The organism is Streptomyces sp. NPDC004111 (genome assembly GCF_042874215.1).
Taxonomy (GTDB): Bacteria; Actinomycetota; Actinomycetes; order Streptomycetales; family Streptomycetaceae; genus Streptomyces.
The window spans coordinates 55972-168471 of the sequence record NZ_JBIAMU010000009.1 but is presented as its reverse complement, the minus strand read 5'-3'; the positions used below and the strand labels follow the sequence as shown (position 1 = coordinate 168471).

Genomic DNA, 112500 nt, shown 5'->3' with positions numbered 1-112500 from the left:
GCGCTTCCCCTGTCCTTCGCGGGCGGGGGCACCCGGCGCTGGTTCGGCGGTCGCAGCGAGAGCGCGCGGGCGGACGCCCAGGCGGCGAAGGACGCGGCCGCCGCGGCCTTCTACGAGCTGGACACGGCACAGCGGGACCTGCGGATCTCCATCGAGACGATCACCGCGGTGGACAGTTCCCCCGGGGCGCAGCGCACGGCGCAGCAGTTCGCCTCGCTGGGACAGCGCATCGACGAGGTCAGCCACACCTACATCACCGCCGTCGACGCCCACGACCTGGACCGCGACGACCTGGACGCGGGTGACGCCTCGCGCGCACGGGCCGAGCTCAACAAGGCCAAGGACGAGCTGGTACGCGTCAAGTCCGAGCTGGAGAGGTTCCAGCAGGGGCTCGGACCGCTGCTGGACAAGGCGGAGACACAGCTGGCCCGGCTGGCCCCGGCGGTGGAGCGGGCCCGGCAGTCGCTGCTCGCCGCGAGCAACGCGCTCGACGCGGTACGGGCGGCGGGGCTGCGGGCGGACGACCTCGCCTCCCGGCTCGCCGCACTGGGCCCGGAGCTGACCAAGCTGAACCAGGGCGCCGGACAGCACGGGGTGCCCGAGACACTGGCCCGCGCCGAACACGTACAGCGCGACGCGGAGGCGGTGCGCGCCGAGGCGGCGCGGCTGCCGGAGCGGGCGGCGGAGATCGACAAGCGGCTGGTGTCGCTCCGCACCCGCGCACAGGCCCTCACCACGCGGGCCGGCAAGGTCGATCCGGTACTGAGCGAGCTGCGGCGGCGCTTCACCGCCGCGTGCTGGCAGGACCTCCAGCAGGTACCGGCGCAGGCCAGGGAGAACGTGACGCTGGCCGAGCAGCGCCTCAAGGAGGCCTCCAAGGCGCGCGACGAACAGCGCTGGCCGGACGCGACCTCCCTGCTGAGCACGGTACGCGCGCTGCTGAACGGCACCGACGAGGCGGTCTCCGCCGCCGGCGACCGGCTGCAGCGCCTCAACGCCGTGTCCAAGGACCCGGAGCAGGAGATACAGCGCACCCGCTTCGCGATCCGCGACGCCCAGCGGCTCGCGATGGCGGGACGCAACACTCCCGACCCCCGCCATGCCCGTCCACTGGACGACGCGGTGGCCCGCCTGGAGCGCGCCATCGCCGCGCTGGAGGGCCGCCACCCCGACTACTGGCACTTCCTCACGGAGACCGAAGCGGTGCGCAACACGGTCGCCAGGGTCGTCTCGGACATCCGCGAGGAGCGGGGCGCGGGAGCCTAGCCGCACCGCCTAACCTGGTGCCATGCCCCGTTACGAGTACCGCTGCCGTCCCTGCGACGCCACTTTCGAACTGACCCGTCCCATGGCGGAGTCCGGCGCCCCCGCCGTCTGCCCGGCCGGTCACCCGGACACGGTCAAGCTGCTCTCGGCCGTGGCCGTGGGCGGCAGCGCCTCCGCCTCGTCCGCCGCCCCGTCGGGTGGCGGTGGCGGCTGCTGCGGCGGCGGATGCTGCGGCTAGAACCGGGCGCCCCCTGTGGGTCGCCGCCAGGTGCTCATTCGCTGCTCCCCAGGTATCTGAGGACCGCCAGCACGCGGCGGCTGTAGCCGCTGCTCTGGTTCAGCCCGAGCTTCTCGAAGATCGCGTTGGCGTGCTTCTCCACGGCGCTCAGGGAGATGTGCAGCCGCTTGGCGACCGAGGGGTTGCTGTGCCCCTGGGCCATCTCGCCGAGCACTTCCCGCTCACGCTCGCTGAGCTTGGACAACGGGTCGCTGCCGTTGGAACGCCGCACCAGCTGCCGGACGACCTCCTCGTCGAAGGCCGCCTGTCCCGCCGCCACCCGGTCCAGTGCGTCCAGGAACTCGTCGACCTGGACCACCCGGTCCTTCAGGAGGTAGCCGACACCGCCCGAGTCGTCGGTGAGCAGTTCGGTGGCGTATCGCTTCTCGACGTACTGGGAGAGGACCAGTACGCCGACTCCGGGGTGGCTGCCCCGGATGTCGAGGACGGCGCGCAGCCCCTCGTCGGTGTGGGTGGGCGGCATCCGGACGTCCGCGACGACCACGTCGGGAGGGGTCTTCGCCACGGCTGCCAGCAGCGCCTCGGCGTCACCGACGGCCGCGACGACCTCGTGCCCCTCCTCGGCGAGCAGCCGCACCAGTCCCTCCCTCAGCAGAATCGAGTCCTCGGCCAGGATTACGCGCATGGGATCTCCGCGGTGATGGTGGTGGGTCCGCCGGGCGGGCTGTCGACCCCGAACCTGCCGTCGAGGGCCGCTACTCGCCTGCCGAGTCCTATCAGCCCTCCCCCGGCCGGGTCGGCGCCGCCCACTCCGTCGTCCTCCACGCCGACCCTCAGGAGGCCGCCGCGCCAGTCCAGTTGGAGCCGGAGCCTGGTGGCGGCGGCGTGCTTGACGGCGTTGGTGACGGACTCGGCGATCACGAAGTAGGCGACGCCCGCGGCGGCCGGCGGCGGTTCGGTCTCGAATCCCTCGTAGTGCACCAGAACCGGTACCTGGACGCGTGCCACGACGGTCTCCACGGCGGCCCGCAGCCCCGCCTCGTCGAGCACTGTCGGGTGGACCCGCCAGGCGACGTCGCGCAGTTCGTCCAGGGCCCGTCGGCTCTCTTCGTGCGCCTGGAGCAGCAGTTGGCGGGCGTGCTCGGGGTCCTGGCTGCGGCGGGCACGCCCGATCAGCATGCCGAGGGCGACCAGCCGTTGCTGCACGCCGTCGTGCAGGTCCCGCTCGATGCGCCGCCGTTCGTCCTGCACCGCCTCGACGACGCCTGCGCGGCTGGCGGCGAGTTCGGCGATGCGGTGCTCCAGGACCGAGGAACCGCTCGGGCCGAGGAAGTGGCGGGCCATCCTTCCCTCCAGGACGGCCAGTCCGAAGACGCCCTGGAAGGAGAGCACGAAGAGCAGGAGCCCGGCGGCGCTGGAGTAGGCGACCGTGAGCGGGTGGTCGATGTCCTCGATCAGCCAGCCGTAGGCGAAGAAGGTGCCGAAGCCCGCCCCCACCACCACGTACGCCAGGACGACGGCCCCCAGCAGACCCGGTATCCAGCGGACGGCGAGGTACCGCAGCGCCTGTGTGCCGTCGTACCCGGCGGAGACCCGGGTGTTGAGCAGCACCGCGAGGCGGGTCCGCTCCACCGCGGTCAGCCGTACCGCCACCGCCCGCAGGGGACGCAGCACCGCGTTCCGTCCCCGCGGCCAGCCGAGGACCGGCAGCAGGGCCGCTCCGGAGACCAGGGTGAGGGCCAGCTCCACCAGTGCCGTGCAGGCGCCCAGCGCCAGCCCCGCCGCGAGCTCAACTCCCCTTCGCACCAACGTTTTCATGATCAGAACGTAGCCCGGCCGGGGCGCTTCGCACATTGCGGAAAACCGCAGTCTTTTCCTGCGGTGCACCGCAGTCGATCCTGCGGTCTTCTTCAGTGTGCCTTCAGCCTCGGTTCCCTAGCGTGGAATGCATGATCGAAAGCAGCGCACCTCAGTGGATCAACACCCTCATGGACACCATGGGGGCGCCGGGCGCCGGCCTCGCCATCGCCCTGGAGAACCTCTTTCCCCCGCTCCCGAGCGAAGTGATCCTCCCCCTCGCCGGGTTCGCGGCGGGGACGGGGCGGATGGATCTGTGGGCCGCCCTGCTGTGGACCACGGCCGGCTCGGTGATCGGCGCGCTCGCGCTGTACGGGGTGGGCGCGCTCCTCGGGCGGGAGAGGACGGTGGCGATAGCGGCGAAGCTGCCGCTGGTGAAGGTGTCGGACATCGAGCGGACCGAGGCCTGGTTCGCGAAGCACGGGACGAAGGCGGTGCTGTTCGGCCGGATGATTCCGATCTTCCGCAGCCTCATATCGGTGCCCGCGGGGATCGAGCGGATGTCGATACCGGTGTTCCTCGGGCTCACCACGCTGGGCAGCGCGGTGTGGAACACCCTGTTCGTGCTTGCCGGATATCTGCTGGGCGACAACTGGGAGGAGGTGACGGGTTATGTCTCGGTGTACTCGAAGGTGGTGCTGGGCGTGGCGGGACTCGCGGTGGTGGCCTTCGTCGTGGCGCGGGTGGCCAGGAAGGGCAAGGGGCGCAGGCGCCTGGAGCGGACGGACCCCGGGCCGGCCGTCACCGAGCGGGCAGGCTCCGGTCTGCCGCGCGAATGAACTGCCGCAGGATCTCCTCCCCGGCGGCGATCCCGCTCTCGGGCAGGGCGGTGATCCCCGGGGCGCTCCACCCGCTGTCGGCGAGTTCGCCGTGGCCGGGGCGCCAGCCGAGGTCGGCCGCCCGCAGCAGGTCCGCGTCGAGGAGGGAGTCTCCCGCGGCGAGGGTGAGTGTGGCACCGGTCCGCCGGGCCACCTCGCGGACGGCGGCGCTCTTGGTGAGCGGGTCGGGCACGACGTAGATCTTGCGGCCCTGGAGGGAGACGTTCCAGCCGCGCGGTGCGGCCCATTCCGCGAGTTGCTTGACCCAGCCGTCCGGGAGCAGGGTGCGCTCGACGACCAGGTAGGCGAAGAGGTCCTCGGCGACCCGGTCCTTCAGCAGCCAGCCGGGGTCGGCCGTGCGTGCCAGGTGGGCGCGGATCTCGGCGAGCGGGGCGCACTCCTCGGCGAGCCGCCGGGCGACCTGCTCCTGCCAGTGGGGGTCGGACACCCCGTTCACGAGCAGGTGCCCGCCGTTGGCGCAGATCGCGAACTCGGGTGCGGGTCCCGGGAGATGGATGCGGTGGTACTGCTCCCGGGTACGGGTCGTGGTGGGTACGAAGAGCGTGCCCGGGGTGCTGTCCGCCAGCTCGGTCAGGAGTCCGGCGGCGGTCTCCGTGACGTAGGAGAGCGGCTTGCCGTCGTACACCTCGACGCACAGCAGGCGCGGCGCCTCCGCGTCGGGCATGCGCAGCCCGAGCGCGGCGGACGAGTAGATCAGGGTGCGGTCGAGGTCGCTGGCGACCAGGACGGGGCCGCTCACGGGGTGCGGGGTGGTGCTCACTTGGTGTCGACCGCCTTGCCGTCGGCGCCGGTGGCACCCCGGGTGAAGCGGGGGTGGATGAGTCCGACGCAGGTGTACGGGAGGTTGTCGACCTCCTCGATGGGCACGCCGCGCTGTTCCGCCAGGAGGCGGACGTGGCCGAGGTCCGCGCCGGCGCCGCGCCGGGCGAGGATCTTCCAGGGGACGCGCCGCAGCAGGACGCGGGTGGTCTCGCCGACTCCGGGCTTGACGAGGTTGACGTCATGGATGCCGTAGTCCTCGCTGATGCGCTCCACGGCGGCCCAGCCCTCCCAGGTGGGGGTGCGGTCCCGGCCCTGGAGGGTCTTGACCTCGGCGTCGACGGCCTCGGTCACCTCGTCGAAGCGGGCGGCGACCGTGTCGAGGAACAGCTGGGAGACATCGGTGTCCGCGAGTTCGCGGTAGAACTTCCCGCCGTGGAAGTCGTTGGGGCCGACCAGGTCGGACCGGAGCACGGTGCGCGAGATCAGTCCGGAGACCGTGGAGTTGAGGCACGCGGACGGGATGAGGAAGTCCTCCCGGGTGCCGAAGGTGCGCACGCAGGAACCGGGGTCGGCGAGGACCGCGATCTCCGGGTCGAAGCGCCGGGGGGTGTCGTCGGCACCGTCGGCCCGCGCGACCCCGTCGGCGCCGCCGGTCAGGTCGACACCCTCGGCGCGGCGGGCGTTCTCGGTCCGGTGGAACTCGGTTATCGCGTCGGCGAGTTCGCGGGTGATGGCGCCCTTGCCGGTCCAGCCGTCGACGAAGACGACGTCCGCCGGGTCGTGGTGGGCGGCGAGCCACCGCAGGGCGTTGGCGTCGATGCCGCGGCCCCGGACGATGGACACGGCGTAGTGCGGGAGGTCGAGCCCGTGCCGGTGCTGCGCCCAGCGCCGCATCAGTACGCCGACGGGGGTGCCGGCCCTGGCGAGCGAGACCAGGACGGGGCGCGGCGAGCGTTCGGCGAGCACGGTCTCGGTGACGGTGCCGACGGCCTGCGCGATCCGGGCGGCGGACTCCTCCAGCGCCGAGCGGAACAGCTCCTGGTACTCGGCGGTCGGCTGGTACTCGACCGGCAGCGACTCCGCGTAGTGTGCGCCGCCCGCCTGGATCGCCTCCTCGCGCTCCTCCGTGGGCGCTTCCAGGGACACGTCGGAGAGGTCCTGGAGGAGCCAGCCGACGTCCTGCGGCGCGTAGGAGGAGAAGGAGGGCCCCCTGAGGGGCTCGGGGAGGACCGACGGGACGGGCGGCACGAGGGTCTCGGGACGGGGTTCGGGCACGGACTGCTCCAGCGCTTGCGGGGTGGTGCGAGGGACGTACGAGGGGAGGACCACGAGCAGTACCCGGTCCGTGTGCGCGCGCAGGCGCGCCAGGAGGCCGTCGGGAGCGTGCAGTCCGGGGGTGTCGGCGACCGAGTCGACCACGACGACCACCGCGTCGAAGCCCGCTCCGGCGACGTTGTAGGCATAGCGCTCGCCGGGGCCGTCGGCGGGGTCGTCGTGGGCGGGGAAGACCAGCCGGGTGCGAATCGCGTAGCCCGGGTCGTCCACGGCGAGGACGGGCGAGCGGGTGGTGGTGGAGTAGCGGACGTCCGCGCCGGTCCGCCCCTCCAGGGCCTCGCCGAGCCGCAGCGGCGCGTACATCAGTTCCTCGAAGCCGAGGACCAGTACGCGGGCGCCGGCACCGAGGCCGGACAACGCGTCGTCGATCCTGGCGGCCATGGTGGGGAGGGCTTCCTCCAGTCGGGCCCGGTGCGCGGGCAGGAACCCGTGGCGCCCGCCGTCGGGGAGCCCCTCGGGCCAGGACAGCTCCAGCCGCACGGCCTCCGCCCCGGGCACCGGCCGCTGCGGACTCCCCTGCTCCTGCCCCGGCCCTCGGCCCTGCCCCCGCTGCTGCGGCTGCCCCTGCTGCTGACCCTGCTCCTGCTCGGGCCCCCGCTCCTGTTTGGCCTCCTCCTCCGCCACCAGGCGCCGGCCCCGTTCCAGGACGTCTTCGGGGAGGCGGACGGTGCCACGGGCGCGGGCGATCAGGTCGACCCGGGCGCCGATCTCGGTGGCGAAGTCGGCGAGGCGGCCCTGGTCCCGGGGGGAGCGCATGTCGACCAGGGCGACGACGACGTACCACCGGCGGGGGTGGCGGGCGTGCAGGTCGCGGATGGTGTTCAGGACGGTGTTGCCGGTCGAGAACTCGTCGTCGACGAGCACCAACGGGCCGTCACCGGAGAGCAGTTCGGGGTTCTCGGGGAGGATCAGGTGCGAGGTGGCGTGGGAGTGGGCCTCCTCGAACCCGCCTGCCGCCGCGACCCCGGCGACCGGCCGCCGTGTCGAGTGGAGGTACGGGGCGAGGGCGAGACCGTCGGCGACGGAGTGGCCGAGGCCGGTTGCGGTCTCGGCGTAGCCGAGGACGAGCGCGCGGGCGGCCTCGCGCTCGCCCAGGAGTTCCCGCACCCGGCGGCCCAGTGCGAGTCCGGCGCCGTACACCAGCGAGGGCTTCTGCGGGACGTGCTTGCCGAGGATGTGGGAGACGAGGAGGTGGGCACGCTTGGGGTTGCGGCGCAGGGCGAGGCCCAGCAGGTCGGTCAGCGTCTCGCCTTCCTCGGCCCCCGGACCCGCGGTCGCGTTGCCGCCCGCGCCCACGGTCGCGTCCGCACCCGCGTTCACCCCCGCGCCGTCGTCGCCTCCTGCGGGGCCGACGAGTTCCACGCCCAGGCGTTCTGCCACCCAGCTGCCGGACCACACCACGTCGTTGCTCTCTCTTCCTTGTTCCACGGATCAGTCTTGATCCACGGGCCGATCCGATGGGACGGGTCAGTCCGTGAGGCCGGTGAGGCCGGTCGTCAGGAGTTCCACGAAGCCGATGTCCTCCCGCGCCACTCCGAAGGCCTCGGCGCGCAGCAGGGTGCGTTCCGCCCAGGCACGGTGCGGCTTCACCTCGTTCATCTTGTTGGTGTAGGCCGAGCGCAGCACGCCGCCCCCGTCCCGGTCCGGCTGGAGGATGTCCCGGGCGTCGCTGAACTCCTCGTGGCTGACCACCGAAAGCACGTGCACGGGCAGCACGTGCGAGGGGTGGATGCAGGTCTTGCCCTGGAGGCCGTTGGCCCGGTCGAGGCCGATCTCGCGCAGCAGGCCGTCCATGTCGTGCTCGATGAGGGCGGTGCGCAGTTCCTCGGCCCGGCCCTCCAGGAAGGGGCTGCGGCGCAGCTGCGGCTTGAACATCCGCTCCTGGACCTTGAAGTACTCCCAGACCGGGCCGGTGATGGTGAAGCCGGTGCCGTCCGAGCGGCCGAGGACGTTGACGACGTCGCCGATGGCGCCAGCCACGATCTGGACGTCGTACGCCGTCATGTCGGGCGCCCTGCGCAGTCCGTACGCGGAGCAGAAGTCGGTGACGCCCAGGCGCAGGGCGAGCACCCGGTCGCGGTACTTGTCGACGGTGCGGGCGATTCCGGCCAGGGTTTCGGCCCTTGTTTCCAGGTGCAGCAGCTCCGGGGACTCCAGGACCGGCATCGCGAAGAGCCGCTGTCCGCTCCTGGCCTCGGCCTCGGCGAGGGCCTCCAGGAAGGGGACGCCACGCTCCTCGGTGAACTTCGGAAGTACGAATCCGGACAACAAGCGGACCGAGTCGCCGAACCGGCGCACCAGGTCGGGTATCTGCTCCGGTTCCCGCACCCGGACGAAGAGCAGCGGTATCGGCGGGGCGGGCGGTCCGTCCGTGGCGCCCGTTCCCCGCCCGGTGAGCCCGGTGGCGCCCCGGGTGCGCTCGGCGAGGGCTGCGAACTGCCGCACGAGGTTCTCCTCGGCGCCCGTGACCTCGGCGTCGTCTATGGAGTCCTCCAGGCACAAAACCATGGAGACCACACCGCGGCCGGCCTGTTTGAGCACGTCGTCGGCGAGGCGGGGCCGGGTGGCGGGGCTGTAGAGGGTGGCGCCGAGCGCGGCCGCGAGCAGCGGCGCCGGGGAGCCCGCGTCGAACTCGCAGGGTTCCTGGTGGAACAGCCGCTGACGCAGAGCGGCCGGGATATGCCCGAAATGACGCATGTGGTTTCCCCGTTTGCTGCTCTGGACTGCCTGGTGTGGGTTCGGCACGGCACCGTGGCCGCCCCGGAGGGCGCGGATCCGTGGCTGGTTATGGCCGGTAATAGTACGTAGGAGCGGGTGGCAGAAGTTCCCCTTGTACGTGAATTCCAGGTAACCGGGTCCACGCGGCTCCGCTCATGACCGTACGGGAACCGGCCCCCCGCGTTGTCCGCACGGCCCGGAGGAAGGCAGGATGACGGGCATGAAGCAAGCGATGCTGAAGGGCGCGAACGTTCCGCTCGCCGCCACGGCCGTCCGGGCCGTGCTCCGCTGGACCCCCGGCCCCGGCGTCCCCAGCGTGGACGCCTCCGCACTGCTTCTGGGCTCGCAGGGGCGGGTGCGCTCCGACGAGGACTTCGTCTTCTACAACCAGCCCCGGCACCCGTCGGGACTGGTGCGCCGGCTGGCCCTGAAGCGGGTCGCCGAGGGAATGACGGACACCATCGCCGCGGACCTGACGTCGCTGGACGCCTCCGTGGACCGGGTGGTGATCGCCGCCTCGTTCGAGATCAACAACGGTGCGGCCACCCTCGACCTCGTGCGGGACCTGCGGATCCTGGTGTACGACGCGGGTCCCGGCGCCGCCGAGGGCGAGCCGCTCGCGCTGTTCGACGTGAAGCCGGAGACCGGTGAGGAGACCGCCGTGATCTGCGGCGAGATCTACCGGCGCGGGGACGGCTGGAAGTTCCGGGCGGTCGGGCAGGGCTATCCGACCGGGCTGATCGGGCTGGCCACCGAGTTCGGGATCTCCGTCGACGAGGGCGAGGAGGAGGGCACCGCCGCGCCCGCCGGGGAGGAACCGGCGCAGGCCGCCGCGGCCCGGCCGACGACCGATCCCTCCGCGGTGACGACCACCGTGCCGCCGCCCTCGCCGCCGTTCCCCGCTCCCGCGCAGGGTCAGGTTCCCGTGCAGCCGGTGCAGCCGCCGCCCGCGCAGCCCGCCTACGGCTACCCTCCGTCCGCTCCGCCCGCGGCCCCGGCGGAGCCCGCCTACGGCTATCCGCAGCCGGCGTCGGCCCGGCCCGCGTACGGCTACCCGCAGCCCGCTCCGGCCGCCGCGCACGCGCCGGACCCGAACTTCCGGCTGCCGCCGCAGGGCCCGCAGTTCATTCGCGCCTGACACCCCTTCCGGGCCGGGCGGGGCAGGCCGTTTGCCGGGCCCGGTCCACCACCCGGCCCGGCCCACGCCTGCGTCCGGTCGTACCTCGGCCGGCCCGGTCTACGCCTTCGTCTTGTAGCCGCGGCCCCACTGGAGGCCCCACCCGTAGAGCCGGTCGAGTTCGGCCTGGAAGCCGTAGACGAACTTCACCTCGCGGCGCACGACCAGGCCCTCCTTGGCGTTCTCGATGCTGAGGACGGCGCAGGAGCGGGCCTGCGGGGCGCGTTCGTCGAGTTCGATCTCGATGCGCGGCCCGTTGCTCGGGTAGAGCGTGACGACCGCGTGCGTGCGGTCGAAGGCGGGCGTCTGGTCGTAGATGTAGACGAAGACCAGCAGCCGGGCGATCTCCTCGCGGTGGTCGAGGTTGATGAATATCGTCTCGCCGGAGGGGGCGCCGAACCGGTCGTCGCCGCTGAGCTTCACGTACGGCGGGGCGTTCATGTCGCCGAAGAAGCCGCCGAGCGGCTGCACCACGCCCTTGGCGCCGTCCTTCAGCTCGTACAGGCAGCCGAGGTCCAGGTCGACGTTGACGACGCCCTGGGTGTGGGCCTGGACGACGTCGGGCTGGAAGAACCGCAGGGGGCGGGTGAGGAAGCTGCCGCTGTCCTTCTGCCGGCCGCCGATGTCGGAGGTGCGCATGCGCCAGGAGAGGTTCACCCGCAGACTGCCGCTGTCCGCGCCCTGCTTGGTCAGCGAGACCACCGGGTGCCGCTTGGTGAGCTCGATGGAGTTGGTCGCGGCGCTGCCCGAGTCGAACTGCGCCTCGTTGCCCTTCCACAGGCTGCTGATCCGGTCCCAGACGGCCATGCGGTCCTCCCCACGATGTCGCTTCGCCCCGCTGCACCCCAAAAGGGGCGGCCCCGCCGGCTCGCACCGTGCGTGGCCGCCCCGTTCAGAGCGTTCCTCAATACAGACCGGGTCACACCCCGGAATCGGCCCCGTAAGGACGGGTCAGACTCCGGAGGCGACTTCGTTCTGCTCACTGGGTTTGCTTCCGCCCTCCGCCTCGATCCGCTTGTTGCGGCGTACCGAGGACCAGAAGGACCAGGCGATCAGGAGGACACCGACGCCACCCGTGATGACCTCGTGGATCTCGTACTGGATGGTGACGAGCAGGATCACGGCGAGGGCGCCGATCGCGTAGTGCGCGCCGTGCTCCAGGTAGACGTAGTCGTCGAGGGTTCCCTGACGGACCAGGTAGACCGTCAGCGAACGCACGTACATCGCGCCGATGCCGAGGCCGAGCGCCATGAGGACGATGTCGTTGGTGACGGCGAAGGCACCGATCACGCCGTCGAAGGAGAACGACGCGTCGAGGACCTCCAGGTAGAGGAACATGAAGAAGGCGGCCTTGCCCGCGAGGGCCATGCCGGTGTTCTTCTTGCCCGTGCGCTTGGCCTCTTCCTCGGCCTCGTGCTCGCGCTCCTCGTCCTCCTCCAGCTTGTTCTCGAAGAAGCTGGAGAGCCCGCCGACGATCAGATAGGTGATCAGACCGGCGATGCCGGAGATCAGGACGGTCTCGGCCTTGTTGACGTGCGCACCGCCGTGCTGGTGGGCGTTGACGGCGAAGGTCATCGACGTGATCAGCAGGACGATCAGCGCGATGCAGACCGACAGCATGTCCACCTTGCCGAGCTTGGCGAGCGGACGCTCCAGCCAGGCGAGCCACTTGATGTCCCGGTCCTCGAAGATGAAGTCCAGGAAGATCATCAGCAGGAACATGCCGCCGAAGGCGGCGATCGACGGGTGGGCGTCGGTCACCAGCTGCTTGTACATGTCCTTGTCGGTCATCGCCAGGTCGACGGCCTCGATGGGCCCGATCTTGGCACTGACGGCCACGATGACGACGGGGAAGACCAGCCGCATGCCGAACACGGCGATGAGCACGCCGATCGTGAGGAAGATCTTCTGCCAGAAGGCATTCATCTTCTTCAGGATCCCGGCGTTGACCACCGCGTTGTCGAAGGACAGCGAGATCTCCAGGATGGACAGGATCGCCACGATTCCGAAGCCGGTCCACCCCCCGTAGAGAACCGCCGCGACCAGGCCGAGCGCGGTGACCGCGAACGACCAGCCGAAGGTTTTCAGAACCACTGGCTACCCCTCGTTGAGTACATCTCTCCCCCGCGTGTGCGGGGCTTTAAGAAACGTTGACCCCGAAGTCTAGAGCGATGCCTCGCAGACCCGACGCATACCCCTGCCCAACCGCACGGAACTTCCACTCCCCGCCGTACCGGTAGACCTCGCCGAAGATCATGGCCGTTTCGCTGGAGGCGTCCTCGCTCAGGTCGTAGCGGGCCAGTTCCTGACCGTCCGCCTGGTTCACGACGCGGATGAAGGCGTTGCTGACCTGGCCGAACGTCTGGCCGCGGTTGTCCGCATCGTGGATGGACACCGGGAAGACGATCTTGTCCACGGTCATCGGCACCTTGGAGAGGTCGATGAGCAGGGACTCGTCGTCGCCGTCACCCTCGCCGGTGAGGTTGTCACCGGTGTGTTCGACGGAGCCGTCGGGGCTGGTGAGGTTGTTGTAGAAGACGAAGTACTCGTCGCCGAGCACCCGGCCGTCCTTGCACAGCAGAGCGCTGGCGTCGAGGTCGAAGTCGGCCCCGGTGGTGGAACGTGCGTCCCAGCCGAGTCCGACGAGCACCTGTGTGAGGTTCGGAGCGGCCTTGGAAAGGGAGACATTGCCTCCCTTGGCGAGCGTGACGCCCATGATCTTTTCTTCCTCCCCGCGGTGGAGCAGTGAATGAGGCGCGTCCGGCGCCGCACTGGTTCAGTGCGGCGCCGGACGAAGTGCGGCCTGGCCCGGGGGCCGAGGCCCGGCTCAGACGTTGACGCCGAAGTCCTGCGCGATGCCGCGCAGGCCCGAGGCGTAGCCCTGGCCGATGGCACGGAACTTCCACTCCGCGCCGTTGCGGTACAGCTCGCCGAAGACCATGGCGGTCTCGGTCGAGGCGTCCTCACTGAGGTCGTACCGGGCGAGCTCGGTATTGTCGGCGGCGTTCACGACGCGGATGTACGCGTTGCGGACCTGGCCGAAGCTCTGCTGGCGGGACTCGGCCTCGTAGATCGAGACCGGGAAGACGATCTTCGCGACGTCGGCCGGTACGCCGGCCAGGTTCACGTTGATGACCTCGTCGTCGCCCTCGCCCTCACCGGTGAGGTTGTCACCGGTGTGCTCGACGGAGCCGTCGGGGCTCTTGAGGTTGTTGAAGAAGACGAAGTTCGAGTCGTTGGCGACCTTCCCCGCGTCGTTGGTCAGGATGGCGCTGGCGTCGAGGTCGAAGTCGCCGCCGGTGGTGGTGCGCGCGTCCCAGCCCAGACCGACGACGACCGCCGTCAGGTTCGGGGCGGCCTTGGACAGCGAGACGTTTCCGCCCTTGCTGAGGCTGACTCCCACGAGTCCTCCAAAGTGTGTCGAGGGGCTCGGGAAAAGCCCTGCCCCCGTAGTGCAGCTGGCATCGGATCAACGAGTTGATCCTAGTGACCGGTTCCCGGTCACGGCAGGACTTAAGTCCCGAATTCCTCGGGTCCCAAGGCTCTCGCCGGGATCAGAGCGTGTCGAGGGCCCTGACGTAGTCGTCCGGGTCCCGGGCGTCCGGGAGCCCGTTGACGACCGACCACCGCACGACGCCCTCCTTGTCGATGACGAACGTGCCGCGCACGGCGCAGCCCTTGTCCGAGTCGAAGACGCCGTACGCCCGCGAGACGTTGCCGTGCGGCCAGAAGTCGGACAGCAGCGGGTACTCCAGACCCTCCTGGTCGCCGAAGACGCGCAGGGTGTGGATGGAGTCGCAGGAGACGGCCAGCAGCTGGACTCCCTTGTTCACGAACCTCTCCAGGCCCTTCTGGAGGGCGGCCAGCTCGCCGGTGCAGACCCCGGTGAAGGCGAAGGGATAGAAGAGGAGGACCACGTTCTTCTCGCCGTGGAAGTCGGACAGGCGCACGGTGCGGCCGTGGTTGTCCTTGAGCGTGAAGTCCGGGGCCGCGGCGCCCACCTCGATGGCCATCAGATGTTTCCTGCCTTCCACTGGGCCGTACGGGTTGCGGCCAGCCTACGCAAAAGGTCCCCGCCGACCTGCGTCGACGGGGACCGTTCGTGCTGCGATGAGGCGTTACCGGCTGTCAGCGCTTGCCGGACTTCGCCGCCTTCGGCGTGACGAGACGGCTGCCCGTCCAGTCCTTGCCCGCATTGATGCTCTTGGTCTGCGAGAGACCGGCGGTCTGTGCGGCTTCGTTGATGTCGCTCGGTTCGACATAGCCGTCACGGCCGGTCTTCGGAGTCATCAGCCAGACGGTGCCACCGTCTTCGATGAGCGTGGTGGCGTCCACCAACGCGTCCGTCAGATCGCCGTCCTCGTCCCTGAACCACAGGACGACGGCGTCAGCCACGTCGTCGTAGTCCTCGTCGACGAGTTCGCCGCCGATGATCTCCTCGATGGCTTCGCGGAGCTCCTGATCGACATCGTCGTCGAAGCCGATCTCCTGGACCACCTGCTCGGGCTGGAAACCCAGCCTCGCGGCAGGGTTGGTCCGCTCCTCCGCGTGGTCCGCGGTCGCGCTCACGGATTGCCTCCTGATCTGTTTTCGGGAAGTGCTTTTTCAGCAATGTGCCTGAGCCGCGCGCGTGCGCGGCATTGGCCGTAGTCCACACGGGCGGGACCGATCGCGCAAGTACCCGGCCGCCCGGACCGCCGAAACGGTGACGGATGGGACGCCCCCGCCGCAACTTCTGACGCCCCGCGAAGCCCGCGCAGTGATTCATCCCACACCATTAGGGACGCTTTGTGTGGTTCTGCTCCTTCGTTGCGCCATTCGGGGACGAACGGTTTGACGAAACACGTGAACGGGTGGGGCGTAAGGTTGCGATTTGGTCGAAGCCGGTCATTGGCGGCGGCCGGGCGGTCGATCTGCAATCAGCGGTTACCCCTCGGTAGAGATGACGTTTACGTCCCCTGGGTACACGATGGACAGCGGCGCGACACCCAGACTGTGACACCCCGTACGTGGTCAATTCCCTACCAGCGAAGGAACAGCGTGGCTTCCGGATCCGATCGCAACCCGATCATCATTGGCGGCCTGCCGAGCCAGGTCCCGGATTTCGATCCCGAGGAGACCCAGGAGTGGCTCGACTCGCTCGACGCGGCCGTCGACGAACGGGGCCGCGAGCGGGCCCGCTACCTGATGCTCCGACTGATCGAGCGTGCCCGCGAGAAGCGCGTGGCCGTGCCCGAGATGCGCAGCACGGACTACGTCAACACGATCGCGACCAAGGACGAGCCGTTCTTCCCCGGTGACGAGGAGATCGAGCGCAAGGTCCTGAACGCGACCCGCTGGAACGCGGCCGTGATGGTCTCCCGGGCCCAGCGCCCCGGGATCGGCGTCGGCGGCCACATCGCCACCTTCGCCTCCTCCGCCTCGCTGTACGACGTGGGCTTCAACCACTTCTTCCGCGGCAAGGACGAGGGCGACGGCGGCGACCAGATCTTCTTCCAGGGCCACGCCTCGCCCGGCATCTACGCCCGCGCCTTCCTGCTCGACCGGCTGACCGAGACGCAGCTCGACGCGTTCCGCCAGGAGAAGTCCAAGTTCCCCAACGGGCTCTCCTCGTACCCGCACCCGCGCCTCATGCCGGACTTCTGGGAGTTCCCGACCGTCTCGATGGGCCTCGGCCCCCTCGGTGCGATCTACCAGGCCCGGATGAACCGCTACATGGAGGCGCGCGGCATCGCCGACACCTCCAAGTCGCACGTCTGGGCCTACCTCGGCGACGGCGAGATGGACGAGCCCGAGTCGCTGGGCCAGCTGTCCATCGCCGCCCGCGAGGGCCTGGACAACCTGACCTTCGTCGTCAACTGCAACCTCCAGCGCCTCGACGGCCCCGTGCGCGGCAACGGCAAGGTCATCCAGGAGCTGGAGTCGCAGTTCCGCGGCGCCGGCTGGAACGTCATCAAGCTGGTCTGGGACCGCTCCTGGGACCCGCTGCTCGCGCAGGACCGCACCGGCATCCTGGTCAACAAGCTCAACACGACGCCGGACGGCCAGTTCCAGACGTACGCCACCGAGACCGGCGCGTACATCCGCGAGCACTTCTTCGGCGACGACCAGCGGCTGCGCGACATGGTCAAGGACATGACCGACGAGCAGATCCTGCACCTCGGGCGCGGCGGCCACGACCACAAGAAGGTGTACGCGGCCTACGCGGCGGCCAAGGCGCACAAGGGCCAGCCGACGGTCATCCTGGCGCAGACGGTCAAGGGCTGGACGCTGGGCCCGAACTTCGAGGGCCGCAACGCGACCCACCAGATGAAGAAGCTGACCGCCGAGGACCTCAAGCGGTTCCGCGACCGGCTGCACATCCCGATCGCGGACAAGGACCTGGAGAACGGCGCCCCGCCGTACTACCACCCGGGCCGCGACTCGGAGGAGATCCAGTACATGCACGACCGCCGGCAGTCGCTGGGCGGGTACGTGCCGAGCCGGGTGGTGCGCGCCAAGCCGCTCGCGCTGCCCGAGGACAAGACGTACGCGGCTGCGAAGAAGGGTTCCGGCTCGCAGTCGATCGCCACGACCATGGCGTTCGTCCGCGTACTGAAGGACCTCATGCGGGACAAGGAGATCGGCAAGCGGTTCGTGCTGATCGCACCCGACGAGTACCGCACCTTCGGCATGGACGCGTTCTTCCCGAGCGCGAAGATCTACAACCCGCTCGGCCAGCAGTACGAGGCCGTGGACCGCGATCTGCTCCTCGCCTACAAGGAGTCGCCGACCGGGCAGATGCTGCACGACGGCATCTCCGAGGCGGGCTGCACGGCTTCGCTGATCGCGGCGGGCTCCGCGTACGCCACGCACGGCGAGCCGCTGATCCCGGTGTACGTCTTCTACTCGATGTTCGGTTTCCAGCGCACCGGTGACCAGTTCTGGCAGATGGCCGACCAGCTTTCGCGCGGTTTCGTCCTGGGTGCGACCGCCGGCCGTACGACGCTGACCGGTGAGGGCCTCCAGCACGCGGACGGCCACTCGCAGCTGCTGGCGTCCACCAACCCGGGCTGCGTCTCCTACGACCCGGCCTTCGGGTACGAGATCGCGCACATCGTGCAGGACGGTCTGCGGCGGATGTACGGCGAGAACGCCGAGGACGTCTTCTACTACCTGACCGTCTACAACGAGCCGATCCAGCACCCGGCCGAGCCGGAGAACGTGGACGCCGAGGGCATCCTCAAGGGCATCTACCGCTTCAAGGCCGGCGAGAAGGGCCGAATCCCGGCCCAGATCATGGCCTCGGGCGTGGCGGTGCCGTGGGCCGTCGAGGCGCAGCGGATCCTCGCCGACGAGTGGGACGTCAAGGCCGACGTCTGGTCCGCGACGTCCTGGAACGAGCTGCGGCGCGAGGCCGTGGAGTGCGAGGAGCACAACCTCCTGCACCCCGAGGAAGAGATCCGCGTGCCGTACGTGACGCAGAAGCTCACGCACGCCGAGGGTCCGTTCGTGGCCGTCTCCGACTGGATGCGTTCGGTTCCGGACCAGATCTCGCGCTGGGTGCCGGGGACGTACACCTCGCTGGGCGCGGACGGCTTCGGCTTCGCCGACACCCGTGGCGCGGCCCGTCGCTTCTTCCACATCGACGCGCAGTCGATCGTCCTGGCGACGCTCTCCGAGCTCGCCAAGGAGGGAAGGGTCGACCGTTCGGTGCTCAAGCAGGCGGTGGACCGCTACCAGCTGCTCGACGTGACGGCGGCCGACCCGGGCGCCGCGGGCGGCGACGCCTGAGGCCCGGTAGGCAACCAGCAGCGGTGTGAGAAGGGCGGCGGGCCCCTGGGGTCCCGCCGCCCTTCGGCGTTCCCTACGATGCCGGGCATGAAGCAGCAAACCGCTCAGATCCGGTGGGAGCGGCGCACCCAGATCCCCCTCCTCGCCCTCGCGCTGGTCTTCGCCGTCGCGTACGCGGTGCCGATCGTCGCGCCCGACGCCGCCCCCGGGGTGCACCGCGCCTGCGCGGTGACCGAGTGGGCGGTGTGGGCCGTCTTCGCCGCGGACTACCTGGTCCGGCTGTCGCTGGCACCGGCCAAGTGGCTGTTCGTCCGCAGCCATCCGCTGGATCTGCTCGCCGTACTGCTGCCGCTGGCGAGGCCGCTGCGGCTGCTGCGGCTGGTGGCGACGCTGCTGCTGGTGGGGCGGCGGGCCCGGATGGCCCCGCAGATCACGCTCACCGCGTACGTCGGCGGTGCGGTGGTGGGGCTCATGATGTTCGGTTCGCTGGCGGTGCTGGAGGTGGAGCGGGACGCCCCGGAGGGCAACATCAAGAACCTGGGCGACGCCGTCTGGTGGTCCTTCACCACCATGACGACGGTGGGTTACGGCGACCACTCCCCCACCACCGGGCTCGGGCGGGTGCTCGCGGTCGGGCTGATGCTGTCGGGGATAGCGCTCCTGGGTGTGGTGACGGCCAACATCGCCGCCTGGTTCATCGCCCGCTTCGAGCGGGACGACGCCGAGGAGCGCCGGCAGACGGAGCTGCTGGAGGCGCTGACGCGGGAGATCAAGGAGCTGCGGGCGGAGGTCGGCCGGCTCTCGTCGGACGGGGCCGCGACGACCCTGCCGGCCGTACCCCCGCAGGGCCCGGGTGCGGGGCTCAGCTCTCCCAGACCTTGAACGCCCGCACCCGGTAGGGCGACTGCGGCACCCAGCTGCCGCCGCCCGGATAGGTGTCGAACTCGCCGGTCTCCGCGCACTCGGCCGACTGGTACGTGGTGACGGGGCGGCCGGTGCGGTTGGCCAGCGCCTGCGCGTCGGTGCCGGGCGGCAGCGGTACGCAGGACTCGATGTCGGTACCGGCCAGCTCGTGGGCGTACCGCTTGCCCCGGAAGCCGGGGTGCTGCCAGAGGCAGAGCTCGCCGGCGGCACAGCTTCCGAGCCGGACGTCGGGCGCGGGACCGGGGGCCTTCGGCCGGGCCGCGGGGTACAGGGCCGTCGCGGGCGCGGGGGCCTGCGCGGGCGCCGGGGTGTTCGTCGCGGCTGCCGGGGCCTGCGCCGGTGCCTCCGCGACGGCGGTGTGCGGCAGCAGTGCGGTGGCCGTCAGGGTGGCGGCGAGTGCGGTGGTGCGCAGCAGCTTCATAGGAATCGTCCCCCCGTTTCCGTGGCCGCAGTTCGGTGTGCGGCTCTCCGTGGCACCACCGTGACCTGCGCAAACGTACCGGCGAAAGGGGGTGGGCAGGGGATCACCCGGATAGGCGACAGCCCCGCCGGAACCGGTCCGACGGGGCTGCTGGGGCGCGGAGTTGACGCTTGTGCGGGTGCCGGTGACGTACCGGCACGACCTCAGATGTGGACGCCGCCGCCCGAGGCGTCCGCGTTCTCACCGCGCTTGGTGAAGAAGGCGACGAGTGCCGCGACCACGGCGACGCCTCCGGCGATGGAGAAGGCGAAGCCCATGCCCGACACGAACGTGTCATGGATGACGCCGCTGATCGCCTTGACCCCTTCGGGCGTCATGCCCGGCGCCTTGGCCAGTTCGGCCGGGACGATGCCGAACTCGGCGGCCTGTTCCAGCTGCGGCGACGGCGGGGCCGGAATGCCCGCCTCCTTCCAGTTGCCCGCGAACTCGGCACTGACCCGCGAGGACATGACGGCACCGAGGACGGCCGTGCCGAGCGCACCGCCGACCTGCATGCCGGCCTGCTGGAGGCCGCCGGCCACGCCGGACAGCTCCAGCGGGGCGTTGCCGACGATGACCTCGGTGGCACCGACCATGACCGGCGCGAGGCCGAGGCCCAGCATCGCGAACCAGAGCGACATGGTGAGCGTGGAGGTGCCGACGTCCAGGGTGGACATGCCGAACATGGCGATCGCGGTGAAGACCATGCCGCCCACCAGCGGCACCCGCGGCCCGAACTTGGTGATCAGCATGCCCGCGACGGGCGAGGCGACGATCATCATGCCGGTCAGCGGCAGCATGTGCAGACCGCTGTCGACCGGGCTCATGCCGTGCACGCCCTGGAGGTAGAACGTCACGAAGAAGATGCCGCCGAGGAACGCGAACGCCATCAGGACCATCAGGACCACACCGGCGGACAGCGGTACGGAGCGGAACATCGCCAGCGGGATCAGCGGTTCCTTGGCCTTGGTCTCCCAGAAGGCGAACAGGGCGAAGAGGACGACGGAACCGCCCATGCACGCCCAGGTGTTGGCACCGTCCCAGCCCCAGGACTCACCGGCCTTGATGATGCCGTAGATCAGTGCGCCCATCGCCCCGGAGAGCAGCAGGATGCCGGGGATGTCGAAGGACCTGGGCGCCTTCTCCGCACGGTGGTCGAGCAGGATGAACAGGCCGAAGAGCAGGGCCACGATGCCGACCGGCACGTTGATGAAGAAGACCGACTGCCAGCTGACGTGCTCGACGAGGAGACCGCCGACGATCGGGCCGCCCGCGGTGGAGGCGCCGATGACCATGCCCCAGATGCCGATCGCCATGTTCAGCTTCTCGGCGGGGAAGGTGGCGCGCAGCAGGCCGAGCGCGGCCGGCATGAGCAGCGCGCCGAACAGGCCCTGGAGCACGCGGAAGGCGATGACCAGGCCGATCTCCTTGGAGAAGCCGATGGCGGCCGAGGAGGCGGCGAAGCCCGCGATGCCTATCAGGAAGGTCTGCCGGTGGCCGAAGCGGTCACCGAGCTTGCCCGCAGTGATCAGCGCGACCGCGAGGGCGAGCAGATAGCCGTTGGTGATCCACTGGACGTCGGCCAGGGATGCCTTGAGGTCGTGCTGGATGGCGGGGTTGGCGATGGCGACGATGGTGCCGTCGAGGGCGACCATCATGACGCCGATGGCCACGGAGAAGAGCGTCAGCCACGGGTGGCCGCGAAGCCCCTTGGCCTTCTGCGGTGCGGGGTCGGGGCCCGGCGGCACCTTGTCGAGCGTGGTCTGTGCAGTCATGCTGCTCAGATTAGTGACAGTCGCTGACACTTGACGAACCAATTCACAAGCCAGTAACTGTCACGTAGCTCACAGGTAAGCTGAGCAGCCCAAATCGGAGAAACAGGACCAAGGAGCGATGGCGGACCAGTTGGAAGCCCCGGGGCCGACCGGACGCCGTACGAGCGACCGGACAGGGCGCGAGCGGGTGTGCGGACTGCGCGAGCGCAAGAAGCGGCGCACCCGCGACTCGCTGCTGCGGGTCGCCCTGGAGCTGTTCACCACCCAGGGGTACGAGCGGACGACGGTCGACGAGATCGCGGACGCCGTCGAGGTCTCGCAGCGCACCTTCTTCCGCTACTTCGCCTCCAAGGAGGACGTGGCCTTCACCGTCGTGTCGATGGTGGAGGAGCGCTTCCTCGCGGCGGTCCGCGAGCGGCCCGCCGAGGAGGCCCCCCTGACGGCGCTGCGCAACGCGGTGATGTGGGCGTGGGACTCGGTCGGCGAGGCCATCGAGGCGGTCATCCCGATCGAGCTGCACATGCGCACGTATCTGATGATCGAGTCCACGCCCGCGCTGCTCGCGGTCCATCTGCGCCGCTCGACGGAGCTGGAGGACGCGATGGCGCGCGTCATCGCCGAGCGGGAGGGGCTCGACGTCGACGCGGACCCCCGGCCCCGGATCATGGTGGCCGCGTTCGGCGGGGTGATGCGGCTCACCGGACGGATGTGGGGACGGCGCCAGGACGCGAGTCTGGCCGCCATACGCGAGATGACCGCGCGCTGCCTCGACCTGCTGGGGCCGGCCCTGGCCGGGGACTGGCGGGGGACCGACGACGGCACCGGAGCGCCTGCGGGGACGGGCGGAGCCCCTGCGGGGGCGGGCGGAGCGCCTCGTTGAGGACCCGCCGGGGGCGGGCGGAGCGCCTCGTCGGGGCCCGCCGGGAGCGCCCCTGGCGCCACCCCACGGACCCGCCGGTTCCGGGCGGATAACTGCCGCATACACCGGCTGACCTCCACACCTTTATCGAAACGTGATACGCGTCACGGAATACGCACGGGCCCCGTTGCTTCTCCTAGGGTGTCCCGCAGTGACTTCCTTCGACTCCTCCCCCTCCCTCACCGCATGGCGGGCTCTGCTCGCCCTGGCCGTGGTGTTCGTGATGCTCGCGATCACCGGCTGGACCGCGATCCACCACCAGCGGGACAACGACGTGTCCCTGAAGGAGGCCTTCGCCGCCTGGCACGGCCGCTTCGAGGGCCGTGAGCTGCCCGACCCGCAGGGCCCGCCGCAGCGCGTGGCGAGCTTCTTCGACGGGCTGGACGCCGGCCAGCGCGGCCGGCTCGTCCGGGACCACCCGCTGGTGGTCGGCAACCTCAACGGCGCTCCCCTGCCCCTGCGCTTCGCCGCGAACCGGCGGGCACTCGGCCAGGCCCAGAAGGTCGAGAGCAGACGCATGGACAACCCCCGGGTCTCCCGGGCCGGCCAGCAGGACGCCGACCGACGGATGCACCGCTTCGCGGCACTGCTGCGCGAGGGCCGCAACATACTGGCCTTCGACCCGGACGGCGGCGGGCGGGTCGCGGAGGTCTTCGGCGACCTGGAGCGGGCCCAGCGCATCTCGGTGGTGGTGCCCGGCGTGGACACCAACGTCGTGAACTTCGAACGGACCTACCGCAAGTACTCCTCCCCGGTCGGCATGGCGAAGTCGCTGTACGCCGCCGAGCGCGAGGCCGCCCCCGGCAAGCGGGTCGCCGTGATCGCCTGGGCCGACTACACCGCGCCGGTCGGACTCGGCATGGACGCGATGGTCGGGGCGCCCGCGCAGGCGGGGGCGCGGCGGCTGGTCGCGATGACCGGGGCGCTGCCCGGCGCCGGCTCCGTACCGGTGTCGCTGTTCTGCCACAGCTACGGGTCGGTGGTGTGCGGGGTGGCCGCCAAGAAGCTGCCGGAGCGGGTCACCGACATAGCGGTCTCGGGCAGCCCCGGCATGCGGGCGGACACCGCGGCCGACCTGGGCACGGGCGCCCGGGTGTGGGCGATGCGGGACGCCGACGACTGGATCCAGGACGTGCCGTACCTGGAGGTCGGCGGCATCGGGCACGGCGCGGACCCGGTCTCGCCGGAGTTCGGGGCGCGGGTGCTGTCGGCGTCCGACGCCGTCGGGCACACCGGGTACTTCGAACCCGGCACGGTGAGCATCGGCAACTTCGCGCGGATCGGCGTCGGCAGCTACACCGCGGTGAGCTGCGCGGGTGGCGGCGACACCTGCCGGACGGGAATCCTGAAGAGCGGTGATGCCGGTGACGAGGCCCTCTGAGGTGTCCAACGCGCGTAGAAAGCCGGAAATCACGGTGGCCGCCGAGGGGCGACGTCCGGCCGGACGCCGCATACGATGAGCCGCATGGGTGATGTGCTGGCCGGAATTCATGCCACCTGGGAGTTCGACAGCGACTCCGTGCTCATCCGCTTCGAACGGGGGATACGTACGCCGAAGCTGCTCTCCGCGCTCGGCGAGCGCCGCATCCCGCACGAGGCGTTGGCCGACGTGACGCTGACCCCGGGCAAGCGAGGCACCGTGGTGCTGCACGCGGTGCCCAGACCCGGCGCCGATCCGCTGATGGAGGCAGCCGCCGGACAGCTCAAGGAGAGCTGCGACCCCTACCGGCTGGTGCTGCCCGCGGAGCGCGAGGTGCTGGCGGAGTACTACGCGGACGAACTGCGGGGCCGGGTGCGCGGGGCGGTGGCCGCGGAGCCGGTGGAGCGTTTCCTGGTGGCGCCGCCGCAGGGGCCGCTCCAGTTCAAGGCGTACGACGGGAAGGCCAGCTTCGACGGGACGCAGGTGGCGTTCCGGTGGTTCTGGACCGGTGCGTCGTCGGCGAAGTGGAAGGTCGGCGACCAGAACTTCCCGGTGGCCTCGCTGAGCGGGGTCGAGTGGCGCTCCCCCGATGTCTTCGACGGCCATCTGCGGCTGCTGCGGCGGGACGCGGCGCCCCAGGACGGCGGTCCCGGCCAGGCGGACCAGGACCCGGCGGCGGTGGTGTTCGGTCTGGGCTACGGGCCGGTGCACGAGTCGCTGCCGTTCGCCGCCGCGGTGCTGGCCGCGGTACGGAGCACGGTGCCGGCGGTGGACGCCGGCCGGGAGCGGGTCGCGGTGGACGCCGGGGTGGGCACGGGCCGCCCGGAGCCCGCGGACATCGCCGAGCGCATCCGCCACCTCGGGGACCTGCACCGGGCGGGACTGGTGACCGACGAGGAGTTCTCCGCGAAGAAGGCGGAACTGCTCGCGGAGCTCTAGGGACGCCCGGGAGGCCGGTGGCGCCCCGGGCCGCCGGGACGCATGACGCTGCCGGGCCGCACGGGACTCCCGGGCCGCACGGGACTCCCGGGTCGCCGGGGCGGTGCCGGGACGCGGGGTAGTACCGCGGTATGAGGGCGAGCTCCGGACCCCGGTATGACGTGGGACGACAGGTGCGCTGCCTACGCTGAGAGAGCCATGAGAGAACCGACTCCGCCCTCCCGCCCCCCGCGGCGCCCCGACCACCCGCCGCGCCCCTTCGCCGCACCGGCCGGTGCGCCGCCGGTGGACGGGCTGTTCGCCGCCGGGATGCGCCAGCTGCGCTCCCTCGCGTACGCCGTCAGCCACCCCTCGCACCCGCCGACGCCGCTGCTCGCGGACGCGCCCAAGCGGTGGGAGCGGCTGCTGCCGTACGCCGTGGTGGTCGCGCTGATGGTCACGCTGCTGCCGGTCACCGTGCAGGTGCTGGCCAACGACTACCACGTGCCCGGGGGCATCGCCGGGGCCCTCGCGGTGGCGCAGTCGGTGCCGCTGCTGCTGATCGCGCACCGGCCGTTGCAGGCCTGGTGGATCGTCTTCCCGGCCGGGGTGATCGGCAGTCTCTTCCTCCTCGACGGGGCGCGGGGCAACGCGATCTGGCCGTGGCCGGCGCCCACGATCGTCGGGTCGCTGTTCCTGCTGTTCGCGCTGGCGCTGCGGGAGCGGCGCCAGGCCCTGATCGGGGTCTGGATCGCCACCGCGGTGGCCGGCATCACGCTGGGCCAGCTGCAGCCGGAGGCCAGCGACGGCACCAACGTGCTGACCATCGTGCTGAGCGGCGCGGTGCTGGTGATCGGCGGTGCGCTGCGCGAACGCGGCGAGGCCCAGCGCAAGCTGGCGGAGCAGGAGAACATCAGCGTCGCCGAACGGGCACAGCGGCAGCTGCTGGAGGAACGGACCAGGATCGCCCGCGAGTTGCACGACGTGGTCGCCCACCACATGTCCATGATCACGGTGCAGGCCGACTCGGCCCCGTACCGGATCGGCGGACTGCCGCCGGAGGCGGAGGAGGAGTTCGCCTCGATCGCCGCCAGCGCGCGGGAGTCGCTGACCGAGATGCGGCGGCTGCTGGTGGTGCTGCGCAGCGAGGGCACCGAGGGCGAACGGGCGCCGCAGCCCGGTCTCGACAAGGTGCAGCAGCTGGTGGAGGCCACCGTACGGGCCGGGGTGCCGGCCGAGTTGTCGATGGCGACGGAGCTGGTCACGGGCGAGGGCCGGACGGCGGTGCCGCAGGCGGTGGACCTGTCGGCGTACCGGATCGTGCAGGAGGCCCTGGCCAATGTGGTGCGGCACGCGCCGGGCGCGGTGACCCGGGTGTCGGTGCGCGCGGAGGACACGGATCTGCTCGTGCTGGTGGTCAACGGGCCCGCCCCCGAGCCGACTTCGCGCGTGGAGGCGAAGGGGGCCGGCGGACACGGCCTGGTCGGGATGCGCGAGCGCGTACGGTTGACCGGCGGCACCCTGGACACCGGGCCGTTGCCGGACGGGGGGTTCCGGGTGGCGGCGCGGCTGCCGTTGGCGGGGGCGGCGGCAGGCGCTGGTGAGGCCGATGCCGTCGGTCCGGCCGGTGGTGCCGGCTCCTCGGAACAGGTGCCTGCGGCCGCCCCGGACGCTTCGCCCGATGTCCCCGGCTCCCCCGGTTCCCCCGGTTCCAGCACTCCACCCGATGCGACAGAGAAGGACTCCCCCGCGCCATGACCATCCGCGTGATCATCGTCGACGACCAGGCCATGGTGCGGGCCGGATTCGCCGCACTGCTGTCGGCGCAGGCCGACATCGACGTGGTGGGCGAGGCGCCGGACGGACGGCAGGGGGTGGAGGTCAGCAGGTCCACGCATCCGGACGTGGTGCTGATGGACGTACGGATGCCGGAGATGGACGGCCTGGCCGCCGCGCGGGAGATCCTGAACCCGCCGCCGGGGGTGGTGCACCTGCCGAAGGTGCTGATGCTGACCACCTTCGACGTGGACGACTACGTGTACGAGGCGCTGCGGGCGGGCGCGTCCGGGTTCCTGCTGAAGGACGCGCCGCCCGCCGACCTGATCGCGGCGGTACGGGTGGTGGCTGCGGGCGAGGCGCTGCTGGCGCCGTCGGTGACGCGGCGGTTGATCGCGGACTTCGCCGCGCAGCGGCCCGCTCCCCGGCGCAACCCGTCGCTGCGGCTGAACGGGCTGACGCCGCGCGAGACGGAGGTGCTGGAGCTGATCGCCCGGGGGCTGTCCAACCAGGAGATCGCCGACCACCTGGTCCTGGCCGAACAGACGGTGAAGACGCACATCGGGCGGGTGCTGGCGAAGCTGGGGCTGCGGGACCGGGCGCAGGCGGTGATCTTCGCCTACGAGTCGGGGTTGGTGTCGCCGGGGGACGCGGGGTGAGGTGGCGGATGCGTTGAGGGGGTAGGGGGCGGGGCTGGGCAGGGGCTGAGGGGTGCGGCTCCGCCGGGGGCCGCCCCCTTGCCCGCCCGTTCCGCCCCCCGGGGGGCGGCCCCGCCGCCCAAGGGGACGGCGGGGGGGGTGGGGGCAGCACTACCTTTTGGGGTGCGGAAAACCTCCAGTACTGCGGTATCACCCCGGAGTTGGCCCCGTGGTGTGACGCCCGGGGACCCACCGTCTTCCTACCTTGCTCCACGTCAAGCCGTCGATCACGACGGCAACGTGCGGCAGGGACAGGAAGTGGGGCGGGGCGATGCGCCGGTTCAGGAGGACGTTGGCCGCCGTGGCCTTCGCGGTGGCCATGGTCGGCGGAACCGCCGGCTGGGCGTCCGCCGACGCCCAGACCGCGATCACCGGGCCACCGCCCGGCACCGACGCCTGGCGCGCGGAGGGACTGCCCGACCCCGCGGCCGGCACCCCGGCCCAGGTGAACCGGTTCTTCGCGGGGCTGAGCGCTGAACGGCGCGACGCGCTGGCGCGCCGTCACCCGCTCGTCGTCGGGAACCTCGACGGCGCCCCGGTCGCCCTGCGGTACGCGGCCAACCGGCGCGCCCTGCGCGCCGACGGCCGCTTCCCCCGGCTGCTCTCCCCCGGCCGGCAGATCCTCGCCTTCGACCCCCGCGGGCGCGGGCAGGTCGCCGAGGTGTACGGGGACCTGGGGCGGGCGGCGCACGTGGCGGTCGTCGTACCGGGTTCGGACATCGACGCCTCGACGTACGACCGGGCGAAGGACCCGTACGGCACCCCGGCCGGGATGGCGCGGAGCCTGCGCGGAGAGACCGGGCCGGACACCGCCGTCATCGCCTGGGCCGGCTACACCACCCCCGTCGGCATCGGCATCGACGCCGCGACCGGGTCGCTCGCCGAGGCGGGGGCCGAGCGGCTGGTCCGGCTGACGGACGGGCTCGACGCGGTGGGCGCGCCGGACCCCGCGGTCTTCTGCCACAGCTACGGCTCGGTCGTCTGCGGGCTGGCCGCACCCCGGCTGGACGCCGCCGACCTGGTCGCCCTCGCCTCCCCCGGGATGCACGCGGACAGCGTCGCCGAACTGCGCACCGGCGCCCGCGTCTGGGCCGCCAGGGACGCCACCGACTGGATCGGCAACATCCCCAACGTCCGCTTCCTGGGGCTGGGCCACGGCGCCGACCCCACGGGCGCGGACTTCGGCGCCCGCCCCGTGCCGGCCACCACCGCCCACGGCCACACCGGCTACTTCGCCCCCGGTACCGACTCCCTCCGCGCCTTCGCCGCGATCACCGAAGGAACCGCCCGATGAGCACCCTCACGCCCCCGGCCCCCCGTCCGGCCCTTCGCCCGGACCCCCGCCCCGCCACCGCCCCGGCCGCCCGAACCGCGTCCGGCCCCCGGGGAATCGCGGCGCTGGCCGCCAGGATCGACGCCCGTACTCCCGCGCACCGCGACCGCGCCGTCGACGGGCTGCGGGCCCTGGCGCTGCTCGCGGTGCCCACCGGCCACTGGCTGCTCGGCGGTTTCACCGTCGACGCCGAGGCGGGCTCGCTGCACAACGCCAGCCCGCTCTCCTCCTTCGCCGCCCTCGCCCCGGCCAGCTGGTTCCTCCAGATGCTGGGCATCTTCTTCCTGGTCGGCGGCTACGCGTCCGTCCTGTCCTTCCACCGGCACCAGGGCAGCCCCGCCGAGTGGCTGAAGGGCCGCCTGGTGCGCCTGGGCCGTCCGGTCCTCGGTGTGACGGCCGTCTGGGCGCTGCTCGTTCCGCTGCTGTACGGCCTCGGCGTCCCGGAGGCCACCCTGCGCACCGGTGCCAAACTCGTCGTACAGCCGCTGTGGTTCGTCGGGGTGTACGCGGCGATCACCGCGCTCACCCCGCTGTGCATCCGTGCCGCCCGCCGGGCCGGCGCCTGGTCGGCGGCGCCCCTGATCGCTTCCGTCGCGGTCGTCGACTTCCTGCGGTACGGCCCGTACGCGGACGCCGTGCCGTCCTGGCTGAGCCTGCTCAACCTGCTCCCCGGCTGGCTCTTCGCCTACCAACTGGGCGTCGCCTGGGGTGAGAAGAAGCTGTCCCGGCGCGCCGCGCGGGTGCTGCTGATCGGCGGCACCGTGCTCTTCGCCGTGCTGCTCCTCGCGTTCCACTACCCGGCGTCGATGGTCGGCGTACCCGGCCAGGACCGCACCAACTCGCACCCGCCGTCGCTGCTGGTGCTCGCCCTGGCCGCGGCCCAGAGCGGTGCGGCGATCCTGCTGCGCGAGAGGATCGCGAAGCTGCTGCGGCGTCCCGCGCTCTGGGCCCCGGTGGTCGTCGTCAACCTGTGCGCGATGACGATCCTGTGCTGGCACCAGACCGCGATGCTGGCCGCCGCGGTCCCCGGCTCGTACCTCGGTACGATCCCGGGCCTGACCGCCGCCCCCGACACTCCGGGGTGGATCCTGGCCCGGCTCGCCTGGATGCCGCTGTTCGCGGTGCTGCTGGCCGTGATCGCCAAGTTCACGCACGTCTTCGAGAACCCGGGCAGGAACGCCCGTGCCACGACGCGGGACCGGCGGGCGCTCGCGGGCCTGCTCGCCGCGGGCTTCACCGCCTTCGCCCTGGGCCTGGCGTGAGCCGCCGGGCCGGGGCGGAGGTCCGCCCCGGCCCGGCTCCGCGCCGCCGGTTGCTCCCGTTACTCCCGGCCGGCCGAGGCGAAGGACATGTCCGCGTAGCGGGTCCCGGCCACCTGTCCGGCGATCGGCTCCAGCAGCGCCAGTTCCTCGGCGCTCAGCACCATCCGGGTGGCCGCCGTGTTCTCCTCCACCCGGGTGCGCCTGCGGGTCCCCGGGATCGGGACCACCGACACCCCGTGCACCTGCGCCTGCTGCTGCACCCAGGCCAGCGCGACCTGGCCGGCGGTGACGCCCCGGGTGCGGGCGATCTCCCGGACCGGCTCCAGCAGCGCGGCGTTGGCCTGCGCGTTGTCCCCGTTGAAGCGGGGGTGGTGACGGCGGAAGTCGCCCTCGGTGAGGTCCTTCTCGGCGCTCGCGAAGGACCCGGTGAGGAAGCCGCGGCCGAGCGGCGAGTACGCGACGAGGGTCGCCCCGCTCTCCGCGACCGCGGGCACCACGCCCGCCTCGATGTCCCGGCTGAACAGCGACCACTCCGACTGGACCGCGGCGATCGGGTGCACGGCCTGCGCGGCGCGCAGTTCGTCGCCGGTGACCTCGCTCAGCCCGAGCTGCTTGACCTTGCCCGCCGCGACCAGTTCGGCCATCACGCCGACGGTCTCCTCCAGGGGGACGTTCACGTCGCGCCGGTGCATGTAGTAGAGGTCGATGACGTCGACGCCGAGCCTGCCGAGGCTGTCGTCGACGCACTTGCGGATGTAGGCGGGGTCGTTGCTGATGAACCGCTTGGTGTTGTCCTCGGGGTCCACGGCCAGCGCGAACTTCGTGGCGAGGGTGATCTCGTTCCGGTGCGCGGCGACGAAGGGGGCGAGGAACCGCTCGTTCTCGCCGTCCCCGTAGGCGTCCGCGGTGTCGTACATGGTGACGCCCAGTTCGAGGGCCCGCTCCAGGGTGGCCCGTGCCTCGGCGGCGTCGGTGGGCCCGTACGCGAAGCTCATGCCCATGCAGCCGAGGCCCTGGATGCCGACCTCGGGGCCGGCGGGACCGCCGAGGCGGGTGGTGGCGAGAGTGGGGCGGTCGCTGTGGGTGCTCATGAAAAAGTCAGAACCTCTCCGACGCCCGACGGGCATCCGCATAAACATTGATCTTGTAGTCGAGCACGGCCAGGGTGTCCTGGAGCTCCGCGATCCGGGCCGTCACGTCCCGGCGGGTCGCCTCCAGCAGTTCCTGCCGCTCCTCGAAGGTGTGCGTTCCGGCGCGGACCAGTTCCGCGTAGCGCACCATGTCGGCGACCGGCATCCCGGTCAGTCGCAGCTTGCCGACCAGCGCGAGCCAGTCCAGGTCCCGGTTGCGGAACCGGCGCTGCCCGGTGTGCGAGCGGTCCACGTGCGGCATCAGCCCGATCCGCTCGTACCAGCGCAGGGTGTGCGCGGTGAGCCCGGTGACCGCGGCCACCTCACTGATCGTGTAGTGGTCGCGGCCCTCGGGCAGCGGGTGTCCGCCGACCGTCTCGCAGGTGCCCCTCGCGGGCTTCGCCTCGGCCTGTGCGCTCTGTACGGGACTGCTGTCGATCACCGTCATGTCCTCCACGCTAGAACCTTGGAGTGCACTCCAAGCAAGGAAAACCCGGGAGAACTTTGCCGGGCGCCGCGTAACCTGCGCCGCATGGATCACGGAACGGTACGGCGCGCGCACGCCGACGACGCGGCGGAAGTGCTGCGGCTGCGCCAGATGATGCTGGAGTCGATGGGCCGCGGGCCCACCGCGGCCGACTGGCAGAACGCCTCCCTCCCCGAGCTGCGCAAGAGGCTCGCGGACCAGGACGGCGACTTCGCCGTCTTCGTCGCCGAGCACCCCTCGCTGGCGGGCAGACTGGGCACGATGGCCGCCGGCACGGTCGACTACCGCATCGGCAACCCGGTGTCCCCGCTCGGCAACCGCGGCCACGTCTTCGGGGTGGTCACCGCCCCGGACGCCCGGCGCGCGGGCGGGGCCCGCGCCTGCACCGAGGCGCTGCTGGACTGGTTCCGCGAGCGGGGCGTGCGGCAGGTGGACCTGGGGGCGTCGGCGGAGGCGGAGCCGCTGTACACGTCGCTCGGCTTCACCCGCCGCCCGGACCCGGCGATGCGGCTGGACCTCTTCTAGCCCCTGCCGCCCGGGGGCCCGTTCGGGCTCCGGTTAGGCTCGACGTCATGCAGAGCGTGACGATGATCGAGTCCTGGCCGGTGCCCACGGCCGCCGCAGCCGTCGTACGGGCGGACGGCACCGTCCTCGGGTCGCACGGCCCGGCGGACCACCGCTTCCCGCTCGCCTCCGTCACCAAGCCGCTCGCCGCGTACGCGGCCCTGGTGGCGTACGAGGAGGGTGCGATCGAGCTGGACGAGCCGGCCGGCCCGCCCGGTGCCACCGTCCGCCACCTGCTCGCCCACACCAGCGGTCTGGCGTACGACGAGATGCGGGTCACCTCCGAGCCGGGCACCCGCCGCCTCTACTCCAACGCGGGCTTCGAGGCCCTGGGCGACCACCTCACGAAGGCCACCGAGATCCCCTTCCCGGACTACCTGCGCCAGGCCGTCCTGGAACCCCTCGGCATGGCCGCCACCTCGCTCGAAGGCGCCGCCTCCCCCGCCCGGGACGGCGTGTCCACCGTCGGCGACCTCCTGCGGTTCGCCGCCGAACTCCAGGCCCCGCGCCTGCTGGACCCCCGTACGGTCGCCGAGGCCACCCTCACCGTGCACTACCCCGGCACCAAGGGCGTCCTGCCCGGCTTCGGCCACCAGAACCCCAACGACTGGGGCCTCGGCTTCGAGATCCGCGACTCCAAGTCCCCCCACTGGACCGGCTCTTCCTCCTCCCCCCGCGCCTTCGGCCACTTCGGCCAGTCGGGCACCTTCCTCCTCGTCGACCCGGACGCGGGCCTCGCCGCCGTCGCCCTCACCGACCGCCCCTTCGGCCCCTGGGCGGCCGAGGTCTGGCCCCCCTTCGTGGACGCGGTGCTTGCGGAGGCCCGCGCGGTCTGACCCCGCCCTAGCGGTCGGCCTCCGTCATCGGCCGGGCCCGTGCCCAGTGCTCCTCGAACTCGGCCGGGCCGATCTCCTGGGCCGCCGACGCGGGGGCGTAGAGGTCGACGACCGGGGGGTTGAAGTCCCAGTCGTCGGGGGTGCTGCGCACGGCGGTGCCGTCCTCGGCCACCTCCACCTGGCGGCTGCGGCGGCCGTCGGGGCCGATCTCCATCAGATAGTCGACCGGTTCCTCGTCGTCCTCGTCCCAGCGGCGCCGCAGGTGCACCACGTCCCGGCCGGCGAGCGCGCCGAAGTCCGGGTGGTCGCGCTGGGCGGCCCGCTCCGCGCGCAGCGTGTCGAGTCCCGGGGGCATCCGCGGAGCGTCGATGTCGACCACCTCGGTGTCCTCGTCCGTCTCGAAGCGGGCCACCGTCCGCGGGTCGTCGACCACTTCGACCCAGGCGAATGTCTCCAGCACCTCGCGCTCGGACCGCGCCAGGATCCACCACCAGCAGCCGCCCATGCCGTAGTCGTGCAGGACGAGGAAGCGGCGCGGCGCAGGTGTGCGGGTGTGGGTCATGAGGAGGAAGCGTAGGACCCCCGTCGCGTTGGGCTACCCTCCCACCCGACGAGAGCGACACGGTTGCACACGGTTCGACGGGCGGGAAAGCGCATGCGGCAGGGCAGTACGGGCGGACAGTTCCACCCGCTGGAGGACAAGGACCCCCGTACGGTCTCCAGTTACCGCATCGCGGCCCGGCTCGGTGCGGGCGGCATGGGGCAGGTGTACCTGTCGTACACGCCGGGCGGGCATCCGATCGCCGTCAAGGTGATCCGCCCCGAGCTCGGCGACGACGCCGGGTTCCGGCAGCGGTTCCGTCTTGAGGTGCAGGCGGCGCAGCGCGTGCAGGGGCTGTACACCGCGCCCGTGATCGACTTCGACACCGAGGACAGCCGGCCCTGGCTGGCCACCGCCTACGTGCCGGGCCCCTCGCTGGCCGTCGCCGTCTCCGAGCACGGCAGACTGCCGGTGCCCGCCGTGCTGCGGCTGCTCGCCGGGATGGCCGAGGCGCTGAAGGTCATCCACGCGGCGGGCATCGTGCACCGGGACCTGAAGCCCGCGAACGTGCTGCTGGGCGCCGACGGGCCGAAGGTGATCGACTTCGGGATCGCGCGCGCGGCGGACGCGACCGCCCTCACCGGGACCGGCGTCACGGTGGGTACGCCCGCGTTCATGTCGCCGGAGCAGGCGGCGGGCAGGGAGATCGGGCCCGCCTCCGACGTCTTCACGCTCGGCCAGGTCGGCGTGTACGCGGCGCTGGGCGCGACCGCGCACGGCGAGGGCAACTCGCACGCGGTGCTCTACCGGATCGTGCACGAGGAGCCGGACCTGACCGGGCTGCCCGAGGAGCTGGGCTTCCTGGCGCGCTGCCTGGCCAAGGACCCGGCCGAGCGGCCCGACCCGGCGGAGATCATCGAGCTGTGCCGGGCCGCCTCCCCGGAACCGCTGAGCCAGCAGGGCAGTTGGCTGCCCGAGGCGATGACCGAGGACATCGACCGGCGGACCCGCGCCTGGGCGGCGATGCGCACGACGACGGAGGCGGACAAGGGCCGCGACGCGGCCGGTGCGGAGGAAGGGGCGGTTGCCGGGGAAGCGGCGGCCCGGGCTCCCGGGGCCGGCCCCGGTGGGGTGCACCACGCCCCGACGCGGACCGCGGAAGCGACCCCGCCCCCGGTCACCGCCGCCCCGCGGGCCGCCGCCCCGACCCCGCCGCCGGGCGCTCCCGCCCCGCAGGCCGCGGCTGTGCCGACCCCGCCGCCGTACCCGGGCACCTACCCCGGAATGCAGCCGTCCGGCCCGGCCACCCATCCCGGTCCTGGCGCCGCCCACCCCACGTACCCCACCCAGGCCCAGCAGCCGCACAGTCTGCACGCGGCGCCCTACCCGGTGCAGCCGGGGCCGGGGTGGCTGCCGCAGCCGCCGCCGAAGAAGAAGATGAGCGGCGGGGCAATCGCGCTGATCGTGATCGCGGCGGTGCTGCTGCCGGTCGGGGGCTGCGCCGCGCTGCTCGCGGGCGTGGCCACCAGTTCCCAGAACAACAAGCCGGGCGCCGCCGCCTCCGGCAAGGGCGGCACGCCGCGCCCCGACCCCAAGCCCGTGACGTACAAGGGCGTGAACGTCCCCAACGACTACTACGTGCGGTTCGCCGACTCGCCGCTCAAGCCGGTCCACTCCGGCGACGCCGGCTACGAGGACGACGCCGACTTCTACTACTGGAGCGACGAGCGCTACCTCGGCAGCAGCAGCGCGCAGGTGGTGCTGCTGAACAACTCCCAGCAGGGTTCGCTGAAGACCTGCCGCGCCGAGACCCGGTTCACCGAGCGCGTCACGCTCGGACAGGCGGGCCCCGGCACGCAGTTCTGCGTGCACACCAAGTCGGGGCACATCGCCCTGGTGACGCTGAAGGCCAAGTCGGGCTCCTCCGACCCCAGCGACTACGTGACCCTCGACTTCACGCTGTGGCGCAACGCCGAGGAGCCGGACTCCAGCTACTGACCGGGCCGTCCGCCGGACCGGCCGCCTACCGGTCCGGGCGCTCGGCGAACTCCCACACCAGCACCTCGGCGTCCCCGGCGGCGACCAGGGCGTGCCCGCTCTCCCGCGCGGCCCGCACCGAGTCGCCGGGGCCCAGCTCCCGGGCGCCGAGCGCGAGTTCGCCCCGTACGACATGGACGTAGCAGTGCGGCGGCAGCGGCACCCGCTGCCCGGCCGCCGGGCGTGCGACGTGCAGCACCGCGCCAGCGCCCGGCAGCTCGTAGCGGGCGGCGACGGCGCGCGCCACGTCGTAGGCGGCCTCGCCGCCGGGGGTCAGCGGGGCCAGCCACATCTGCACGAACACCAGCGGCCCGGGGCCCTCGTTGCGCTCCTCGTGGCGCACGCCGTCGCCCGCGCCGAGGTACTGCACGTCGCCGGGGCGCACGAGCGTCCGCCGGCCGGTGGAGTCGCGGTGGGTCAGCTCGCCCTCGACGACCCAGGTGACGATCTCGGTGTGGCTGTGCGGGTGTTCGTCGAATCCGGCGCCGGGGGCCAGGCGTTCCTCGTTGCAGGCGAGGACGGGGCCGAAGCGCAGATTGTCCGGGTCGTAGAAGTGCCCGAAGGACAGGGCGTGCAGGGACTCGATGCCGGCGGCGAGGTCGCCGCCCCGGTAGCGGTCGGCGGCGCGGTGCAGGGAGATCACGGGGACCACGGTAGCCCCGGCAGACGGTGCCGCCCGCCGGATAAGGCAGTCTTGTCACCGTGCCCCGATCCGATCCCGCGCAGCAGTCAGCGCCGCAGCCCGAGCCGTCCGCGCCCGTAGAAGGGTCCGCGGACGGGCCCGCCAAGCGCGCCTCCCACCCGCACACCGCGACCCTCAAGCGGCTGGAGCAGTCCTCCGGCAGCCTCGCCGCGAGCGCCATCGCGCGGATGGACGAGACCCTGCCCTGGTACCGGGCGATGCCGCCGGAGAACCGGTCGTGGATCGGTCTGGTCGCGCAGGCGGGCATCGCCGCCTTCACGGAGTGGTTCCGCCACCCGGAGACCCCGCAGGCGATCTCGACCGACGTGTTCGGCACGGCGCCGCGCGAGCTGACCCGGGCGATCACGCTGCGCCAGACCGTGGAGATGGTCCGCACGACCATCGAGGTCATGGAGTCGGCGATCGAGGAGGTCGCCGCGCCCGGCGACGAGTCGGTGCTGCGCGAGGCGCTGCTGGTGTACGCCCGGGAGATCGCCTTCGCGACCGCCCAGGTGTACGCGCAGGCCGCGGAGGCCCGGGGTGCCTGGGACGCGCGGCTGGAGTCGCTGGTGGTGAACGCGGTGCTGTCCGGGGAGGCCGACGAGGGCGCGGTCTCGCGGGCCGCGGCGCTCGGCTGGAACTCGCCGGAGCACGTGTGCGTGGTGCTGGGCACCGCCCCCGACGGGGACTCCGAGCTGACCGTGGAGGCGATCCGGCGGGCCGCCCGGCACGCCAAGCTCCAGGTGCTGACCGGTGTGCTGGGCACGCGGCTCGTCGTCATCGCGGGCGGCAGCGACAACCCGCTGCACGTGGCGAAGTCCCTCATCGGCCCGTACGCGGCCGGGCCGGTGGTCGCCGGTCCCGTGGTGCCGGACCTGCTCGCGGCGACGAAGTCCGCCCAGGCCGCCGCGGCCGGTCTCAAGGCGTGCACCGCGTGGCAGGACGCCCCCCGGCCGGTGCTCGCCGACGATCTGCTGCCGGAGCGGGCCATCGCGTCCGACCCCGCCGCGCGTGAGCAGCTAGTAGAGGAGATCTACAGACCGCTGGAGGAGGCTGGTTCCGCGCTCCTGGAGACCTTGAGCGTCTACCTCGAACAGGCGAGCAGTCTCGAAGGGGCGGCCCGGATGCTCTTCGTACACCCCAATACCGTGCGCTACCGGCTCCGACGTGTGACAGACGTCACCGGCTGGTCACCCTCCGACGTCCGATCGGCGTTCACGCTCCGCATCGCCCTGATCCTGGGGCGTCTGGCCGACGGCGATTCGCCGTCCTAGACTTTTGTCGGATACAAACAATTCCCCCGACGGTTCTTCGTCCCAGTCCCCACGGGCAGAAGACGCCGCCCACAAGAGAGAGTGTGAGGGTGCTCGTACTCGTCGCTCCCGGCCAAGGCGCTCAGACGCCCGGCTTCCTGACTCCCTGGCTCGAACTCCCCGGCGCGGCCGACCGCATCGCGGCCTGGTCCGACGCCATCGGGCTCGACCTCGTCCACTACGGCACGAAGGCCGACGCGGACGCCATCCGTGACACCGCCGTCGCCCAGCCCCTGCTGGTCGCCGCCGGTCTCCTCTCGGCATCCGCGCTCGGCGACATCTCCACGGTCGGCGCCGTCGCCGGGCACAGCGTCGGTGAGATCACCGCCGCCGTGTTCGCCGGTGTGCTCGCCGACGACGCCGCGCTGCGTTTCGTACGCACCCGCGGTCTCGGCATGGCCGAGGCCGCCGCCGTCACCGAGACCGGGATGGCCGCCCTGCTCGGCGGCGACCCCGAGGTGACGATCGCGCACCTGCGCAAGCTCGGTCTGACCCCGGCGAACGTGAACGGCGCCGGCCAGATCGTCGCCGCCGGTACGGCCGAGCAGCTCGCGGCGCTGGAGGCGGACAAGCCGGAGGGGGTGCGCCGGGTCGTCGCCCTGAAGGTGGCCGGCGCGTTCCACACCGAGCACATGGCCCCGGCGGTCGCCGAACTCGGCAAGGCCGCCCAGGACCTGGTGGTGTCGGACCCGGCCCTCACCTACGTCTCGAACGCGGACGGCCGTACGGTCGCCACCGGTTCCGAGATCGTCTCGCGCCTGGTGAACCAGGTCTCCAACCCGGTCCGCTGGGACCTGTGCATGGAGACCTTCCAGGAGCTGGGCGCGGAAGCTCTCATCGAGGTCTGCCCGGGGGGCACCCTCACGGGCCTCTCCAAGCGGGCCCTCCCGGGGGTCAGGAACCTGGCGCTCAAGACCCCCGACGACCTCGACGCGGCCCGCGCGCTCCTCGCCGAGCACGCGGGCGCGTAAGGAGCGAGCAGATGTCGAAGATCAAGCCCAGCAAGGGCGCCCCGTACGCGCGCATCCTCGGTGTCGGCGGCTACCGCCCCACCCGGGTCGTGCCCAACGAGGTGATCCTCGAAAGGATCGACTCCTCCGACGAGTGGATCCGCTCGCGCTCCGGCATCGCCACCCGCCACTGGGCCTCCGACGAGGAGACCGTGGCGATGATGTCGATCGAGGCGGCCGGCAAGGCCATCGCCGACGCGGGGATCAGCCCCGAGCAGGTCGGCGGGGTCATCGTCTCCACCGTCTCGCACTTCAAGCAGACCCCCGCCGTCGCGACCGAGATCGCGCACCGGATCGGCGCCGACAAGCCCGCGGCCTTCGACATCTCCGCCGGATGCGCCGGCTTCGGATACGGACTGACGCTGGCCAAGGGCATGATCGTCGAGGGCAGCGCCGAGTACGTCCTCGTGATCGGCGTGGAGCGGCTCAGCGACCTCACCGACCTGGAGGACCGCGCGACGGCCTTCCTGTTCGGCGACGGTGCGGGCGCGGTCGTCGTCGGGCCCGCCCAGGAACCGCACATCGGTCCGACCGTGTGGGGCTCGGAGGGCGACAAGTCCGAGACGATCAAGCAGACGGTGGCGTGGGACAAGTTCCGCGTCGGCGACGTCTCGCACCTGCCGCTCGACAGCAACGGCGAGGTCAAGTTCCCGGCCATCACGCAGGAGGGCCAGGCGGTGTTCCGCTGGGCCGTCTTCGAGATGGCGAAGGTCGCCCAGCAGGCGCTGGACGCGGCCGGGATCTCTGCGGACGACCTGGACGTCTTCATTCCGCACCAGGCCAACATGCGGATCATCGACTCGATGGTGAAGACTCTCAAGCTGCCGGAGCACGTCACGGTCGCCCGTGACGTCGAAACCACCGGCAACACCTCGGCCGCCTCGATCCCGCTCGCAATGGAGCGGCTCCTGGCGACCGGACAGGCGAAGAGCGGCGACACCGCCCTCGTCATCGGCTTCGGGGCGGGTCTCGTGTACGCCGCGACGGTCGTTACCCTCCCCTAGGGCATTTGCTTCGGATACATCCGGACAACGCCCGCTCTCTGCACCCCCGATTCACTTACACCGAAGGAGCGCCATCATGGCCGCCACTCAGGAGCAGATCGTCGAAGGTCTCGCCGAGATCGTCAACGAGATCGCCGGCATCCCCACCGAGGACGTCCAGCTGGACAAGTCCTTCACCGACGACCTGGACGTCGACTCGCTGTCCATGGTCGAGGTCGTCGTCGCCGCCGAAGAGCGCTTCGACGTGAAGATCCCGGACGAGGACGTCAAGAACCTCAAGACTGTCGGCGACGCCGCCAAGTACATCCTGGAGCACCAGGGCTGACCCAGCCCCTGCTGTTCTGTGTCGCCACCCGGCGGTGGCGCCGTGAAAAACTTCCCCCTCTACACGTGGAGAAAGAATTCCTGTGAGCCCGACCAATCGCACCGTGGTCGTCACCGGTATCGGCGCAACAACCCCGCTGGGTGGCGACGCCGCATCGACCTGGGAAGGTCTGCTGGCAGGCCGGTCCGGCGTGAGCCCCCTGGAGGGCGAGCGCTTCGCCGAGCTTCCGGTACGCATTGCCGCACAGGCGGCCGTGGACCCCTCCGAGGTGCTGCCGCGCCCGCTGGCCCGCAAGCTGGACCGTTCGGCGCAGTTCGCGGTCATCGCCGCGCGCGAGGCCTGGGCCGACGCGGGCTTCACCGCGAAGGCCGGTGAGGAGACCGCCGCCGACGGGACCCCCGTCATCGCCCCCGAGCGTCTGGGCGCGGTCATCTCCTCGGGCATCGGCGGCATCACCACCCTGCTCGACCAGTACGACGTGCTGAAGGAGAAGGGCGTACGCCGCGTCTCCCCGCACACCGTTCCGATGCTCATGCCCAACGGCCCGTCCGCCAACGTCGGCCTGGAGATGGGCGCCCAGGCGGGCGTGCACTCCGTGGTCAGCGCGTGCGCGTCCGGCGCCGAGGCGGTGGGCTACGCGATCGAGATGATCCGCTCCGGCCGCGCCGACGTCGTCATCGCCGGTGGCACCGAGGCGACCATCCACCCGCTGCCGGTCGCCGCGTTCGCCAACATGATGGCGATGTCGAAGAACAACGACGAGCCCGAGAAGGCCTCGCGCCCCTACGACACCGCCCGGGACGGCTTCGTCCTCGGCGAGGGCGCCGGCATCGTCGTCCTGGAGTCGGCGGAGCACGCCGCCGCACGCGGCGCGCGGGTCTACTGCGAGGCCGTCGGCCAGGGCCTGTCCTCGGACGCGCACCACATCGCGCAGCCCGAGCCGACCGGCCGCGGCATCGCCGCCGCCCTCCAGCAACTGCTGGACGCCACGGGCCTGGCCCCGTCCGAGATCGCGCACCTCAACGCGCACGCCACGTCCACCCCGCAGGGCGACGTCGCCGAGATCAAGGCGCTCCGCAAGGTCCTGGGCGACGACCTCGACCACGTCGCGGTGTCCGCGACGAAGTCGATGACCGGTCACCTGCTGGGCGGTGCGGGCGGCATCGAGACCGTCGCGACCGTGCTGGCCCTGTACCACCGCACGGCCCCGCCGACCATCAACGTGGACGACCTGGACCCGGAGGCGGCGGAGGCGGACATCGTCCGCGACAAGCCGCGCTCGCTGCCCGCCGACGGCACGATCGCCGCGCTGAACAACTCGTTCGGCTTCGGCGGCCACAACGTGGTGCTGGCGTTCCGCACGGTCTGAGCCGGCCGCGCCGCGGATCTTCCGCACGTGTACGCCCGAAGGCCCCGCTCCCTCTCGCAGGGGGGCGGGGCCTTCGGGCGTACCGGGGGCCACGGGCGGACGGCGACCTCAGACGACCTGGTGGAGCCAGCGCACCGGGGCGCCCTCGCCGGCGTACCGGAAGGGTTCCAGTTCGTCGTCCCACGGCTTGCCGAGCAGCCGGGAGACCTCCGCCTCCAGGTCGCTCTCGCCGCGCACCGAGCGGGCGAGGGCGGCCCGCAGCCGGTCCTCGGGGATGAGGATGTCGCCGTGCATGCCGGTCACGGCGTGGAAGATGCCGAGTTGCGGCGTGGAGCTGTAGCGCTCGCCCTCGGCGGTGGGACAGGGCTCGGCCGTCACCTCGAAGCGGAGCATGTCCCAGCCGCGCAGCGAGGACGCCAGCTTGGACGCCGTACCCGCTCTGCCCTGCCAGGAGAATTCGGATCTCCAGGTGCCCGGCGCGGCCGGCTGCCTGATCCAGTCGAGACCGACTCGCACACCGAGCACGGAACCCACCGCCCATTCGACATGGGGGCACATCGCGCGCGGTGCGGAGTGGACGTAGAGAACTCCACGTGTCGTCACCGGGACCTCCTGCTGTGTGGGTCGAGGTTCGCCTTCACCAGCGGCCTCGTGCTCCCTGGCCGTGCGGTCGAGGTGACACGCCCGGCCGGCTCCCGAGGTTGTCAACAGTAAACAGCATCGGGAGTGAATCTCCTGAAAAGGGACAGTATGTGACGTCATGTAATTTACCGGTACGGGATGGGCCGGGTACCGGCGGTGGTGTTGCTGTGGCTTTGCACTGGTGCCGTGGGGGAAAAGCTACCGTGCCGGGTGCGCCGGGGTGTGCCGTACTGTCGGTCCGGGGGCGGGGAATCGCCGGGGTTATCCGGGGTTTTCCGGATCTTTTCGAGGCCTTTACGCAACGACGCACACCGTCGCGAGGAGGGAAGCGGGGCCATGCGCAACAGCAGCCGGGGAGCGTCGCGGGTACGCCGCCGGGCACGGACCGCGGCAGCCGGACTGATGGCAGGCGCACTGCTCACGGTGGCCGGGTGCGGGGGCGGCGGCACGGACGACGACCCCTCGGGGGCACGGGCGGGCGGCCCCCGGAGCCCGGCCGCCACCCCGACGCCCCGGCCCACGCCCACCCCCACGTGGGACCGCTCGCCGTCCTCGCTCGTTGCCGTCGGGGATTCGATAACACGTGGGTTCGACGCGTGTTCGGTACTGGCGGACTGCCCGGAGGTGTCCTGGGCGACCGGGACGAACCCGGCGGTCAACAGCCTGGCACGGCGCCTGCTGGGCCCGCGCGAGGCGGAGCGGCGCAGCTGGAACCTTGCGGTGTCCGGCTCCCGGATGGCCGATCTGCCGCAGCAGATGTCCCGGGCGGCGGAGCACCGGCCGGAGCTGGTCACGGTGATGACCGGCGCGAACGACGCCTGCCGCAGTTCGGTGGCGGCGATGACGCCGGTGGCGGACTTCCGCGCCTCCTTCGAGGAGTCGCTGCGCACGCTCCGCACGCGGCTGCCGAGGACGCAGGTGTACGTGGCGAGCGTCCCCGACCTGAAGCGGCTGTGGTCCGAGGGCCGGAACAACCCGCTCGGCAAGCAGGTGTGGGCGCTCGGGGTGTGCCCCTCGATGCTCGGTGACGCGGACGCGACGGACGAGCGGGCGGTGGCGCGGCGGGACGCGGTGCGGGAACGGGTGGTGGCGTACAACGGGGTGCTGCGGGAGGTGTGCGCCAAGGACCGGTGGTGCCGGTACGACGGCGGGGCGGTCTTCGGGTTCGCCTTCGGCGGGGCGCAGCTGAGCCAGTGGGACTGGTTCCACCCGAGCGTGGACGGGCAGGGGCGGCTGGCGGAGCTGGCCCATCGGGGGATCACGGGGGCCGGCCCCCGCTGAGTTCCCCCCTCGGGGGTGCGTCGCTCGCGCGGTTCCCCGCGCCCGCGAGGGGGCGCGGGGAACCGTGGCTCAGCCGCGGACGTCCAGGGTTGCGGTGAGGCGGGGGTCGGTGAGGGAGTGGGCGGCGCTCACCTCGTAGCGGCCCGGGACCAGGCGCCACGCGTGCGCCGTCTCGTCCCAGATCTCGAACGCGCGGCGCGGCAGGTCGATCGTCACCTCGGCGCTCTCCCCCGCCCCGGCCCGTACGCTCGCGAACCCGGCCAGCCACCTGGCCGGCCGCTCCACCTCGTCGGCGACCGGTGCCAGATAGATCTGGACCACCTCGCGCCCGGTCCGCCCGCCCGTGTTGCGCAGCCGGACCCGGGCGGTCCTGCCGTCCAGTTCCAGGGACTCGTAGCTCCACGTCGTGTAGCCGAGGCCGTGGCCGAAGGGGTACGCGGGGGCCGTGCCCGCCCTGTCCCAGGCCCGGTAGCCGATGAAGACGCCCTCGGTGTACGGGAGCCGGCCGTCCTGCGGGGTCACCCGGGTGACCGGCGCGTCCGCGAAGGAGACCGGCCAGGTGGTCGGCAGCCGGCCGCCCGGCTCCTGCGCGCCGAGCAGCACGTCGGCGAGCGCGGCCCCGCCCTCCTGGCCGGGGAACCAGCTGAGGAGGACGGCGGCGACCTCGTCGCGCCAGGGCAGTTCGACCGGGGAGCCGGAGTTGACGATCACGATCGTGCGGGGGTTGACCGCGGCCACCTCGCGCACCAGGTCGTTCTGGCGGCCGGGGAGGGCGAGGTCCGTGCGGTCGAAGCCCTCGGACTCCACCCGGTCGGTGGTGGCGACCACCACGACCGCCGCGTCCGCCCCGCGCGCCGCCTCGACGGCCTCGGCGATCAGGGCGTCCTCGTCCTGCCGCGGGCCGAGGTGGGTGAGCGAGAACATGATCGCGGTGAGGGGCGAGCCGGTGTTCTTCAGGACGGTGTGGCGCAGTGAGACGGCGATGGTCTCGCCCGCTTCCAGGACGCGCCGGCCGCGCTCGGTCGGGGCGCCGAAGAACGCCTCGAAGGGGTCGGCGGCGGCGCTCATGCCCTGGACGTCGTCGTACACGCACACGTCCGCGAGGGACAGCGCGAAGTGGCCGATGCCGCGGGTGCCGAAGGCGTGCTCGCCGCTCTCGCGCGCCGTGAAGGTGCCGACGACCTCGATGGAGTGCAGCGCCTCGTGGGTGACGCCGGCCGGGAGGTCGTCGCCGATCCACTGGACCTGCCCGCCTGGCAGGGAGCCCTCGCCGAGGACCGTGCCGTCCTCGGCGCGGCAGACGGCGCGCAGGGCGAAGCCCTTGTCGGCGACGGCGAGTTCGTCGCTCGGGTCGGCGCCGACCCGGTAGGAGACGACGCCCTCGGGGAGGGCGACGAGCAGTCCGTCGAGGGGGGCGACGACGCGCTCGGGGAAGACGGTGGCGGAGCCGCCGCCGAGCACCCGGGCGTCCCTGGCCGCCGCGCCGCTGAGGGCGAGGGAGCGGAGGGCGGCGGGGTCCAGCGGGAGGGCCGCGCCGTCGTTCTTGACGAGGACGGCGCCGCGGTGGGCGACCTCGCGGGCCACCGCCTGGCCGTCGAGCGCGGCGGGCAGGTCGGTGACGGCGGCCGGGGCGCCGTCCAGGATGCCGACGCGGGCGGCGAGCCGCAGCACGTTGCGCACCGCGTCGTCGACCAGTGCCTCGTCGATCTCGCCGGCGCGGACCGCGCCGGCGAGCGCCTCCCCGTACACGGTGCGCGGGCCGGGCATGGCGACGTCGAGACCGCCCTCGATGTCGCCCTTGGTGGAGCGGGCGGCCATCCAGTCGGAGACGTTGGCGCCGTCGAAGCCCCACTCGCCGCGCAGCACCTCGTTCACCAGGTGGCGGTGCTCGGTCATGGTGGTGCCGTTGACCCGGTTGTAGGCGGTCATGATGCCCCAGGGGTGGGCGTTGGTGACGATGGCCTCGAAGGGGGCGAGGTAGAGCTCGCGCAGCGGGCGCGGGGCGATGACGCTGTCGACGGTGAAGCGGTCGGTCTCCGCGTCGTTGCCGACGAAGTGCTTGACGGTGGTGCCGACGCCGCCGTCCTGGACCCCGGCGACGTACCCGGAGCCGATCTCGCCGGTGAGGTACGGGTCCTCGGAGTAGCACTCGAAGTGCCGGCCGCCGAGCGGCGAGCGGTGCAGGTTGACGGTCGGCGCGAGGAGGACGTGGACGTTCTTGCGGCGGGCCTCCTGGGCCAGCAGCCGGCCGGCCCGGCGGGCCAGCTCCGGGTCCCAGGCGGCGGCGAGCGCGGTGGGCGACGGGAGGGCGATCGACGGGTCGTCGGCGGTCCAGCGCACCCCGCGGACGCCGATCGGGCCGTCGGACATCACCAGCGGGCGCAGGCCGATCTCGGGGAGCGCGGGCAGCGTCCACATGTCCCGGCCGGCCAGCAGCCGGGTCTTCGCGTCGAGGTCGAGCTTGCCGAGCGCGGCCTCGACGGCCTCCTCGCGCAGCCGCTCGCCCTGCCGGGTGGTCGGGGACTGGGTGGTGGGCTCGCCTGCCACGGCCGTACCTCCTCGTTGAGATCTGCTGTTCACCCCATGGTTACTCCGTTCACCTGTAATTCGGTAGGCTTCGTTATTCATTCGTGACTTTTGATATGGCGTACCGTCCTGACCGGGCACGATCAGCGAACGGGGTACGACGATGGCCAGGGCCAGGAGCGAGGAGCGGCGCGCGGAGATCCTGCGCGCGGCCTTCGAAGTGATCGCCGAGCGCGGCTACCGGGGCGCTTCGCTCGCCTCGGTCGCCGAGCGCGTGCACCTCACCCAGCAGGGCCTGCTGCACTACTTCCCCACCAAGGAGGCGCTGCTGGTCGCGGTCCTGGAGGAGCGCGACCAGTGGGACACCCAGGGGGCCGGGCTGAGCCGGGACTCCTGGCGGCTGGACCTGCTGGACTCCCTGGTGGAGTACAACGCGATGCGGCCGGGCATCGTGCAGACCTTCTCGGCGCTGCTGGGCGAGAGCGTCACCGACGGGCATCCCGCCCGGGACTTCTTCACCCACCGGTACGCGGCCGTGCGGGAGGGCATGGCGTTCGCGCTGCGCGCCGAGTTCGGGACGCGGCTGCCCGGCGGGCTGACCCCGGAGCAGGCGGCGCCCCTGGTGGTGGCGGTGCTGGACGGGCTCCAGTTCCAGTGGCTGCACGACCCCGACGCGGTGGACATGCCGCGGGCGTTCCGCGACTTCCTGGGGCTGCTGCGGGGCGGCCGGACGGAGGAGGGGTCCTGACCGGCCGTCCCCTTCCGCACCACGGGCCCCTCTTCGATACTGAGGGCGCCCCACTCCCGGAAACCCCGGGGGCCCCACGGAAGGACGCGGTGTGCGACGACTCGGTGTGCTGGCGCTCTCGGCGCTTGTCGGTACGGCTGTCATGACGACGGCGAACCCCGTTGCGGCGAAGGCGGCGCCGCCCGCGAAGGCGGCGCCCGCCGGCACCGTCGAGGAGGCCCGCCTCGACGGTGCCGTCCCGCGGGAGATCCTGCGGCGGAGCGGATTCGACGCGGTGGGGCCCGGGTTCGCGCGCGCGTTGCGGGGCGCCGGGTCGTACCGGGAGGCGGAGCGTGCGGTGGTGCGGCACGGCGAGGGGCTGTGGCGGCGGGCCGTGGACCGGGTGCAGGGGCGGGGCCCGGCCGGCGGCAACCTGGACCGGGCGGACGACCGGCCGCTGTACTGGGCGCGGCTGGCGATGACCCGCGAACTGCGCGGCTGGCAGCCGGGGTTCGCGGTGTCCAACCGGGCCAGGAGCACCCTCCTGGACCGTCTGGAGCGCACCTCCCGCGGCCAGGAGGACCTCGACATCCCCGCCGCGCGCGCGGCCGGCTCCCCGGGGCACCGGACGGGGCGCGTCCTGATGACCGGCTTCGACCCGTTCACCCTGGACCGCGACATCCGCATCGGCAACCCGTCGGGCGCCACCGCCCTCGCTCTGGACGGCACCGTCGTGCGCACCGCCGACGGCCGGCGGGTACGGATCGAGACCGCCGTGTTCCCGGTCCGCTGGGACGACTTCGCGGCGGGCACCGTCGAGCGGGCGCTGCGCCGCCACCTGCCGTACGTCGACGCGTTCACCACGGTCAGCCAGGGGCGGGCCGGCCGGATCGACATCGAGCGCACCAACGGCGCCTGGCGCGGCGGCTTCGGCGACAACCTCAACGTCGGCCGCACCGGGCTCGTACCGGTGGAGGACCCCGCGTCCCAGCCGCAGTGGACGCGCACCTCGCTCCCGTACAAGAGGATCGTCGAGACGCCCACCGGCCGGTTCCCGGTGTACGACAACACCACCGTGACGGAGATCCCGGCGGGCGGCACCGCTCCCGTGGTGCGCCCCGACGGGCCGACCGACGGGTCGCGGGCGCGGGCCGGGGGCGGCGGCGACTACCTCTCCAACGAGATCGCCTACCGGGCGACGCTGCTGCGCGACCGGCTGGGGCTGACGATCCCCGGCGGCCATGTGCACACCCCGGTGCTGGAGTTCGACAGGGCGAACACCACGGAGATCACCGACCCGGTCTACGAGCGGAACCGGGCGGACATCGTCGCGCAGATCCGCGAGATCATCCGGACCGCCGCGGCCGGAAAGTAGCCGCGGAGGTCCGCCCGGTGGGGCTCAGCGTGCCAGCCCGAGGGTCACGCCGAGCCCCACCAGCACCGAGCCGATGCCCCGGTTGAGGGCCTTCTGGCGGCGCAGCATCGCCGCCCGCAGCCGGCCGTCCGAGAAGAACAGCGCCACCAGCGCGAACCACCCCAGGTGCGCCACCGACATGAACAGCCCGTACCCGGCCTGCTGCCAGAGCGCCGTGTCCGGGCCGACGACCTGCGTGAAGGTGGAGACGACGAAGAGCGTCGTCTTGGGGTTGAGGACGTTGGTGAGGAACCCGGCGCGCATCGCCCCCAGCGGGGTCAGCTCGCGCCGGTGCTCCAGGTCGACGGCGAGGTCGGCCTTGGCGAAGAAGGTGCGCAGGCCGATGTAGACGAGGTACGCGGCGCCGAGCAGCTTGATCGCGGTGAACAGGGCGGTGGAGGAGGCGATCAGCAGGCCGACGCCGAGCATGGTGTACGTGACGTGGACCAGGACGCCGGCGGCCACCCCCGCCGCGCCGAGCAGGCCGGTGGTGCGGCCGTAGAGGTAACTGTTGCGGACCACCATGGCGAAGTCGGCGCCCGGACTGATGACGGCGAGGACGGTGATCAGGGCGACGGCGAGGAGTTCGGTCATGCGCCGATGGTCCCCGCAACGCCGTTGCCGATCAAGGGACTTCCCCCTGCCCGAGGGGCTGTGGGCGGTACGGGGCCCGCTCGGGCGGCGGGCGGTACGGGTCCCGCTCGGGCGTCCCGGCGCGGGGCGCGGTCCCCGCTCAGGCGGCGGGCAGCGGGGCGCGGTCGGTGTCCACCGAGGGTTCGTCCAGCATGTCCCGGACCATCAGCGTCGCTCCGGCCACCGCCCCCGGCATCAGGAACACCGCCACGAACGGCACCAGGAACGCCAGCGTGAGCGGCACCCCGAAGCCCAGGACCAGCGCCCGCCTGCGGCGCAGCAGCGCCAGCCGCTTCTTGAACTCGACGTTCCGGCGCTGGAGGGCGACCGCGGTCAGCTCCTCCGCGAGGAAGAACCCCGAGACGCAGAAGCCGAGGACGGGCACCACCGTCTGGCCGACCACCGGGATGAACCCGCAGGCGAACAGCACGACGCCGCACAGCAGCACGCGCAGCAGCACCCGGACGCTGTCCCTGGCGGAGATCCACAGTTCGCGCATCAGCGGCAGACCGGACTCGGGGACGGTGCCGTCCGGCGACCTCGACCGGTCCACCCGCTCGGACAGCTCCTCGTAGAAGGGCTGGCCGATCAGGAGCGTGACGGCGGTGAAGGTGACGACCGCCAGGAAGAGGGCGAGCGCGAACAGCGACACCCGCAGCAGCCCGCGGAACACGCTCTGCCAGGTCTCGCCCCACTCGTCGGCGAACGGCGTCGCCCAGGTGACGAGGTCGCCCGACCCCACGACCAGTCCGGTCAGCGCGGCGGCGTACAGCACGAGCGTGACGAGTCCGGGCAGCAGCCCGAGCCCGTAGCTGCGCCCGTGCAGCGCCATCCACTGCTGGCCCCTGGCCAGGTACTTGAATCCCGCCCCCAGATCACTCATGCCCCCAGCCTAGGCGGCGGCGCACCCCACCCGGACGACCGCATGGCTCCGCACCGCCACTCGGGCCCCAACTCCCCCTTGTGGAGCGGGGTTCGGGGCGATAGACCTTCGCGTATCTGTCTTCCCCCGGCCTCCGGAGGTACGTACGCGCATGGGTCCCACCACGAACCGCATTCCCAGACCGCTCCTCGTCGGCGTCGCCGCACTGGCCTCCGCCGTGCTGCTCGCGCCCGCTCCGGCGGTCGCCGGACCCGGCCCCGGGGCCGGTGCGCGCGACGACGGGCCGCGGGCCCGCGAAGGGGTCTCCGCCGCCGAGGAGTTGAAGGACGCGCCGGCCGCCCGGGGCTCCGCCGGATCGGCCGCGCGGGCGCTGGACGCCGGCACCGGAGCGGGGCTGCGGCACGACCTCGGCTATCCGCGCCGCACCGTGCTGCCGGTGCCCGCGCCGAACCCCGCCGACAAGTCGATCAAGCTGGGCCTGACCCCCTACCACGCCATCGCCCCCGCGCTGAACTCGCTGCAGAAGCTGGGCGACCGGGTCAGCGTGGAGATCGCCGGGAAGTCGGCCGGCGGGCACGATCTGTACCTGGTCACCGTGACCGCGCCGGAGAGCGCGGGGCAGGCGCGCGAGCAGGAGCGGATGCGCGAGAAGATCGAGAACTCGCCCGCTTCCGCCGCGAAGGACCGGCGGATCAAGGAGACGTACAAGACGCCCGTGTTCATCAACAACAACATCCACGGCAACGAGTGGGAGGGCACCGACGCCTCCCTCAAGCTGATCGCGCAGCTGGCCAAGGCCAACGACGCCAGGACCGCCGGGCTGCTCGCGCAGAACCGGATCTACCTCAACATCACCGCCAACCCCGACGGCCGAATAGCGGGCACCCGGGCGAACGCCAACGGCTTCGACATCAACCGGGACTTCATCACCGCCACCCAGCCCGAGGCGCGCGCGATCCGCCGCATCGCCATCGACAAGCAGCCCGCCGTCATGCTCGACATGCACGGTTACGTCAACGGGACGCTGATCGAGCCGACCACTCCCCCGCACGGCGAGAACTACGAGTACGACCTCTTCCTGAAGAACTCCTACGCGAACGCGCTGGGCATGGAGGCGGCCGTCAACGGGCTCGGCTACACGCCCGCCAAGGACGGCGTCGAACCGGCCGTGATCCCCTTCAGGGACCAGAAGGAGGGCTGGGACGACTGGCCGCCCATTTTCACCCCGCAGTACATGCCCTTCCAGGGCGCCGTCGCCACGCACACCATCGAGATCCCGTTGCAGGTCAACAACGAGGAGTACGACACCCAGCCGGTCGCGGAGCTGCGCCGGCGCTCGGCGGTCAACACGGCCGTCGCGGGCGCGGCCATCAGGGCGTCCCTCGACTACACGGCCAAGAACCGCACGTCGGTGATCGCCGACCAGATCGAGACGTTCCGCCGCGGCTCGGTCGGCGCCGCGCAGATCCCGGTCTCCGAGGAGACGGTGCCCGGCGTCCCGGGGATCGGCCCGGAGGACGTCTACACGACGAAGTTCCCGCGCGCGTACGTCGTTCCGGTGGGTTCCGGGCAGCGCTCGGACGTGGCGGCGGCCCGGCTCGTCGACCACCTGGTCGCCAACGACGTGCGGGTGGAGCGGGCCTCGCGCGCCTTCCGGCTCGGCGGGAAGCACTACCCGGCGGGGTCGTACGTCGTCGACATGCGCCAGCCCAAGCGCGGTCTCGCCAATGTGATCCTGGCCGACGGGCGGGACATCAGCGCGGACGTCTCCGCGATGTACGACATCTCGGGGTGGAGCCTCGGGCTGCTGTGGGGCGCGGACGTCGACAAGGTGACCGAGGGACGTCCCGACGTGCCGGGGCGGCCGGTGCACGCCGCCTCGCCGACCGGGTACGTCGCCCCGTGGGGCGATCTGCGGCTGCGGCTGGACGACCCGAAGGAGGTCGCCGCCCTCAACTCGCTGCTGGCCGACGGGGTGAAGGTGACCCGGGCCGCCGACGGGACGGCCGTGGTGCCGGGTTCGGCGCGGTGGAAGGCCGCGCGGCTGGCGGACCGGCTGGGGGTGGCCTTCCACGCCACCCGCGTCAAGGGCGTCGAGCCGATCCGCCCCACCAGGGTCGCCGCCGCGGTGACCCCCGGTGAGCTGTTCTCGCTGCGGGAGATGGGCTTCGCGGTGACGCCCGTGTCGACGGACGTGCTGAACAAGGGCTTCGACTGGAAGTCGGTCGACACCCTGTACGTGTCGGCGGACCTGGCGTACGGCGAGCTGAACGCGGCGGCGAAGGCCGCCCTGAACGGCTTCCTCGGCTCCGGTCACGGCCTGGTCGGGCTCGGCGGCGACGGCGCCCGGCTCAACGCGGACACCGGGCTGATCGCGGCCCGCGGCGTCCAGGGCAACGCGGACGCCAACGGCGTGGTCCGGGTGGACAGTTCGGGCAGCAGCCCGGTGACCGCCGGGGCTCCCGCGCACACCTTCGTCTTCACCCCGATGTGGTTCACCGACCTCGGCAGGGGCGTGCGCACCGACCAGTCGTACGGGAGGGCGGGCGGCAACCCGCTGGTCTCCGGGCACTGGCGCGCGGGCGAGGACGGCACCGGCGGCCCGAAGGACGCGGCGGGCCGGGCCTCGGTCGTCAGCGGCACCTCGGCGAAGGGCGCGGACGTCGTCCTGTTCGGCACCGAGCCGCTGTTCCGGGCGCACCCCAAGGGCGCGTTCGCGCAGATCGCGCGGGCGCTGTACGTAACGGGCGGATGAACCGGGGCGCGGGGACGGAATAGTGCGCCGCGGCGGCGGCTTGATCACCTGTGCACGCACCACACGGGACACCCGGGTGGCCGCACACCACACGGGAGACCCGGGTGGTCGCACCACGACCGCTACAGCACAGGGGAGCTGATCGAGCGATGAGCGAGACCGAGAGCAAGGAAACCGCCGCCGCGGACACCGCCGTCCACGGCACCGTCGCCACCGGGTACGAGGACGTCCGCGAGGAGTTCGCGGCCGTCCTCGCCAACCCGGACGAGGGCCCCGACCACGCCGCCCAGCTCACCGTGCACGTGCGCGGCGAGAAGGTGGTGGACCTGTGGGGCGGCCCGCACATCGGACCGGACTCGCTGACCCCCGTCTACTCCTCCACCAAGGGCGCCGCCCATCTGGTGGTGGCGCTGCTGGTGCAGGACGGCGTGCTCGACCTGGACCGGGCGGTGGCCTCGTACTGGCCGGAGTTCGGGGTGCACGGCAAGGACCGGCTGACCCTGCGCGACCTGCTCGCCCACCGTGCCGGGGTGGTCGGCGCGGACACCGGGTTCAGCGCCGAAGAGGTGGTCGACGACCGGCTGATGGCGGAGCGGCTGGCCGCACAGCGCCCGTACTGGCGGCCCGGCACCGCCTTCGGCTACCACGCGTACGTGATCGGCGCGCTGACCGGCGAAGTGGTGCGGCGGGTCACCGGCCGCACGATCCAGGAGTGGTACGAGGAGCGGGTGCGGGCCCCGTTCGGCCTGGACTTCTACCTGGGCGAGCCCGACGGAGCCACGTCGCGCTTCCTGGAGACGCTGCCGATGACGCCGACCCCGGCGCAGCAGGCCGAGCAGGCGGCGAACCCGAGCGGCGCGCACAGCCTGGGCGGCATCGCCTTCAACCTGAACGGCAAGGAGCCCACCGACCTGGTGGCGACCGCCAACTCGGCCGCGAGCCGCAAGGCGTCGCCCGCCTCCTACGGCGGGATCGCCTCCGCGCGCGGGCTGGCCGGGATGTACCTGGCGGTCCTGGGCGACGGCCCCGGTTCGGCCGGGCCGCTGCTGACCCCGGACACCCTCGCGGAGTTCGGCCAGGTCCACTCCGAGGGCATCGACCTGGTCGGCGGGCAGCGCTCGGCGTTCGGGCTGGGCTTCCAGGCGTTCTCCGAGGAGAAGTACCCGGTGCTCGGCCACGGCTCGATCGGTCACAGCGGCGCGGCGGGCTCGGTGGCCTTCGCCGACCCGCGCAACCGGATCGCCTACGGCTACAACCGCCGCCGCTTCGCCTACCCGGGCGGCGCGGCCCCGGAGAACGTGCACCTGGTGCGGGCCGTGGTGCGGGCTGCGTCCGCCTGACGGCCGGGCCCGCAGCCGGGCCCCCGGCACGGGCGAGGGGCCGCCCCGGAGCGATCCGGGACGGCCCCTCGCCGTGTGCGCGGTGCGGGTCAGGCGACGGAGAGCTCGACCTTGATGTTGCCGCGGGTGGCGTTGGAGTACGGGCACACCTGGTGCGCCTTCTCCACCAGGGACCTGGCGGTGGCCTCGTCCACGTTCGGGATGGTGGCCGAGATGGCGACCTCCAGGCCGAAGCCGCCCTCCTCGTTCTGGCCGATGCCGACCTTCGCGGTCACCGTGGAGCCGGAGATGTCGGCCTTCTCCTTGCGGGCGACGACGCCGAGCGCGCCCTGGAAGCAGGCGCTGTAACCGGCGGCGAAGAGCTGCTCCGGGTTGGTGCCGGCGCCGCTTCCGCCCATCTCCTTGGGCGGGTTGACGACCACGTCGAGCTTGCCGTCGTCGGTGGCGACGCGGCCGTCCCGGCCGTTCTCGGCGGTGGCGACGGCGGTGTACTTGACGTCGATCTTCTGGATGGACATACGGGTGAATCCTCCTGCTTGGTTCGCCGCGACTCGCGCCCACGGATCACGGCGGCTGTGGGCGAGCCTATCGGGTCGGGTGCGGGCTCACGCGCCGAGGGAAACGATCATCTTGCCGGTGTTCGCTCCGCGCAGCATGCCGAGGAAGGCCTCGACGTTGTTCTCCAGGCCCTCGACGACGGTCTCGGAGTACTTCAGCTCGCCGGAGCGGATCCAGCCGGAGACCTCTTCGACGAACTGCTGCTGCAGGTCGGCGTGGTCGGCGACCAGGACGCCAGTGAGGCGCAGCCGCTTGCCGATGATCATCATCATGTTGCGCGGGCCGGGGGTCGGCTCGGTGTCGTTGTAGCCGGAGATGGCACCGCACAGGGTGGCGCGGCCGTGCACGTTGAGCGAGGAGATCGCCGCTTCGAGGTGCTCGCCGCCGACGTTGTCGAAGTAGACGTCGATGCCCTGGGGGGCGGCCTCGCGCAGCTGCTGGGCGACCGGGGCCTCGTCCTTGTAGTCGAAGGCGGCGTCGAAGCCGTACTCCTCGGTGAGCAGCTTGATCTTGTCGGCGGAGCCCGCCGAGCCGATCACCCGGGAGGCGCCCCTGAGCTTGGCCATCTGGCCGACCTGGCTGCCGACGGCGCCGGCCGCGCCGGAGACGAAGACCGCGTCGCCCGGCTTGAAGGAGGCCACCTCGAAGAGGCCCGCGTAGGCGGTGAGGCCCGGCATGCCGAGGACGCCGAGGTAGGTGGACAGCGGGGCGAGCTCGGCGCTGACCCTGGTGGCGTAGTCGGCCTTGAGGTCGGCGTAGTCGCGCCAGCCGAGGTCGTGCAGGACGTGGTCGCCGACCGCGAACCGCTCGTCGTTGGAGGCGATGACCTCGCCGACCGCGCCGCCGGTCATCGGCTTGTCCAGCTCGAAGGCGGGAATGTACGACTTCACGTCGTTCATCCGGCCGCGCATGTAGGGGTCGACGGAGAGGTGGAGGTTGCGGACCAGGATCCGGCCCTCGGCGGGCTCGGTCACCGGGAACTCGACCAGTGCGAAGTCCTCGGGCACGGGCCAGCCGTGCGGACGGCGGACGAGGTGCCAGGCGCGGCCGGTGGTGGGAAGAGTCGTCATGGGTGTGCGGCCTCCGGATCGACGGACCTAAAACTTTATGATCTGGAAGAACCTTGCTCCTCAATGTTTGAGATTGTCAAGTAAGTGGGGTGGATCATGACGGGTGTCGCAGGCGGTGGCTTCGGGCCGCGGGACTTCCAGCTGGTGCTGCTGCGCCGGATGGCCGACCACCAGCCGGGCCTGGTGGAGGACGCCAGGACCGCCCTGGGCGTCTCGGTCTCCGCGATGCGGGAGGTGAACAGGCGCTGGCAGGCGCGGGTGCGCTCGCCCCGGGCCGGCGACGCGGTGCAGCGCTACCACGCGGTGCTCGGGCCGCCGCAGACGGTGCTGCGGCGCCGGATCGGCGATCTGGAGTGCGAGGCGCTGCTGTGGCCGCTGCCGCTCTGGCCGGACCTGCGGTTCGAGGTGATGTGCGGCCCCGACGGGCGGGTGTGGAACGAGTGGCTGGTGCGGGCACCGGGCGCCCCGGGCCCCGTACTGGCCACGGCCGGGGACCTGCGGCCGTGGTCGGCGACGGTGGACGAGGTGGCGCGGGCCTTCGCCCCGGTGACGATGCGCGACGGCGGCACACCGCACCGGGCGCACCTGGAGGTGACGCTGCCGGGCGGCGAGCGGCGGGTGGCGGAATTCGCCTGGGGACTGCTGCAACGGGTGCTCACGGTGGACGGCGAACAGGTCACTGACGCCTCGTAACCTGACGTTCTGGCGCCGCGTCAGCGCGCTTAGCCCGAGCGGCGCAGCTCAGCGCGCGGCCGGACACGGCCCCCCGCACGATGCCACTATGACCGTCAGCCTTGAGCAGTTGCGCCGTTGCCATGTCGCCGTCGATCTGGGGGCCGCCAGGACCCGGGTGTTCGTGAAGGGACTCGGTCTCGTGGTGGACGAGCCGAGCTGTGCCGCCGTCAACATCCGTACCGGAGCGCTCATCGCGGTCGGCGCGTTCGCCGAGCAGATGACCGGCCGGACCCCCGACTACATCCGGGTGGTGCGCCCCGTCTCCGGCGGCACCGTCGTCGACATCGAGATGGCGCAGCGCATGCTCCGCCAGCTGCTCGGCGACAAGCTCCGCCGCCAGCTGCGCCGCAAGCCCCGGCTGCGGGCCGCCGCCAGCACCCCGCACGACGCGGACCCGCTCGCCCAGCGCGCCACCGTCGAGACGCTCGTGGGGATCGGCGCCAGCCGGGTCGAGCTGGTGGACACCCTGATCGCGGCGGCCGTCGGCTGCGGGCTGCCGGTCGAGCAGCCGGAAGCCTCGATGATCATGGTGTGCGGGGCGGCCACCACACAGATCGCCGTCCTCTCGCTCGGCTCGATCGTCGCCGCCGAACGGATCCCGGTCGGCGGCAACGCCATCGACCACGCCGTCATCCAGCACCTGCGCCAGGCCCACGAGCTGATGCTGCCCTCGCAGTCGGTGCGCCCGCTCCAGCTCGCCCTCAGCGGCACCGGCATCGCGGCGGGCGGCCCTGCCGCCACCGAGATCCACGGCCGGGACGTCGCCACCGGCCTGGCCCGCTCCGTACTGGTGGACACGGCGGCCGTACGGCGCGCCATCCACACCCCGCTGACCTCCGTCCTCGACGGCATCGGCCGGATCCTGCGGGTCTGCCCGCCCGACCTGGTGGCCGACCTCGCGGACACCGGAATCATGATGGTCGGCGGAAGCGCGCTGCTGCCGGGCCTGGACCAGATGCTGCGCGACTCCACGGGCATGCCGGTACGGATCGCCGAGCGGCCGGACGTCTGCGCGGTGCTGGGCCTCGGGGCCATGCTGGAGGGACAGATCGAACCGATGGCCCTGGACCCGATGACCGGCTGAGCGGCACACACCGCGGAAGGACTCCGAGAGCCGATGCACGACGAGGGACACACCTCCCCCGGCCTTCCCCTGCTGCTCGACGCCGTCATCAGCGTCGGCACGGACCTGGAGCTGCGGGTCACCCTCCAGCACATCGTGGACTCGGCGATCGAACTGACCGGTGCCCGGTACGGGGCGCTGGGCGTGATCGACGCCGAGCACACCAGGATCACGGAGCTGTACACCGCGGGCATCGACGAGGAGACCAGGAAGCGGATCGGCAGGCTGCCCGACGGGCACAGCGGGCTGCTCGGCATCCTGGTCCAGGAGCAGCGCCCGCTGCTCGTGCCGAGGATCGACGCGGACATCAGGTCGGCGGGGATGCCGCCCGGCCATCCCCCCATGAGCTCCTTCGTGGGGGTCCCCGTCCGGGTGGACCGCAAGGTCTTCGGCAACCTCTATCTGACGGACAAGCGCGACGGCACCCCCTTCACCCCGGACGACCTGGAACTGCTGCGGGTGCTCGCCGCGCAGGCCGGCATCGCCATCGGCAACGCCCGGCTGTACGAGACGGCGCGGCTGCGGGAGCACTGGATCGAGGGCGCCGCCGCCGTCACCACCGCCCTGCTGCACGGCCAGGCGGCGTGCGATCCGCTGCTGACGGTCGCCGAGAAGGCCAGGTCGCTGGCGCGCGCGGCGGCCGGGATCATCCTCCAGCCGATGGAGTCCGGCGGCATGGAGATCGTCACCGCGGCCACCGGCCCCGAGGACGACGCGGCCGACTTCCTCGGCATCTCGATCGCCCCCGGCAGCGACGTGCTGGAGCAGCTCCTGGGCGGGGAGCCGGTGTTCGTGGACGACTCGGCGACCGATCCGCGGATGACGACGGTGGTGCGGGTGCGGTTCGGGCCGAGCATGCTGCTGCCGTTGCAGAGCGGCGGCAAGCTCATCGGCACGCTGGCCCTGCCCCGGCGGCGCGGGGCCACCCCGTACACCGGGGTGGAACGGCTGCTGGCCTCGCAGTTCGCGTCGCACGCGGCGCTGGCGATGGTGCTGGCCGACAGCCGCGACGCGCGGGAGCGGCTCGCCGTGTTCGAGGACCGCGACCGGATCGCGCGGGACCTGCACGACCTGGTGGTGCAGCGGCTGTTCGCGACGGAGATGATGCTGGAGTCGACCCGGCGCAGGGCACAGGCCGCCGGGTCCGCGGCGGCCGAGGGGATGGACGAACTGCTCGGCCGGGCGGTCGACGAGCTGGACTCGACGATCCAGGAGGTGCGGACCGCGATCTTCGCCCTCCAGCAGCCGCCCGCGGACGCGCCGACGACGGTGCGCGGCAAGGTGCTGCGGGAGACGGCGGGCGCGGCGACGCTCCTGGGCCTGACACCCTCGGTGCAGTTCGAGGGCGCGGTGGACGCGCTGGTCGGCCCCCCGGTGGACAAGCAGCTGGTGGCCGCCCTGCGCGGGGCACTGGCGGCGGCGCACCGCCGGGCCGGGGTCACGTCGGTGAAAGTACGGGTCGACGCGACGGCCGTACTCAGCGAGGAGCGGCCCGGCGTGCGGCTGACGGTGTGGGACGACGGGGTGGTGGAGGGCGAGGACGGCAGCGGCTTCGGCCCGGGGGCGCCCCACCGGAAGGGCGCCGGAACCACGGTGACCTGGCAGTCCCCGCTGTAGCGCCGGGCCGGTCGGGCCGAGCTGCCGTACGGCCCCGCCCCACCTGCCCGGCCCCGCACCTCAGTCCCGTCGCAGGCCGTACACCCGGTCCGCCACTCCCCCGAAGACCTCCGCGCGCTCGTGCGGCGACAGTCCGGCCATCAGATAGCGGGCCACTGCCAGCACCTCCTCGTACGACGACGCCAGCCGGCACACCGGCCAGTCCGAGCCGTACATCAGCCGCCCCGGCCCGAAGGCGTCGAGCACGGTCTGCGCGTACGGGCGCAGGTCCGTCACCGCCCAGCGCCGCCAGTCCGCCTCGACGACCATCCCGGACAGCTTGCAGACCGTGTTCGGCAGGGCGGCCAGCCCGCGGACCGCGGCGGCCCAGGGTTCCAGGGTGCCGGCGGCGATCGGCGGCTTGCCCAAGTGGTCCAGCACGAAGGTGAGTCCGGGGTGCGCGGCGGCGGCCTCGGCCGCGGCCGGGAGCTGCTCGGGGGTGATCACCAGGTCGTAGACCAGGCCCGCCCCGGCGACCGCCGACAGCCCCCGGTGCACGTCGGGCCGCAGCAGCCACCGCGGGTCGCGCTCGCCCTGCACCTGGTGGCGGATGCCGACCAGGTGCGAACCGCCGGGCAGGTCCCCCAGCGCGGCCAGCCGGTCGGCGACGTCCGGCGCCGTCAGGTCGCTCCAGCCGACGACCCCGGCGATCAGCGGGTGCGCCCGGGCCAGGGCCAGGAACTCCGGGGTCTCCTCGGCGACGGTGACCGTCTGGACGAGCACGGAGGCGCTCACGCCCGCCGCCGCGGCCTCCGCCTCCAGTTCGCCGACGAGGAAGTCGCGCCGCAGCGGGGCGAGCCGGGGGCCGGTGATCCAGTCCTGGTCGCGTACCGACAGGTCCCAGACGTGGTGGTGCGCGTCCACCAGCCGGGGCGGTGCCGGCTCCCCGGCGCTCACCCGTCCGCTTCCCCGAGCAGGCCCTCGGCGCGCAGCTCGTCCCACAGTTCGTCGGGGACCGCCACGTCGAGCATGGCCGCGGCGTCCGCCGCCTCGGCCGCGGTCCGCATGCCGACGAGCACGCTCGCCACGGCCTCGTACCGGAAGGGGAAGTGCAGGGCCGCGGCCCGCAGCGGGACTCCGTGGCCCTCGGCGACCGCCTTGATCCGCAGGGCGCGGCCGAGCAGGTCGACGGAGGCGGCCCGGTAGTCGAAGGTGGCGCCGGGCTGCGGGTCGGCGAGCAGGCCGGAGTTGAAGACCCCGCCGACGACCACGGCCCGGCCCCGCCGTGCCGCCTCCGGGAGCAGCGAGTGCGCGGCGCGCTGGTCGAGCAGGCTCAGCCGGCCGGCGCACAGCACCACGTCGGCGTCGGTCTCGCGCAGGTACCGCTCCAGCGGCGGCACCTGGTTCATACCGGCGCCGATGGCGCCGACGACGCCCTCGGCGCGCAGCCGCTCCAGCGCCGGGTACGCCTCGCGCAGTGCCTGCGTGCCGCCGTCGCCGCATTCGTCGGCGTCGTGGAGGTAGACCACGTCGACCCGGTCGAGGCCGAGCCTCTCCAGGCTGGCTTCGAGGGAGCGGCGTACGCCGTCCGCGCTGAAGTCCCAGACCCGGCGGTGCGTCGCGGGGACCGCGAAGCCGGTGTCCGTGCCGCCGGTGTCGGCCGGTTCGAGGATCCGGCCGACCTTCGTGGACAGGGTGTAGGAGTCGCGGGGGTGCGCGCGCAGCGCCTCGCCGAGCCGGCGCTCGGACAGCCCGAGGCCGTAGTGGGGTGCGGTGTCGAAGTAGCGGACGCCGCGGTCCCAGGCGGTCTCGACGGCGGCGTGCGCGTCCTCGTCGGTGACGGGGGCGAAGAGGTTGCCCAGGGTGGCGGCCCCGAAGCCCAGCCTGCTGACGGACACGCCGCCGACCGGAGCGCGGTCCGTTGCGGCGATGCCGGTGCGGCCCGCGGGCCGTGCGGCGCGGCCGGGGACGTCGGGGCCGGTGCGGCCCGCGGCTCGGGCGGCGCCGTCGTGGGCGCCCTGCCCGCCGCCCACTACTGCCCCTCCGGGCGCAGCCGCAGGCCCTGCATGCCGCCGTCCACGGCCAGCGAGGTGCCGGTGACCGAGGCGGCGGCCGGGCTCGCCAGGTAGGCGATGGCGGCGGCCACTTCAAAGGCGCTGACCAGCCGGCCCATCGGCTGGCGGGCGTTGAGCGCGGCGCGCTCGGCGTCGGGGTCGGCGGCGGCGTCGAGGAGCCGGCCGACCCACGGGGTGTCGGCGGTGCCCGGGTTGACGCAGTTGACGCGGATGCCCTCGCGGACGTGGTCGGCGGCCATCGCCAGCGTCAGCGACAGGACGGCGCCCTTGCTGGCGCTGTAGAGGGCGCGCTGCGGCAGCCCGGCGGTGGCGGCGATGGAGCAGGTGTTGACGATCGCCGCGTGCGCGGAGTCGCGCAGCGCGGGCAGGGCGGCCCGGGTCACCCGGACCATGCCGAGGACGTTGACGTCCAGCACCCGGTGCCACTGCGCGTCGTCGTTGTCCTCGACGGTGCCGGCCGCGCCGATGCCCGCGTTGTTGACGAGGATGTCGAGACCGCCGAGGGCGGCCACGGCGGCGGCGACGCCCGCCCGTACCGAGGCGTCGTCGCAGACGTCCGCCGTGAACCCGAGCAGGGGCTCGCCGGCTCCCGACGGGTCGAGGTCCAGTACGGCGACCCGGGCGCCGCGCCGGGCGAGGAGTTCGGCGGTGGCCAGGCCGATGCCGGAGGCACCGCCCGTGACCAGGGCCTTCAGTCCGGCCAGTTCACTCATACGACTGCCTCCTCGGGGATGTCGGCTGCGCCGCGCGCACGGTCGGCGGTCCAGAACCGGCCGTCGGGGTAGCGGTACTCGGCGATCGAGCCGGGGTGCATGGTGGCCGAGAAACCGGGGGCGGTGGGGGCGGTGTAGTGCCCGTCGCGCATCACCACCGGGGTCTCGAAGTGGTCGTGCAGGTGGTCGACGTACTCGATGACGCGGTCCTCGGTGGTGCCGCTGAGCGCCACGAAGTCGAACATCGACAGGTGCTGGACCAGTTCGCACAGTCCGACGCCGCCCGCGTGCGGGCAGACCGGCACGCCGAACTTCGCGGCCAGCAGCAGGATCGCCAGGTTCTCGGAGACGCCGCCGACCCGGGCCGCGTCGATCTGCACGACGTCCACGGCACCGGCCTGGAGGAGCTGCTTGAAGACGATGCGGTTCTGCACGTGCTCGCCGGTGGCGACCTTGATGTCCGGGCCGACGGCGGCGCGCACGGTGGCGTGGCCGAGGATGTCGTCGGGGCTGGTGGGCTCCTCGATCCAGTACGGGTCGAAGGCGGCCAGCGCCCTCGTCCACTCGATGGCCTCTCCGACGTTCCAGCGCTGGTTGGCGTCGATGGCGATGCGGATGTCCGGCCCGACAGCCGCGCGGGCGGCCCTCATCCGGCGTACGTCGTCGGCCAGATCGGCGCCCACCTTCAGCTTGATCTGGGTGAAGCCGTCGGCGACGGCCTGCCGGGCGAGCCGGGTCAGCTTCTCGTCGGAGTAGCCGAGCCAGCCCGGCGAGGTGGTGTAGCCGGGGTAGCCGCGCTCGCGCAGCACGGCCTCGCGGCCGGCCGCCCCGACGCGTCCGGCGCGCAGCAGTTCCAGTGCCTCGGCGGGGGTGAGGGCGTCGGCGATGTAGCGGAAGTCGACCTGTTCGACCAGCCACTCGGGCTCCGCGTCGGCGAGGAACTTCCACAGCGGCAGGCCCGCGCGCTTGGCGGCGAGGTCCCAGGCGGCGTTGACCACCGCCCCGATCGCCATGTGCATCACGCCCTTCTCGGGCCCGAGCCAGCGCAGTTGGCTGTCCCCGGTCAGGGCGCGACCCAACGTGCCGGGATCGGCGGCGAGTTCGTCGACCGAGCGGCCTAGCAGGTGCGGCTTCAGGGCGTCGATGGCGGCGACCTGGACATCGTTGCCACGGCCGATGGTGAAGGTGAAGCCGTGCCCCTCGATGCCGTCCCCGGCGTCGGTGCGCAGCACGAGGTAGGCGGCCGAGTAGTCGGGGTCGGGGTTCATCGCGTCCGAGCCGTCGAGCTCGCGCGAGGTGGGGAAGCGGATGTCGTGGGTGACGACGTCGGTGATGACCGCGCCCGTGGCGGGCGTGGCGGTACTTCTCGCGGTGGTGGTCACGTGACTGGGCCTTTCACGCCTGGGCGAAGGTCTGGCGCTGACTGCCGAGGCCGTCGATGGACAGCTCCACGGTGTCACCGGCACGCAGATAGGGGTTTCCGGGCAGACCCAGGGCGACGCCGGCCGGGGTTCCCGTGTTGATGACGTCACCGGGTTCGAGGACCATGTGGCGGCTCAGGTAGGCGATGATCTCGGCGACCTGGAAGATCATGTCCTTGGTGTGGCCGTCCTGCCGGCGTTCGCCGTTGACGTCGAGCCGCAGCCGCAGGTCCTGCGGGTCGGCGATCTCGTCGGCGGTGACGAGCCAGGGGCCGAAGGGGTTGAAGGTCTCGCAGGACTTGCCGAGGTCCCACTGCGAGGAGAAGTCGAGCTGGAACTCGCGCTCGGAGACGTCGTGGCTGACCGCGTACCCGCCGATGCAGGCGAGCGCCTCGACGGGTCCGTCCAGGTAGCGGGCCCGGCTGCCGATGACGACGCCGAGCTCCACCTCCCAGTCGGTGCGGGTGGAGCCGCGCGGGACGAGCACCTCGTCGTACGGGCCGACGACGGTGCCGGGGTCCTTCATGAACACCACGGGGCGGGGCGGGATGGCGGCCCCGGTCTCCTGTGCGTGGTCCCGGTAGTTGAGGCCGATGCAGACCACCTTGCCGGGCCGGGCGACGGGCGCCCCCACCCGCATCCGGGCGGCCCCTTCGAGCAGGGGCAGCTCCCCCGCGTCGTAGGCGGCCCGTGCCCGCTCCACGCCACCGCCGGAGAGAAAGGCCCCGTCGATGTCGCCCGTGACCGGGGCCAGGTCGTAGACCTGCCCGTCGCCACCGAGCAGCGCGGGCCGCTCGCTCCCCGCATCACCAAGTCGCTGAAATTTCATGTCCGTTGACACCACTTTCATTGCCGGTACGGATGGGGTGCGCCCCCAGGGGCGCGGGGCTGTCGCGAGGTGCGGCTCCGCCGCGTGGCGCGAGGGGCCACAACGAACGGGCGGGCCCGGGGCGGCGCCCCGTCGGGGCACGCGAAACCGCGCCGCGGGCCCGGGGAGGCCCGGGGGTTCGGAGTCCGGGGCAGCGCCCCGGTTTCGGGAAGGGGCGGGGTGGGGAACCACCCCGCGCGGCGGATCCCCGCCAGGAGCGGGACCCCCGCCAGGTGACGGGCCCCCGCCGTGAGCGGGGCCCGCGCGGGAGCCGGACTCCCGCGGGAAGCGGACCCGGCCGGAAGGCGGGACCCGGTCGGCAGCCGGAGCGGACCTCAGTCCTGCGCCCGGCCGGTGGTCACACGGGCGATCATGAGCGCGATCAGGATGATCGCCCCGTAGATCGCGTCGATCCAGAACGAGGGCACCTGCGCCAGCGTCAGCAGGTTCTTCACCACGCCCAGCAGCAGCACACCGGTCAGTGCCCCGAACATGCTGCCCTTGCCGCCGTCCAGGCTGATGCCGCCGATGACGGCCGCCGCGAACACGGTGAAGATCATGTTCTGGCCCTGGTTGGCGTTGATCGCCCCGACGTAGCCGGTCTGCATGAGACCGCCGAGCGCCGCGAGCACACCCGCGGTGACGAACACCCCGAGCATCACCCGGTCGACCCGGATGCCGGCCGCGCGGGCCGCCGCCGGGTTGCCGCCGATCGCGTACAGCGCCCGGCCCACCCGGTGGTACTTCAGTACCAGCCCGGCGATGCCGAAGGAGACGGCCGCGACCCACACGGACAGGGGTATCCCGAGGAACGTGGAGGTGGCCAGGGCGAAGAAGGCGTCCGGCATGCCGAACAGCGTCTTGCCCTCGGTCGCGCCGACCAGCAGGCCGCGCAGCACGATCAGCATCGCCAGCGTCACGATGAACGCGTTCAGCTTGAGCTTGACGACGAGCAGCCCGTTGCAGGCGCCGATCAGCGCGCCCACCAGCAGCATCGCCAGCAGGCCGACCCCGATGGGCAGTTCGGTGCCGAACCCGGCCTGGAGCGCGGGCAGCACCAGCAGTGCGCCCACCGCGGGCGCGATGCCGACCACGGACTCCAGCGACAGGTCGAACTTGCCGGTGATCAGCACCAGCGCCTCGGCCAGCACCACCATGGCGAGTGCCGCGGAGGCTCCCAGGATGGAGATGATGTTGCCCTGGGTGAAGAAGGTGTCGTTGGTGATCGCTCCGACCACCACGAGCACCACCAGCGCGGGCACGAGGGCGAGTTCGCGGGCTCTGCTGAGCAGCAGGGACTTCTTGCGGTGCGAAGCAGCGGCGCCGGGGCTCTGCTTGTCGAGCCGGGGGCCCGCGGCCTGCGGGGCTGTCGTCTCAGCCACGGTCTACTCCTTCAATGGATGCGATCAGCTCGTGGTCGTTCCAGCCGGCCGCATGATCGGCGACGACGCGCCCGTGGAAGAGCACCAGGACCCGGTCGCAGCGCCGCAGATCGTCGATCTCGTCGGACACGACGAGTACCGCCGTGCCGTCCTCGCGCGCGTTGTCCATGCGCGCGAGCAGTGATTCCTTGGACTTCACGTCCACGCCCGCGGTCGGGTTGATGAGGACGAGGAGCCGTGGGTCGGAGGCCAGCGCCCGCGCCATCACGACCTTCTGGGCGTTGCCGCCGGACAGGTCGGAGACGGGCTGGTGCGGGCCCTCGGCGTGGATGTCGAGGCGCCGGATCAGCTCCTCGCCGACCGTGCGCTTCTTCTCCGTACCGACGAAGCCGTACGAGCCGAGGCTGCCGAGCACGCTCATCGTGGCGTTGTCGCCGATGCTCATGCCGGAGACCAGGCCCTGGTCGTGCCGGTCGCGCGGAACGCAGCCGACGCCCGCCTTGAGGGCCGCGGGCACGTCGCCGAAGGGCAGCCTGCGGCCGTCGAGCCAGGCGGTGCCCTGCTCGGGTTCGTACAGTCCGGCCAGCGTCTCGGCCAGTTCGATCTTGCCGCTGCCGCTGGTGCCGGCGAGGCCGACGACCTCGCCCTCGCGCACCGTGAGACCGATGTCGTGGTACGTGGCCGAGGACAGCCCCGTCACTTCCAGCCGGATCGGCGCGTCGGTGGGCACCTGGGCCCTGGCGGCGCTCTCGCCAGCGGTGACCGCCTCGCCCGCCATGGCCTCGACCAGGGCGGCGCGCGGCAGTTCGGAGACCGGTGCGGTGGTGATCCAGCGGGCGTCGCGCAGCACGGTGACCGCCTGGCAGACCTCGTACACCTCCTGGAGGTGGTGCGAGATGAACAGGAAGGTCACCCCGGACTCCTGCAACGCCCGCATGCGGGCGAAGAGGCGCTCGATCTCCTTGTTGTCGAGCTGGGCGGTCGGCTCGTCGAGGACGATGAACCGTGCCCCGAAGGACAGTGCCCGCGCGATCTCCACCATCTGCCGGTCCTCGACCTTGAGGTCGGCGGTGCGCGCGTCGGGGTCGACGCGCACGTCCCAGGTGTCGAGCAGTTCCGCGGCGTCGGACCGCAGCTTCTTCCAGTTGATCATTCCGCCGAAGCCGGTGGGCTGCCGGTGGATGAACAGGTTCTCGGCGACCGACAGTTCGGGCACGACGGTCGGCTTCTGGTACACGCAGGCGACCTTGCGCCGCCAGGCGTCCCGGTCCGCCAGCGCGGGGGCCGGCTCGCCGTCGAAGCGGACCGTCCCCGAGTCGGGGGCCTGGAGCCCGGTGAGCACGGTGACCAGGGTCGACTTGCCCGCCCCGTTGCGTCCCACCAGGGCGTGCGATTCTCCCGGCAGCACGGTCAGCCGGCCGTCCTGGAGCGCGGTCGTGGGACCGTACCGCTTGGTGATCCCGGACGCCTCGACCAGCGGTCGCGCCGAGGCGTCGGTTCGGGTCACGGCGTTCACTTGGAGGAGTTGCCCCAGAGCTTGGGGTCGTCCACGTTCTCCTTGGTGACCAGCGGCGCGGGCAGCTGGTCCTCCAGCAGACCGTTGGGGTGCTTGATGATGTTGGAGCCGTGGTCGGTGGGGCCGACCTTGAAGGTCTCGCCGGCCATCGCCTTCTTCACGTAGTACATGCCGTACTTGGCGTAGGTGTCGGCGGGCTGGGAGACCGTCGCGTCGATGTCGCCCTTGCGGATGGCGTCCAGCTCCAGCTTGATGCCGTCGTTGGAGACGATCGCGATGTGCTTGGGGTCACCGGCCGGCTTGAGCAGGTTCTTGCTCTTCAGGGTCTGCAGGGTGGGGGCGAGGTAGACGCCGCCGGCCTGCATGTAGATGCCCTTGATGTCGGGGTTGGAGTTGAGCAGCGTGTCCAGCTTGGAGGCCGCCGTGTCCGACTCCCACTTCGCGGGGATCTCCAGGACCTTCAGGTCCGGGTACTTCTTCTTGGCGCACTCGCGGAACGCCTGGGAGCGCTCGCGGCCGTTCACCGAGGCGAGGTCGCCCATGATCTGGACGACCTTGCCGGACTTGACCTTCGAGCCCAGGAAGTCGCAGGCCTTCTGGCCGTACGCGATGTTGTTCGCGCGCACGATCATGGCGACCTTGCCCTTTTCGGGGGCCACGTCGACGGCGACGACCGGCACGCCCTTGCGCTCGGCCTGGTCGAGGCCGGCGGCTATCGCGGCGCTGTCGAGAGGGGCGACCACGAGGCCCTTCACGCCCTGGTTGAGCTGGTTGTTGATGTCGGTGATCTGCTGCGCCGGGTCGCTGTTGGAGTTGACCGTCTTCAGTGCCTCGACGCCCTCCTCCTTGGCCTTCTTCGGCACGTAGTCGTTGTACGACTGCCAGAACGGCGAGGTCAGCAGGGGCAGGATCACCCCGACCTTGCCCTCCCCGCCGGCCGCACCCGAGGCCCCGTCCTTGGTGCTGCCGCACGCGGTGAGTGCCAGGGAGGCGCCCGCCGCGAGGGCCACCAAGCCCATCGCACGTACCTTCGCCCTGCTACCCGCTGTCCTGCCGGTCATCTGACGGCTCCTCGTCGAAACGGAATGCTTGGGGGATGCCGGACGGGGTCCCCCGCGAGGCCACCCGGAGAGCTCCGCCGGGAGGTGTCGCGCGAGGTGCCCAGACGGAGCTCCACAGCCAAAGGTCCGTGAACGCAGGCCTGTTGGTGAGAAGTCGTCCGTCCGGTGATCCCCATCAGGCCGCGCAGAATATTTATCAGACCTCTCGGGGCCTTCAACACCCCTCAGGGCCGTTTTTCCCAAGAAAGTGACCAGATTGGTCCGATGACTCGCCCTTGACGCCCGGCTAGACTCGGCTCAATCGACCACGCCCGGAGGGACCCCATGGCGATGAGCAGCCCCGAGAGCAACTCCGCGCGCGAAGCCGAACTCGCCCCCGCCAAGGGGACGGTGACCCACCGCGCGATCGAGGCGATCAAGTCAATGATCACAGGTGGCCAGCTCACCTCTGGCCAACGCCTCCCCACAGAGCGGGATTTGGCCGTCCGGCTGGGCATATCGCGCAGCTCGATGCGGGAGGCGATCCGGGCCCTCACGGTGCTCGGAATCCTGGAATCCCGGCACGGATCGGGCGTCTACGTCACCAATTTGGAGGCGGTGGACCTCCTCGACACCTTCGGCGTAGTGGCTGAAATTTCACCTACGTCGCGGCTGCTGGAGTTCCTCGAAGTACGGCGCATCCTGGAGTCCTCCGCGGCGGCGCTGGCGGCGGCCCGCATCGACGAGGACCAACTGGCGGACCTGCGGACGCGGTTGGAGGCCATGAACGGCACCGACGACCCGGAGGAGTTCCTCGCGGCGGACATGGCCTTCCACCGCACCGTCACCCAGGCCGCCGGGAACGAGGCGCTCGCCGCGATCGTGGAGGGCCTGTCGTCCCGCACCTTCCGCGCCAGGGTCCGCCGGGGCCACCAGGAGGTGGGCGCCTTCGTCCAGTCCCGCGAGGAGCACCGGCGCATCTACGACGCCCTGGCCGCCCGCGACCCGGAGGCGGCCCGCAGTGCGGCGGCGGCGCATGTGGGAGCGGTGGTGGAATGGCTCCGCGGCCAACTGGACTGACCCCGGCCGGCCCGGGTCTCTCGGGGTGACGGGGCTCCGGGGGGGATTCCCGGCGCCCCCGTCCCCCGCCCTCCCCCGCGCCTACTCCGGCGGCGTCGGGGTGTCCGGGCCCTGGAACATCGTCTGCACGTCCATCTCCAGGCGGACCGTGGGCCCCACGATGGCGATGCCCCGGGCCAGCATGTTCCGCCAGTTCAACGTGTAGTCCTCGCGGTGCAGTTCGGCCCTCGCGCGGGCCGCGCACCGCAGTTCCTCCCCGTACCCGCCGTTGACCGCGCCGAGGTACGACGTCTCCAGCGCCACCGAGCGGCTCACCCCGTGCAGGGTCAGCGCACCCTGGACGGACCAGGCGTTGCCGCCCCGGTAGACGAACCGCTCGCTCACGAAGTCGATGTACGGGTAGTTCTCCACGTCCAGGAAGTCCGCCGAGCACAGGTGCGCGTCGCGCGTCTTGTTGCCGGTGGTGAGGCTGGCCGCCTCGATCCGTACCCGTACCTCCGAGTCCTCCGGGTTCTCCGCGACGCGGACGCCGCCCTCGAACTTCTGGAACCGGCCGTGCACATTGGCCATGCCGACGTGCTTGGCGATGAAGCGGATCGCGGTGTGCGGCGGGTCGATCGTCCACATGCCGGGGGACGGCGGCTCCAGCTGCTGCGCCACCTCCATCTCGACGCGGCCCATGGACAGCGCCTCGCCCGCCTCGATGTAGAAGGTCCAGCTGGCGGGGCTCATCCCCTCGGCGGTCATCAGCAGCCCGTACTCACCGGCCGGCAGCGCCGCGGTGAACAGGCCGAAGAGGTCCGTGGTGCCCTTGGCGACGACGCGACCGTCGGCCTTCGCGGTGACCGTGATCTCCGCGCCGCCGAGCTTCTGCCCGACGGGGTCCACCACCTCGCAGCCGACCGTGCCCGCGCCCCGGGGCACCGGCAGCACCAGCCCGCCGCCCCCGCCTGCCGAACCGGCCTTCGCCCGCGCACGCCGGAGGAGGGAGAGGACCATGGAGTTCACCTTTCAACGCAGACAGCCGGACCGACCACCGGGCCCCGAGCCGCGCAGAACCGGAATAGTCAGTTCAGTTGTCTCATAAACCAAACGAAGATCCGAAACCGCCCCGGTGCCCCGCGCGGGCCCGGACGCCGGCCACGGCTCCGTCCAGCGGCCGGCCGGTGTCCGGCACCGCGCCGGTGCTCAGCGGTCGACCGGCCGGTCCGGTGTGATCCGCTGTCCCCGGTGCTGCCGCCGGTAGCGCCGGTCCCACTTGTCCCGCTGCTCGCGCCGCATGCGGTACTCCTCGTAGCCCCCGGGACCGGAGACGTGGCGGATTCCGTTCCCGTAGCGGAGGAAGGCGTAGAGCACGACGCCCCCGATCAGCCACCACACGGGCTGCGAGAACCCCATCGCGAAAAGGACGACCAGCACCACACCCATCAGAACGACCATGACAAGGCCCCCATGTCGTCGCACGCTCCCTCGGCAGACGTCACATGCCGGGTACCGCGTGGCGCGACCAGCCTAGACCCGGCGGGAACCCGCCGAAAAGAGTCGTGCGGACGCCGAACGGGCCGGTACCGCCACGCCGGGCCCTCAGGGCTACCCCGGCTCCGCAGCCCCACTCCATGAGTTCGCTCATGGGCAATTCCCGCAGGTCGTCCTACGCTTGCGCGCCGTGAACAGTCACCCGGTACGCCCGATGCGCACGAAGTCCGTCCTGCTCGGCACGGTGGGAGCGCTCACCTGCGCCGTCGTCGCCGCCACCGCCCTGTGGCCGGACACCGCGGCGACGGCCGCGGACAGCACACCGCGCGAACAGCGCGCGGTCGCGGCCGAACTGGGCCACTGGCCCGCGCCCGTGGCCGAGCAGCTCGCCCGGACCATCACCGCCCACCAGCACAAGGGCGCGTACGCGGTCTTCGACGCGGACAACACCACGTACCGCAACGACCTGGAGGAGTCCCTGCTGCCCTTCCTGGAGCAGAAGGGCGTCCTGACCCGCGACACCATGGACCCGTCGCTGAAGGTCGTCCCCTTCAAGGACACCGCGGACCACCGGGAGACCCTCACCGAGTACTACGCCAGGCTCTGCGAGATCGACGACCAGGTCTCCTACCCGTGGGCCGCGCAGATCTTCTCCGGCTTCACCCTCAAACAGCTCAAGGGGTACGTCGACGAACTCCTCGCGCACCGGGGCCCGCTGCCCGGCGGCGCGAAGCCGCCGCAGCTCTCCACCGGCATGCAGGAGCTCTACCGCACCCTCACCGCGCACGGCATCGAGGTGTACGTGGTGAGCGCGGCGAGCGAGGACCTGGTCCGGATGGTGGTGGCCGACCCCCGTTACGGCTACGGGGTGAAGCCGGAGAACGTGCTGGGCGTCTCCGCCCTCCTGAAGGACCGCCGCACGGGCGACGTCACCAGCGCCCGCAAGGAGATCGCGGCGGGCCGCTACGACCCGCGCGGGCTCGCGGAGCGCGAACTGACCCCGACCCTGTGGGCCCCGGCCACCTGGTACGAGGGCAAGCCCGCCGCGATCAGCACCTACATCGACCCGTGGCAGAAGCCCGTGCTGGCGGCCGGTGACACCCCGAAGAGCGACGGCCCGATGCTGTTCCGCTCGACCGATGTGGAGCACGGCGGGGTGCGCGTGTGGGTCAACCGCAAGGACAGCTACCTCAAGGAGCTGGAGGCGATGAAGACGGCGGGCGCCGAGCGCCAGAAGGAACTGGGCCAGAAGGTCACGGCCGACCGGAACTGGCTGACGGTCACCCCGGACCAGATCCGCTGAGTCCGGCCCGTACGGCGCCCGGTCCTCGATGAGGGCCGCGTACCGCTGCGCGGAGGGGCCTGCCACGAGCGTCTCGTTCTGGCCTGCACCCAGGTCAGAACGTTTCTGCGTAGCTTGCCGAAGTGGGGCGGGTGGGACTCGAACCCACGGCCGACGGATTATGAGTCCGCTGCTCTAACCGGCTGAGCTACCGCCCCCACTCGGCGTGGCGCGTACAAATGTGCGCGCCGTCTGCCGCAGCATAGCCGGTCATACGATCTCCTGCCTCGGATGGTCGGCAACGCATGACCATGAGGACCGCAGTGCTGCCCGGACGGTTCCCGAACGTGCCGCACACCACACCAAAGTGGCGAAGCGGAACGCCCCGCGGAGCAAAAAGGAGGGCCCCCGAAGAGGCCCTCCTTTTTTCTGCTCCCCCGACTGGACTCGAACCAGTAACCCTCCGGTTAACAGCCGAATGCTCTGCCAATTGAGCTACAGGGGACCGCGCTCCCCCGACTGGACTCGAACCAGTAACCTGCCGGTTAACAGCCGGCTGCTCTGCCAATTGAGCTACAGGGGATTGCTGCGTTGCATCGAATGCACCCCCACCCGGTCTCCCCGGGGGCGTGCGGTCGCTGCGAGACATACATTAGCGCAAGCAGGGGGGTGCTCCGCCAATCGGTATGCCCCGGGATGATCTGCGGGCAGGACGGGTAGGCGGATCGCACACCGACACCGTTGCAGGAGAAGGGTGGCAGCCATGCGCTACCGGCTCACGTTCGTCGCCGGACTGGCCCTCGGATACGTGCTCGGCACCCGGGCCGGGCGCGAGCGGTACGAGCAGATCAGGAAGTCCGCCCGGCGGATCTCGCAGAACCCGGCCGTGCGGAACACCGCGGAGTCGGCGGCGCAGAGCGGTCGCGAGTTCGCCGGCAAGGCGATGCACGCGGTCACCGACAAGGTGGGCGACAAGGTCGGCGGCCGGGTGCCCGACTCGGTGGCCCAGCGGGTGCGGTCGCTCAGGGAGCGCGGGCAGAGCGGCGAGGACGACTGGGGAACCAGCAACACCTGACGCCCCCCGACGGGCCCTCGCCGGCCCGGCCCCCACAGTCACGGCTGCCGCGTTCCGCCCCGGCGGAGTGCGGCAGAATCGTGTCCATGGGCATAGTCGCGGGGTTGGACAGTTCCTCCGGTTTCACACACGTCGTCGTCTGCGATACCGACACGGGCGCGGTACTGCGCGAGGGGTACGCCCCTCATCCGATCGAGGAGAAGGCCACCGAGGCCGATCCGCAGGCCTGGCTGCTCTCGCTCGGCGAGGCCGCGGCGGACGGGGTGCTGGACGACGTCCAGGCGATCGGGGTGGCCGCCCAGCAGCACTGTCTGGTCCCCCTGGACCCGGCGGGCAACCCGGTGCGGGCGGCCATGCTCGGCAACGACAAGCGGGCCCAGGTCGCCGCCGCCGACCTGGTGGAGGCGTTCGGCGGCAAGCAGGCGTGGGCCGAGGCCGTCGGGACGGTGCCCACGGCGCCGCTGCCGCTGGCGAAGCTGGCCTGGCTCAGGCGCCACGAGCCGCAGAACGCGCAGCAGATCGCCATGGTGATGCAGCCGCACGACTGGCTGGTGTGGCAGTTGCTGGGCCGCCCCGCGCACCGCACCACCGACCGGGGAGCCGCCTCGGCCACCGGGTACTGGTCGGCGGCCACCGGCACCTACCGGCCCGACCTGGTGGAGCTGGCGCTGGGCCACCGGGCCGCGCTGCCGGAGGTGCTCGGCCCGTCGGACACCGCGGGGACCACCCCGGAGGGGCTGCTGATCTCGGCCGGGACCGGCGAGACCATGGCCGCCGCCTTCGGGCTCGGCGTCGGGGTCGGTGACGCGGTGGTCTCGCTGGGCGCCTCGGGCTCGGTGATGGCGGTGCACCACGAGGCGCTTGCCGACTCCAGCGGGATGATCACCTCGTTCGCCGACGCGACCGGTATGCACCTGCCCGTCGTGCACACGTCCAACGCCGTACGGGCGCTGCGGGGCACCGCCGAGATGCTCGGCGTGGAGAGCCTGGAGGAACTGTCCGCGCTGGCGCTCAAGTCCACCCCGGGCGCCTCCGGTCTCGTCCTGCTGCCGTACCTGGAGGGCGAGCGCACCCCGTGGCTGCCGCACACCGCGGGCACGCTGTGCGGGCTGCGCCGGGAGTCGATGAAGCCGGAGCACCTGGCGAGGGCGGCCTTCGAGGGGATGCTCTGCTCGCTGGCAGACGCCCTGGACGTGCTGCGGGGCCGCGGTGTGCAGGTGCGGCGGGTGTTCCTGCTGGGGGCGGCGGCCGAACTCGCGGCCGTGCAGGCGATGGCGCCGATGCTGCTCGGCACCCAGGTGGTCGTGCCCCAGCCCGCGCAGTACGCGGCACTGGGCGCGGCCCGGCAGGCGGCGTGGGCGCTCGGGGTCGCGCAGGGCACCCTCGCCCCGCACACCCCGCCGGCCTGGCAGGGAGCGGTGGCACAGGTGCTGGAGCCGGGCGAGGAACTGCCCGTCGGCAAGGCGCTGCGGCAGCAGTACACGGCGGCCCGCGACCAGATCCACCCGGAGGCTTTCGGTCCGGTCCACTAGGGCCGCAGCTGGGCCGGTCTTGACCTGGGTTTGGGTTAATCCCTTGGGCGCGGGAGCGGTGGTTGGCGGAGGATGGGGGCCGATCCCTGTCCTTGGGGACATCCGCGTCCCCGGGGGCTTCCGCCGCCGCCCGACGAAAGACAGCGCGTGCTTCTCAAGCTTCTGCGGGCCCACCTCGGCCCGTACAAGAAACCCATGGTGCTGCTGGTGCTGCTGCAACTGCTGCAGACCAGCGCCTCCCTCTATCTGCCCACCCTCAACGCCGACATCATCGACAACGGTGTCGTCAAGGGGGACACCGGATACATCCTGACGTTCGGCGCGCTCATGATCGGTGTGAGCCTCGTCCAGGTGGTCTGCAACATAGGCGCCGTCTTCTACGGGGCCAGGACCGCCGCCGCCCTCGGGCGGGACATCCGGGCCGCGGTCTTCGAGCGGGTGCAGAGCTTCTCCGCGCGCGAGGTCGGGCAGTTCGGGGCCCCGTCGCTGATCACCCGGACGACCAACGACGTCCAGCAGGTGCAGATGCTGGTCCTGATGAGCTTCACGCTGGTGGTCGCCGCGCCCATCATGTGCGTCGGCGGCATCGTGATGGCGCTCGGGCAGGACGTTCCGCTGTCGGCGGTGCTGCTCGCGGTGGTGCCGGTGCTCGGCATCGCCGTCTCGCTGATCGTGCGGAAGATGCGTCCGCTGTTCCGGTCGATGCAGGAGCGGCTGGACAACGTGAACCGGGTGCTGCGCGAGCAGATCACCGGCAACCGGGTCATCCGGGCGTTCGTCAAGGACGACTACGAGAAGTCCCGCTTCAGGAAGTCCAACGAGGACCTCACCGAGGTGTCGCTGGCCACCGGCCGGCTGATGGCGCTGATGTTCCCCATCGTGATGACGGTGGTGAACGTCTCCAGCGTCGCGGTGGTCTGGTTCGGTGCCCACCGGATCGACAGCGGCGGCATGGAGATCGGTGCGCTGACCGCGTTCCTCGCGTACCTGATGCAGATCGTGATGTCCGTGATGATGGCCACCTTCATGTTCATGATGGTGCCGCGCGCCGAGGTGTGTGCGGAGCGCATCGAGGAGGTCCTCGGTACGCGCTCCAGCGTGGTGCCGCCGCTCGCCCCGGTCACCGAGCTGCGCAGGCACGGCCAGCTGGAGCTGCGGGACGTCGAGTTCAGCTACCCGGGCGCCGAGGAGTCGGTGCTCAGGAACATCCGGATCGAGGCCAGGCCGGGCGAGACCACCGCGATCATCGGCTCGACCGGCAGCGGCAAGTCGACGCTGCTGGGGCTGGTGCCCCGGCTGTTCGACGCGACCGGCGGCGAGGTGCTGGTCGACGGGGTGGACGTACGGACCCTGGATCCGGCGCTGCTCGCCAGGACCGTGTCGCTCGTCCCGCAGAAGCCGTACCTCTTCTCCGGAACGGTCGCCACCAATCTGCGCTACGGCAATCCGGACGCCACCGACGAGGAGCTGTGGCACGCCCTGGAGACCGCGCAGGCCAAGGACTTCGTGGAGCGTCTGGAGGGCGGGCTCGACGCCCCGATCTCGCAGGGCGGCACGAACGTGTCCGGCGGTCAGCGGCAGCGTCTGTCGATCGCGCGGACGCTGGTGCAGCGCCCGGAGATCTACCTCTTCGACGACTCGTTCTCCGCGCTGGACTACGCCACCGACGCGGCCCTGCGCGCCGCGCTGGGCCGGGAGACGGCCGAGGCGACGGTGCTGATCGTCGCCCAGCGGGTGTCGACCATCCGGGACGCCGACCGGATCGTCGTGCTCGACGAGGGCCGGGTCGTGGGCACCGGACGGCACCACGAGCTGATGGACACCAATGAGACCTACCGGGAGATCGTGCTCTCCCAGCTGACGGAGGCTGAGGCCGCATGAGCGGGCCCGCTGGACGCATGATGGGACCGCCGACCGAGAAGTCCGCGCACTTCAAGGAGTCGGCGAAGCGGCTGGTGCGGCAACTCGCACCGGAGAAGGCGGCGCTGTGGGTTCTGTTCGTGGCACTCGTCTTCAGCGTCGGGCTGTCGGTGATCGGCCCGAAGATCCTCGGCTCGGCGACGGACCTGCTGTTCGGCGGGATAGTCGGCCGCCAGATGCCCGCGGGAGCCACCAAGGAGCAGGTCATCGAGGGCCTGCGGAACAAGGGCGACAACGGTTTCGCGGACATGCTCACCGGGGTCGACTTCACCCCCGGTCAGGGCATCGACTTCGGGGCGGTCGGCCGCGTCCTGCTGATCGTGCTCGCGGTGTACGTCGGCGCCGGGCTGCTGATGCTCGTCTCGACGCGGATGGTGAACCTGGCGGTCAACCGGACGGTGTACCGGATGCGCCAGGACGTGCAGGCGAAGCTCTCCCGCCTCCCGCTGTCGTACTTCGACCGGGCCAAGCGCGGTGAGGTGCTCTCGCGCACCACCAACGACATCGACAACATCGGCCAGACGATGCAGCAGACGATGGGCCAGCTCATCAACTCGGTGCTCACCGTGGTGGGCGTGCTGGTCATCATGTTCTGGATCTCGCCGCTGCTCGCGGTGGTCGCGCTGGTCACGGTGCCGCTGGCGGCGGTGGTGGCGGCGAAGGTCGGCAAGCGCTCGCAGCCGCAGTTCGTGCAGCAGTGGAAAACCACGGGCACGCTCAACGCGCACATCGAGGAGATGTACACCGGCCACTCGCTGGTGAAGGTCTTCGGCCGGCAGGACGAGTCGGCGGCGGCCTTCAAGGAGCAGAACGACAAGCTCTACGAGGCCGGCTTCCGGGCGCAGTTCAACAGCGGGATCATGCAGCCGCTGATGATGTGCGTCTCCAACCTCAACTACGTGCTGGTGGCGGTCGTCGGCGGGCTGCGGGTGGCCTCCGGCAGCCTGTCCATCGGTGACGTGCAGGCCTTCATCCAGTACTCGCGGCAGTTCTCGATGCCGCTCACGCAGATCGCGTCGATGGCCAACCTGGTCCAGTCGGCGGTCGCCTCCGCGGAGCGGGTCTTCGAGCTGCTGGACGCCGACGAGCAGGAGCCCGACGCGGCGACGGCGGAGCTGCCGGTGACGGACCCCGACGTGCCGCGCGGCGCGGTGGAGTTCGAAAGCGTCTCCTTCCGCTACGAGGAGGACAAGCCCCTCATCGAGGACCTGTCGCTGCGGGTCTCCCCCGCCCAGACGGTCGCCATCGTCGGCCCGACCGGCGCCGGCAAGACCACGCTGGTCAACCTGCTGATGCGGTTCTACGAGGTGACCGGTGGCCGCATCACCGTGGACGGGGCGGACATCGCGAAGATGTCGCGCGAGGAGCTGCGGGCCGGGGTGGGGATGGTGCTCCAGGACACCTGGCTGTTCGGGGGCACGATCGCCGACAACATCGCGTACGGGGCGAGCGGGGAGGTGACGCGGGAGCAGGTCGAGGCCGCGGCCCGCGCCGCGCACGCCGACCGCTTCGTGCGGACGCTGCCCGAGGGGTACGACACGGTCATCGACGACGACGGGACGGGGGTCAGCGCGGGCGAGAAGCAGCTGATCACGATCGCCCGCGCGTTCCTGTCGGACCCGGTGATCCTGATCCTCGACGAGGCGACGAGCTCGGTGGACACGCGGACCGAGGTGCTGATCCAGAAGGCGATGGCGCGGCTCGCGCACGGGCGGACGTCGTTCGTGATCGCCCACCGGCTGTCGACGATCCGCGACGCGGACGTGATTCTGGTGATGGAGAGCGGGTCGATCGTGGAGCAGGGGACGCACGAGGAGTTGCTGGCGGCGGGTGGGGCGTATGCGCGGCTGTATGCGGCGCAGTTCGCTCAGGCGGTGGTGGAGGTGGAGTAGGCGGAGGGGGTGGAGTGGGTGGAGTGGGGGGTACGGGGCGGGGGCCGGGCGGGGCTGGAGGGTTCGGCTCCGCCGGGGGCCGCCCCCTTGCCCGCCCGTTCCGCCCCCGGGGGGCGGCCCCGCCGCCCAAGGGGGCTCGGCGGGCGGCCCCGCCGACCGAGGGGACGGGGGTGGACAGGGGCGGACGGGGTTAGTCGAGGTAGCCGCGGAGTTGGTCGGCGAAGGCGTGGTCGCGGAGTTTGTTGAGGGTCTTGGACTCGATCTGGCGGATGCGTTCGCGGGTGACGCCGAAGATGCGGCCGATCTCCTCCAGGGTGCGCGGCCGGCCGTCGACCAGGCCGTAGCGGAGCTGGACCACCTTGCGTTCGCGTTCGCCGAGGGTGGAGAGGACCACTTCGAGGTGTTCGCGCAGCAGCAGGAAGGCGGCGGACTCCACGGGTGACGCGGCGTCGCCGTCCTCGATGAGGTCGCCGAGGGCCACGTCGTCCTCCTCGCCCACGGGTGCGTGCAGCGAGACGGGCTCCTGGGCCAGGCGCAGGACCTCCCCGACCCGTTCCGGGGTGAGGTCGAGCTGGGCGGCCACCTCGTCCGCGGTCGGCTCGCTGCCGCGCTCCTGGAGCATCCGGCGCTGCACGCGCACGACCCGGTTGATGAGCTCGACGACGTGCACCGGGACGCGGATGGTGCGGGCCTGGTCGGCCAGGGCCCGGGACATGGCCTGGCGTATCCACCAGGTCGCGTACGTCGAGAACTTGTAGCCGCGGGCGTAGTCGAACTTCTCGACGGCCCGGATCAGGCCGAGGTTTCCCTCCTGGACCAGGTCGAGCATGGTCAGCCCGCGTCCCACGTACCGCTTCGCCACCGAGACGACGAGGCGCAGGTTCGCCTCGATGAGGCGCCGCTTGGCCATCCGGCCCCGTACGACCAGCCTGTCGAGGTCCAGGGCGAGCTGGGAGTCGAGGTCGGTGGAGCGGGCGAGCTTCTCCTCGGCGAAGAGCCCGGCCTCGACGCTGCGTGCGAGTTCGACCTCCTCGGCGGCGGTGAGGAGCGGGATGCGGCCGATCTCCCGCAGGTACTGGCGGAAGAGGTCGGAGGAGGGGCCGGCGGACTCGGCGGCGCGCTGCGGGCGTTCGGGCGGGTCGGGGGGATCGGGCGGGACGGGCAGGTCCTGGTGTTCGCCCCCGGGCCGCTCGGGGTCCGCCTCCCGGCCCGGCCGGGCCTGGCCCGGTTCCTCCGCCATGTCCTCGGTGGACCCGGTGGACTCCGTGGACTCCGCGGTCCCCGCGGGGGCGGCGGTTTCCGGATGGCGCTCGGCGCGGCTCTGTGCGGGAACGGCCGCGACCGGATCGGTCAGGGTCTGGGTCTGCACGGGGGCGACCTCCAGGGTGAACGCTGCCGGTTCGGGGCCTCAGGCACCGCAACCAGTGTGGGGTGCGACACATGGCCGCCGCGAGGGGCGTGCGGTGACTTTTTGAGTCCGGTCCGTGACCGGGCGGTTACCGCGGCGATTCCCGGGCGGGGTGGGAGCGCCGCACCGGGGTGCGGCGGTACGGACCCGTGGCGGGCGTCAGAGGGCGGTGGCGCCGTGGTTGCGCAGGGACTGGCCGTACTGCTGGAGGACCCAGAGCTCGTTCTGCACGGCGGCCAGGGTGGCCGGGTCGCCGTGGCTGCCCGCGCGGGCCAGGGAGCCCTGCACTTCGAGGATGCGGCGGTCGACGGCCCGCAGGCGGACCGCCACCAGCTGCTCGCCCGCGTACACCTCGTCGACCGTCCGGCGCAGGATCGGCTCCACGGCCAGCTCGGTGACCATGGCCCTGACCTGGTCGTCCACCGCGGCCTCGCGGACCTTGGCGAGGTAGTCGGCGGCGGCGTGCACGCCCTGCTCCGCGCCGCCCGCCTCCTCGATGGTCCGGCGGACGTCGGCGTACGGCGGGGCGGTGAACTCGTCGGCTCCGTAGGCGTCGAAGGCCGGGGAGATGAGGTCGGGCCGCTGGAGGGCGAGCTTGAGCAGTTCGCGCTCGGTCTTGTGGACGGCGTTGCGCAGGTTGAGGGCGGGGCCGCGGACGGCGGGGGCGGCCGGTCCGGCGTCGTAGCCCTGCTGCCGCTGCTGCGGGGCGGTGGGGCCCCGGCCGCCCTTGTCCTTCGCCCACCGGGCGAGCTGTGCGATCCGCTTGACCACGAACTGGGTGTCCAGGATGCCGAGCATGCCCGCGAGCTGGACGGCGACCTCGTGCTGGGAGGCGCTGTTCTTGATGCGGGCGACAACCGGGCCCGCCTCGTCGAGGGCGGCGGCGCGGCCGGCCGGGGTCTCCAGGTCGTAGCGGGCGACGATCTGGCGCAGCGCGAACTCGAAGAGCGGGGTGCGCGGCTGGGTGAGGTCGACGACCGCCTCGTCGCCCTTGACCAGGCGCAGGTCGCAGGGGTCCATGTTGTCGGGGGCGATGGCGATGTACGTCTCGGCGGCGAACTTCTGGTCGTCCTCGAAGGCGCGCAGCGCGGCCTTCTGGCCGGCCGCGTCGCCGTCGAAGGTGAAGATCACGCGGGCCGAGCCGTTGTCCATCAGGAGCCTGCGGAGGATCTTGATGTGGTCGTTGCCGAAGGCGGTGCCGCAGGTCGCGATGGCGGTGGTGACCCCGGCCAGGTGGCAGGCCATGACGTCGGTGTAGCCCTCGACGACGACGGCCCTGCTGGCCTTGGCGATGTCCTTCTTGGCCAGGTCGATCCCGTACAGGACCTGGGACTTCTTGTAGATCGGGGTCTCGGGGGTGTTGAGGTACTTCGGCCCGTTGTCGGTGCCGTCCTCGCGGAGCCTGCGGGCGCCGAAGCCGACGACCTCGCCGCCCATGTCGCGGATCGGCCACATCAGCCGGCCGCGGAAGCGGTCGATGGGGCCGCGGCGGCCGTCCTGGGAGAGGCCGGAGGTGATGAGTTCCTTGTCGCTGAAGCCCTTGCCGCGCAGGAAGCGGGTGAGGTGGTCCCAGCCGGCCGGGCTGTAGCCGACGCCGAAGTGGGCGGCGGCCTGCTGGTCGAAGCCGCGCTCGGCGAGGAACTTGCGGCCGATCTCCGCTTCCGGGCTCTCCAGCTGCTGGATGTAGAAGTCGGCCGCCGCCTTGTGAGCCTCGACGAGGCGGGTGCGCTCGCCGCGCTGGGTGGAGGGGTTGTAGCCGCCCTCCTCGTACCGCAGGGTGATGCCCGCCTGAGCGGCGAGGCGCTCGACCGTCTCCGCGAAGGTGAGGTGGTCGATCTTCATCACGAAGGCGATCGTGTCGCCGCCCTCCTGGCAGCCGAAGCAGTGGAAGAGACCCTTGCTCGGACTGACCTGGAAGGACGGCGACTTCTCGTCGTGGAAGGGACACAGGCCCTTGAGGTTGCCGCCGCCCGCGTTGCGGAGCGAAAGGTATTCGGACACGACGGCGTCGATCGGGAGCGCCTCCCGGACCGCCTTCACGTCGTCGTCGTTGATCCTGCCTGCCACGCGTGAAGTGTACGGGGAGGCTCGGACAGTCCGGCCTCCCCGGTCGCTCGATCAGGCCCGCCGGGCACCGGTGATCATGTGGTGACCAGCGACTCCAGGGGTACGGAGGGGTCGGCGAGGGCGTGCTGGTCCACCGGCCCGCCGCTGCGGATCAGCTGCTTGACGTGGTCGGTGACGTCCCACACATTGACGTTCATCCCGGCCAGCACCCGCCCGTCCGCCAGCCAGAACGCCACGAACTGCCGCTTGCCCGCGTCGCCCCGCACCACCACCTGGTCGTAGCTCCCCGGCGGCGCCCAGCCCGTGTACTCCAGGCCGAGGTCGTACTGGTCGGAGAAGAAGTACGGGATGCGGTCGTACGGTGCCCCGACGCCGAGCATGGACCGGGCGGCGGCCGGTCCGCCGTTGAGGGCGTTGGCCCAGTGCTCGACGCGCAGCCGCTGCCCGTGCAGCGGCGATCCGGGCAGGTGCAGGGGTACGGCGGCGACGTCGCCCGCCGCGAAGACGTCCGGGTCGCTGGTGCGCATCCGGGAGTCCACGGCGATGCCGCCGCCGTGGGCGCGGTCGACGAGGCCGAGCCCCGCGGACTCGGCGAGGGCGGTGCGGGGGGCGGCGCCGATGGCGGCGAGGACGTCGTGGGCGGGGTGCTCCTCGCCGTCGTCGGTGCGGGCGGCCAGCACCATGCCGTCCTGGCCGACGATCTCGGTGAGGCGGGCGCCGAAGTGGAAGCGGACGCCGTGCTCGGCGTGCAGGTCGGTGAAGAGCTGGCCCAGCTCGGGTCCGAGGACCGCGTGCAGGGGGGTGGCCTCGGGCTCGACGACGGTGACCTCCGCCCCGTAGCCGCGGGCGGCGGCGGCGATCTCCAGGCCGATCCAGCCCGCTCCGGCGATCACCAGGTGGCCGTTGTCGCGGCCGAGGCTGGCGAGGACCCCGCGCAGCCGTTCGGCGTGGGCGAGGCGGCGCAGGTGGTGGACCCCGGCGAGTCCGGTGCCGGGGATGTCCAGGCGGCGCGGCTCGGAGCCGGTGGCCAGCAGGAGCTTGTCGTACCGGATGAGGGTGCTGTCGCCGAGCCGGACGGTCCTGGCCTCGCGGTCGAGGCGCTCGACGCTCTGGCCGAGGTGCAGCTCGACGTCGTTGGCCGCGTACCAGCCGGTCTCCTGGACGAAGACGCTCTCCCGGGCTGCCTTGCCCGTGAGGAACCCCTTGGACAGGGGCGGCCGTTCGTAGGGGTGGTCCCGTTCGTCCCCGATCAGGATCACCCGGCCGGTGAACCCCTCGGAGCGAAGGGTTTCGGCCGCTTTCGCCCCGGCCAGCCCTCCTCCGACGATCACGAACGTCTGATCTGCGTCGACCACTTGATGCCTCCACCACTGTGCCCTGTGCTGCCGCCGCGCTGCTCCGGCGCGCTGTCACCGGACGGGGTGCGTACGAGGTCCGCGCGCACACCGTCCCCCGCGAGCGTCCCGCACCCGGTCGGCGGGCGAAAGAGGGGGGTGGCGTTCAGGGGGTTGTGCGGGCGCCCTCGGCGGGGCGGGTTGCGCGGGCGGCCGGGAGGGGTCGGGGGAAGCCGGTGGAGTCGCCGTCGAGGAGTGCGTCGCCCAGCGGGGTCCGGTGGTGCACGACGGCGGAGCCGCGGCGCCGCGAGTGCACCAGGCCCGCCTCCCGGAGCACGGTCGCGTGCCGGCTCGCCGTCGACAGGGACAGGCGCAGCGCGGCGCCCAGCTCGGTCGTGGTCAGCGGGCGCTCCAGGGCGTCCAGCACCGCGGCCCGGGTGTGTCCGATCAGCTGGGCGACCGGCAGCCCGGCCGTCGCCCCGTCCCCGGCCGTCCGGGAGCGCACCAGCCAGCCGGGCTGCGGCGTCAGCGGGTGGACCAGCACCGGTGGCAGCTCGGGGTCGGCGAGCGCCACCGGGCGGCGTACGCAGAAGAAGGACGGGATCAGGGTCAGGGAGCGTCCCGCCAGGACGAGTTCGCGGTCCACCGGGTACTCCGCCTCCAGCAGCCTGCCGTCCTCGCGCCAGGTCAGCTCGGGCTGGTAGCTGGCGAGCAGGCCGTCCGCGCCGCCCTCCAGGGCTGCTTCGGCGCGGGCGGGCCGGTCCGCGGCCACCGCGGTGCGTATCTCGCCGAGGTAGGGGGCGACCGCGACGTCGTGGAAGCGCCGCAGGGCCTCCCCCAGCCGGAGCAGGGTGGGTACGTCGCCCTCGGCGAGCAGCCGTGCCACCGCCGGTACGGGGCGGTCCGCGGTGAAGACCTGGCCCAGTTCGGCCGCGAGTCTGTGCCGGGGGGTGGAGAGCACCTGGTCGATGCCGCTCCGCAGTTCGGTGGTGCCCCGGCCGGGCGTGAGGAAGTCGGGGAAGTAGGCGGCCCACGGGCACAGCCTGCTCAGTGCGGCCACCGTCGAGGTGAGGTTCTCGCGGACGATCGCCTGGCGCACCTCCCGGCGCCACGGGTCGAAGACGAGGGCGGCCTGCCGGTTCTGCAGGAGGTGCAGGGCGTGGACGAGTTCCCAGAGGGGGTCGGGGCGGGCGGCGACCCGCACCCGGTTGAGGTCCTCGATGCCGAAGTGGATACGCAGCACGCGCGCCGGCCCCTTCCTCTCCCGCAGTCGCGCCGTTCACGCCTCGCCCGGCGTCCTGACGAGCGTAACGAGCGTTCACCGGAAGGGGACGCTCCCTTTGCGTTGTGCACGAAAGCCCCGCGACTCGCACACATCGGCACGACCCTGGGGTGGCGGCGGCCGCGGAGGGTCCGGCGGGGGAGACGTCCGCGGCCGTTCGTACCGAGGCGCCCGGGACGGCCGCCAAAGCCGGCGGTCCGGGCGTTCCACGGGCCGCCCGCCCCTCCCGCCGCCCGCGGCCGGGCTCCGGGTCCGGATCTGTCAGAGGCGCACCGTCAGCCGTGCGTGCAGGGAGCGGGCCGAGGCGTCGGTGAGGGCGGCGATCTGGTCGACCAGGACGCGCTTGCGGGCACGGTCGTCCTCGGCCGCGTCGAACAGGGCGCGGAACTGCGGTTCGAGGCCCTCCCCCGGTGCGCGCAGCGTCAGTGCCTCCGCCAGTTCGGCGATCACGATGCGCTGGTCGGCGCGGAGCCGCTCCTGCTCGTCGCGCTGCATGACGTAGCGGTCGGCGACCGCCTTGAGGACGGCGCACTCGTTGCGGGTCCCGCGCGGCACGACCAGTTCCGCCCCGTACCTGGTGAGCCGTCCGCTGCCGTACGCGGCCCTGGTCGCGCTCTCGGCGGCGAGGCAGAACCGGCCGATGAGCTGGCTGGTGGCGTCCTTGAGCCGGGCCTGGGCGAGGGCGGTGCCGTCGTAGCCGTGCGGCCACCAGTCCTGGTCGGTCAACCGGTCGAGGGCAGCCGCGAGTTCGGCGGGGTCGGTGTCCTCGGGCACGTACCGGCCGCGCGCCACCCGGTAGATCTCCTGCCGCTCGGGTTCGGCGAGCAGCAGCAGCGGGTCGATGTGACCGGCGTGCAGGCCGTCCTCGAAGTCGTGCACGGAGTAGGCCACGTCGTCGGACCAGTCCATGACCTGGGCCTCGAAGCACTTGCGGAAGTCGGGGGCGCCCTCGCGCGCCCACAGGAACACCGGGAGGTCGTCCTCGTAGACCCCGAACTTCACCGAGTCGGGTTCGGTGGGGTGAGCGCCGCGCGGCCAGGGGTACTTGGTGGCGGCGTCCAGGGCGGCCCTGGTGAGGTTGAGGCCGACGCTGACGGGTTCGCCGGTGCGCTCGCTGCGGACGAACCGCTTGGGTTCGAGGCGGGTGAGCAGGCGCAGCGACTGGGCGTTGCCCTCGAAGCCGCCGCAGTCCTTGGCGAAGTCGTTGAGTGCCTGTTCGCCGTTGTGGCCGAAGGGCGGGTGGCCCATGTCGTGCGAGAGGCAGGCGGCTTCGACGAGGTCGGGGTCGCAGCCGAGGGCGGCGCCCAGCTCGCGGCCGACCTGGGCGCACTCCAGCGAGTGGGTGAGCCGGGTGCGGGGGCTGGAGTCCCACATACGGCTGCGCGAACCGGGCGTCACGACCTGCGTCTTGCCGGCGAGCCTGCGCAGGGCCGCGGAGTGCAGCACCCGGGCGCGGTCGCGCTGGAACGCCGTCCTGCCGGGCCGTTTGTCGGGCTCGGCGTCCCAGCGCTGCGTCGCGGCCGAGTCGTATGCGGTGCTTTCCATGGGTCCGACCGTAACCGCACCCGCCGACAGCCGCCCCCACCTGCCGTGTGCAGGTCAGGCGGGTGCGGGTGCGGGCGGTGTGCTGCGGGCGCCCCCGTGGCGGCTGCCGTCGGGGGCGATCCGGCCGAGCTGGGCGGCGAGCTGCGCGGTGAAGCGGGTGAGGAGTTCGGCGGTGGTGTCGAGGGGCGGGGCGGCGTTCTCTCGCGGTGGTGCCGACTCAGGCGTCATGTACGGAATGTTCTCGGCCGGACGTTGCGCCGGCGTTGCAGGGGGGTGACGGCTGCGGGCCGGTCAGGGGGTGCGGGGTGCCCGGTTCCCGGGGCTGTCGTCTTCCGGTTCCAGCCTCTTGAGGAAGTACACGTCCTCGTGCCCGCCGGGGATGCCGGGCAGCCTGCCGACCTCCCGGTACCCCAGTCCCCGGTAGAAGTCCGGCGCCTGGAAGGTGAAGGAGGAGACCGACATGCGGTCGCAGCCGCGCCGCAGCGCCTCCGCCTCGGCCGCCCGCATCAGCCTGGTGCCCCAGCCCCCGTGCCGGGCGTCCTCGCGGACCCACAGCATGTGCACGCCGCCAAGGCCGCCCCAGGTCCAGCCGGTGAGCCCGCCGACCAGTTCCCCGGCGTCGTCGGTGACGCGCACGGACAGTTCCCGCTCGTCGTGCGCGCCGGTGGCCGCGTTGTTGAAGGCGGTGAGCTCCTTGTCCAGCCGGTCGCCGAGTTCCTTGTCGCCCTCGCCCACGCGCAGGGTGGCGTTCTGATCCGTCGTCATGCCCGAAGTATGCGGGGCCGGTGGCGTTCGCGACAGCGAAATTCCGCGTGCGGGAAACCGATCCTTTTCGGCCCGCGGCGCCGAGGGCGCAGTCCGCAGGATCCGTGGCGTGCGGGGTAAATCCGTGAAAGCGGAGTGCGGCGGAAATGCGGGTGGTCCGGGCGGAATATCCGCCCGGACCACCCGTGCCGCGCACCACCCTCGCCCGTCCCTGTCGTGCGGCCCTGTGACCTGTGCCGTTCTACCAGCGGTACCAGCGGCCACGGCGGCCACCGCCGCCTCCGGACCTGGCGACGAATCCGAGCAGCCAGAGCACCAGAACCGCAATGGCGATCCACCAGAGAATCTTGACCGCGAATCCCGCGCCGAAAAGGATCAGGATCAGCAGAAGTACGAGAAGCAGGGGAACCATGGTTATCAACCTCCAGGCAGACGAGTGCCCCGAGCAATGCCCGCCATGCGCCCGGAATTCGGCCGGGATTCGGCGTGCTTCCGGCCGCCCCGGCGGCGCACCGTGCCGCTCCCAGGAACTGTCGGGCCCGCCGGAGCGTCGAAGAGGCAGGAGATCGATTCGTTCGGCGTCGATCCGTACCGGCGGGGGGATGGCGTGCGACTGGGGCGCATCGTGGTGAAGCGGCCGAGGCTGCCCGGGGGGCGGCGCGGGAAGCGGCGTCTCGTGCAGGCCGTGATGGCGGGCTGCGTGCTGGCGCTGCTGCCCTCGACCTGGACGTACGCGGCGGCCGGCGGGCAGGTCGGGGACGTGGCGCAGGCGCCGGAGCGGGACGTGGCGATCGTCTTCGGGGCCGGGCTGTGGGGCGGCGAGCCGACCCCGTACCTGGCGCGGCGGCTGGACGCGGCGGCGGAGCTGTACCGGGCGGGCAAGGTGCGTGTGGTGCTGGTGACCGGCGACAACGGGCGCGAGGACTACGACGAGCCCGACGCGATGCGCGGCTACCTGGTGCGGCACGGGGTGCCCGACAAGCACGTCGTGAGCGACTACGCCGGGTTCGACACCTGGGACTCGTGCGTCCGGGCCAAGAAGATCTTCGGGGTCGACCGGGCCGTACTGATCAGCCAGGGCTTCCACATCCGGCGGGCCGTCGCCCTCTGCGACGCTGCCGGGGTCGAGGGCTTCGGGGTGGGCGTCGACGACGTGCACGACGCGACCTGGTACTACGGCGGCGCCCGGGAGGTGTTCGCCGCGTCGAAGGCGGCGCTGGACGCCGCGCTCAAGCCCGATCCGCACTTTCTCGGTGAGCGGGAAAAGGGTGTGACCGAGGCGTTGGCGGACGGGGCGGGGCGCTGACACACTGACCGCCGTCCGATTCAGGTATGCCGGACAGGCATACGAGTGGGAGGCGGTGGTTCCGGGTGACCGGTGCGGGCGGTACGCCGGGCAGGCTGGACGGAAAGGTCGTGCTGATCACCGGGGGTGCCCGGGGGCTGGGCGCGGCGACGGCGCGGGCCGTGGTGGACGGCGGCGGGCGGGTCGTCGTCGGCGACGTGCGGGAGGACGAGGGGCGGCGGCTGGTCGCGGAACTGGGCCACGCGGCGGCCCGGTTCCGGGTGCACGACGTGAGGGACGAGGAGAGCTGGGCGGGGGCCGTGAGGTGCGCGGTCGAGGAGTTCGGGCGGCTGGACGGGCTGGTCAACAACGCCGGGATCTCCAGCGGGGAGTTGCTGGCGGAGGCCGACGCCGAACGGTTCCGGGAGATCGTCGAGGTGAACCTGGTGGGGGTCTTCCTCGGGATGAAGGCAGTGGTGCCGGTGATGCGCGCGGGCGGCGGCGGATCGATCGTCAACATCTCGTCCGCCGCCGGTCTCACCGGAATGGCCAGGACCGCCGGGTACGGGGCGTCCAAGTGGGGTGTGCGCGGGCTGTCGAAGATCGGGGCGGTGGAACTGGCCGGGGCGAGGATCCGCGTCAACTCGGTCCACCCGGGGATGACGTGGACCGACATGACGGCGCACGTGGGCATCGAGGTGGGCGAGGGGAAGTACCCCGGCACCCCCATGGGCCGGGTGGGGGTGCCGCACGAGATCGCCGCCGCCGTGGCCTTCCTGCTGTCCGACGCGGCCGGCTACACGACGGGCGCGGAGCTGGCCGTGGACGGCGGGTGGACGGCGGGGCTGGTGCCGGGGCGCGAGGACGGCCGAGGGGCCGACGGGGTCAACGGGGCCGACAGGGCTGACGGGGCCGGCGGGATCAGCCGAAGTCGACGCGGGTGATGGTGCCGCTGTCGTCGACGTGGACGTTGAGGCGGTCCGGGTTGTACTCCTGCGTCACGAAGGAGCCCGGGGTGATGATCCGGTACGGCTTCGGCAGGTCGCGCTCGTGCACGAGGCGGGCGGCCGGGACGCCGGCGGGCGGCCGGTCCCCCGCCCTGACCAGGGTCCGGCCCACCCACTGGGAGTGGTCGGGGACGGCGGCCACCGGAGAGTGGGGCTCGGCGGCGTGCGGCTCGGCGGCCCGGGACTCGCCGGCGGGGGCGAAGAAGGTGGCGGCCAGGGCTGCGGCGGTGACGAGGGTCTTCAGGTGGGAGCTGTGCATGCAGGGCAGGTTGCTACCGGAAGTGCGCAACTGCCAAACGCGTGCCACCCGTTAGGGCGAGTCGCACGGGTACGTGTTCGAAGATGGACGGGGGTGCGACGCAAGCGCGGAAGAAGGGCTCCGAGGGGCTGCCGGGGGGCCGCCGGGCAGGGCGGATGGGCGGCTGTTACAGAATGTCTGGGTTGCCGTGATGTGTAGTACTTAAGGTCGAGGTACCGACGGCACCCCCCTCGTTCCGGCTCCCAGGCGGCATCCATGAACAGCAGCGCGCGCAGGTCGGGCGCCTTCGTGGCGCTCGGTCTCGCCGGGCTGCTCACCGGCTGCGGCGCCCCCTCCGGCCTGGGGAAGAGCGAGCCCGCCCCGCCCGCCAGCGCCCAGCCGCTGCCCGAGACGCTGTGGCCCGAGTGGTCGCCGAAGTCCACCTCGCCGTCCGACGCCGTCACCGACCCCGAGCTCCAGCCCGCGCCAGAACCGCTGGCCGGCGCACCCGCCGTCCCCGCGGACGGGTTCGCCTCGCTGGACCAGCTGGAGGTGCTGCGTGCCGACCCGCGGATGAAGCGGCTCACCCGGCGCGGGCCCGTCGACCGGCCGGGCAGGCCCGGTGTGCGCCCGCCCGTGCTGCACGACCTGACCGGCGACGAGCGGCCCGAGATGATCAGCGCGGTGGACCTGGAGAGCGGGCGGGTGCTGATCGCGGTGTACACGGTGCGCACCGGGCAGATCGTGCCGATCCTGCACACCAGCGGGCTGCGCCCGGTGGTCGAGGCCGTCGGGACGGACCTGGTGGTGCGCAGCTCCCAGAGCGACGGCGGGGAGCAGACCGTCCGCTACCGCTGGGACGGCACCCGGATGATCACCGTCAGCGAGGTCCGCGACTACCCCACGGACGGCGACCGGCAGGGCGGGACGGACGGGGGCGCCACCGCCGGTCCCGACGTACGGCCCTCGCAGGCGCCCCGCGGCGGCACCCCGCAGCCCGTCGCGCCGCGGCCCGCACGGCCCCCCGCCGCGACACCCGGGCCCGCCTCCCCCGGGGCCGCCCCGTGATCCGCCGGGCGGTACGCCGGGTGCGCCGCTTCCTCGCCGGACTCAGCCTCCGCTGGAAGATCGCCGCGCTGCCCGCCGCCGGGGCCGCCGTCGTCGCGGTCGCCATCGGCGGGGTGATCCACCAGGCCCGTACCTCGCAGGTCGCCGACACCGCACGCGAGTCCGCCGTCGCCGAGCTGTACCGGGTGCGCCAGCTGTACGAGCTGACCGGGCACGTCGACCCCGCCGACACCGCCTCCTCGCTGGACTCCTCGGTGCTGCCCGCGCCGCTGGCCGCGGACGCGCTCGCGGGCAACCGCAACACCTATCTCGACCTGTCGGGCGAGCACCCCGCCGTGTGGGCGGCCCGCCCGATCGGGGCGCGCGTGCTGTCGGTGCGGCTGCCGCTGGACGCCCAGCGGGCCGAGATCCGGGAACTGGACCGGAACCTGGTCGTCTGGGGCGCGGTGGTCGTCGTCCTGGCCGCGCTCGGCGGGGCCGCGCTGGCGTCCCGGCTCAGCCGTGAGCTGCGCAACGCGGCGGCCACCGCCCGCCGGATCAGCGGCGGCGAGCTGGACGCCCGGGTCAGGACCCGCTCCGGGCACCCGCAGGCGTCCGGGGACGAGGTCGCCGGGCTGGGCGCCGCCGTGAACACCATGGCCTCCTCCCTCCAGCGGCGCATCGAGGCCGAGCAGCGGTTCACCGCGGACGTGGCGCACGAGCTGCGCACCCCGCTGACCGGGCTCCAGACGGCGGCCGAGCTGCTGCCGCCGGGCCGCCCGACCGAACTGGTGCGGGACCGGGTGACGGCGCTGCGCACGCTGACCGAGGACCTGCTGGAGGTGGTGCGGCTGGACGCGGGTACGGAGGAACCGGATCTGGCGGTGCAGCCGCTGGGGGCGCTGGTGGCGAGCACGGCGGGGCGGCTGGGGTGCGAGGTGAAGGTGGGGGCCTTTGAGACGTACGTGCTCACCGACGCGCGGCGGCTGGAGCGGATCCTGACGCGTCTGATCGGCAACGCGCGGCGGCACGGGGGCGACCCGGTGGAGGTGCGGGTGGAGGGGGCGCGGGTCGTGGTGCGCGACCACGGGCCCGGTTTCCCCGAGGCGTTGCTGGTGGAGGGGCCGCAGCGGTTCCGGACGGGGTCGGCGGAGCGGGGGAACGGGACGGGGCTGGGGCTGACCATTGCGTTTGGGCAGGTGGGGGTGGTGGGGGGTGAGGTGGAGCTGTTCAACGTGGTGGGGGGTGAGGGTGCGGGTGAGGGTGAGGGTGGAGAGGGGGGTGGGGCTGTGGTGGTGGTGACGTTGCCCGAGGCGGGTGGGGTGGGGCGGTAGGGGGTGGGGGCGGGGCGGGGCCGTACGGGTGCGGGTCTGCCGGGGGCGTCCGGGGTGGGGGGTTCGGCTCCGCCGGGGGGCCGCCCCCTTGCCCGCCCGTTCCGCCCCCGGGGGGCGGCCCCGCCGCCCAAGGGGGCGGGGGGGGTGGGTGGGAAGGGGGCGGGGGCGTACAAGGGGGTGGGGCTCGGCGTATGAGGGGGTGTTCAGGGGGTGGGGGTGAATTGGGAGGTGTGGAGGTGGGCGTAGGGGCCGTTCGCGGCGAGGAGTTCCTCGTGGCGGCCCTGTTCCACGATGCGGCCCGCGTCCATCACCAGGATCACGTCCGCGTCGCGGATCGTGGAGAGCCGGTGCGCGATGACGAAGGAGGTCCGGCCCCGGCGCAGGGAGTTCATCGCCCGCTGGATCAGCACCTCGGTGCGGGTGTCGACGGAGCTGGTCGCCTCGTCGAGCACCAGGATCGACGGTTCGGTGAGGAACGCCCGCGCGATGGTGACGAGTTGCTTCTCTCCCGCGCTGAGGTTGCCGCCCTCCTCGTCGATCACGGTGTCGTACCCGTCGGGCAGCGTCCTGACGAAGCGGTCCACATGGGTGGCCATGGCCGCCTCGACGATCCGCTCCCGGGAGACCTCGCCCGGCACGCCGTACGCGATGTTGTCGGCGATCGTGCCCCCGAACAGCCAGGTGTCCTGGAGGACCATGCCGGTCGCGGCCCGCAGCCGCTCCCTGGGCAGGGCGGCGATGTCGGTGCCGTCGAGGGTGATGCGCCCGCCGCTTGCCTCGTAGAACCGCATCAGCAGGTTGACCAGGGTCGTCTTGCCCGCGCCGGTGGGGCCGACGATGGCGACGGTCTGGCCCGGTTCGACGGTGAGGTCGAGCCCTTCGATGAGGGGCCTGGCCGGCTCGTAGCGGAAGGAGACGTCCTCGAAGACGACGCGTCCCGCGACGCGCTCGCGCCGCGCACCCGCCGACTCCGCGGACGCCCGCTCCGCGCCCGTCGGCTCCGCGCCGGCCGGCTCGTCGGCCCGTTCCTCCGGTGCGTCGAGGAGGTCGAAGACCCGCTCCGCGGACGCCACCCCCGACTGGAGCAGGTTCGCCATGGCGGCGGCCTGGGTGAGGGGGCCGTTGAACTCGTACGAGTACTGGACGAATGCCTGGATCTCGCCGATGGAGAGCGATCCGGCGGCCACCCGCAGGCCGCCGACCACCGCGATCAGGACGTAGTTGAGGTTGCCGACGAAGCTCAGCGCGGGCTGGATGACGCCGGAGATGAACTGGGCGCGGAAACTGGCCCCGTACAGCTCCTCGTTGTGCGCGTCGAAGGTGGCGACGGCCTCCTTCCGGCGGCCGAAGGCCTTCACCAGGGCGTGCCCGGTGTACATCTCCTCGATGTGCCCGTTGAGCCGTCCGGTGACCGCCCACTGCTGGACGAACTCCGGCTGGGCGCGCCTGCCGATCGCGTACGCCGCGTACCCGGAGAGCGGCACGGTGACCAGGGTGACCAGGGCCATCAGCGGTGAGATCCAGAACATCATCGCGAGCACACCGACGAGGGTGAGCAGCGAGCGGACCATCTGGCCGGAGGCCTGCTGCATGGTCTGGGTGACGTTGTCGATGTCGTTGGTGGTGCGGGAGAGGACCTCGCCGCGCGGCTGGCGGTCGAAGTAGGAGAGCGGCAGCCGGGCCAGCTTGGTCTGGGCGCGTTCGCGGAGCCGGAAGGCGAGCCGCTGGACGACGACCATGGCGATCCGCACCTGGATCCAGGTGAAGAGGGCGCCGCCCGCGGTGAGCCCGAGGGCCAGTGCCAGGACCCGGGCGACCGCCGCGAAGTCGATGCCCTCGGGGCTCTTCGCACCGGTCACCACCAGGTCGGTGGCGTCGCCGAGCACCTTCGGGGAGACGACGGCGAGGGCGACGGCCAGGATGCCCGCGCACAGGACGGCGGCCAGCAGGTGCTTCTGAGGGGCGGTCATCCGCAGCAGGCGCAGCGCGGAGCGGCGGAAGTCGAGGGAGCGTTCCAGACCGGGGGCGGCGACGGTGCCGGGGCCGCGCTGCGGGGCCGGTCCACGGCGGGCGGGCACCGGCTTGCCCGGTTCCCCGGCGGCCGGGGCCTCCTTCGCGGTGTCCCCCGTGGTCGTGCTCATGCGGCTTCCTCCTCGGTCAGCTGGGAGAGGACGATCTCCCGGTAGGTGTGGTTGTCCCGCATGAGTTCCGTGTGGGTGCCGGTGCCGACGACCCGGCCCTCGTCGAGGACGACGATGCTGCTCGCGTCGCGGATGGTGGAGACGCGCTGGGCGACGATGACGACGGTGGCGTCGGCGGTCTCCTCGGCGAGCGCGGCGCGCAGGGCGGCGTCGGTGGCGTGGTCGAGGGCGGAGAAGGAGTCGTCGAAGAGGTAGATGCCGGGGCGGGCCACCAGCGCCCGTGCGATGGCGAGGCGCTGGCGCTGTCCGCCGGAGAGGTTGGTGCCGCCCTGGGCGACGGTGGCGTCCAGCCGCCCGTCCAGCGCCTCGACGAACTCCCGGGCCTGGGCGACCTCCAGCGCGTGCCACAGCTCGGCGTCGCTCGCGTCGGGGTTTCCGTACCGCAGGTTGGAGGCGACGGTGCCGGAGAACAGGTACGCCTGCTGCGGTACGAGGGCGACGGTGCGGGCGAGCAGGGCGGGGTCCACCTCGCGGACGTCCACTCCACCGACCAGTACCCGCCCCTCGGTGGTGTCGAAGAGCCGCGGGACCAGGTTCAGCAGCGTGGTCTTGCCGCTTCCGGTGGAGCCGATGACGGCGGTGGTGCGGCCGGGGCGGGCGGTGAGCGAGACGTCGCGCAGGACGGGTTCCTCGGCGCCCGGGTAGCGGAAGCCCGCCCCCTGGACGGTGAGCCGGCCGCGCCCGTGGAGGCGGGCGACGGGGGCGGCGGGCGGCAGCACGCCGGGCTCGGTGCCGAGCACCTCCCCGATGCGCTCCGCGCTGACCTCCGAGCGCGGCAGCTGCATCATCAGGAAGGCGGTCATCATCACCGCCATCAGGATCTGCATCAGGTAGCCGAGGAACGCGATCAGCGAGCCGACCTGGAGCGTGCCGGAGTCGATGCGCGTTCCGCCGGCCCACAGGACGGCGATGGTGGCCAGCTCCCACACCAGCAGGACGGTCGGCATCAGCAGTGCCATCAGCCTGCCGGTGCGCAGCGAGACCCGCACGAGGTCGGCGTTGGCCTCGGCGAACCGCCGCTGCTCGTGCCGGTCGCGGACGAAGGCGCGGATGACGCGGATGCCGGTGATCTGCTCGCGCATCATCCGGTTCACGGTGTCGATGCGCTTCTGCATGGAGCGGTACAGGGGTGGCATGCGCCGGACGATCAGCCCGATGGCGCCGCCGAGGACGGGGACGAAGAGAAGCATCAGCAGGGCCAGCGGCACGTCCTGGGAGAGCGCCATCGCGATCCCGCCGACGCACATCAGCGGGGCCGCGACCAGCATGGTCAGGGCGAGCACGGTGACCGTCTGCACCTGCTGGACGTCGTTGGTGGTGCGGGTGATCAGGGAGGAGGTGCCGAACCGGCCGACCTCCCGGACGGAGAAGTCCTGCACCCGGGAGAACACGGCGGCCCGCAGGTCCCGACCGACGCCCATCGCGACGCGGGCGCCGAAGTAGACGGCGGCCGCGGACGCGAGGACCTGGAGCAGGGTGACGGCGAGCATGACGCCGCCGGAGGACAGGACGTAACCGGTGTCCCCGGTGAGGACGCCGCGGTTGATGATGTCGGCGTTGAGGGTGGGCAGGAAGAGGGTCGCGGCGATCTGCGCGAGCTGGAGGGCCACCACGAGGGCGATGGCCCGTCGGTAGGGGCGCAGCCGCGGGCGCAGCAGGCCGGTGAGTGCGGACATGGGGATGCCGGTCCTCAGCTGTCGGGGTTCAGGCCGCGAACGGGCGGACGGACTTGGCGTCCCGCAGGGCCAGCGCCCACCAGCTCAGCTTGTCCAGCAGGGACTTGGCCGCGGTGTTGCACTCGTCGGGGTCGGTGTGCCGGCCGTCGTCGTCGAACTGGCCCCACGGTCCGTGGAAGGAGACGGTGTCGCGGATGGTCACCGCGTGCAGTTCGGCGAAGACCTGGCGCAGGTGCTCGACGGCGCGCAGACCGCCGGAGAGGCCGCCGTAGGAGACGAAGCCGACCGGCTTGGCGTGCCATTCGGTGCCGTACCAGTCGATGAGGTTCTTCAGGCCCGCGGGGTAGGAGTGGTTGTACTCGGGGGTGATGACGACGAAGGCGTCGGCGGCGGTCAACCGCGCGCCGATCCGGGAGCGTTCGGCCCGCACGGCGTCGGAGGGCCGGAAGGCGAGGGCGGTCGGCAGGGTGATGTCGGCGACGTCGACGACGTCGATCTCCAGTCCGCCGAAGTCCTCGGCCCGGGAGAGGAACCACTGCGAGATGACCGGGGCGAAGCGTCCCTCGCGGTTGCTGGCGACGATGACGGCGACCCGAACGGGCCTGACCGCCGGGGAGTTGGCGTGGTGGGCGGCGTCGGATGCGGTGCTCTTGATGTCCATGGCGAGAAGACTCCAACCTCAAGCATGATTGAGGTCAAGCGCTCCCGGGACTTCTTTCCCGGGGCCCCCGCGACCGGTCCCCCGGCCGGCCCGCCGCCCGGTCTCCCGGCCGCCCCTCACCCATTCGGCCCGGTAGACCTCCTGATCCTCCGTCACCACCGCTGACCTGCCGGAACGGGCTGGCGTACGGGTGACGGGGCACCTCTCGGCGGCCTGCCGGGCGCCCGCTCGGCAGGCGCGCGGGGCCGGACGCCGCTTACCTCGGGACAGAGGTACGACGAGTACGAGCGGTACGCCCCCGGAGGAACCCATGCGCGAGACCCCCGCCCGATCCCGCACCCGCGTCCGGACGGCCGGCGCGGCGGTCGCCGCTGCCGCCGTGCTCGCGGTCGGCGGGGCGGGCGGGGTGGCGCACGCGGAGAACGAGGGCGGGCAGACGCTGGAGTTCAACCCGCAGACCGTCTCGCCCGGCATGGAGGTCGCCGTCAGCACCACCGCGTGCGGCGCGGGCGGCAGCGGCACCGGGGACGCCTCGGCGCTCGGTGTCGGCGAGTTCACGATGGAGACGGCCACGCACAAGGAGGTGCTGGTGGGCAGGTTCACGGTGCCGTCCCACACCTCCAAGGGCGAGTACTCGGTCACCGTGACCTGTGCGGACGGAGTGAAGTCGGCGACGGGCGAGCTGTGGGTGACGGCGGGGTCGCCGGACGACGGCCACCCGACGCCCTCCCCTTCCTGGAGCAGTTCCCCCTCCACTCCCTCCGGGCACGTGCGTACCGGTGTCGGCGGCGGTACGTCCGGCCCCGGCACCCCCGAGATCGCGGCAGGGGCGGCCGTGCTGGCCGCGTCCGCCGTGGGCGGCGGTTGGCTGCTGCTGCGTCGCCGGGCGAGGGAGGCGCAGCAGCGCGGCTGAACCGCCGCAGCCCCGTGTCCCCGCCCCACACCATGAGTCCCGGGCGGGGACACGGGCCGTACGCCCAAGCGCGCCAGCACGAGCACACCGGTGGGAGTGCCCTCATGCCTGTGACCGAGCAGCCCGGGATCCGTCCCGGCAACCCGTTCGCGCAGCAGCCGGGCCCGTCGGGCGGGACCGGGGGTCGCGCCCGGCTCCGCGCCCAGTGCGCCCTGCTCGCCATCGCGGCGCTGACCGGGCTGTGGCTGATCAGGGACGGTGCGGCGAGCGGCACGGCGCCGCCGCAGCCGACGGCCGCCGAGGCGTTCGCGGCCGGCCGCGCGGACCGCTCGGGCACCCGGCCCCCCGAACGCCCCGCGGCCACCGCCCCGCTCCCGCCGTCCGCCCCGGTGCGGCTGCGCATTCCGCAGATCCGGGTGGACACCCCGCTGATGGGGCTCGGTCTCGGCGCCGGGGGCGCGCTGGACGTACCGCCGGAGGGGGATGCGAACCTGGCGGGCTGGTACCGGGACGGCACCCCGCCGGGCGCCCGGGGGACGGCGATCGTGGCCGGTCATGTGGACACGGCGAGCGGCCCGGCGGTCTTCTACCGCCTCGGTTCGCTGCGCAAGGGGCACACGGTCGAGGTGCTGCGCGAGGACGGCCGGACCGCGCTGTTCACCGTCGACGCGATCGAGGTGTACGACGCCGAGAGGTTCCCGGACCGGAAGGTCTACGGGAGGGCGGCCCGCCCGGAGCTGCGGGTGATCACCTGTGGCGGTGGTTACGTCGAGGGACGGGGCTACCGGGGCAACGTGGTGGTGTACGCGCACCTCACGGGGGTGCGGGCGGTGGCCGCCGCCCACCGGGCCGCGGGCCCGCCGCCCGCCACCGCGGGGACGTCGCCCGCCACCGCGGGGCCGCGGCCCGAGGCGGCCGGGCCGGGGCGGATCGCGCTCAGACCGCCACCCACTGGTCGTACGCCAGCTTGGCGACGAGGCTGAAGACGACCACCAGCAGCACCACCCGGACGAATCCGCTGCCCTTCTTCAGGGCGGTGCGCGCGCCGAACATGCCGCCCGCCAGGTTGAACACGGCCATCAGGAGCGCCAGCTGCCAGAGCACGTACCCCTGGTAGGCGAACATGGCGAGCGCCCCGGCGTTGGTGCACACGTTGACGATCTTCGCGGTGGCGGAGGCGGTGACCATGTCGAAGTGCAGGATCGCGGTCAGCGCGAGCACCAGGAAGGTGCCGGTGCCGGGCCCGAAGAGACCGTCGTAGAAACCGATGCCGCAGCCCGCGAGGAGGACGGCGGCGAGTATCCGCTGCTTGGTGGCGGGGCCGGTGGCCGGTGCGGTGCCGAAGTTCGGCCGGAAGATCACGAAGGTGCCGACGCCCACGAGGACCACCATGATCATGGGCCGCATGACCTCGTTGCTGATGCCGGCGGCGAAGAACGCGCCCGCCATCGATCCGGCGAGGGCCGCCAGCCCGATCCGTACCGCGATCCTGACGTCGATCGGCGCCTTGCGCACATAGGTGAGTGCCGCGCCGCTGGTGCCGACGATCGCGACCGCCTTGTTCGTGCCCAGCGCGAAGGTGCTCGCCATACCGGCCGGCAGGGCCATGACCATGGCGGGCAGGAGCAGCAGCCCGCCGCCGCCGACCACCGCGTCGACCCATCCGGCGGCGGCCGCCGCGAGGCACAGCAGGATGACGGCGGTGATCGAGATGTCGGGCATGAGCACGACAGTACGAGGCACAACCGCCCTGGACCACTTACTTGATGGAAAGTTGAGCAAGATCGGAACCGCCCGCGGCGGGTGCCCGGTCGGGGGCGGGCGGCGCGGCCGGTTCGACGGCCACGGCCAGGAACGTCGCGGCGAGCGCGCTCGCGCCGAAGAGCCCGGCGGCGACGTGCCGACGGGCCCGGTCCACGGCGGCGGAGGTACGCGTGGTGACGGGTCTGCGATGACGAGCCATGGGGTGCGGGGTCCCTGGGGTAGACGGGGCGGGGGCGGAACGGACCGGGCGGGCGAAGGCCGTTGCGGACCGGGGTGGCGGGGGCGCCGACGGCGAACGGAGCGCGCCTGGTCGGCGGACGGGGGCGAGCGGCGGACGGGGCGTGCGTTTGGCGGACGGGGCGTGCGGGCGGCGATCGGCGGGCGGGGCGCCTGGTCGGCGGACGGGGGCGAACGGTCGACGGGCGGGGCGCGCGGTTGGCGGCCGAGGCGTGCGGGCGGCGGGCAGGGCGTGCGAGCGGCGGCCGGCGGGCGGGCCTGCGGTCGGCGGGCGGGCCTGCGGTCGGCGGGCGGCGGTGCCGGGAGCGCGCTAGAAGCTGAAGACCTCGGCGTGGATGCGGGACTCCGGCACGCCCACCCGGATCAGCGAGGCGGTCGCCGCCCGCGCCATGCCGGGCGGCCCGCACAGGTACACGTCGTGCTCGGCGATGTCGGGCACCAGCGCGCGCAGCGCCTGCGGGGCCAGCGGGTCTCCCCCGCCGGAACGTGTCCCGTGCCCCGGGGCGGAGGCCCCGCCGTCCGGCAGCGGCCCGGGGCCGTGCGCCGCGTCCGAGGCGCCGAGCAGGTAGTGGAGTGCGGCCCGCCGGGAGCGGGCGATCGCCTCCAGTTCCTCCTTGAGCACCAGTTGGGCGGCGTCCCTGGCCCGGTAGAGCAGGGTCAGTTCGCCGGGGCCGCCCGGCAGGGTCTCGAAGAGCGCCCGCATCGGGGTGATCCCGACGCCGCCCGCGAGCAGCAGCACCTTGCGCCGGGTGCGCCGGTGCGCGGTCATCGCGCCGAACGGCCCGGTCGCCAGCACCCGGGTGCCGACCCGCACCCGGCGCAGCCGCCGGGTGTGGTCGCCCGCCGCCTTCACGGTGATCCGCATGGTGTCGTCCCTGACCGGCGCGGACAGCGAGAACGGCAGCGCGGTGTGCCAGATGCGGCGTTGCAGGAACCGCCACCGGAAGAACTGCCCCGGCTCCGCCCGCAGCGCGTCGAGCCCGATGCCCTGCATCACCACCGACACCACTCCGGGCGCCTCGTCCCGCACCTCCAGGACCCGCAGGCTGTGCTGCAAGGCCTGCCGCACCGGCACCACCGCCCGGTACCAGAGCAGCAGCACCGCGACGGTCGCGTGCATCATCGACCACGTCCACAGCACGAACGGGTGGGCCGCCACGTCGGGTCCGGCGAGCTGGTGCACGAAGCCGAGCCCGGCCCCGGCGTACGCGAGCAGGTGCACGGCCCGCCAGGTCTCGTGCCGGACCCTGCGGCGGGCGGCGCGCGCCGAGGTGACGCCCACCGCGGCGAGCAGCAGGGTGCCCAGTACGGCCGCCAGGACGCCGCCGTAGCCGAGCAGTTCGACGACGGCGGTGCGCAGGTCCGTGCCCGCGTGCGCGGCGTACCCGAACAGGGCGAGCAGGCCGTGCGCGACGCACAGCGACAGCACGTACCGGCCGCCGAGCGCGTGCCAGCGGGCCAGCAGGTCGGCGCCGACCCCGTGCTCGACGGCGGGCACCCGCGCCATCAGGAACAGCATGACCAGCACCCCGTACCCGGCGAGCAGCCCGGTCAGGTGCGCCCCGGACGCGAACAGCGCGTCGAGCCGGAGCGAGGGCACCGCCTGCACCCCCCACAGCAGACACACGGCCCCGACCCCGGCGACGATGCCGCCCCGGACGGTACGGGGCGGCAGCCGCGGCAGCGCGGAGGGGGCGGACGGCACGCCGGGCACCGGCGGCACGGCAGCCACCGGGGGCGCGGGCGGCACCGGCGGTGCGGCAGGTGCCGGGGGCGCGGGCGGCATCGACGGCACGGGCGGTGCGGCGGGGAACGCGGGCCTAGTCCCGGCGCTCCACGACGTGCCGGGACCGGGGCGGGACGCGTACTCCGTGCGGGCAAGGTAGGCCGTCAGAGCGGGGTAGGCGTCCGTCGGCGGTGGGCTGGCCTCGATCGTCACAAGCGGCAGACTAGGGGCAGCCGGTACGGTGAATTCGCTGGTCAGAGCCGTGCGGCCGGATTCTTAAGGTGGCCTTGAGGGAGGGCTGAAGGACGGTTAACTGGCCGCCCTAGAATGAGGCAATGATCTTTATTGTCGTGAAGTTCCCCGTAAAGCCCGAGTACGCCGATTCCTGGATGCAGCACGTCGAGGCGTTCACCACCGCCACCCGCGCCGAGCCCGGCAACCTGTGGTTCGAGTGGTCCCGCAGCGTCGAGGACGCCACCTCCTTCACCCTGGTCGAGGCGTTCCAGGACGACGCCGCCGCCGCGCACGTCGACTCCGACCACTTCCGCGCCGCCATGGAGACCATGCGCCCGCTGCTGCGCCGCACGCCGGAGATCGTCAGCACGACGATCGAGGGCCAGAACGGCTGGAGCGCGATGGGCGAGCTGCAGATCGACTGACCGGACACCACGCCGGGAGGGGGGGCCTGCTCCCTCCCTCTCCCGGCCCGCCCGCCGCTCCCGGCCCGCTCATCCCTCCGGGCCGTCTCATCCCTCCGGGCCCGCTCGGCCCTCCCCGGCCCGCGCGCCCCTCCCCGGACCGCGCGCCCTTGTCGGCTCCTCAGCCCTCCAGATACCTGAGGACCGCCAGCACCCTGCGGTGCCCGCCCTCCTCCACCGCGAGACCCAGCTTGGCGAAGATGTTCGCCACGTGCTTCTCGACCGCCCGCTCGGTCACCACGAACCGGTCCGCGATCGACTGGTTGGTCAGCCCCTGCGCCATCAGCCCGAGCACCTCGCGCTCGCGCGGGGTCAGCCCGTCCAGTGCCGACCGCCGCCGGCTGGCGCCGAAGAGCTGCGCCACCACCTCCGGGTCGAGCGCGGTGCCGCCCGCGGCCACCCGGCCGATCGCGTCCACGAACTCGCCGATGTCGACGACCCGCTCCTTGAGCAGATAGCCGACGCCCGCGCCGCCCCGGCCGCCGCCCAGCAGTTCGGCCGCGTACCGCGTCTCCACGTACTGCGAGAAGATCAGCACGCCGACGTCCGGCCAGGTCCGCCGGATCTCCACGGCCGCCCGCAGCCCCTCGTCGGTCTGCGTGGGCGGCATCCGTACGTCGACCACCGCCGCGTCCGGACGGTGTTCCGCCACCGCCGCCAGCAGCCCCTGCGCGTCGCCGACCGCCGCGGCCACCTCCACGCCCCGCATCCCGAGCAGTTGCACGAGCCCGTCCCTGAGCAGTGCGGAGTCCTCGGCGATGACGATGCGCGGGCCCGGGGCGGCGGGTGACGGGTGCATGGGCGGGCGGGCTCCTCGGGTGGTCGCTAACGGCAGGGCAGCTCGACGGTGATCACCGTAGGGCCGCCGGCCGGGCTGTCGCACACCAGTGTCCCGTCCACCGCCCTGATCCGGCCCAGCAGTCCGCTCAGCCCGCTGCCCGCCCCGACCACCGCTCCCCCGCGCCCGTCGTCCCGTACCACCAGCCGCAGCAGGCCCTCCCGTACGGTCGCTTCGACGTCCACGGTGCTGCCTCCGCTGTGCTTGGCGGCGTTGGCCAGCAGTTCGGCGGCGCAGAAGTAGGCGATGGACTCCAGGGCCGCGGAGGGCCGCGCGCCGATCTGCGCCCGTACGGTCACCGCCAGCGGGGAGTCCGCGGCCAGGGTGGCCAGCGCGGCGTCCAGGCCCTGGTCCAGTACCGGCGGGTGGATGCCCTTGACGAGGTGGCGCAGGTCGGCGACGGCCTGCTTGGCGTTGCCCCGGGCGGTCTCGACGAGGGCGAGCACCTGCGCCTTGTCCGCGCCCGCGGCGACGAGTTCGTGAATCATCGTGAGGTGCATGCCGAGGCCGACGAGGCGGACCTGGGTGCCGTCGTGCAGGTCGCGTTCGATCCGCCGCAGGGTGGCCGCCGCGTCCTCGACGGCCTGCGCCCGGGTCTCCTCCAGGGTGCGGATGCGCCGGTCGGCGGCCCCCGGGCCGAGCAGCGCGCGCAGCACGAGGGAGTACGGCACGAGGGCGCGGCGGACCAGCCAGGGGGCAGCGGCCAGCAACAGCACGCCCAGCAGCACGACCACCGTCCAGCGCGGCCAGGTGTCCATCTGCACGCCGAGGAATTCGAGCGAGACGTGCCGCTCGCTCCCGTCGCTCTCGTGCACGGTGACGTAGTTGACGTGCCGCAGCAGGGGGTGCAGCACGAAGAGCAGCCCGTACACATAGCCGACGGTCACGGCGACCAGGCCCGGCAGGGCGAGCAGCGGGGCGGCGAAGGCCCAGCCGACGGCCCGCCAGCCCGCACGGTCGGCGAGGGCGGTACGCCGCCACCCGAGCAGCCCGGTCGCCGCCGGCCGTACGGGGTCCTCGACGTGCACCGCCAGCAGCCGCCGGGCCAGCCCGCGCTGTACGGACCCCAGGCCCGCCGCGCCGCGCACGGTCGCCGCCAGCAGCCACGGCCCGAGCGCGGTGACGGCCAGCACTCCCCCGGCCAAGAGCCCCGCGAGGACGAGCACCATGCCGAGGAGGGCGAGCGGCAGGGCGAGGACGGCGTGGAGCAGAGCCCCGGCCCGCACCCGCAGACCGGTGCGGGAGAGGGCCGGGGGCGGGAAACGGAAGGGAAGGCGCTGGTGCATGGTGGCCACTAAAGCTGATGGATGATCGGCACCGACAGCAGCCCGCAGAGCGCGGCCACGCCCAGCGCGAGAGCGACGGTGCGTCCAAGGCCGGCCCGCGACCGCCCCAGCAGCCCGGTCGCGAGCCGCACCTGAAGCGCGCTGAACCCCTTGGCGACCCACGGCGTCAGCAGCAGGAACGTCACCCCGCCGCCCACCGCGTGCACCGCCCACGCGCCGGCCATGGTGGGGCCGCCCCAGGAGCCGGTGGGGTCGTTGTCGGGCCGCAGCGGGTAGCCGAGGTTGATGACGACGACGAACCAGAAGTAGAGGACGACGACCGCCGAGACGAGCGCGAGGGGCAACGCGACCAGGGCGTGCGCCACCCCGAGCACCCCGCCGCTCTCCCGTGCCACGGTTCCGGGCTCCACCCCCAGCACCCGCCGCATCAGCCAGAACTGGATCCGGCCGACCGGCCCGCCGACGAGGGCGAGCGGGACGCAGAGCAGTGCGAGGGGCAGCGCGAGCAGCAGATACGCCACCCGCCGCCAGGTCCGGGCCCGGAACGGCTCCCGCAGAACGGCCCGCGGGCCGGGAAAGCGGCGGGAACCGGCGGCGGTGCGGACAGGGGAGGCGCCGGAGGCGCGGGAGGTGGAGGTACCGGGGGTGGAGGTACCGGAGGTGGAGGTGCGGGAGGTGGAGGTGCGGGAGGCGCCGGGCGTGGCGGTGCGGGAGGCGTCGGCGGTGGGCCTGTCGGTGCTCGTGTCGGTGTCCATGTCTCCAGGCTGTCGGCCGGCGGCCCGGGGCTCGACCGTGCCAGCACGGAAGCCGGGGGTTCGGTTTACCCCACCCCCGCCCTCACCGCGCCGGGGCGCCGCCGTCCGAGCCGCACCCGCCGCTCCGGCTCCCCGTACTCAAATCTCTTGACCGACCGTTCCAGAAAGCTCTAGAGTCACCACGTGGCCAGGACCAAGGAATTCGATCCCGACGCCGCCCTCCGGTCAGCTCTCGAACTGTTCTGGCGGCGCGGCTACGAAGCGACCTCGATGGCCGACCTCGTGGCCCACCTGGGCATCGGCCGGGCCAGCATCTACGCCACCTTCGGCAACAAGCACGACCTCTACCTGAAGGCCCTGGACCGGTACGCCGAGGACCGCGACCCGCAGCTGCTCGACGAACTGTCCCGGCCGGGCCCCGCACTGCCGGGCGTGCGCGCGCTGGTACGCCGCTTCGCCGCCGAGGCCGGTTCCGAGGAACTGCGCCGCAACGGCTGCTTCGTCACCAACACCGCGGCCGAACTGGGTCCGCACGACCCGGAGGCGGCCCGCCGGGTGGAGCGCAGCTGGGAGCAGATCGAGACACTGCTGCACTCCGCGCTGGTCCGGGCACGGACCCAGGGCGAGCTGCCCGGGGAGCGCGACCCGCGCGCCCTGGCACGGCTGCTGCTCGTACTGCTCCAGGGCCTGCGGGTCACCGGCAAGGCGTCCGGCGACCCCGCCCGGGTGCGCGACGCGGCCGAACAGGCGCTGGCCCTGCTGGACTGAGACCGCACCGAACGGGCCCGCAGTCGGGCCCGTTTCTCCTGCCCCAATAATTGACCGATCGTTCTTGAAAGAGAGATGTGATCCGCCATGACCTCCACCACCCGCACCCGCTTCGCAGGCCGCACCGCACTCGTCACCGGCGCCGGTTCCGGTCTGGGCCGGGGCATCGCGCTCGCCTTCGCCGCCGAGGGCGCCCGGGTCGTCGTCGCGGGGCGCACCGCCGCACCGATCGAGGAGACGGTCGCGCTGATCGAGGCCGCCGGGGGCACGGCAGCGGCGTTCACCGCGGACGTGTCCCGGGAGGGGGAGGTGACCGCCCTGGTCGAGTACGCCGTCGAACGGTTCGGCCGGCTCGACGTGGCGGTGAACAACGCCGGGGTCTTCCGGGGCGGCGCCCCGGTCGCCGACCTCCCCGCCGAGGACTGGCAGACCCTGCTCGACATCAACGTCACCGGCGTACTGAACGCCCTGCGGGCCGAGATCCGGCAGATGCGCAGGCAGGGCGACGGCGCGGGCCCGGACGGGGGCACCGGGAGCGGCACGGGCCGGGGCCGGGGCGTCATCGTCAACATCGCCTCCAACCTCGGCGCCCACACCCGTATCCCCAACGTCACCGGCTACCTCACCTCCAAGGCCGCCGTGTCCGCCCTGACCAGGGGCGCCGCCCTCGACCACATCTCCGAGGGGATACGGATCAACGCGGTCAGCCCCGGCCCTTCGGAGTCCGCCATGTCGCTGCGGCCCGGCGAGACGGACGCGGAGCGCGCGCTCCGGATGAAGTCGGACTCCCCGCTCGGCCGTATCTCCACCGCCGCGGAGGTGGCGGCGGCGGTGCTCTACCTGGCCTCCGACGACGCCGCTTCGGTCGTCGGCACGGACCTGGTCATCGACGGCGGCGCCTCGGCGTGAGGCCTCGCGTACTCGTGAGGCCGCTGTGCGCGGGAGCGGCCGGGGCCGGGGCGCGTGCGCCGGTGAGCGGCCGGGGGCCCGTGCAGCCGCCTCCGGGCTCAGCCCTGGACCATCGACGGGTCCATCCACATGACCTCCCAGTTGTGGCCGTCCGGGTCCTGGAAGGAGCGGCCGTACATGGTGCCGTAGTCCTGCGGGTCCTTCGAGGGCTTCCCGCCGGCCGCCAGCGCCGCGTCGCAGAGCTCGTCGACCTTGGCGCGGCTCTCGGCGCTCAGCGCGACGATCGCCTCGGCGTGGGTCGAGGAGTCGGCGACCTCCTTCGGGACGAATTCCTTGAAGCGCGGCTCGGCGAGCAGCATCACGACGATGGTGTCGCTGATGACGATCGAGGTGGTGTTCTCGTCGCTGAACTGCTTGTTCTGCGTGAAGCCGAGCTTGGTGAAGAAGTTCGTGGAGACCTCGACGTCCTTGACCGGGAGGTTCACGAAGATCATCTGCTGGTACTGCGACATGGCGTGCTCTCTCGTCTCTCTCGTCCGGCGCGGCCCCTGTGCCGCCGCCTTTCACCGATATAGACCGGGGGCGCCGCGGAAACTCATCGCCTCCCGGAAAGAAAAATGACACAGATTTCGAACGTCGGCCCCTCGGGCGGGCGAACCCCCGGGCCGGCCCCCGCGCACCCGGTACGGGCCGACGGCTTCGCTCCCCTCCCCCGCGGGGCCCGCCGCACACCGACGGGCACCTCGGTCCGGCGCCTTCACGAGGTGGCCAACTCCGTTGTCCTGAAGGAGCGCTGAGACGCCGGAAGGCGTCGCACACATGGCGACACACCGCCGCAACACACTGGCCGTGGAGCTGCGGCATGGTTGATCGTTGGGCTGTCCGGCTTCACGATGGCCCGGTCCGACGAGCAACCACTGGGGGAACCAGACATGTCCATCAGTCGCAGAAATCTCCTCGCCGCGGGATCCGGTCTGGCCCTGACCGGTGCGCTCGCCGCCTGCGGGTCCAACACCGGCCGCGAGGAGGGAGGTTCGGGCGGAGGCGCAACGGGGCCCGGCGGCGGTATCGCGCAGTGGTACCACCAGTACGGCGAGAGCGGCACCGAGCAGGCCGTGCGGCGCTACGCGGCGGCGTACAAGAAGACCAAGGTCACCGTGCAGTGGCGGCCGGGCAACTACGACCAGCAGACCGCCGCCGCCCTGCTCACCGACAGCGGCCCGGACGTCTTCGAGGTCAACGGGCCGACCCTGGACCAGATCCGGGGCGGCCAGGTCGTCGATCTGACGGACCTGTTCGCCGGGGTCAAGGAGGACTTCAACCCCGCCGTCCTCGCCCCCAAGACGTACGAGGGCAAGATCTACTCGGTCCCGCAGGTCGTCGACATGCAGCTGCTCTTCTACCGCAAGAGCCTGCTGAAGGCGGCGAACGTCCAGCCGCCCCGCACCCTGGACGAACTCGTCGACGCGGCGAAGAAGCTGACGGAGTCCGGGGACCGGAAGACCAAGGGGCTCTTCCTCGGCAACGACGGCGGCGCCGGAGCCATCGGCGGCACTCCTCTGTACGCCGCCGGGCTCTCGCTGATCACCGAGGACGGCAAGGTCGGATTCGACGACCCGGCCGCCGCCCGCGCGCTGGGCAAGCTCCGCCAGCTGTACGCCGACAAGTCGCTGCTGCTCGGCGCGCCCACCGACTGGTCCGACCCGTCGGCGTTCGTCCAGGGGCTGACCGCAATGCAGTGGTCGGGACTGTGGGCGCTGCCCGCCGTGCAGAAGGCGCTCGGGGACGACTTCGGGGTGCTGCCGTTCCCCAAGGACGGGGGCGGCGGCGCGCCGTCGGTGCCGGTCGGCGCGTACGGGGCGGCGGTGAGCGCCCGCAGCAAGCAGCAGGCCGCCGCCAAGGAGTACGTCAAGTGGCTGTGGATCGAACAGGCCGATTTCCAGACGGACTTCGCCCTCGGATACGGGTTCCACATTCCCGCCCGCACCTCCCTCGCCAAGAAGGCCGACAAGCTGAAGGAGGGCGCCGCCGCCGACGCGGTGCGCTACGCCACCGACCACAGCTACGCGCAGCCGCTGCTGTGGACCCCGGCCGCCGCCACCGCGTACCAGGACGCGCTGAGCCGCATCATCAAGGACGGTGCGAACCCGGACACCGAACTGAAGGCGGTCGTGCGCAGGACCAACGAGGAGCTCCAGCGTGTGAAGAAGAAGTCCTCGTGAGCACTGGCACCCCGGCCACCGCCGCCGGGGCGCGGCGGTGGGGGACCCAGAACCGCACCCTGTGGTTCTGGGTCTTCGTCGGCCCCTTCGCGCTCGGGCTCGGCCTGTTCACCTACGTACCGCTGCTGTGGAGCCTGTACCTCAGCTTCTTCGACGCGCACAACACCGTCTCCCCCACGGACTTCGTGGGTCTCGACAACTACACCTCGATGCTGGGGGACTCCGCGTTCACCAGCAGTCTCGGCACCTTCGCGCTGTTCACCGCGTTCATCGTGCCGGCGACGTACGCGCTGTCCCTGGCGCTCGCGCTGATGGTCAACCGGCTCCGCTTCGCGCAGGCCTTCTTCCGGTCGGTGTTCTTCCTCCCGGCGGCCTGCTCCTATGTCGTCGCCGCCATGATCTGGAAGATGTCGATCTTCAACGGGGTGCGGTTCGGGCTGGCGAACACCGTGCTCGGCTGGTTCGGCGCGGACCAGACCGCGTGGCTGTCGACCACGGACCCGCCCTGGTACTGGCTGGTCATCGTGACGGTGCGGCTGTGGCTCCAGGCGGGCTTCTACATGATTCTCTTCCTGGCCGGGCTGCAGCGGATCCAGCCCGCGCTCTACGAGGCGGCGGCCGTCGACGGCGCCCGCCCCGGCTGGCAGGTCTTCCGGCACATCACCTTCCCCCTGCTGCGCGCGACCTCGGTCGCCGTCGTCCTGCTCCTGGTGATCAACGCGTTCCAGGCCTTCGACGAGTTCTACAACCTGCTCTCCGACTCGCGCGGCTATCCGCCGTACGCGAGGCCGCCGCTGGTCTACCTCTACTACACGGCGCTGGGACAGGGGCAGAACCTCGGTCTCGGCAGTGCGGGCGCGATCATCCTGGCGCTGATCATCGCCGTGGTGACGATCTTCCAGGCCCGGTTCTTCGGCCTCGGCCGGAAGGAGGACTGACCCCGATGGACGACGCCCTGGTGCGGGTGGGACGCGCGCTGCGCGTGGCCCTGCTCGTCGCGCTCGCGCTGCTCTTCCTCGTCCCCTTCTACCTGCTGGTGCGCAACGGGCTGGCCACCGACGCGGAGATCACCTCGCCGGAGTGGACGTTCTTCCCGTCCTCCCTCCAGTGGGGGAACATCGCAGAATTGTTCAACGATACGGCGATCCCCTTCGCCCGTACCCTTCTCAACTCCGCACTGATCGCGGTCGCCACCACGGTGGGCACCCTGCTGCTGGCCTCGCTCGCCGGGTACGGCCTGGCCCGCATCCCCTACCGCCACTCCGACAAGGTCTTCTACGCGATCCTGGGCACGCTCATGGTCCCGGCGGCCGTCACCTTCGTCCCCAGTTTCGTGCTGGTCTCCTCGCTGGGCTGGGTCTCCACCCTGCGGGGGCTGATCGTCCCGACGCTCTTCTCGGCGTTCGCGTGCTTCGTCTTCCGGCAGTACTTCCTCGGCTTCCCCCGGGAGCTGGAGGACGCGGCACGCGTCGACGGGCTCGGGTACTGGCGCACGTACTGGCGGATCGTGGTGCCCAACGCGCGCCCGGTCTTCGCCGCCGTCGGCACGATCGTCTTCATCGGCGCCTGGAACGCCTTCCTGTGGCCGCTGGTGATCGGCCAGGACCAGCAGGCGTGGACGGTGCAGGTGGCGCTCGCCACCCTGAACACGGCGCAGACGGTCAATCTGCACGAACTGTTCGTCGCGGCGGCCGTCTCGGTGCTGCCGCTGCTGCTGGTGTTCCTCTTCTTCCAGCGGTGGATCGTGGCCGGGGTCGAAAGGTCCGGCATCGACGACTGATTCCCCCGGCGGACAGCGGGAGTTGACCTGCCGTCAACTCCGCGCGCCTAGGTTCCGGGGGCACACCAGAGCCCCCCGTCCCCGGAACCATGGAGCGAGCAGTCATGGAACGTCGCACCTTCCTGCGCACCGCCGTCCTCTCCACCTCCGTCACCGCATTCGGCGGCACCCTCTGGCGCGGCGCCGCCCACGCCGATCCCGCGCAGCCGGGCACCGGCCCGTACGGCGCGCCGGGCAGCGCCGACGCGAACGGCGTCCAACTCCCGGCGGGCTTCCGCAGCCGGGTCGTCGCCAGATCGGGACAGCAGGTCGCCGGCACCTCCTACACCTGGCACCCCGCCCCCGACGGCGGCGCCTGCTTCGCCGACGGCACCGGCTGGATCTACGTCTCCAACTCCGAGGTCAACCCGTCCGGCGGGGCCGGCGCGGTCCGCTTCTCGGCGACCGGGGCGATCACCGGCGCGTACCGCATCCTCTCCTCCACCCGGCAGAACTGCGCGGGCGGCAGCACGCCGTGGAACACCTGGCTCTCCTGCGAGGAGGTCGACCGGGGCTACGTCTACGAGACCGACCCGTGGGGCGTGAAGGCCGCCGTCCGCCGCGACGCCATGGGCCGCTTCAAGCACGAGGCGGCAGCCGCCGACCCCGACCGCAAGGTCGTCTACCTCACCGAGGACGTCACCGACGGCTGCTTCTACCGCTTCACGCCCAGCACCTGGGGCAACCTCGCCGCGGGCAAGCTGGAGGTGCTCAAGATGGGCTCGGGCACCAGCGGCCCGGTCACCTGGGCCGCCGTCCCCGACCCGACCGGCGCCTCCAGGGCCACCCGCGACCAGGTCTCCGGCGCCAAGCGCTTCAACGGCGGCGAGGGCTGCTACTACGCGAACGGCGTCTGCTTCTTCACCACCAAGGGCGACAACCGGGTCTGGCGCTACGACGCTGCGGCGGCCACCCTCGACCTGGTCTACGACGACTCCCTGGTCACCGGCGGCTCCGCCCCGCTGACCGGCGTCGACAACGTCACCGGCGCCTCCTCGGGGGACCTGTTCGTCGCGGAGGACGGCGGCAACATGGAGATCTGCCTGATCACCCCCGACGACGTCGTCACCCCGTTCCTGCGCGTCAACGGCCAGTCCGGCTCGGAGATCACCGGCCCCGCCTTCTCCCCCGACGGCACCCGGCTCTACTTCTCCAGCCAGCGCGGCACCAGCGGCAGTTCCTCGGGCGGCATCACCTACGAGGTGACCGGCCCCTTCCGCGCCTAGCGGCAGTCGCGGGGCGGTACCGGCGGCCGGCTAGCCCAGCGGCGCCGGTGCCGCCCCGCCCCGCAGCAGGGCGGCGCCCAGCGGCGTCAGCGAGTGCAGTACGGCGCTGCCGTGCCGCAGCGTCACCACCAGCCCCGCCTCCCGCAGCACGCACGCGTGCTGGCTCGCGGAGGCGAGGGACACCCCGGCCAGGCGGGCGAGTTCGCTGGTCGTGCAGCCGTGCTCGATGGCGCGCAGCACCACCGACCTGGTCTGTCCGACGAGCCGGCCCAGGTGCGGGCTGCCGACGGCGGCGAGGGCGGGCGGCGGGGTGTGCGCCACCGGGTAGACCAGCACGGGCGGCAGCTGCGGGTCGTACAGCACGACCGGTGCGCCCTGGCAGAAGAAGGACGGCTGGAGCCGCAGCCCCCGCCCCTTGAGGTGCACCTCGCGGGCCACCGGGTAGTCCGCCTCCAGCACCGGGGCGCGCCAGCGCAGCACCGGGGGCAGCGAGGCGAGCAGCGCGTCGGCCCCGCCGTCCAGCAGGGCCCGGCCGCGGGCCGCCCGGTCCGCCTCCACGCGCGCCTGGAGGTGCGGCCAGTACGGGGCGACGGCGGCCCGGTGGTAGTCGCGCAGGGCGTCCGCCAGCACGCCCATCGGCGGCACCTGGGCCAGCTCGCCCCTCATCAGGGCCATTTCGCCGTACTGCCGGCCCTCCGGGGTGGCCCGCACCGCCGCCAGCCCCTCGTCCCAGCCCTGCGCGCCCTCGGCCGGGGTGAGGAAGTCGGGGAAGTAGCCGCGCTCGGGGACGATCGAGGCGAGGGTGCGCCGCGCGTCCCGGGCACCGCCGCCGAACCGGGTCCTGGCCTCCTTGCGCCACTGCCCGTACACCCGTCCACCGCGCCGGTCGCGCAACCGGTGGAAGCTGAGAACCGTCTCCCACAGGGCGTCCGGCCGCGCGGCGAGACGCAGCCGCGCGAGGTCCTCCCCAGTGAAGTGGATACGCAGCACCACCGGCCCAACTCCCCACCCTCGACCGCAGGTTGCATCCGCAACCGACCCGCGATTGAGTATGCACGCCCTTACACGCGGTCACCACGGCCTTTCGGCCAGAGTTGAAACGCCTCGCCGCCGCGCGCCGGAAGCGAGAGGCTGAGCTGTGTCGGGCACCGGGGCCGTACCGGGTACCAAAAGGGTGGGGCGAAGGCCGTGGGGGGCTTCGCCGTACTTGACGGCGGTGTGCGCGGACGGCAGAACGGCCGCCCGACGGAGGTGACGGGGCGCGTACCACGGGTGGGGATCCGGGGTGCGCGCCCCGCACCTCTCCCGTCACTCCCGCCGTTCATCCCCCGTACTGCGAAGGTCAACTTTTCAACTGCCACTTCGCGCGCGGGTGCGGGCGGCGCTCCGGCGGAGGGCGCCGCTCCGGGTGCGGGGCGGGCCCGGCCTCGGGTCCGGGGGTGACGGGTGCGTTCAGGGGTGGCGGTTCGAGTTCCGCGGTCCGGTGTCGGCGGACTCCTGGCCCCGGACCTCGAACCGCCAGAGCGAGTACCCGTACTCGCTCTGCCGGCCGCGCCCCAGCATCCGCACGTGCCGGGCGTCCTGGGGAGCGGTCAGTTCGACCACGTCCTCCCCCGCGGTGGTCCGACCACGCCGTTCGGCGACCGTGCGCCACGTGGTGCCGTCCGCGGAGACCTGGAGGTCGTAGTCCCGGCCCGCCGCGGCCTCCCAGTCGAGCAGGATCCGGCGCACCGGGCGCGTCTTCCCGAGGTCCACCGCCAGCCACTCGTCGTCGGTGTACCGCGACGCCCAGCGGGTTCCCGGGTCGCCGTCGGTGGCGAGCGCGGCTGCGAGGTGGGCGGCCTCCACGGAGGACGCGGTGGCCGTCCCGCCGCGCGCCAGGTCGGGCACGTCGAAGACCTGCAGGGACCACAGGGTGTACCGGACGGGCCGCGCCTCCCGGCCCCGCACCCGTACGTACCGGGCGTCGGCCGCCGCGAGGGTGAACTCGTCGCGGCCGGGTCCGGTGCGCCCGCGCCGCTCGGCCGCGGTCCGCCAGGTCCGCCCGTCCCCGGACACCTCGATGTCGTAGTCCCGTCCGTGCTCCTGTCCCCAGTCGAGCCGCACCCGGCCCACCGCCCGCGTCCTCCCGAGGTCCACGGTGAGCCAGGGCGCACGCTCCTGGCGGCTGCTCCAGCGGGTGAGGG

General features: G+C 72.4%; 101 protein-coding genes, 3 tRNA genes and 1 pseudogene (2 of these 105 cut by a window edge). 48 read left to right on the top strand and 57 right to left on the bottom strand.

The features are described from left to right. Together ACFYVL_RS19335 and ACFYVL_RS19330 are read left to right on the top strand one after the other, a co-directional pair. Window positions 1-1266, top strand: the 3' portion of a protein-coding gene (locus ACFYVL_RS19335; RefSeq protein WP_389246241.1) for a hypothetical protein. It extends 192 nt beyond the left edge of the window; the window shows 1266 of its 1458 coding nt (coding positions 193-1458); the start codon falls outside the window, past its left edge; it ends in the stop codon at window positions 1264-1266. 22 nt (window positions 1267-1288) lie between these two features. After that, on the top strand, window positions 1289-1504 hold the full coding sequence (locus ACFYVL_RS19330) for a zinc ribbon domain-containing protein (RefSeq protein WP_389246239.1): 216 nt from the start codon (window positions 1289-1291) through the stop codon (window positions 1502-1504). A gap of 34 nt (window positions 1505-1538) precedes the next feature. On the opposite strand, the gene ACFYVL_RS19325 is transcribed toward ACFYVL_RS19330, so the two are convergent. Together ACFYVL_RS19325 and ACFYVL_RS19320 are read right to left on the bottom strand one after the other, a co-directional pair. Further along, on the bottom strand, window positions 1539-2189 hold the full coding sequence (locus tag ACFYVL_RS19325; protein ID WP_389246236.1) for a response regulator: 651 nt from the start codon (window positions 2187-2189) through the stop codon (window positions 1539-1541). Continuing rightward, window positions 2180-3322: a sensor histidine kinase gene (locus ACFYVL_RS19320; protein WP_389246234.1), complete on the bottom strand. Its 1143-nt coding sequence runs from the start codon at window positions 3320-3322 to the stop codon at window positions 2180-2182. The genes ACFYVL_RS19325 and ACFYVL_RS19320 overlap by 10 nt, the downstream gene beginning before the upstream one ends. Before the next feature lie 131 nt (window positions 3323-3453). Between ACFYVL_RS19320 and ACFYVL_RS19315 the strand changes: the two genes are divergently transcribed. Next, window positions 3454-4140: a DedA family protein gene (locus ACFYVL_RS19315; RefSeq protein ID WP_389246232.1), complete on the top strand. Its 687-nt coding sequence runs from the start codon at window positions 3454-3456 to the stop codon at window positions 4138-4140. Here the strand turns inward: ACFYVL_RS19315 and ACFYVL_RS19310 are convergent. From ACFYVL_RS19310 to ACFYVL_RS19300, 3 genes are read right to left on the bottom strand one after another with little or no spacing between them, the layout of a single operon-like run. After that, entirely contained in the window at window positions 4103-4960 is an 858-nt protein-coding gene (locus tag ACFYVL_RS19310; protein ID WP_389246230.1) for an HAD family hydrolase, read from the bottom strand. The genes ACFYVL_RS19315 and ACFYVL_RS19310 overlap by 38 nt on opposite strands. Continuing rightward, on the bottom strand, window positions 4957-7725 hold the full coding sequence (locus tag ACFYVL_RS19305; RefSeq protein WP_389246229.1) for a phosphoribosyltransferase: 2769 nt from the start codon (window positions 7723-7725) through the stop codon (window positions 4957-4959). Before ACFYVL_RS19305 ends, ACFYVL_RS19310 begins: the two co-directional genes overlap by 4 nt. A 39-nt stretch (window positions 7726-7764) precedes the next feature. Further along, entirely contained in the window at window positions 7765-8994 is a 1230-nt protein-coding gene (locus ACFYVL_RS19300; RefSeq protein ID WP_389246227.1) for an HpcH/HpaI aldolase/citrate lyase family protein, read from the bottom strand. Window positions 8995-9235: 241 nt separating this feature from the next. On the opposite strand from ACFYVL_RS19300, the gene ACFYVL_RS19295 reads away from it, so the two are divergent. Further along, complete coding sequence (locus tag ACFYVL_RS19295; protein ID WP_389246225.1) at window positions 9236-10153, top strand: TerD family protein; 918 nt, start codon at window positions 9236-9238, stop codon at window positions 10151-10153. 99 nt (window positions 10154-10252) lie between these two features. Here the strand turns inward: ACFYVL_RS19295 and ACFYVL_RS19290 are convergent, their stop codons facing one another. From ACFYVL_RS19290 to ACFYVL_RS19265, 6 genes are all read right to left on the bottom strand, one after another. Then, window positions 10253-10999: a Tellurium resistance gene (locus ACFYVL_RS19290; RefSeq protein ID WP_389246224.1), complete on the bottom strand. Its 747-nt coding sequence runs from the start codon at window positions 10997-10999 to the stop codon at window positions 10253-10255. Window positions 11000-11143: 144 nt separating this feature from the next. Next, window positions 11144-12286, bottom strand: coding sequence for a DUF475 domain-containing protein (locus ACFYVL_RS19285; RefSeq protein WP_389246222.1), 1143 nt, complete (start codon window positions 12284-12286; stop codon window positions 11144-11146). 46 nt (window positions 12287-12332) lie between these two features. Beyond that, complete coding sequence (locus tag ACFYVL_RS19280; RefSeq protein WP_389246220.1) at window positions 12333-12908, bottom strand: TerD family protein; 576 nt, start codon at window positions 12906-12908, stop codon at window positions 12333-12335. Window positions 12909-13019: 111 nt separating this feature from the next. Beyond that, entirely contained in the window at window positions 13020-13595 is a 576-nt protein-coding gene (locus ACFYVL_RS19275) for a TerD family protein (RefSeq protein ID WP_389246218.1), read from the bottom strand. A 151-nt stretch (window positions 13596-13746) separates the two neighbouring features. Next, window positions 13747-14205, bottom strand: coding sequence for a peroxiredoxin (locus tag ACFYVL_RS19270; protein ID WP_389246216.1), 459 nt, complete (start codon window positions 14203-14205; stop codon window positions 13747-13749). Window positions 14206-14320: 115 nt separating this feature from the next. After that, window positions 14321-14761, bottom strand: coding sequence for a DUF3052 domain-containing protein (locus ACFYVL_RS19265; RefSeq protein WP_389246214.1), 441 nt, complete (start codon window positions 14759-14761; stop codon window positions 14321-14323). 471 nt (window positions 14762-15232) lie between these two features. Here ACFYVL_RS19265 and aceE point away from each other — a divergent pair, with 471 nt between their 5' ends. Continuing rightward, window positions 15233-17965, top strand: coding sequence for a pyruvate dehydrogenase (acetyl-transferring), homodimeric type (gene aceE, locus ACFYVL_RS19260; protein WP_389246212.1), 2733 nt, complete (start codon window positions 15233-15235; stop codon window positions 17963-17965). 78 nt (window positions 17966-18043) lie between these two features. Next, a complete protein-coding gene (locus tag ACFYVL_RS19255) occupies window positions 18044-18847 on the top strand; it encodes a potassium channel family protein (RefSeq protein WP_389246210.1) in 804 nt (267 codons plus the stop codon). Here ACFYVL_RS19255 and ACFYVL_RS19250 read toward each other — a convergent pair. Together ACFYVL_RS19250 and ACFYVL_RS19245 are read right to left on the bottom strand one after the other, a co-directional pair. Beyond that, on the bottom strand, window positions 18828-19301 hold the full coding sequence (locus ACFYVL_RS19250) for a peptidase inhibitor family I36 protein (protein ID WP_389246574.1): 474 nt from the start codon (window positions 19299-19301) through the stop codon (window positions 18828-18830). The two genes, ACFYVL_RS19255 and ACFYVL_RS19250, sit on opposite strands and share 20 nt — an antisense overlap. Before the next feature lie 212 nt (window positions 19302-19513). Further along, a complete protein-coding gene (locus tag ACFYVL_RS19245; protein ID WP_389246208.1) occupies window positions 19514-21124 on the bottom strand; it encodes an MFS transporter in 1611 nt (536 codons plus the stop codon). A 118-nt stretch (window positions 21125-21242) separates the two neighbouring features. Here ACFYVL_RS19245 and ACFYVL_RS19240 point away from each other — a divergent pair, with 118 nt between their 5' ends. The 7 genes from ACFYVL_RS19240 to ACFYVL_RS19210 all read left to right on the top strand — a co-directional run bounded on the left by ACFYVL_RS19240 (window position 21243) and on the right by ACFYVL_RS19210 (window position 29450). Continuing rightward, entirely contained in the window at window positions 21243-22004 is a 762-nt protein-coding gene (locus ACFYVL_RS19240; RefSeq protein ID WP_389246206.1) for a TetR family transcriptional regulator, read from the top strand. A 190-nt stretch (window positions 22005-22194) separates the two neighbouring features. Further along, window positions 22195-23424, top strand: coding sequence for an alpha/beta hydrolase (locus ACFYVL_RS19235; protein ID WP_389246204.1), 1230 nt, complete (start codon window positions 22195-22197; stop codon window positions 23422-23424). Between the two features lie 84 nt (window positions 23425-23508). Next, window positions 23509-24402: a DUF4429 domain-containing protein gene (locus ACFYVL_RS19230; RefSeq protein ID WP_389246203.1), complete on the top strand. Its 894-nt coding sequence runs from the start codon at window positions 23509-23511 to the stop codon at window positions 24400-24402. A 309-nt stretch (window positions 24403-24711) separates the two neighbouring features. After that, on the top strand, window positions 24712-26139 hold the full coding sequence (locus ACFYVL_RS19225) for a sensor histidine kinase (RefSeq protein ID WP_389246572.1): 1428 nt from the start codon (window positions 24712-24714) through the stop codon (window positions 26137-26139). Next, window positions 26136-26816 (top strand): response regulator, encoded by a 681-nt coding sequence (locus ACFYVL_RS19220; protein ID WP_389246201.1) that lies wholly within the window; start codon window positions 26136-26138, stop codon window positions 26814-26816. The genes ACFYVL_RS19225 and ACFYVL_RS19220 overlap by 4 nt, the downstream gene beginning before the upstream one ends. A 310-nt stretch (window positions 26817-27126) precedes the next feature. Continuing rightward, window positions 27127-28149 (top strand): alpha/beta hydrolase, encoded by a 1023-nt coding sequence (locus ACFYVL_RS19215; protein WP_389246199.1) that lies wholly within the window; start codon window positions 27127-27129, stop codon window positions 28147-28149. After that, on the top strand, window positions 28146-29450 hold the full coding sequence (locus tag ACFYVL_RS19210) for an acyltransferase (protein WP_389246197.1): 1305 nt from the start codon (window positions 28146-28148) through the stop codon (window positions 29448-29450). The genes ACFYVL_RS19215 and ACFYVL_RS19210 overlap by 4 nt, the downstream gene beginning before the upstream one ends. Window positions 29451-29509: 59 nt before the next feature. Here ACFYVL_RS19210 and ACFYVL_RS19205 read toward each other — a convergent pair whose 3' ends face one another. Continuing rightward, window positions 29510-30541, bottom strand: coding sequence for an aldo/keto reductase (locus tag ACFYVL_RS19205; protein WP_389246195.1), 1032 nt, complete (start codon window positions 30539-30541; stop codon window positions 29510-29512). 7 nt (window positions 30542-30548) lie between these two features. Then, window positions 30549-31028 carry a MerR family transcriptional regulator gene (locus ACFYVL_RS19200; protein ID WP_389246193.1) on the bottom strand — a complete coding sequence of 160 codons (480 nt, stop codon included), beginning with the start codon at window positions 31026-31028 and terminating at the stop codon, window positions 30549-30551. An 84-nt stretch (window positions 31029-31112) separates the two neighbouring features. On the opposite strand from ACFYVL_RS19200, the gene ACFYVL_RS19195 reads away from it, so the two are divergent. Both ACFYVL_RS19195 and ACFYVL_RS19190 read left to right on the top strand, forming a co-directional pair. Beyond that, window positions 31113-31592 carry a GNAT family N-acetyltransferase gene (locus ACFYVL_RS19195; RefSeq protein WP_389246191.1) on the top strand — a complete coding sequence of 160 codons (480 nt, stop codon included), beginning with the start codon at window positions 31113-31115 and terminating at the stop codon, window positions 31590-31592. Window positions 31593-31639: 47 nt separating this feature from the next. Beyond that, the gene (locus ACFYVL_RS19190) at window positions 31640-32467 is read left to right on the top strand and encodes a serine hydrolase domain-containing protein (protein ID WP_389246189.1); all 828 of its coding nucleotides are present in this window, start codon (window positions 31640-31642) and stop codon (window positions 32465-32467) included. Between the two features lie 7 nt (window positions 32468-32474). Here the strand turns inward: ACFYVL_RS19190 and ACFYVL_RS19185 are convergent, their stop codons facing one another. Next, the gene (locus ACFYVL_RS19185; protein WP_389246187.1) at window positions 32475-33029 is read right to left on the bottom strand and encodes a hypothetical protein; all 555 of its coding nucleotides are present in this window, start codon (window positions 33027-33029) and stop codon (window positions 32475-32477) included. A 93-nt stretch (window positions 33030-33122) separates the two neighbouring features. On the opposite strand from ACFYVL_RS19185, the gene ACFYVL_RS19180 reads away from it, so the two are divergent. Further along, a complete protein-coding gene (locus ACFYVL_RS19180) occupies window positions 33123-35006 on the top strand; it encodes a serine/threonine-protein kinase (RefSeq protein ID WP_389246185.1) in 1884 nt (627 codons plus the stop codon). A gap of 25 nt (window positions 35007-35031) precedes the next feature. Here ACFYVL_RS19180 and ACFYVL_RS19175 read toward each other — a convergent pair whose 3' ends face one another. Beyond that, window positions 35032-35688: a pirin family protein gene (locus tag ACFYVL_RS19175; RefSeq protein WP_389246183.1), complete on the bottom strand. Its 657-nt coding sequence runs from the start codon at window positions 35686-35688 to the stop codon at window positions 35032-35034. Between the two features lie 182 nt (window positions 35689-35870). On the opposite strand from ACFYVL_RS19175, the gene fasR reads away from it, so the two are divergent. From fasR to ACFYVL_RS19150, 5 genes are all read left to right on the top strand, one after another. Next, window positions 35871-37001, top strand: a complete 1131-nt coding sequence (fasR, locus tag ACFYVL_RS19170; protein ID WP_389246570.1) for a fatty acid biosynthesis transcriptional regulator FasR — start codon at window positions 35871-35873, stop codon at window positions 36999-37001. Window positions 37002-37090: 89 nt separating this feature from the next. After that, window positions 37091-38011 carry an ACP S-malonyltransferase gene (locus tag ACFYVL_RS19165; RefSeq protein ID WP_389246181.1) on the top strand — a complete coding sequence of 307 codons (921 nt, stop codon included), beginning with the start codon at window positions 37091-37093 and terminating at the stop codon, window positions 38009-38011. 11 nt (window positions 38012-38022) lie between these two features. Further along, entirely contained in the window at window positions 38023-39054 is a 1032-nt protein-coding gene (locus ACFYVL_RS19160; protein WP_389246179.1) for a ketoacyl-ACP synthase III, read from the top strand. Between the two features lie 76 nt (window positions 39055-39130). Then, window positions 39131-39379, top strand: a complete 249-nt coding sequence (locus ACFYVL_RS19155; protein WP_389246177.1) for an acyl carrier protein — start codon at window positions 39131-39133, stop codon at window positions 39377-39379. An 82-nt stretch (window positions 39380-39461) separates the two neighbouring features. Next, window positions 39462-40748, top strand: coding sequence for a beta-ketoacyl-[acyl-carrier-protein] synthase family protein (locus ACFYVL_RS19150; protein WP_389246175.1), 1287 nt, complete (start codon window positions 39462-39464; stop codon window positions 40746-40748). A 108-nt stretch (window positions 40749-40856) separates the two neighbouring features. On the opposite strand, the gene ACFYVL_RS19145 is transcribed toward ACFYVL_RS19150, so the two are convergent. Then, window positions 40857-41351 carry a DUF3145 domain-containing protein gene (locus ACFYVL_RS19145; protein WP_389246173.1) on the bottom strand — a complete coding sequence of 165 codons (495 nt, stop codon included), beginning with the start codon at window positions 41349-41351 and terminating at the stop codon, window positions 40857-40859. Window positions 41352-41726: 375 nt separating this feature from the next. Here ACFYVL_RS19145 and ACFYVL_RS19140 point away from each other — a divergent pair, with 375 nt between their 5' ends. Beyond that, a complete protein-coding gene (locus tag ACFYVL_RS19140) occupies window positions 41727-42671 on the top strand; it encodes an SGNH/GDSL hydrolase family protein (protein WP_389246171.1) in 945 nt (314 codons plus the stop codon). A gap of 69 nt (window positions 42672-42740) precedes the next feature. Here the strand turns inward: ACFYVL_RS19140 and ACFYVL_RS19135 are convergent, their stop codons facing one another. Next, on the bottom strand, window positions 42741-45218 hold the full coding sequence (locus tag ACFYVL_RS19135) for a beta-glucosidase (protein WP_389246169.1): 2478 nt from the start codon (window positions 45216-45218) through the stop codon (window positions 42741-42743). Between the two features lie 142 nt (window positions 45219-45360). Between ACFYVL_RS19135 and ACFYVL_RS19130 the strand changes: the two genes are divergently transcribed. Further along, window positions 45361-45945 carry a TetR/AcrR family transcriptional regulator gene (locus tag ACFYVL_RS19130; RefSeq protein WP_389246167.1) on the top strand — a complete coding sequence of 195 codons (585 nt, stop codon included), beginning with the start codon at window positions 45361-45363 and terminating at the stop codon, window positions 45943-45945. Window positions 45946-46087: 142 nt separating this feature from the next. Next, complete coding sequence (locus ACFYVL_RS19125; RefSeq protein WP_389246568.1) at window positions 46088-47299, top strand: pyroglutamyl peptidase; 1212 nt, start codon at window positions 46088-46090, stop codon at window positions 47297-47299. A 24-nt stretch (window positions 47300-47323) separates the two neighbouring features. On the opposite strand, the gene ACFYVL_RS19120 is transcribed toward ACFYVL_RS19125, so the two are convergent. Both ACFYVL_RS19120 and ACFYVL_RS19115 read right to left on the bottom strand, forming a co-directional pair. Then, window positions 47324-47932, bottom strand: a complete 609-nt coding sequence (locus tag ACFYVL_RS19120) for a LysE family transporter (RefSeq protein ID WP_389246165.1) — start codon at window positions 47930-47932, stop codon at window positions 47324-47326. A gap of 139 nt (window positions 47933-48071) precedes the next feature. After that, window positions 48072-48854, bottom strand: coding sequence for an EI24 domain-containing protein (locus ACFYVL_RS19115; protein WP_389246163.1), 783 nt, complete (start codon window positions 48852-48854; stop codon window positions 48072-48074). Window positions 48855-49005: 151 nt separating this feature from the next. On the opposite strand from ACFYVL_RS19115, the gene ACFYVL_RS19110 reads away from it, so the two are divergent. Both ACFYVL_RS19110 and ACFYVL_RS19105 read left to right on the top strand, forming a co-directional pair. After that, entirely contained in the window at window positions 49006-51609 is a 2604-nt protein-coding gene (locus tag ACFYVL_RS19110) for a M14 family zinc carboxypeptidase (protein ID WP_389246161.1), read from the top strand. A 149-nt stretch (window positions 51610-51758) separates the two neighbouring features. Continuing rightward, window positions 51759-52949: a serine hydrolase domain-containing protein gene (locus ACFYVL_RS19105; protein WP_389246160.1), complete on the top strand. Its 1191-nt coding sequence runs from the start codon at window positions 51759-51761 to the stop codon at window positions 52947-52949. 89 nt (window positions 52950-53038) lie between these two features. On the opposite strand, the gene ACFYVL_RS19100 is transcribed toward ACFYVL_RS19105, so the two are convergent. Beyond that, window positions 53039-53467 carry an organic hydroperoxide resistance protein gene (locus ACFYVL_RS19100; protein WP_389246158.1) on the bottom strand — a complete coding sequence of 143 codons (429 nt, stop codon included), beginning with the start codon at window positions 53465-53467 and terminating at the stop codon, window positions 53039-53041. 87 nt (window positions 53468-53554) lie between these two features. Continuing rightward, complete coding sequence (locus ACFYVL_RS19095) at window positions 53555-54577, bottom strand: NADP-dependent oxidoreductase (RefSeq protein WP_389246156.1); 1023 nt, start codon at window positions 54575-54577, stop codon at window positions 53555-53557. A gap of 96 nt (window positions 54578-54673) precedes the next feature. On the opposite strand from ACFYVL_RS19095, the gene ACFYVL_RS19090 reads away from it, so the two are divergent. The 3 genes from ACFYVL_RS19090 (at window position 54674) to ACFYVL_RS19080 (ending at window position 58052) form a co-directional block, all read left to right on the top strand. Next, complete coding sequence (locus ACFYVL_RS19090; protein ID WP_389246154.1) at window positions 54674-55270, top strand: hypothetical protein; 597 nt, start codon at window positions 54674-54676, stop codon at window positions 55268-55270. Window positions 55271-55358: 88 nt separating this feature from the next. Then, window positions 55359-56396, top strand: a complete 1038-nt coding sequence (locus ACFYVL_RS19085; protein WP_389246152.1) for a rod shape-determining protein — start codon at window positions 55359-55361, stop codon at window positions 56394-56396. A gap of 33 nt (window positions 56397-56429) precedes the next feature. Beyond that, window positions 56430-58052, top strand: a complete 1623-nt coding sequence (locus ACFYVL_RS19080) for a GAF domain-containing protein (RefSeq protein WP_389246150.1) — start codon at window positions 56430-56432, stop codon at window positions 58050-58052. Window positions 58053-58112: 60 nt separating this feature from the next. Here the strand turns inward: ACFYVL_RS19080 and ACFYVL_RS19075 are convergent, their stop codons facing one another. From ACFYVL_RS19075 to ACFYVL_RS19040, 8 genes are all read right to left on the bottom strand, one after another. Continuing rightward, on the bottom strand, window positions 58113-58988 hold the full coding sequence (locus ACFYVL_RS19075) for an amidohydrolase family protein (RefSeq protein WP_389246148.1): 876 nt from the start codon (window positions 58986-58988) through the stop codon (window positions 58113-58115). Next, window positions 58985-59962, bottom strand: a complete 978-nt coding sequence (locus tag ACFYVL_RS19070; RefSeq protein WP_389246566.1) for an aldo/keto reductase — start codon at window positions 59960-59962, stop codon at window positions 58985-58987. Before ACFYVL_RS19070 ends, ACFYVL_RS19075 begins: the two co-directional genes overlap by 4 nt. Before the next feature lie 101 nt (window positions 59963-60063). Further along, complete coding sequence (locus ACFYVL_RS19065; RefSeq protein ID WP_389246146.1) at window positions 60064-60819, bottom strand: SDR family NAD(P)-dependent oxidoreductase; 756 nt, start codon at window positions 60817-60819, stop codon at window positions 60064-60066. Then, the gene (locus ACFYVL_RS19060) at window positions 60816-62201 is read right to left on the bottom strand and encodes an enolase C-terminal domain-like protein (RefSeq protein ID WP_389246144.1); all 1386 of its coding nucleotides are present in this window, start codon (window positions 62199-62201) and stop codon (window positions 60816-60818) included. The genes ACFYVL_RS19065 and ACFYVL_RS19060 overlap by 4 nt, the downstream gene beginning before the upstream one ends. Before the next feature lie 13 nt (window positions 62202-62214). Beyond that, entirely contained in the window at window positions 62215-63069 is an 855-nt protein-coding gene (locus ACFYVL_RS19055) for a fumarylacetoacetate hydrolase family protein (protein ID WP_389246142.1), read from the bottom strand. Between the two features lie 374 nt (window positions 63070-63443). Continuing rightward, window positions 63444-64490: an ABC transporter permease gene (locus ACFYVL_RS19050; RefSeq protein WP_389246140.1), complete on the bottom strand. Its 1047-nt coding sequence runs from the start codon at window positions 64488-64490 to the stop codon at window positions 63444-63446. Next, window positions 64483-65997: a sugar ABC transporter ATP-binding protein gene (locus ACFYVL_RS19045; RefSeq protein ID WP_389246139.1), complete on the bottom strand. Its 1515-nt coding sequence runs from the start codon at window positions 65995-65997 to the stop codon at window positions 64483-64485. The genes ACFYVL_RS19050 and ACFYVL_RS19045 overlap by 8 nt, the downstream gene beginning before the upstream one ends. A gap of 5 nt (window positions 65998-66002) precedes the next feature. Next, window positions 66003-67067 (bottom strand): sugar ABC transporter substrate-binding protein, encoded by a 1065-nt coding sequence (locus ACFYVL_RS19040; RefSeq protein WP_389246137.1) that lies wholly within the window; start codon window positions 67065-67067, stop codon window positions 66003-66005. Window positions 67068-67397: 330 nt separating this feature from the next. On the opposite strand from ACFYVL_RS19040, the gene ACFYVL_RS19035 reads away from it, so the two are divergent. Next, window positions 67398-68126, top strand: a complete 729-nt coding sequence (locus ACFYVL_RS19035; RefSeq protein WP_389246135.1) for a FadR/GntR family transcriptional regulator — start codon at window positions 67398-67400, stop codon at window positions 68124-68126. Window positions 68127-68207: 81 nt separating this feature from the next. Here ACFYVL_RS19035 and ACFYVL_RS19030 read toward each other — a convergent pair whose 3' ends face one another. Together ACFYVL_RS19030 and ACFYVL_RS19025 are read right to left on the bottom strand one after the other, a co-directional pair. Then, window positions 68208-69125 (bottom strand): YceI family protein, encoded by a 918-nt coding sequence (locus ACFYVL_RS19030; protein ID WP_389246133.1) that lies wholly within the window; start codon window positions 69123-69125, stop codon window positions 68208-68210. A 189-nt stretch (window positions 69126-69314) separates the two neighbouring features. Next, window positions 69315-69566, bottom strand: coding sequence for a hypothetical protein (locus ACFYVL_RS19025; protein ID WP_389246132.1), 252 nt, complete (start codon window positions 69564-69566; stop codon window positions 69315-69317). 226 nt (window positions 69567-69792) lie between these two features. On the opposite strand from ACFYVL_RS19025, the gene ACFYVL_RS19020 reads away from it, so the two are divergent. Further along, entirely contained in the window at window positions 69793-70905 is a 1113-nt protein-coding gene (locus tag ACFYVL_RS19020) for a haloacid dehalogenase-like hydrolase (protein WP_389246130.1), read from the top strand. A gap of 123 nt (window positions 70906-71028) precedes the next feature. On the opposite strand, the gene ACFYVL_RS19015 is transcribed toward ACFYVL_RS19020, so the two are convergent. From ACFYVL_RS19015 to ACFYVL_RS19005, 3 genes are all read right to left on the bottom strand, one after another. Beyond that, window positions 71029-71102 (bottom strand) — tRNA-Ile (locus ACFYVL_RS19015). A gap of 214 nt (window positions 71103-71316) precedes the next feature. Next, window positions 71317-71389, bottom strand: a tRNA-Asn gene (locus ACFYVL_RS19010). 5 nt (window positions 71390-71394) lie between these two features. After that, a tRNA-Asn gene (locus ACFYVL_RS19005) sits at window positions 71395-71467 on the bottom strand. A 180-nt stretch (window positions 71468-71647) separates the two neighbouring features. On the opposite strand from ACFYVL_RS19005, the gene ACFYVL_RS19000 reads away from it, so the two are divergent. From ACFYVL_RS19000 to ACFYVL_RS18985, 4 genes are all read left to right on the top strand, one after another. Beyond that, window positions 71648-71959, top strand: coding sequence for a YtxH domain-containing protein (locus ACFYVL_RS19000; RefSeq protein ID WP_389246128.1), 312 nt, complete (start codon window positions 71648-71650; stop codon window positions 71957-71959). A gap of 86 nt (window positions 71960-72045) precedes the next feature. Continuing rightward, entirely contained in the window at window positions 72046-73491 is a 1446-nt protein-coding gene (locus tag ACFYVL_RS18995; protein ID WP_389246126.1) for an FGGY family carbohydrate kinase, read from the top strand. 147 nt (window positions 73492-73638) lie between these two features. Next, on the top strand, window positions 73639-75372 hold the full coding sequence (locus tag ACFYVL_RS18990) for an ABC transporter ATP-binding protein (RefSeq protein WP_389246124.1): 1734 nt from the start codon (window positions 73639-73641) through the stop codon (window positions 75370-75372). After that, window positions 75369-77303 (top strand): ABC transporter ATP-binding protein, encoded by a 1935-nt coding sequence (locus tag ACFYVL_RS18985; protein ID WP_389246123.1) that lies wholly within the window; start codon window positions 75369-75371, stop codon window positions 77301-77303. Before ACFYVL_RS18990 ends, ACFYVL_RS18985 begins: the two co-directional genes overlap by 4 nt. Window positions 77304-77493: 190 nt before the next feature. On the opposite strand, the gene ACFYVL_RS18980 is transcribed toward ACFYVL_RS18985, so the two are convergent. The 8 genes from ACFYVL_RS18980 to ACFYVL_RS18945 form a co-directional block, all read right to left on the bottom strand. Further along, entirely contained in the window at window positions 77494-78687 is a 1194-nt protein-coding gene (locus tag ACFYVL_RS18980) for an RNA polymerase sigma factor (protein WP_389246564.1), read from the bottom strand. A 183-nt stretch (window positions 78688-78870) separates the two neighbouring features. Beyond that, the gene (gene dnaG / locus ACFYVL_RS18975; protein WP_389246121.1) at window positions 78871-80778 is read right to left on the bottom strand and encodes a DNA primase; all 1908 of its coding nucleotides are present in this window, start codon (window positions 80776-80778) and stop codon (window positions 78871-78873) included. A gap of 74 nt (window positions 80779-80852) precedes the next feature. Continuing rightward, window positions 80853-82133, bottom strand: coding sequence for an NAD(P)/FAD-dependent oxidoreductase (locus ACFYVL_RS18970; protein WP_389246118.1), 1281 nt, complete (start codon window positions 82131-82133; stop codon window positions 80853-80855). A 145-nt stretch (window positions 82134-82278) separates the two neighbouring features. Further along, the gene (locus ACFYVL_RS18965) at window positions 82279-83355 is read right to left on the bottom strand and encodes an ArsR/SmtB family transcription factor (RefSeq protein ID WP_389246116.1); all 1077 of its coding nucleotides are present in this window, start codon (window positions 83353-83355) and stop codon (window positions 82279-82281) included. 300 nt (window positions 83356-83655) lie between these two features. Then, entirely contained in the window at window positions 83656-84939 is a 1284-nt protein-coding gene (locus ACFYVL_RS18960; RefSeq protein WP_389246114.1) for a deoxyguanosinetriphosphate triphosphohydrolase, read from the bottom strand. A 54-nt stretch (window positions 84940-84993) separates the two neighbouring features. Next, window positions 84994-85167, bottom strand: a complete 174-nt coding sequence (locus ACFYVL_RS18955) for a hypothetical protein (RefSeq protein ID WP_389246112.1) — start codon at window positions 85165-85167, stop codon at window positions 84994-84996. A 63-nt stretch (window positions 85168-85230) separates the two neighbouring features. Continuing rightward, the gene (locus ACFYVL_RS18950) at window positions 85231-85704 is read right to left on the bottom strand and encodes a GNAT family N-acetyltransferase (protein ID WP_389246110.1); all 474 of its coding nucleotides are present in this window, start codon (window positions 85702-85704) and stop codon (window positions 85231-85233) included. A 241-nt stretch (window positions 85705-85945) separates the two neighbouring features. Then, window positions 85946-86116: a hydrophobic protein gene (locus ACFYVL_RS18945; protein ID WP_389246108.1), complete on the bottom strand. Its 171-nt coding sequence runs from the start codon at window positions 86114-86116 to the stop codon at window positions 85946-85948. A gap of 276 nt (window positions 86117-86392) precedes the next feature. Between ACFYVL_RS18945 and ACFYVL_RS18940 the strand changes: the two genes are divergently transcribed. Further along, window positions 86393-87010, top strand: coding sequence for a vancomycin high temperature exclusion protein (locus ACFYVL_RS18940; protein WP_389246562.1), 618 nt, complete (start codon window positions 86393-86395; stop codon window positions 87008-87010). Window positions 87011-87036: 26 nt separating this feature from the next. Further along, complete coding sequence (locus tag ACFYVL_RS18935; protein ID WP_389246106.1) at window positions 87037-87933, top strand: glucose 1-dehydrogenase; 897 nt, start codon at window positions 87037-87039, stop codon at window positions 87931-87933. Here ACFYVL_RS18935 and ACFYVL_RS18930 read toward each other — a convergent pair. Then, window positions 87911-88255, bottom strand: a complete 345-nt coding sequence (locus tag ACFYVL_RS18930) for an I78 family peptidase inhibitor (protein ID WP_389246104.1) — start codon at window positions 88253-88255, stop codon at window positions 87911-87913. The genes ACFYVL_RS18935 and ACFYVL_RS18930 overlap by 23 nt on opposite strands. Before the next feature lie 255 nt (window positions 88256-88510). On the opposite strand from ACFYVL_RS18930, the gene ACFYVL_RS18925 reads away from it, so the two are divergent. After that, the gene (locus ACFYVL_RS18925) at window positions 88511-89302 is read left to right on the top strand and encodes a hypothetical protein (protein WP_389246103.1); all 792 of its coding nucleotides are present in this window, start codon (window positions 88511-88513) and stop codon (window positions 89300-89302) included. Beyond that, entirely contained in the window at window positions 89299-90615 is a 1317-nt protein-coding gene (locus tag ACFYVL_RS18920; RefSeq protein ID WP_389246101.1) for an ATP-binding protein, read from the top strand. Before ACFYVL_RS18925 ends, ACFYVL_RS18920 begins: the two co-directional genes overlap by 4 nt. Window positions 90616-90818: 203 nt before the next feature. Here ACFYVL_RS18920 and ACFYVL_RS18915 read toward each other — a convergent pair whose 3' ends face one another. From ACFYVL_RS18915 to ACFYVL_RS18905, 3 genes are read right to left on the bottom strand one after another with little or no spacing between them, the layout of a single operon-like run. After that, on the bottom strand, window positions 90819-92756 hold the full coding sequence (locus ACFYVL_RS18915; protein ID WP_389246099.1) for an ABC transporter ATP-binding protein: 1938 nt from the start codon (window positions 92754-92756) through the stop codon (window positions 90819-90821). Beyond that, the gene (locus tag ACFYVL_RS18910) at window positions 92753-94492 is read right to left on the bottom strand and encodes an ABC transporter ATP-binding protein (RefSeq protein ID WP_389246097.1); all 1740 of its coding nucleotides are present in this window, start codon (window positions 94490-94492) and stop codon (window positions 92753-92755) included. Before ACFYVL_RS18910 ends, ACFYVL_RS18915 begins: the two co-directional genes overlap by 4 nt. A 28-nt stretch (window positions 94493-94520) precedes the next feature. After that, on the bottom strand, window positions 94521-95153 hold the full coding sequence (locus ACFYVL_RS18905) for an NADPH-dependent FMN reductase (RefSeq protein ID WP_389246095.1): 633 nt from the start codon (window positions 95151-95153) through the stop codon (window positions 94521-94523). 310 nt (window positions 95154-95463) lie between these two features. Here ACFYVL_RS18905 and ACFYVL_RS18900 point away from each other — a divergent pair, with 310 nt between their 5' ends. Together ACFYVL_RS18900 and ACFYVL_RS18895 are read left to right on the top strand one after the other, a co-directional pair. Further along, a complete protein-coding gene (locus tag ACFYVL_RS18900; RefSeq protein ID WP_389246093.1) occupies window positions 95464-96066 on the top strand; it encodes a hypothetical protein in 603 nt (200 codons plus the stop codon). Between the two features lie 104 nt (window positions 96067-96170). Then, window positions 96171-96893: pseudogene (locus ACFYVL_RS18895) on the top strand (class F sortase); the annotation flags it as partial. 109 nt (window positions 96894-97002) lie between these two features. Here ACFYVL_RS18895 and ACFYVL_RS18890 read toward each other — a convergent pair. The 3 genes from ACFYVL_RS18890 to ACFYVL_RS18880 form a co-directional block, all read right to left on the bottom strand. After that, complete coding sequence (locus tag ACFYVL_RS18890) at window positions 97003-97788, bottom strand: sulfite exporter TauE/SafE family protein (protein ID WP_389246091.1); 786 nt, start codon at window positions 97786-97788, stop codon at window positions 97003-97005. Window positions 97789-97825: 37 nt separating this feature from the next. Next, window positions 97826-98029 carry a hypothetical protein gene (locus ACFYVL_RS18885; RefSeq protein WP_389246089.1) on the bottom strand — a complete coding sequence of 68 codons (204 nt, stop codon included), beginning with the start codon at window positions 98027-98029 and terminating at the stop codon, window positions 97826-97828. 348 nt (window positions 98030-98377) lie between these two features. Beyond that, window positions 98378-99853 (bottom strand): ferric reductase-like transmembrane domain-containing protein, encoded by a 1476-nt coding sequence (locus ACFYVL_RS18880; protein ID WP_389246560.1) that lies wholly within the window; start codon window positions 99851-99853, stop codon window positions 98378-98380. 275 nt (window positions 99854-100128) lie between these two features. Here ACFYVL_RS18880 and ACFYVL_RS18875 point away from each other — a divergent pair, with 275 nt between their 5' ends. Further along, on the top strand, window positions 100129-100452 hold the full coding sequence (locus ACFYVL_RS18875) for a putative quinol monooxygenase (RefSeq protein ID WP_389246087.1): 324 nt from the start codon (window positions 100129-100131) through the stop codon (window positions 100450-100452). A gap of 160 nt (window positions 100453-100612) precedes the next feature. Here the strand turns inward: ACFYVL_RS18875 and ACFYVL_RS18870 are convergent, their stop codons facing one another. The 3 genes from ACFYVL_RS18870 to ACFYVL_RS18860 are packed head-to-tail and all read right to left on the bottom strand — an operon-like array spanning window position 100613 to window position 103370. Further along, on the bottom strand, window positions 100613-101290 hold the full coding sequence (locus ACFYVL_RS18870) for a response regulator transcription factor (protein WP_389246085.1): 678 nt from the start codon (window positions 101288-101290) through the stop codon (window positions 100613-100615). Between the two features lie 26 nt (window positions 101291-101316). Continuing rightward, window positions 101317-102615, bottom strand: a complete 1299-nt coding sequence (locus ACFYVL_RS18865) for a sensor histidine kinase (RefSeq protein WP_389246083.1) — start codon at window positions 102613-102615, stop codon at window positions 101317-101319. 8 nt (window positions 102616-102623) lie between these two features. Further along, on the bottom strand, window positions 102624-103370 hold the full coding sequence (locus tag ACFYVL_RS18860; RefSeq protein WP_389246081.1) for a sensor domain-containing protein: 747 nt from the start codon (window positions 103368-103370) through the stop codon (window positions 102624-102626). Window positions 103371-103553: 183 nt separating this feature from the next. Here ACFYVL_RS18860 and ACFYVL_RS18855 point away from each other — a divergent pair, with 183 nt between their 5' ends. Together ACFYVL_RS18855 and ACFYVL_RS18850 are read left to right on the top strand one after the other, a co-directional pair. Continuing rightward, a complete protein-coding gene (locus ACFYVL_RS18855; RefSeq protein WP_389246079.1) occupies window positions 103554-104138 on the top strand; it encodes a TetR/AcrR family transcriptional regulator in 585 nt (194 codons plus the stop codon). Window positions 104139-104225: 87 nt separating this feature from the next. Beyond that, the gene (locus ACFYVL_RS18850) at window positions 104226-105047 is read left to right on the top strand and encodes an SDR family NAD(P)-dependent oxidoreductase (RefSeq protein WP_389246077.1); all 822 of its coding nucleotides are present in this window, start codon (window positions 104226-104228) and stop codon (window positions 105045-105047) included. A 98-nt stretch (window positions 105048-105145) separates the two neighbouring features. Here the strand turns inward: ACFYVL_RS18850 and ACFYVL_RS18845 are convergent, their stop codons facing one another. Further along, a complete protein-coding gene (locus tag ACFYVL_RS18845) occupies window positions 105146-105559 on the bottom strand; it encodes a VOC family protein (protein ID WP_389246075.1) in 414 nt (137 codons plus the stop codon). Between the two features lie 420 nt (window positions 105560-105979). Here ACFYVL_RS18845 and ACFYVL_RS18840 point away from each other — a divergent pair, with 420 nt between their 5' ends. From ACFYVL_RS18840 to ACFYVL_RS18825, 4 genes are all read left to right on the top strand, one after another. Further along, entirely contained in the window at window positions 105980-107269 is a 1290-nt protein-coding gene (locus ACFYVL_RS18840; protein WP_389246073.1) for an ABC transporter substrate-binding protein, read from the top strand. After that, the gene (locus ACFYVL_RS18835) at window positions 107266-108207 is read left to right on the top strand and encodes a carbohydrate ABC transporter permease (protein ID WP_389246071.1); all 942 of its coding nucleotides are present in this window, start codon (window positions 107266-107268) and stop codon (window positions 108205-108207) included. The genes ACFYVL_RS18840 and ACFYVL_RS18835 overlap by 4 nt, the downstream gene beginning before the upstream one ends. A 5-nt stretch (window positions 108208-108212) precedes the next feature. Continuing rightward, window positions 108213-109049 carry a carbohydrate ABC transporter permease gene (locus tag ACFYVL_RS18830; RefSeq protein ID WP_389246069.1) on the top strand — a complete coding sequence of 279 codons (837 nt, stop codon included), beginning with the start codon at window positions 108213-108215 and terminating at the stop codon, window positions 109047-109049. Between the two features lie 104 nt (window positions 109050-109153). Then, complete coding sequence (locus ACFYVL_RS18825) at window positions 109154-110314, top strand: alkaline phosphatase PhoX (protein WP_389246067.1); 1161 nt, start codon at window positions 109154-109156, stop codon at window positions 110312-110314. Between the two features lie 30 nt (window positions 110315-110344). On the opposite strand, the gene ACFYVL_RS18820 is transcribed toward ACFYVL_RS18825, so the two are convergent. Both ACFYVL_RS18820 and ACFYVL_RS18815 read right to left on the bottom strand, forming a co-directional pair. After that, window positions 110345-111304, bottom strand: a complete 960-nt coding sequence (locus tag ACFYVL_RS18820) for a winged helix-turn-helix domain-containing protein (RefSeq protein ID WP_389246558.1) — start codon at window positions 111302-111304, stop codon at window positions 110345-110347. A 462-nt stretch (window positions 111305-111766) separates the two neighbouring features. Next, window positions 111767-112500, bottom strand: partial view of a discoidin domain-containing protein gene (locus ACFYVL_RS18815; RefSeq protein WP_389246065.1) — the final stretch only. The gene runs 1714 nt beyond the window's last position; only the last 734 of its 2448 coding nucleotides appear in the window; the start codon falls outside the window, past its right edge — the gene reads right to left on this strand; the stop codon is at window positions 111767-111769.

Bases quoted from the DNA above. Each gene is read 5' to 3' on its own strand.
- ACFYVL_RS19080 (WP_389246150.1), top strand. From the start codon at position 56,430: ATGCACGACGAGGGACACACCTCCCCCGGCCTTCCCCTGCTGCTCGAC.
- ACFYVL_RS18995 (WP_389246126.1), top strand. From the start codon at position 72,046: ATGGGCATAGTCGCGGGGTTGGACAGTTCCTCCGGTTTCACACACGTC.
- ACFYVL_RS19185 (WP_389246187.1), bottom strand. From the start codon at position 33,029: ATGACCCACACCCGCACACCTGCGCCGCGCCGCTTCCTCGTCCTGCAC.
- ACFYVL_RS18960 (WP_389246114.1), bottom strand. From the start codon at position 84,939: ATGGAAAGCACCGCATACGACTCGGCCGCGACGCAGCGCTGGGACGCC.
- ACFYVL_RS18830 (WP_389246069.1), top strand. From the start codon at position 108,213: ATGGACGACGCCCTGGTGCGGGTGGGACGCGCGCTGCGCGTGGCCCTG.
- ACFYVL_RS19295 (WP_389246225.1), top strand. From the start codon at position 9,236: ATGAAGCAAGCGATGCTGAAGGGCGCGAACGTTCCGCTCGCCGCCACG.
- ACFYVL_RS18930 (WP_389246104.1), bottom strand. From the start codon at position 88,255: ATGCACAGCTCCCACCTGAAGACCCTCGTCACCGCCGCAGCCCTGGCC.
- ACFYVL_RS18845 (WP_389246075.1), bottom strand. From the start codon at position 105,559: ATGTCGCAGTACCAGCAGATGATCTTCGTGAACCTCCCGGTCAAGGAC.
- ACFYVL_RS19035 (WP_389246135.1), top strand. From the start codon at position 67,398: ATGAGCAGCCCCGAGAGCAACTCCGCGCGCGAAGCCGAACTCGCCCCC.
- ACFYVL_RS18880 (WP_389246560.1), bottom strand. From the start codon at position 99,853: ATGCCGCCCGCGCCCCCGGCACCTGCCGCACCGCCGGTGCCGCCCGCG.
- ACFYVL_RS19210 (WP_389246197.1), top strand. From the start codon at position 28,146: ATGAGCACCCTCACGCCCCCGGCCCCCCGTCCGGCCCTTCGCCCGGAC.
- ACFYVL_RS19220 (WP_389246201.1), top strand. From the start codon at position 26,136: ATGACCATCCGCGTGATCATCGTCGACGACCAGGCCATGGTGCGGGCC.
- ACFYVL_RS18900 (WP_389246093.1), top strand. From the start codon at position 95,464: ATGCGCGAGACCCCCGCCCGATCCCGCACCCGCGTCCGGACGGCCGGC.
- ACFYVL_RS19300 (WP_389246227.1), bottom strand. From the start codon at position 8,994: ATGCGTCATTTCGGGCATATCCCGGCCGCTCTGCGTCAGCGGCTGTTC.
- ACFYVL_RS18865 (WP_389246083.1), bottom strand. From the start codon at position 102,615: ATGCACCAGCGCCTTCCCTTCCGTTTCCCGCCCCCGGCCCTCTCCCGC.
- ACFYVL_RS18910 (WP_389246097.1), bottom strand. From the start codon at position 94,492: ATGTCCGCACTCACCGGCCTGCTGCGCCCGCGGCTGCGCCCCTACCGA.
- ACFYVL_RS19040 (WP_389246137.1), bottom strand. From the start codon at position 67,067: ATGACCGGCAGGACAGCGGGTAGCAGGGCGAAGGTACGTGCGATGGGC.
- ACFYVL_RS19180 (WP_389246185.1), top strand. From the start codon at position 33,123: ATGCGGCAGGGCAGTACGGGCGGACAGTTCCACCCGCTGGAGGACAAG.
- ACFYVL_RS19055 (WP_389246142.1), bottom strand. From the start codon at position 63,069: ATGAAATTTCAGCGACTTGGTGATGCGGGGAGCGAGCGGCCCGCGCTG.
- ACFYVL_RS19085 (WP_389246152.1), top strand. From the start codon at position 55,359: ATGACCGTCAGCCTTGAGCAGTTGCGCCGTTGCCATGTCGCCGTCGAT.
- ACFYVL_RS18825 (WP_389246067.1), top strand. From the start codon at position 109,154: ATGGAACGTCGCACCTTCCTGCGCACCGCCGTCCTCTCCACCTCCGTC.
- ACFYVL_RS19100 (WP_389246158.1), bottom strand. From the start codon at position 53,467: ATGTCCATCCAGAAGATCGACGTCAAGTACACCGCCGTCGCCACCGCC.
- ACFYVL_RS19200 (WP_389246193.1), bottom strand. From the start codon at position 31,028: ATGACGGTGATCGACAGCAGTCCCGTACAGAGCGCACAGGCCGAGGCG.
- ACFYVL_RS19160 (WP_389246179.1), top strand. From the start codon at position 38,023: ATGTCGAAGATCAAGCCCAGCAAGGGCGCCCCGTACGCGCGCATCCTC.
- ACFYVL_RS19090 (WP_389246154.1), top strand. From the start codon at position 54,674: ATGACGGGTGTCGCAGGCGGTGGCTTCGGGCCGCGGGACTTCCAGCTG.
- ACFYVL_RS19330 (WP_389246239.1), top strand. From the start codon at position 1,289: ATGCCCCGTTACGAGTACCGCTGCCGTCCCTGCGACGCCACTTTCGAA.
- ACFYVL_RS19125 (WP_389246568.1), top strand. From the start codon at position 46,088: ATGACGACGGCGAACCCCGTTGCGGCGAAGGCGGCGCCGCCCGCGAAG.
- ACFYVL_RS19270 (WP_389246216.1), bottom strand. From the start codon at position 14,205: ATGGCCATCGAGGTGGGCGCCGCGGCCCCGGACTTCACGCTCAAGGAC.
- ACFYVL_RS19230 (WP_389246203.1), top strand. From the start codon at position 23,509: ATGGGTGATGTGCTGGCCGGAATTCATGCCACCTGGGAGTTCGACAGC.
- ACFYVL_RS19240 (WP_389246206.1), top strand. From the start codon at position 21,243: ATGGCGGACCAGTTGGAAGCCCCGGGGCCGACCGGACGCCGTACGAGC.
- ACFYVL_RS18950 (WP_389246110.1), bottom strand. From the start codon at position 85,704: ATGACGACGGATCAGAACGCCACCCTGCGCGTGGGCGAGGGCGACAAG.
- ACFYVL_RS19320 (WP_389246234.1), bottom strand. From the start codon at position 3,322: ATGAAAACGTTGGTGCGAAGGGGAGTTGAGCTCGCGGCGGGGCTGGCG.
- ACFYVL_RS19280 (WP_389246220.1), bottom strand. From the start codon at position 12,908: ATGGGCGTCACGCTCGCCAAGGGAGGCAATGTCTCCCTTTCCAAGGCC.
- ACFYVL_RS19315 (WP_389246232.1), top strand. From the start codon at position 3,454: ATGATCGAAAGCAGCGCACCTCAGTGGATCAACACCCTCATGGACACC.
- ACFYVL_RS18885 (WP_389246089.1), bottom strand. From the start codon at position 98,029: ATGGCTCGTCATCGCAGACCCGTCACCACGCGTACCTCCGCCGCCGTG.
- ACFYVL_RS18875 (WP_389246087.1), top strand. From the start codon at position 100,129: ATGATCTTTATTGTCGTGAAGTTCCCCGTAAAGCCCGAGTACGCCGAT.
- ACFYVL_RS18860 (WP_389246081.1), bottom strand. From the start codon at position 103,370: ATGGACACCGACACGAGCACCGACAGGCCCACCGCCGACGCCTCCCGC.
- ACFYVL_RS19190 (WP_389246189.1), top strand. From the start codon at position 31,640: ATGCAGAGCGTGACGATGATCGAGTCCTGGCCGGTGCCCACGGCCGCC.
- ACFYVL_RS19245 (WP_389246208.1), bottom strand. From the start codon at position 21,124: ATGACTGCACAGACCACGCTCGACAAGGTGCCGCCGGGCCCCGACCCC.
- ACFYVL_RS18915 (WP_389246099.1), bottom strand. From the start codon at position 92,756: ATGAGCACGACCACGGGGGACACCGCGAAGGAGGCCCCGGCCGCCGGG.
- ACFYVL_RS18850 (WP_389246077.1), top strand. From the start codon at position 104,226: ATGACCTCCACCACCCGCACCCGCTTCGCAGGCCGCACCGCACTCGTC.
- ACFYVL_RS19000 (WP_389246128.1), top strand. From the start codon at position 71,648: ATGCGCTACCGGCTCACGTTCGTCGCCGGACTGGCCCTCGGATACGTG.
- ACFYVL_RS19110 (WP_389246161.1), top strand. From the start codon at position 49,006: ATGGGTCCCACCACGAACCGCATTCCCAGACCGCTCCTCGTCGGCGTC.
- ACFYVL_RS19325 (WP_389246236.1), bottom strand. From the start codon at position 2,189: ATGCGCGTAATCCTGGCCGAGGACTCGATTCTGCTGAGGGAGGGACTG.
- ACFYVL_RS19195 (WP_389246191.1), top strand. From the start codon at position 31,113: ATGGATCACGGAACGGTACGGCGCGCGCACGCCGACGACGCGGCGGAA.
- ACFYVL_RS18905 (WP_389246095.1), bottom strand. From the start codon at position 95,153: ATGGACATCAAGAGCACCGCATCCGACGCCGCCCACCACGCCAACTCC.
- ACFYVL_RS18955 (WP_389246112.1), bottom strand. From the start codon at position 85,167: ATGACGCCTGAGTCGGCACCACCGCGAGAGAACGCCGCCCCGCCCCTC.
- ACFYVL_RS19095 (WP_389246156.1), bottom strand. From the start codon at position 54,577: ATGACGACTCTTCCCACCACCGGCCGCGCCTGGCACCTCGTCCGCCGT.
- ACFYVL_RS18940 (WP_389246562.1), top strand. From the start codon at position 86,393: ATGGCGGGCTGCGTGCTGGCGCTGCTGCCCTCGACCTGGACGTACGCG.
- ACFYVL_RS18945 (WP_389246108.1), bottom strand. From the start codon at position 86,116: ATGGTTCCCCTGCTTCTCGTACTTCTGCTGATCCTGATCCTTTTCGGC.
- ACFYVL_RS18890 (WP_389246091.1), bottom strand. From the start codon at position 97,788: ATGCCCGACATCTCGATCACCGCCGTCATCCTGCTGTGCCTCGCGGCG.
- ACFYVL_RS19140 (WP_389246171.1), top strand. From the start codon at position 41,727: ATGCGCAACAGCAGCCGGGGAGCGTCGCGGGTACGCCGCCGGGCACGG.
- ACFYVL_RS19205 (WP_389246195.1), bottom strand. From the start codon at position 30,541: ATGAGCACCCACAGCGACCGCCCCACTCTCGCCACCACCCGCCTCGGC.
- ACFYVL_RS18985 (WP_389246123.1), top strand. From the start codon at position 75,369: ATGAGCGGGCCCGCTGGACGCATGATGGGACCGCCGACCGAGAAGTCC.
- ACFYVL_RS19130 (WP_389246167.1), top strand. From the start codon at position 45,361: ATGGCCAGGGCCAGGAGCGAGGAGCGGCGCGCGGAGATCCTGCGCGCG.
- ACFYVL_RS19225 (WP_389246572.1), top strand. From the start codon at position 24,712: ATGCGCCAGCTGCGCTCCCTCGCGTACGCCGTCAGCCACCCCTCGCAC.
- ACFYVL_RS19105 (WP_389246160.1), top strand. From the start codon at position 51,759: ATGAGCGAGACCGAGAGCAAGGAAACCGCCGCCGCGGACACCGCCGTC.
- ACFYVL_RS19030 (WP_389246133.1), bottom strand. From the start codon at position 69,125: ATGGTCCTCTCCCTCCTCCGGCGTGCGCGGGCGAAGGCCGGTTCGGCA.
- ACFYVL_RS19255 (WP_389246210.1), top strand. From the start codon at position 18,044: ATGCCGGGCATGAAGCAGCAAACCGCTCAGATCCGGTGGGAGCGGCGC.
- ACFYVL_RS19290 (WP_389246224.1), bottom strand. From the start codon at position 10,999: ATGGCCGTCTGGGACCGGATCAGCAGCCTGTGGAAGGGCAACGAGGCG.
- ACFYVL_RS18935 (WP_389246106.1), top strand. From the start codon at position 87,037: ATGCCGGACAGGCATACGAGTGGGAGGCGGTGGTTCCGGGTGACCGGT.
- ACFYVL_RS19025 (WP_389246132.1), bottom strand. From the start codon at position 69,566: ATGGTCGTTCTGATGGGTGTGGTGCTGGTCGTCCTTTTCGCGATGGGG.
- ACFYVL_RS19155 (WP_389246177.1), top strand. From the start codon at position 39,131: ATGGCCGCCACTCAGGAGCAGATCGTCGAAGGTCTCGCCGAGATCGTC.
- ACFYVL_RS19115 (WP_389246163.1), bottom strand. From the start codon at position 48,854: ATGAGTGATCTGGGGGCGGGATTCAAGTACCTGGCCAGGGGCCAGCAG.
- ACFYVL_RS19215 (WP_389246199.1), top strand. From the start codon at position 27,127: ATGCGCCGGTTCAGGAGGACGTTGGCCGCCGTGGCCTTCGCGGTGGCC.
- ACFYVL_RS18870 (WP_389246085.1), bottom strand. From the start codon at position 101,290: ATGCACCCGTCACCCGCCGCCCCGGGCCCGCGCATCGTCATCGCCGAG.
- ACFYVL_RS18840 (WP_389246073.1), top strand. From the start codon at position 105,980: ATGTCCATCAGTCGCAGAAATCTCCTCGCCGCGGGATCCGGTCTGGCC.
- ACFYVL_RS19065 (WP_389246146.1), bottom strand. From the start codon at position 60,819: ATGAGTGAACTGGCCGGACTGAAGGCCCTGGTCACGGGCGGTGCCTCC.
- ACFYVL_RS18925 (WP_389246103.1), top strand. From the start codon at position 88,511: ATGAACAGCAGCGCGCGCAGGTCGGGCGCCTTCGTGGCGCTCGGTCTC.
- ACFYVL_RS19120 (WP_389246165.1), bottom strand. From the start codon at position 47,932: ATGACCGAACTCCTCGCCGTCGCCCTGATCACCGTCCTCGCCGTCATC.